This window comes from Sinomonas sp. R1AF57 (assembly GCF_002224485.1).
Classification (GTDB): Bacteria; Actinomycetota; Actinomycetes; order Actinomycetales; family Micrococcaceae; genus Sinomonas; species Sinomonas flava.
In genome coordinates this window covers 368,626-452,026 of sequence record NZ_CP022463.1, presented here as the reverse complement: position 1 = coordinate 452,026, position 83,401 = coordinate 368,626, and the positions used below count along the sequence as shown (strand labels likewise).

Here is an 83,401-nt window from a genome sequence, read left to right as displayed (position 1 = left end):
CCCACCCCCCCCCGCGGCGGCCGTGGGCGGGGGCGGGGGCGGGCCGGGCCCCCCCGGCGGGGCGGGGGGGCCCGGCTGGGGAACCCGGCGCCGGGTTTCTTTCTTCTGGCCCCCGAGGGGGGCAGCCACTTCGGGGGGGGGGCCGCCGGGGGGCGGGGCGACAACCCGTTTGGGCCGGGGGGCGCCCACCGGGGGGGGGCCGGCGTCCTTGTGGGATTCGCGCCCCCGCCGCTGTGTCCGAAGTGCTCGGTCGCGTGTGGTCAGGCGCGCATGGTCAGTCGTGCTTGCGGCCGGCCTCGACGATCGCCTGGCTGACCTCGGTCGGCTTCTCGTAGGACCCCTCGGGGATCCCTTCGATGGCCCGGATGACGTTGTCGTCCGCGTTGTGGCTGCGCGCGGCGTCGAGCAGCGCCGACCGGTCGGCGGGGTAGTCGACGCCTTCGAGGAACTTCTGGATCTGGATCGGGTTCACGCTGTGGGTCACGGTGTCCTCCTGTCCGGCCTCTCGGCGGTGGTGTCGCGGTCCGTCTCGCGGGTCGCACCGGGGGCTTCCCGACCCTCACGGTCCGGAACCCTGTTCACGTCGTCCGGGCGAGCGTCGTCCTGGACGTGGCGGCCATCGCCCCGTGCCTCTGTGCCGAGATCGTGCACCGGCTGGTGGTCCGCGTTCGGAACGTCGTCGCGATGCGAGGCGTCGCGGTCATGGCGACCTGAACGGTCCGAACGGTCTGGCACGTTGGGGTCGAGCTTGTCGGCGTGCTGGCGCCGCTCGGCGATGCGCTCGCGTTCTTCGCGCGTGGCGCCCTGGGTCTCGTCGGCCTGCTGGCGCAGCCGGGCCGCCTCGACCTCGGCACGCTCGGCACGGGCCTGCGCCTCCTTGGCCTTGGCCTCTCGTTCGCGGACGTCGAGTTCATGCTGGGCCGCCTCTGCGCGGATCTCCTCGGCGCGCTCGTGCATCTGCTGCTTGTGCTGTCCGGAGCGTCGTCGTGCAACGACGGCCACGATGATGATGATCACGATCAGGACCGCGATCCCGACTATGAGCCATGCGAGCTGGGTTGAGTCCATGGCGGGCACCTCCTGGGGTGGGTCAGCTTGTGGCTGATTACCCCCTCGCCGCCGAACCAATCAAGAGCCCGGTTCGCTCGGGGCCGTCCGGACCGCCGCCGCAATCCGCCCGGCGACGTCGTGCGGGTCCTCATGGCTCCAGAAGCGCAGGACCCGCCAGCCCGCCGAGGTGAGTGCGGCGGTTGTCTCCGCGTCCCGCTCCCGGTTGCGCGCGATCTTCGGCCGCCAGTAGTCGACGTTGCGGGCGGGCTCGATGTAGTGCTCGGGACAGCCGTGCCAGTAGCAGCCGTCGATGAACACGGCCACGCGGGCACGGCTGAACACGAGATCCGCTGTGCGGCGCAGGGTCGGAACCGGCCTGACCGCCACTCGGTACCGCAGGCCCATGGCGTGGACGGCGCGCCGCACGCGCAGCTCGGGGGCGGTGTCCCTGGAGCGGTTGCCGAGCATCGTCTTCCGGATCGCGGGCGTCGACGCCCACGAGCCGTTCCCCCTGCCGGCCCCCGACGGCGGTGACCCGCCGACGGCGGGCGCGTCGCCGCCGTCGTGCGTCTCCTGAGGCGTCCCGGCGTGGCTCATGCGGCCCAGCGTACGCCTGGCCCGACAACCCCCTTGAGGGGACCTGCACCGTGGATGCGTTTCGGGCCGCCGCCCGGGGGTACAGCGGCAGACGCCGGACCCGAGTGGAGGCGGCGCGTCAACCAGCAAGAGGAGAGAAGCTGACATGGCGTCACAGAACGTTGCAGAGTACCTGCTCGACCGGCTCACGGAGTGGGATGTCGAGACGGTCTTCGGCTATCCCGGCGACGGCATCAACGGCATCGTGACCGCGCTCGGCGCGGGCAAGGGGCCGAAGTTCGTCCAGGCTCGGCATGAGGAGATGAGCGCGTTCGAAGCCGTCGGCTACGCGAAGTTCACTGGCCGGGTCGGCGTCTGCATGGCCACCTCCGGTCCGGGCGCGATCCACCTCCTCAACGGGCTGTACGACGCGAAGCTCGACCACGTGCCCGTGGTCGCGATCGTCGGACAGGCTGCGCGCACTTCCCTCGGCGGCTCGTACCAGCAGGAGGTGGACCTGCCGACGCTCTTCAAGGACGTCGCCTCGGACTATGTCCAGATGGTCACGGTCCCCGAGCAGCTTCCCAACGTCCTCGACCGCGCCCTGCGCATCGCGCAGGCCCGCCGCGCGCCGACGGCTGTCATCATCCCGTCGGACGTCCAGGAGCTCGAGTACTCCGCTCCGACCCACGCCATGAAGATGGTCCCCTCGAGCCTCGGCACCTCCTGGCCCGGCGTGGTCCCGGACCCGGCCGCCGTCCACCGCGCGGCGGACCTCCTGAACGCGGGCGAGAAGGTCGCGATCCTCATCGGCCACGGCGCCCGGCATGCGGCCGCCGAGGTGCAGGAGGTCGCCGAGCTCCTCGGGGCCGGCGTGGCCAAGGCGCTCCTGGGCAAGGACTCCCTCCCGGACACCCTGCCCTTCGTCACGGGGTCCATCGGGCTCCTCGGCACGCGGCCGAGCTACGAGATGATGCGCGACTGCGACACGCTCCTGACCATCGGCTCGAGCTTCCCCTACACGCAGTTCATGCCCGAGGAAGGGCAGGCCCGCGGGGTGCAGATCGACCTCGACGCGACCATGATCGGGCTCCGCTACCCCTACGAGGTCAATCTGGTGGCCGACGCCGGCGAAGCCCTCCGCGCGCTCATCCCGCTCCTGGAGCGCAAGGAGGACCGCGGCTGGCGCGAGGACCTCGAGGACAAGGTCTCCCGATGGTGGCAGACCATGCGGGACGAGGCCCTGGTCGACGCCGATCCAGTCAACCCGCTCCTGGTCTTCTCCGAGTTCTCAGAGCGCATGCCCGCGGACGCGATCATCGCGGCGGATTCGGGCAGCGCCGCAAACTGGTACGCGCGCCAGCTCAGGTTCCCGCCCGGGGTCCGCGGCAGCCTCTCCGGGAACCTCGCGACGATGGGTCCGGGCGTCCCGTACGGGATCGGGGCCAAGTTCGGCAATCCGGGACGTCCCGTCATCGTGTTCGAGGGCGACGGGGCGATGCAGATGAACGGCCTCGCCGAGCTCATCACCGTCTCGCGCTATTGGCGTGAGTGGGAGGACCCGCGCCTTGTCGTCGTCGTGCTCCACAACAACGACCTGAACCAGGTCACGTGGGAACTGCGCGCGTTCAGCGGCTCCCCTACTGTGCCCATGACCCAGGAGCTCCCCGAGGTCGGATACGCGGACTTCGCCTCGAGCCTCGGTCTGGGAGGCATCACGGTGGACACGCCGGACGCCCTCGGCGCCGCCTGGGACGAGGCCCTCGGAGCCACCCGACCGACCGTGCTGGACGTCAGGACCGATCCGAACGTGCCGCCCATCCCGCCCCATGCGACGCTCGAACAGGCGATGAACGCCGCCAAGAGCGCGATCAAGGGCGATCCCAACGCGTGGGACTTCATCAAGGAGGGCCTCAAGACCAAGGTCCAGGAGCTGCTGCCCGGGCATCGCTCATGAGCGGGGTGAAGGACCCCGCGACGGGAGCGCCCGTCTCCAGCGCACCGGTCTCGGAGGTCCGGGCCGCGGCCTACACCGTGCCCACCGACATGCCCGAGGCGGACGGGACGTTCGCATGGGACTCGACGACCATTGTCATCGTGCAGGTGAAGGCCGGCGGCGCCGAGGGCCTCGGCTACACGTACGGGCCCGCGGCGCTCGTCGGCCTTGTCTCAGACGCGCTCGCGCCGGTGGTCGTGGGATCGGACGCCTTCGCCGTCCCTGCGTGCGCGGAGGCGATGGCCCGCGCCCTGCGGAACATCGGCCAGTCAGGCGCAGGCGCCTACGCCGCGTCGGCCGTCGACTGCGCGCTGTGGGACCTCGCCGCGCGGCTCGCGGGGCTTCCGCTCCACCGGCTCCTCGGGGCGGCGCGGGAGGACGTGCCGGTCTATGGCAGCGGCGGCTTCACCACCTACACGGACGAGCAGCTGTCGGACCAGCTCGGCGGATGGGTCGCGGACCAGGGCATCCCGCGGGTCAAGATCAAGATCGGCCAGGACCGGGGCTCGGCCGAGCAGCGGGACATCGAACGGATGCTCGTCGCCCGGCAGGCCATCGGTCCCGACGCCGAACTGTTCGTCGACGCGAACGGCGCCTACACGCCCAAGCAGGCCGCACGTGTGGCGGTGGCTGCCCACGGGGCGGGGTTCTCGTGGTTCGAAGAGCCGGTCTCGAGTGAGGACCTCCCGGGCCTGCGCTTCGTGCGCGAGTCCATCTCCGCGGACGTCGCCGCCGGCGAGTACCTCACCCGGCTGGCCGACGTCGAACGCATGTGCGCGGCGGGCGCTGTGGACTGCGTCCAGGCCGACGTGACGCGGTGCGGGGGGATCACGGGCTGGCTCCGGGCTGCCACCGTTGCGCAGGCGCACGCTGTCGGGTTCTCGGGGCACTGCGCGCCGGCGATCTCGGCGGCGCCGGCCGCGGCCGCGCCGGCTCTCCGCCACCTCGAGTGGTTCCACGACCATGTGCGTCTGGAGGCGATGCTGTTCGACGGGGTGCTGGACCCAGCTGGAGGCACGATCACCCCGGACGGGGGCCGGCCGGGGAACGGGCTGACGTTCAAGGACGCGGACGCCGAGCAGTTCCGGGTGGCCTGACGGCCCCGCCCGTATCCCCTCCCCCGTCTAGGGGTCACGTTCTGGGAGTCAGATCCTGGAGGTCACATCACGTGACCCCCAGGAGGTGACCCCCAGACGGGTACAGGGGCGACCAGTCTGACGGTCAGGCGAAGTCCGCGGTGGCGGGGTCGGCGCCGATGCGGCCGGACGCGCCCTTGTCGAGCGCCGAGATCGCCTCCACGTCCCCGGGCTCGAGGTCGAGGGCGAGTGCCGTCCAGTTCTGTGCAATACGCTCCGGCGTCACGGACTTGGGGATCACCACATTGCCGAGTGCGAGGTGCCAGCCGAGCACGAGGTTCGGGATGCTGACCCCGTACTTCTCGGCGATGCGGCCAAGCACCGGATCGGCGAGGAGGTCCTTGCCCTGGCCCAGCGGGGACCAGGCCTCGTGCAGGATCCCCTTGGACTTCTCGAACTCGCGCAGCTCGGCCTGCGGGAAGTAGGGGTGCGTCTCGACCTGGTTGATGACCGGCAGGACGCCGGTCTCCCGCTCGATCTCCTCGAGGGCCTCCACCGTGAAGTTGGAGACACCGATCGAGCGGACCCGCCCGGACTCCTTGAGCTTCACGAGCTCCTGCCACGTCTCGACGTAGAGGCCTCGCTTGGGCTGGAGCCAGTGGATGAGGTACAGGTCGACATAGTCGAGGCCCAGCTTGTCGAGGGACGCCTCGAACGCGGGCTGCACCTTGCCACGGCCCTGGTCGGCGTTCCACAGCTTGGTGGTGATGAACAGGTCTTCGCGGGGCAGGCCAGACGAGGCGATGGCGCGGCCGACGCCCTCCTCGTTGCCGTAGATGGCGGCGGTGTCGATGTGCCGGTAGCCGACGCGGAAGGCCTCGGCCACCACCTCCTCGGCGACACTGTCCTCGACCTGCCACACGCCGTAGCCGAGCTGGGGGATGGTGTTCCCATCGTGGAACGTGAGCACGGGTGATGTCAGGGTTTCTGCGGAAGTCATGCGCTCCATCCTGCCACCGTGCGTGACGGCGGCAAGGACTTTGCCGGGATTGCCGTGCGGGATTCGCGGTCCGCGAACGCGGGAATAGAAACCGGTCTCCGACCTCAGCCGCGCAGGAGGCCCTCGGCCTCTTCCACATGCTCGAGGACGGTCGCGGCGCGACGCTGGACCGAGAGCGCGCCGACAGGGACCGGGCCGACGGCGAGGCGCAGCATCGCAGCTGCTTCGGCCGTGGTCGCCAGGGCGTTGCCCGCCCGGGACAGGGCACGGTGGAGGGCGGCGAAGTCGCCGGGGATCTCGTAGCCCTCGCTCGGGGCCCGCTTCTGCGCCTCGACGCACACCGCCCGCACCCGTGGAAGGAGCTCGGCCAGGGCGTTCGCGATCACCACGAGCTCGCTGTACAGCGTGTCGTCATCGATCCCTTCGAGCACCTGGTGGAACCTGTCGAGGCCCCGACGGAAACGGTCGTGGGCGCGGCGCCAGAGGCCCTTGCCGAGCTCTGCGTCGTCGCGCCGCCCCGACAGGGCAGCCTTGAAGAGCCCCACGGCCGTGCTCACAGGTACTGACCCGGACCGTGGTCCGGCCGTTCCCCGGGCCGCACGCCGGCCCCGTGCGGTGAGCGCTGCGGCTCCCCGTTCTCGCCGATGACGACGCCGGGGGCGATCATCGTCCCCGGCGGGAGCTGCCGCAGCTGCACCTGGGCCGCAGCGAGCTGGTGGGCAGCCTGCTGCGCGGCGATCGCGGTCTGGATCCCGTGGAAGAGTCCCTCGAGCCACCCCACCAACTGGGCCTGGGCGATGCGCAGCTCCCCTTCGCTGGGGACGGCCTCATCGGAGAACGGCAGAGTGATGCGGTGCAGCTCCTCAACGAGCTCGGGCGCGAGACCGTCCTCGAGCTCCGCGATCGAGCGCTCGTGGATCTCCGCCAGGCGGTTCCGCGCCGCCTCGTCGAGCGGCGCTCCCTTCACTTCCTCGAGCAGCTGGCGGATCATCGTACCGATCCGCATGACCTTCGCCGGCTCGTCCACGAGCTCCTGGAGGCTCGCCCGCCGCTCGCGGCCCGGAACGGACGACGGCGCGTCGCCGACGGCCGCGGGCCCCTCGACGGGGGTGCCCTCCACCGCCTCCTCCGCCTGGTCGCCGAGGCCGCTGGAAGGCGTGTTCTCGTTCCCGGGTTCAGTCATGGGGCCATACTCTCACGAGCCGCCTCCCCGGCTGGATGCCCACCACCGGCCGGGCCGTGGCCACGGTCAGCAGCAGCGGCCCTGCGGATTAGCGTCCTGCCGGTCGGCGTGGTCGCGCCAGAACTCGCGCTCGGTCATGGCCGCATGGTCGCACCGGCCGGCGGCCGTCTCGGCGCGGTGGTACTCGAGGTACTTCTCGTAGGCGTCCGCCCCCATGACGCCGCGGAGGTAAGCCCGCGCGGCGGTGAGGGACGAGCGGACGGCGGCGAGCGCCGTCGTCCGTCCCTCACCCCGCGCGAGAGGTGAGCCGCTCATCAGTGATGCGCCGCTGGGGTGGCGTCGAGGCCGGCGTCCCTCCACTGGGCGCGGACGGCGCGCTCGGCAGGCGTCGGGACGACCCCCGCCGGGGCGAAGACACGCGAGGGCACGGCGGGGTCCTCCTGGTCCGTGTCCACGCCGATGCCGCGGAAGGCCTTCACCGTCGCGATGAGCGCCGTGATGATCACGATGATCGAGAGCACCACGAACACGACACTCAGCACCCCCTGGACCATGGTGTTGCGGACCACGGCCTCCATCGCGGCGACGGTCTTGGCCGTGCCGAAGGACGTCTTGCCGTCCGCCAGGGCCTTGGCGAACGCGGCGTTCTGCGCGAAGTACCCCACCGCCGGGACAGGCGAGAAGATCTTGTACGCGCTAGCCGTGATCGTCACGACCGCCGCGAACGCGAGCGGGAGCGCCACGATCCAGAGGTGCCTGAACGACCTGCGCTTGGCCGCGATCGCCAGGCACACCGCCAGGGCGATGGCCGCCAGCAGCTGGTTGGCGATGCCGAACAGCGGGAAGAACGTGTTGATGCCGCCGAGCGGATCGGTCACGCCGAGGATGAGGATGTAGCCCCAGCCCGCGACCATGATCGCCGTGCACAGCCACGCCCCCGGACGCCACGAGGTGTCCTTGAACTTCGGGATGAAGTTGCCGAGCGAGTCCTGCAGCATGAAGCGGGCCACGCGGGTGCCGGCGTCGACCGCCGTGAGGATGAACAGCGCCTCGAACATGATCGCGAAGTGGTACCAGAACGCCGCCAGCCCTGCACCGCCGATGAACTGCTGCATGATGTGGCTCAGGCCGACGGCGAGGGTCGGGGCGCCGCCGGTGCGGGAGACGATGGAGGGCTCGCCGACGCTCTGCGCCGTGCTGGCGAGGAGGTCCGGGGTCACGTTGACGCCCGCCAGGCCGAGCCCGTTGACCCACGCGGCCGCGGATTCGACCGCCCCGCCGGTCAGGTTGGCCGGGGAGTTCATGACGAAGTACAGCCCGCGGTCGATGGACACGGCCGCGACGAGCGCCATGATCGCCACGAACGACTCCATGAGCATGCCGCCGTAGCCGATGAAGCGGGTCTGGCGCTCCTTCTCGATGAGCTTGGGCGTGGTACCGGAGGAGATGAGCGCGTGGAATCCGGAGAGGGCCCCGCACGCGATCGTCACGAAGAGGAACGGGAACAGGCCGCCCGCGAACACGGGGCCGTTGTCCTTGAACGCGTACTCGCTGAAGGCGGGCACGGTGATCTCGGGGCGGACCACGATGATCGCGATGGCGAGGAGCGCGATGACGCCGATCTTCATGAAGGTCGAGAGGTAGTCGCGCGGGGCCAGCAGGAGCCACACGGGCAGCACCGCAGCGATGAAGCCGTAGACGATGATCCCCCAGGCGATCGGGAGGCGGTCCAGGTGGAAGAGGGCCTGGCCCCAGCCGGTGTTCGCCACGGCCCCGCCGCCGATGATGGCGGCCATGAGCAGCACGAAGCCGATGATCGAGACCTCCATGACCTTGCCCGGGCGGATGAACCGCAGGTACACGCCCATGAAGAGCGCGATCGGGATGGTCATGGCGACCGAGAAGACGCCCCAGGGGCTCTCGCCGAGGGCGTTCACGACGACGAGCGCGAGGATCGCGACGATGATGATCATGATCAGCAGGGTGGCGATGAGGGCAGCGGTTCCGCCTACCACGCCGAGTTCCTCGCGGGCCATCTGGCCGAGCGATCGGCCGCCGCGGCGCATCGAGAAGAACATCACGAGGTAGTCCTGCACCGCGCCGGCCAGGACCACGCCGACGATGATCCACAGCGTGCCGGGCAGGTACCCCATCTGCGCGGCCAGGATCGGTCCGACCAGCGGGCCCGCCCCGGCGATCGCCGCGAAGTGGTGCCCGAAGAGCACGTTGCGGTCGGTGCGGACGTAGTCCTTGCCGTCGGCCTTGTACTCGGCCGGCGTCGCGCGGACGTCGTTCGGCTTGAGCAGGTACTTCTCGATGTACTTCGAGTAGAACCGGTAGCCGATGAGGTACGTGCAGACGGCGGCAAACACGAACCAGATGGCGTTCACCGTCTCGCCGCGGACCAGGGCGAGCATGACCCAGGCGAGTCCGCCGACGAGGGCGATCGCAGCCCAGATCGCGATCTTGGTCGGGGTCCACCTGCGGTCCTCGGCCTCGAGCGTCGTGGGGTCGACGGCGACCGGCGGCAGGGCCGGGTCCTGGGCCAACGCGGGCCCCCGTCCGGGTGTGGTCTCCGACGCTCCCCCAGCGTCGCGAGAGACGGAACTCATGGTGCTCCTCCTCGAGCGAAGTGATCAGACGGTCCCGACCATAGCCATACCGAACGTCCGGTGGGAGCCGGGGTTCCGGGCCCCGCCATCCGGTGCGACGAGCGGTAGCCGAAGCGCGATGAGCGGCGCTAGAGGGTGAGGAGCACCTTGCCGACGTGCTCCCCCGAGTCGAAGTACTCGTGGGCCGCGGCAACCTCCGCGAGGGGGAAGGTCTTGTCGACGAGCGGCTTGATGCGCCCATCCGTCACGAGGGGCCACACGTGCTCCTTGACAGCCGTCATGATGACCCCCTTCTCCTCGACGGGCCGCGGGCGCAGTGCCGTGCCGATCACGGCGGCGCGCTTGTTCAGGAGCATCCCCAGGTTGAGCTCGGCCTTGGCGCCGCCCTGGAGGCCGATCACGACGAGGCGGCCATACGTGGCGAGCGCCTCGATGTTGCGCTCGAGGTACTTCGCACCGACGACGTCGAGGATCACGTCCGCGCCGCGCCCCTCGGAGGCGTCGCGCACGGCCTGGACGAAGTCCTCCTCGTGGTAGTTGATGGCGACGTCGACGCCGAGGAAGGCCCTGGCCGTCGAGACCTTCTCCTCCGTCCCGGCCGTCGCCGCGACCCGCGCCCCGTACGCCTTGGCGAGTTGGATCGCCATCGTGCCGATCCCGCCGGTCGCACCGTGCACGAGGAGGAGCTCGCCGGGCTGCAGCTGGGCCGTCATGAAGAGGTTCGAGTAGACGGTCGCGGCCGTCTCCGGGAGGCCTGCCGCGGTGACCAGGTCGACGCCGTCGGGAATGCGGAGCACCTGCTCCGCGGGCACGGCGACCTGTTCCGCGTAGCCCCCGCCGGACAGGAGCGCGACGACCTTGTCGCCGGCCGAGAAGGGCCGCGCCACGTCGGGCCCGAAGCCTGCGATCCGCCCGGAGACCTCCAGCCCCGGGACCTCCGACGCCCCCGGGGGCGGGGGGTAGAAGCCCCGCCGCTGCTGGACGTCCGCCCGGTTGATGCCGGCGGCCACGACGTCGATGAGCACCTCGCCCGGGCCGGGCACCGGCGCGTCGACCTCGCGCACCTGCAGGACGTCGGGCCCTCCGGGCTCGGCGATGAACACGGCCTTCATGCTGGACGCTCCTCTGCGGGTGGAGGGGTCGGTTTCACGAGCTTGCTTGCCTGTGAAACACTACTAGGCACAGGGAAGGTTGTCCGAGCGGCCTATGGAGCTGGTCTTGAAAACCAGTGTGCGGTCACCCCGTACCAAGGGTTCAAATCCCTTACCTTCCGCGTGCATGGTGGGGAAGCGGTGCCCTCCGGACCAGGTCCGGACGGCGCCGCTTCCCTGTTTCTGTCCGTGCGCAGGAGCGGCTGCGGCCGGCGCGGCGTCAGGCTCACGGGAGCCTTGAAAAGTGTCAGACCCCCCGCATAGCGTCGGAGGCGTTCGGCTAGACACGCGCTCGACCACCTCGAGGAGCCTCCCATGCCCGCACCACATCCCACTCCCGGCGCACCCTGCTGGGCCGACCTCATGACGAGCGACATCGAGCGCTCGAAGGAGTTCTACAGGACGCTCTTCGGCTGGACGTACGAGGTCGGCGACGAGGAGGCGTACGGAGGCTACGTCACGGCGTCGAAAGACGGCCAGGCGGTGGCAGGCCTCATGCGCCGGATGGAGGACCAGCCCGGGATGCCGGACGTATGGACGGTGTACCTGGCGAGCGAGGACCTCAACGCGACAGCAGATGCCGTGGCCGAAGCGGGGGGGCAGGTCTTCCTGGCCCCCATGGAGGTGCCCGAGCAGGGTCACATGGCCGTGTTCGGCGACGCCGGCGGCGCGGCGTTCGGCGTGTGGCAGCCCATCGGGATGAAGGGCTTCGGCAAGGTCGCCGAGCCGGGCTCTCCCGTCTGGTTCGAGCTGCACACGCGGGACTACGACAGGGCCGTGGACTTCTACCAGAGGGCGCTCGCCTGGAAGACGACGGTGATGAGCGACACCCCCGAGTTCCGCTACACGACCCTCGGCGAGGGCCGGAACTCCCAGGCCGGGATCTTCGACGCGGCACGCGACCTGCCCGAGGGTGTGCCGTCTCACTGGACCGTCTACTGGGGCGTCGAGAACACGGACGAGGCCATCGAGAAGGCCACGGCCATGGGGTCCACCGTCCTGATGCCGGCCGCGGACACTCCGTTCGGCCGCATGGCAGCCATCACGGATCCGATGGGCGCGCCCTTCCGGATCATGCAGGACCTGGGCCAGGGCGGGGAGCCAGGCGTCGAGGGGTAGACGCTCCAGGGCGTGTCCCCGCACCCGGACACGCCCGCATCCTGAAAACTTCCGTTCACATTCGGCTGGTTCGCTACGGCGTGTCCCATCGCTGCCCATCACTCGTGTGAAAGAGAACTGAATATGGGGAATCCCTTACGGAGAGCGGCCCTTGCCCTCTGCGCGGTGGCCGTTGCGTCGCCGCTAGTCACTGCGCTTCCAGCCGCGGCCGCCGACCTTGCGCCCGGCGTCGTCATCAACGAGGCCTACCTCTCCGGCGGCAGCGCCGGCGCCGCGTTCAAGAACAAGTTCGTCGAGCTGCGCAACACCTCTGCCCAGGATGTCGACCTGAGCACGTGGTCGCTGCAGTACCGCTCGGCGACCGGGACGGGCCCGTCCAACGCCACGGTGAGCCTGAGCGGAAAGACCATCAAGGCTGGCGGCTACCTGCTCGTCGGAGGTGCCACGAACAGTGCCACGTCGACGGCTGCCGACCTCCCGACACCGGACGTCTCCTCCGCCTCGCTCAACCCCTCCGCCACCACCGGCACGCTCATCCTGGCCCGCAAGACCAGCACACTCACGCTGCCGACCGGGAGCCTCACCGGCAATCCGGACGTCGCCGACCTGCTCGGGTACGGCACGTCGAACACGTTCGAGACCAAAGCCGCCGCCGCGCCGTCGGCCACCACCGATGTGCGCAGCCTCAACCGCACCGGCGGCAGGGACACCGACGACAACTCGGCGGACTTCACGCTGAGCACCGCGATCACCCCGCAGAATTCGGGGTCCGCCGGCACGGGCACAACTCCCGATCCCGAGCCGGCTGTGAAGGCCATTGCCGACATCCAGGGCACGGGCTCCGTGAGCCCCCTCGCGGGCCAGACCGTCACAACGCGAGGCAAGGTCACCGCTGCCTATGCGACCGGCGGATTCAACGGCTACTACATCCAGACGCCCGGCACCGGAGGGACCCCGGCGGACGAGCGCACAGGATCGGATGCGATCTTCGTGTACTCCCCGGCGACGGCCGGCAGCGTGCATCGCGGCGACTACGTCGAGGTGACCGGACCGGTGAGCGAGTACTTCAACCTCACCCAGATGAGCGTGGCGGCCTCAGGCCTCAGGGTCCTCTCCGAGGCTGTGCCGGAGGTCAAAGCGACACCGTTCGCCCTCCCCCTGTCCGAATCGGCGAAGGAATCGCTCGAGGGCATGCTCGTCGCCCCCGAGGGCCCCTTCACGGTCACGGACAACTACTCGCTGAACCAGTACGGCGAGATCGGCCTCGCCGCGGGCACGTCCGCGCTCGTGCAGCCGACGGCGCTCGCACCCTTCGGCTCGGACGCGTACAGCGCGGCAGTCGCCGACAATGCGGCACGCCGTGTCACGCTCGACGACGGCGCCACGACCAACTTCCTCAGCAACGCCCTGACAAAGGCCCAGCCCCTCCCGTACCTCACTGCTGCCGATCCGGTCCGGATCGGCTCGCCCGTGACGTTCTCGGGCGACACGGTCTTCGACTGGCGCAACAGCACGTGGAAGCTGCAGCCGCTCGAGCAGCTCACGCCGTCGAACGCCGCAACGGCCCAGCCCGCGCACTTCGGCAACACCCGCGCGGACAAGCCGGCCGACGTCGGCGGCACCCTCAAGCTGGCCACGTTCAACGTGCTCAACTACTTCCCCACCACGGGCGACCAGCTCACGGGGTGCACCTACTACACCGACCGCGACGGCAATCCAGTCACCGTCCGCGGTGGCTGCGATGCACGCGGCGCCGCCAATGCCGAGAGCTTCGGGCGGCAGCAGGCCAAGATCGTCGCGGCGGTCAACGGCTCCGGCGCGGACGTCGTCTCGCTCGAGGAGATCGAGAACTCGGCGAAGTTCGCCCTGCCGAGGGACGCTGCGGTCGAGAAGCTCGTCAACGCCCTCAACGGCGCAACCGGCGCAGCCACGTGGGCCTTTGTCCCGAGCCCCTCAGTGGTGCCGGCGCAGGAGGACGTGATCCGCACGGCCTTCATCTACAAGAAGCACGTGGCGCAGCCGATCGACGAGTCGGTGATCCTCGACGACCCGGCCTACACCGGGCTCGCCCGCCAGCCGCTCGCGCAGGCGTTCAAGCCCGTGGGCGGCAACAACGCGACCAAGTTCGTGGCGATCGTGAACCACTTCAAGTCCAAGGGCTCCGCTGCCACCCCGGAGGACACCGACAAGGGCCAGGGCGCCTCGAACCTCGCCCGCACAGCCCAGGCCCGCGCGCTCGTCGGCTTCGCGGAGCAGATGAAGGGCGCCGCCAACACGGAGAAGGTGTTCCTCTTGGGCGACTTCAATTCCTATGCCTTCGAGGATCCGATGGCCGTGCTCGCGGAGGCGGGCTACATCGACCAGGGACTGCGCACCGGCGGCAAGCACTCGTACGCCTTCGGCGGCATGGTCGGCTCGCTCGACCACGTGCTGGCCTCCCCCGCGGCGGACGCGACCGTGAGCGGCGCCGACATCTGGAACATCAACTCGGTCGAGTCGGTGGCCCTCGAGTACAGCCGCTTCAACTACAACGTCACCGACTACTACGCGCCGGGCCCGTTCCGGTCCTCGGACCACGACCCGTTCGTGATCGGCTTCAACCTCACCTCGAAGTCCGACAACGCCGGGAACCCGCCCGGACAGATGAAGTGACCCGCACCCACTCTGGAGGAATGACACTGTGAACCACAGATTCCGCCCGCTCTCCGGCGGGCTCGTCGCCGCTGCCGTGGCCGCGACCCCCCTCGCGGTGATCCCGGTCTCGGCCGCCCTGGCCGCCCCGGCAGCCGCCGCTTCGACCGTGGACGTGCGCCTGATCAACATCAACGATTTCCACGGCCGCATCGACAAGAACACCGTCAAGGTCGCCGGGACCGTCGAGCAGCTCAAGGCCTCCGCGCCGGGCGGCAAGGCGGTCCTGCTCTCGGCGGGGGACAACATCGGCGCGTCCCTGTTCGCTTCCGCGAGCCAGGACGACCAGCCCACCATCGACGTGCTCAACGCGCTCGACCTCAAGGCCAGCGCTGTGGGCAACCACGAGTTCGACAAGGGCTTCGCGGACCTGACGGCCCGCGTCGTCGACGGCGGCGCGAACGCGAGGTTCGACTACCTCGGCGCGAACGTCTACCTCAAGGGCACCCAGACGCCGGCCCTGCCGGAGTACCGGGTCGTCGACGCGAACGGCGTGCGCGTGGCCGTGGTCGGCGTCGTCACCCAGGAAACGCCCATGCTCGTCTCCCCGGGCGGCATCGCCAGCCTGGACTTCGGGGATCCGACGGATGCCGTCAACCGTGTCGCGGGCCAGATCAGGGCCTCCAACGCGGCGGACGTGATCGTGGCGGAATACCACGAGGGCGCCGGTGCCGGCACCCAGGAGGGCGCGACCCTCGATGCCGAGATCGCCGCCGGGGGCGCGTTCGCGAAGCTCGTGACCCAGACGTCGGCCGACGTGGCGGCGATCCTCACCGGCCATACCCACAAGGAATACGCCTGGGACGGCCCCGTTCCCGGGCGGCCGGGCAAGACCCGCCCCGTGCTGCAGACGGGGAGCTACGGCGAGAAGATCGGCAGTATCGACCTGAGCGTCGACACGGCGACCAAGCAGGTCGTCGCCTACTCGCAGGGCAACATCAAGCGCACCACCGCGGACGACGCCGGGCTGGCGGCCCAGTTCCCGCGCGTCGCCGCGGTCCAGGGCATCGTCGACAGGGCGCTCAAGGCAGCCGAGGCGATCGGCGGGACGCCGGTGGGGGCGGTCACCGCCGACATCACCACCGCGTTCTCCGGGGGCACGCGCGACGACCGCGCGTCGTCGTCCACCCTCAGCGGCCTCGTCGCCGACTCGCTCCTCGACTCGCTCAAGGATCCGACCCTCGGCGGCGCGGAGATCGGCGTCGTGAACCCGGGCGGCCTCCGCTCGGAGCTCTACTACGCGCCGGACGGCGTCGTCACGTACGCCGAGGCGAACGCCGTCCTGCCGTTCGTGAACAACCTCTGGACCACGTCGCTCACCGGTGCCCAGGTCAAGACGATGCTCGAGCAGCAGTGGCAGCGCGACGCGGCGGGCAAGGTCCCGAGCCGTCCGTACCTGCAGCTGGGCACCTCGAAGAACCTCACCTACACCTTCGACTCGACCCGGCCGGAGGGCGACCGCATCACCTCCGTCCGCATCAATGGCACACCGGTCGACCCGCAGCGTTCGTACCGCGTCGGCACGTTCAGCTTCCTCGCGCAGGGCGGGGACAACTTCCATGTGTTCGCGCAGGGCACCTCCACGCGCGACTCGGGCCTGATCGACCGAGACGCGTGGATCGGCTACCTGTCCGGCCACCAGCCGGTCGCGCCGGACTTCGCCAAGCGCAGCGCCGAGGTGCTGAACGCGCCCGCCACCGTCACCGGCGGCCAGCAGCTCTCCGTCAGCGTGCAAGGCCTCGACCTCACCTCGCTCGGCTCGCCGACGAACACGCAGCTCTCGCTCACCTACTACCCGGCGTCCGGCGAGCCGCGGCTCATCGGCACCTACGCGGTGGCCGGCGGCAAGGCAGCCCTGGACTTCCGCGCCCCGTACGCGCTGCAGGGCGGGACCCTCGTGGCCTCGGCGCTGGAGTCGGGTACCACGGTGACGCTGCCGGTCTCGGTGCCGACGGTGACGGGCTCCTGCCTCGACCTCGGCTCCACCCTCGATCGCCCGGGCGACCGGTCCGCCCAGGCCCTCGAGTCCCTCGTGAAGAACTACACGAAGGTCTGCGCCCGCTGACCTGACGCGGGCCCATCACGGGTCCCGAGGCCCTCACGGGGCACGCACGGCGACGGCCGGGCCTTCCGCACGGAAGGCCCGGCCGTCGTCCTACCCGAGGCCGTACCCAAGGCCGCCGGCTGGGCTCAGACGCCGCGGCCGAGGATGTCCATCGCAATCGCGTCGGCGTCGCGGAGCGTGCGCTGCCCACTCGGGTACGGGGCGCCGTCGTGGGCCTCGCCGGGGGCAGCGAACGCATGGGCCTCGGCCGCGATCGCCGTCCCCCACTGCACCGCCGAAAGCTGGAGCCCGAGGACGTACAGCCCCTCGACCGGCTGCCCGTTCACGTCCAGGGCGCGGTAGGGCGGCGCCGTGACGTCGAGACCGGTCGAGGGGCGCGGGACGCCGTCGGTACCGGCAAGGAATCTGGGGCGCACAAGGCCGTCCGCGAGCAGCCCCGACAGGAGCGCGGAGTCCGACTGCGCCACGACGTTGGCCGGGGCAAGGGCCTCCACGAGATACCTCGAGCGCACGTCGGGCGCCCCCACCCACGGGGACGACGCCGTGAATGCCGGCTCCGAGCGGTCGATCGAGAAGCGCGGCTCGGGACCGACCGTTCCCACGACGCCTGCGCGCATGAGCGCCGCCATCTGCCGGATCCGCAGCGCCGGCGGGCCGCTCGCGAGCCCCTCGACAAGGCCCTCGAACCAGCCGCGCAGCCCCGAGACCCAGGACTCCTCGGTGATGCCGCCGTCCGCGACCGCCTCCTTGAGCACCGCCCGGCCGCGGTGCAGCGCGGCGATGGCCATCTTGACCGGGTCGTCCTCGCCGCGCGCGCTCCCTGCGGCGTCCTCGTCGAGGTACGCGAGCACGCAGGCGTCGAGGTCGGACCGGTCCTGCGCGTGCCAGCCGGCCAGCGGTGCGCCGAGCGCGCGGAGGTCGAGCCGCCGAGCCGGGGCCACGCCGTCGCGCGCCACACGTGCTGCGAGCCGCTCCCACGCGGGGCCCTCGACGGCGAGCGCCTCGTCGAGCCGGGCGAGGAACCCCTCGGACACGGACTCGGGCTCGACCCGCGCGAGCGTCGAGTAGTAGGCCCAGAGGGTGTCGCGGTGCAGGAGCGGCCACAGGTCCTGGTCGAAGGACGGCTCGATGCCTGCCCGCCGGGGGGCCAGGGCAGCGGCCCGGGTGAACCAGCGCAGCCCGATGGAGGGGGCGTAGTACGAGTCCAGTTCCGCCTTGCCGCGGTAGGGCACCCCGCGCCGTGACGCCGCGACGATCCGCGGCTCCCGCCCGGAGGGCTCGTACGCCAGGCGCCCGTCGGGCTGCTCTGAGAATCGCCCGCCCCGGCCCTCGGTGAGCTGGACCATGACGTCGAAGAAGTTCAGCCCCATGCCGCGCACCAGGACGGTCTTCCCGGCCGGCAGCCTGTCCCAGTCCACGTCCGCCGGAGCCGCCGGCGGAAGGTAGGTCAGGCCGAGCCGTTCGGCGGATTCCGCCAGGACGCGCTGGTCACGGCCGAGCCGCGCCGGGACGTGCCCGAGGGCGAGCACGACGGCGTCGGCCTCCCGCGCGCGCCCGCCCGCCGTCGTGACCGCGAACCCATGCGGGGTGCGCCCGACCCGGGCCACCTCCTGCGGCACGTGGCACACGACGGCGCCGGGCGGCGCGGCGTCGAGGATCGCCTGCCACGTCTCGGCCAGGTAGCGCCCGTAGAGCGCCCTCGGCGGGAACCCGCTCGCGTCGAGGCGGCTGAGCTCGGCCTGCTCCTCGGGGCCGAGGCAGCACTGTCCCGCGCGGATCGCGTTGCGCTGCGCGTCGCGCCACGCGTCGAAGCTGGTCCCGGCGAGGGGCTTGGCCATGCCCGGCTCGCTCGGGATCACAGTGGGGTAGAAGGAGGGCGTGTTCATCAGGAACAGTCGCGGCTGCCCTGTGCGCCAGACCTTGCCCGGGCCCGGATCGAAGGGGTCGTAGACGGTGATCTCCAGCGCGGTCCCCGGAGCCTCCTGCGCTGCCCGGACGGCGAGGAGCCGCTCCACTGCGGAGAGTCCGCGCGGTCCGCCCCCCACCACGGCTACGCGCTTCACACCTCCCCGGACCATAGGGTTGAGCTTAACCCGCGGCGTGGAAGGATGGGCCCATGACCCCGGACACCACCCCTGCCGAGACAGCGCAGCCCGCCGACACCGAGACGTGGGCGCACCTCCCCGGGGAGCCGGTGGACGAGAACCTGTGGCTCGAGGACATCCACGGCGAGGACCAGCTGGCGTGGGTGCGCGAGCAGAACGCCCGCACTGAGGACCTGCTCGTGGACGCCGAGTACGCGCAGCTCGAGGCCCGCATCCTCGAGGTCATGGACTCGACGGACCGCATTCCGATGGTGGCGAAGCGCGGGGACTGGTACTACAACTTCTGGCGCGACGCCGAGCACCCCAAGGGCCTGTGGCGGCGCACCCGGTGGGACAGCTACGTGACCGAGGCCCCCGAGTGGGAGGCCGTGCTCGACCTCGACGCGCTCGCCGCCGCCGAGGGAACCGAGTGGGTGTGGGGCGGGGCGAGCTTCCTCCGGCCGGACGACGGCGTCTCATGGCGCCGCTGCATGGTCCGGCTCTCCCCCGACGGAGGAGACGCCGCGGCCCTGCGCGAGTACGACGTCGAGGACCGCGCGTTCGTGGACCCCACAGCAGGCGGCTTCGAACTGCCGGCTGCCAAGGGCGGGGTGGACTGGATCGACGCGGACACGCTGCTGGTCTCCTCGACCCTCGGCGAGGACGCCTCGACCACGTCCTCGTACCCCCGCATCGTGCGGAAGCTGGCACGCGGCGGCGATCTGGCGGACGCCGAGACCGTCTTCGAGGTCGCCGCGGAGCACATGATGGCCTCCGCGGGCTTCGACGACACCCCGGGCTTCGAGCGGCTTCTCGCGAGCGACCGAATCAGCTTCTTCGACGTCCAGCACTCGGTCTGGGCGGACGGGGCCTGGGCGCCGATCCCCGTGCCCACCAATGTCGACGTGGACCTGCACCGCGAGTGGATCCTGTTCCGGCCCCAGCGCGACTGGACCGTCGGCGGGAGCAGCGACGGGCGGGTGTACCCCGGCGGCTCCCTGCTCGTGGCCGGCTTCGACGAGTTCATGGCAGGGTCCCGGGACCTCACCGTCCTGTTCACCCCCGATGAGCACACCTCGCTCCAGTCCTGGTCCTGGACGAAGAGCCACCTCATGCTCAACCTGCTCCGCGACGTCTCCTCCGAGATCCGGGTGCTCACGCCGCGGGAGCCCGGCTCCGCAGCGCACGACGCCGGGTGGTCGCCCCGGGTGCTCGACGCGTGCCCGCCGCTGCACCTCGTCGAGAGCTTCGCCGTGGACGACGAGGACCCCGAGTCGGGCGACGACTACTGGCTCATCGCGACAGGGTTCCTGACGCCCACCACCCTCCTGCGCGGAACCCTCGGCGGGGAGCACGCGGCAGTCAAGCGGGCGCCGTCGTTCTTCGACGAATCCCGCTTCGAGGTGGAGCAGCACTTCGCGGCCTCCGCAGACGGCACGCGGGTGCCGTATTTCCAGGTATCCCCCGTCGGGCTGGAGCTGGACGGAACTGCGCCGACCCAGCTCTCCGGCTACGGCGGGTTCGAGATCGCCAGAACGCCCGCCTACTCCGGCACGGTCGGCAGGGCGTGGCTCGAGAAGGGCGGCGTGTACGTCGTGGCGAACATCCGCGGCGGCGGCGAGTACGGGCCCGCGTGGCACCAGGCGGCGCTCAAGGCGAACCGACACCGTGCCTACGAGGACTTCGCGGCGGTCGCCCAGGACCTCATCCGGCGCGGCGTCACCTCGCCGCAGCATCTGGGCTGCTCGGGCGGCTCGAACGGCGGCCTGCTCGTCGGGAACATGCTCGTCCACTATCCGGAGCTGTTCGGGGCGATCTCCTGCGGGGTGCCGCTCCTGGACATGCGCCGGTACACGAAGCTCTCCGCGGGCTACTCGTGGATCGCCGAGTACGGCGACCCGGACAAGCCGGAGGAGTGGGAGTTCCTCCGGACCTTCTCGCCGTACCACCTGCTGCGCGACGGGGTGGAGTACCCGGACACCTTCATCTGGACGGCGACCTCCGACGACCGGGTGGGGCCCGTGCAGGCGCGCAAGATGGCCGCGCGCATGGAGGCCATGGGGATCCGGAACGTCTGGTTCCACGAGGCCCTCGAGGGCGGCCACGCCGGGGCGAGCGACAACCGGCAGGCCGCCGCGCTCCAGGCCCGCAGCCAGACCTTCCTGTGGCGCGCCCTGACCGGGTCCCTGCACTAGCCCCCTTCCCCTTCCGTCTGGGGGTCATATTCTGGGAGTCACATTCTGGGAGTCACCGGAGGTGACCCTCAGAACGTGACCCCCAGACGGAAGGGCGGGGCGCTTTTGCGTCTCCGCCACCGTTCTGGGTACGCTTGTCAGGCTGGCGACAGCAAGGAGACGTGCCAGAGCGGCCGAATGGACTTCACTGCTAATGAAGGGTCCGGGGAAACTTGGACCGGGGGTTCAAATCCCCCCGTCTCCGCCATGTGAATACGAGAGGCGCCCCCAGTCTTCGGACCGGGGGCGCTTCTCGCGTGCGCCGGCTGGGGCTCAGTGGCGTGTCTTGGACCAGAAGAGGATCCCGCCCGCGACCGCCAGGGCGATCATGATGGCCCATGCCAGCGGGCCCGGTGCCCAGGCGGAGGCAGCGGTCTGGGAAGAATGCTCCGCGGGTGTGCCCGTGGAGGCCTGCCAGTCCCCGCCGGCGGGGTGGTCGGCGGTCGCGGCGGGCGACGGCGCCGCCGGCGGCTCCGCGCTCGGGGGCGCCTGGGGCGGAGCAGGCGCAGCTGCCGTCGGCGGAAGCGGCTGCGGCTGGCTGTCGGGGCACGGCGCCGCGGAGAACTGATGAGTCCACTGCGTCGGGCCGCCCATCGAGTACCCGGGCCGCGCCGAGGCGACCACGGTGACCGTGCCGAGCGCTGAGTTGGACCCGGCTGCGAGGAGGGTCTCCCCGACGCGGTAGTCGACCCCGATGATCCGGGGGACGAGGACGGCGTCGCGGTCGGTGCCGCACGGATCCGAGAACAGCGGGGCATCGGCCGTCACCGCGACGGGGCAGGGCGCGGTGAGGTCCGCAGCGGCGGAGGTCGCGAGCGCAGCGCCATCGGGGGACTGGCTCACGGTCGCCGTGTAGGCGTGCCCGGTCGAGAGGGGGACGATGATGTCCGCCGACCCGGTGAACCTCCCCGACGCCGCCTCGTGCCCGGCCTCGTCGGTGATGCGGTAGGCGAGCATGGCGCCCTGGTCAGTCTGGGCCGCCAGGCGCACTGAGTCGCAGGCCGAGCGGACGAGACTCACCTGCGCCTTGGGCGGCGCGGCGGAGGGCGTGGGGCTCGGCGTGCTCGTCGGGGACGGGGACGGGGGAAGCAGCTGTTGGGGATCCGGAGATGGACTCAGCTGATCCGCAGGGATCTGGAGTGGCGGTCTCTCGGCTGCTGTTGCCGCGCCAGCCTGAGGCACCATGAGCAGCGGGAGGCCCAGCATGAGGGCACCGAGAACGGCGGCACACAACGCCAGGCGGCGGACAATCGGCGGGGCCTTGCGGCTCACGATCTGGGCCATTCCCTCCTGTGGCTGGCGATCGGTCGCAGCCAGCCTATCGAAATGAGACCATTTCGTGATCATTGTGTGATCTGGGACACGAAGTGTGTCGGGTGATGCCCCGGGGCCTGTCTCTTCGCCCTACCCGGCCTGGGCCAGCGCGAGCGGCAAGACCGGCCCCGCCCCCTCCCGTCGAAGCAGCCTTCCGGCGACCGTCGCGGTCCACCGGCTGTCCACCAGGTCGTCGACGAGCAGCACCGGCTGCCCCGCCACCCCGGCGAGCGCCTCGCGCAGGTCGGGACCGACGTCGAACGCCTCCCAGACCCCGGCGAGCCGGAACGCGCTGTTGCCGCCGCCCTGCCCAGGTCGAGCGGCATCGGTGCGCTTGAGCGGCCCGAGGTACGGGAGCCGACCCATCTGGGCGATGCCGCGCGCGAGCGAATCCACCAGCCGCGGACGCGTCGCCGAGGGGACGCTCACGACGGCGGCGGGTCGCCCAGCGCCGCTCCACGGGCCCGCCGACGAGTCGCCCTGCGCCCATGCCGACAGGAGCTCGACACAGGCGCGCGCGAGCGCCGGGGGAACTTCCGCGTCGGGGGCGCCGGCGGCGAACAGCTCGCGGAGCGGTCCCCCATAGCCGAGGTCGGTGAGGCGGGCGAGTGCCCGGCCCTCGGCGAGCTGCTCCTCCGCGGAGATCCTGCCCTTGACCCGCACCCCGAGCTTCTCCATGCCGCTGGGCCACTGGGCCCGCGGCTCGATGGGGACGCCGGCGTGCCGCAGCTTGGCACCGGCGCGCTCGAGCAGCGACGGGTCGACGTCGTCCGGGAACCAGCGGCCGGCGCAGTTATCGCAGCGCCCGCACGGGGCTGCCGTCTCGTCGTCGAGCACGCTCGTGATGTACTCCATGCGGCATCCGGCGGTCTCCTCGTACACCACCATCGAGTCCTGCTCGGCCACACGGGCCTCGGCGATGCGCGCGTACCGCTCGCCGTCGTACTGCCACGGGACACCGGTGGCCTGCCATCCGCCGCCAACCCGCTCCACGGCCCCGTCCACAGCGAGGACCTTCAGGAGCAGCTCGAGCTGGGTTCGGCGCAGCTCCACGAGAGACTCGAGCGCCACGGTCGAGAGGGGTCGGCCGGCTTCCGAGAGCGCCGCGATGACCGCGTTGGCCCTGCCCTTCTCGGGCATGGACGCTGTGGCGAAGTAGCGCCAGATGTCGCGGTCCTCAGGGCCGGGCAGGAGGAGCACGTCAGCGTTGGCGGAGCCGCGCCCGGCACGTCCCACCTGCTGGTAGTAGGCGACCGGGCTCGACGGCGCGCCCAGGTGCACGACGAAGCCGAGGTCCGGCTTGTCGAACCCCATTCCGAGGGCGCTGGTCGCGACGAGTGCCTTGACCTGGTTGTCCTTGAGGAGCTGCTCGGCCTGCTCGCGCTCCGCCGTGTCGGTCTTGCCCGTGTAGGCCAGCACGCGGTGGCCCGCCTCGGTGAGGATCCGGGCCGTGTCCTCCGCCGCGGAGACCGTGAGCGTGTAGATGATCCCGCTCCCGGGCAGCCCCTCGAGATGGGCGAGCAGCCACGCGAGGCGGTGCCCGGCGTCGGGCAGCGCCAGGACGCCGAGGCGCAGCGACTCACGCCCGAGCGGCCCCCTCAGTGTGAGGACGTCCCTGCCGAGCTGCTCCTCGATGTCCCGGACCACGCGCGCGTTGGCGGTCGCCGTCGTCGCGAGGACGGGTACCGACGCCGGGAGCTCGTCGATCAGCGAGGCGATCCGGCGGTAGTCGGGCCGGAAGTCGTGGCCCCAGTCCGAGATGCAGTGTGCCTCGTCCACCACGAGCAGTCCGGTGCGGGCGAGCAGCTCGGGCAGGTGCTGCTCACGGAATCCCGGATTCGTGAGCCGCTCCGGGGAGATGAGGACGACGTCGGCCGCGTCCGCCTCGAGCGCGGCGTGCACCTCGTCCCATTCGAGCCGGTTCGCCGAGTTGATCGCCACGGCCCGCACGCCAGCGCGTGCGGCGGCCGCAACCTGGTCCCGCATGAGCGCGAGGAGGGGCGAGACGAGGAGTGTGGGCCCGGCCCCCTGCGCGCGCAGGAGCAGGGATGCCACGAAGTACACGGCGGACTTGCCCCAGCCGGTGCGCTGGACCACGAGGGTGCGCCGCCCCTTGGCGACGAGGGCCTCGATGGCTTCGAACTGGCCGGGGTGGAAGTCGGCGTCATCCCGTCCGACGAGGGTGCGCAGGACCCTCAGGGCACGGTCGCGGAGACCGTCACCGCGACCGCCCGCCTCGTCACGTTGTGTCATATTTTCCGCTGAACGGGCTGCTTGCTGCGGGCTCGGGACCATGTCTTCCAGTATGGCCGTGACCTCCGACACTTCACGGTGACCTGAGAGTTCCCGTCCCGATACCGTAGTGGCATCTCAGTGCCAACGAGAAGGAACGTGTCATGACGGCGACGGTGCCGCCCCTTTCTGATGCCACCCTGCCGGAGCAGGCAGGCCAGTCCCCCGAGCAGAAGCAGTCCCAGCCGAAGCAGCCCGAGCGGAAGTCCGCGGGCCATGTGATCGTCGATTCGCTCGCCGCCCACGGCGTGAAGCGGACGTACGTGGTTCCCGGCGAGTCGTTCCTGGACGTGCTCGATGGCCTCCACAACGCCTCGATCGAGACGGTCGTGTGCCGCCACGAGGGCGGCGCGGCCTACATGGCCGAGGCCGACGGGAAGATGAACCAGCTCCCCGGCGTGGCCATGGTCACGCGCGGGCCCGGAGCGGCGAACGCGCACGTGGGCCTGCACACCGCGTGGCAGGACTCGACCCCGATGGTGCTGTTCGTCGGGCTGATCCCGTTCGCGCACCGCGACCGCGAGGCATTCCAGGAGTTCGACATCAAGTCCTGGTTCGACACCGGCGCCAAGCGCGTCATGGTGCTCGACCACGCCGAGCGCGCCTCCGAGATCGTCGCCGAGGCGATGTTCGCAGCGATGAGCGGGCGCCCGGGGCCCGTCGTCGTGGGCCTGCCGGAGGACATCATCCAGCAGGAGATCGACGCCGAGATCCACCCCGTGATCCCAGTGGCCGAGGGCGGCATGACCGTCAGCGACTGGAAGGCGCTCAAGGCAGCCCTGTCCGAGGCGGAAAAGCCGCTGTTCGTCGTCGGCGGCAACGACTGGACCCAGGAGGGCGCCACCGCGCTGACCAACTGGCTCGAGGACCACAGCATCCCGGCCGCGGCCGAGTGGCGATGCGAGGGCACCATCCCCTTCGACTCCCCCTCCTACGTCGGCCCGATCGGCTACGGCCGGCCCAAGCCGACCTACAACCTGCTCGAGGAGACGGACCTGCTGGTCTTCGTCGGCACCGTCCCCGGGGACGTCATCACCGACGGGTTCCTGGTCCGCCAGGACTGGGCGAAGAAGAACTTCCTCGTCACGATCGACCCGTCCCTGCGCGGGCGCTCGGGCCCGGTCTCGCACCAGATCGTCGCCAAGCCGGACTCGTTCGTGCGTGACCTCGTCCTGATGAACCTCCCCGTGCGCGAGCAGTGGAAGGTCTGGACCGAGCGCATGCGCGGCGAGCAGGAGAAGTTCGCTGCCCTGCCCCCGGCCACGCCCACGGACGGGCAGGCCCGCATGGACACCCTCATGGCGAACCTCTGCGCGTCCCTGCCGGAGGACGCCATGATCACCCTCGGCGCCGGCGAGCACACCAACTGGGCCCACCGCTACTTTCCCACCCAGAAGTACGCGTCGATGATCTCGGCCCGCAACGGCTCCATGGGCTACTCCATCCCCTCCGCCGTCGCCGCCTCCCTGGCCCACCCGGGCCGGCGCGTGGTGACGATCGCCGGCGACGGCGAGTTCCTCATGAACGGCCAGGAGCTCGCCACCGCGGCGCAGTACGGCGCGACTCCGCTCGTGATCGTCATGGACAACCAGGAGTACGGCACGATCCGCTCGCACCAGGAGCGCCACTACCCGCACCGCATCTCCGGCACGCAGCTGAAGAACCCGGACTTCGCGCTCATGGCTCAGGCGTTCGGCGGATTCGGCGTCCGGGTCGAGAAGGACGCCGACGTCCCGGCCGCCCTCGAGGCCGCGCTCCGCGCGATCGACGAGGACAAGACCTTCGCCCTCGTCCACCTCATCGTCGAGCAGCGCGTCAAGGCCTACTGAGCCCCAAGGTTGAGGGGTCATGTCCCAAGGTCGAAGGGCCAGGGACATGACCCCTCAACGTAGGGGACGGGACCCCGCAACACCTGGCTGGCGAGTCCACGCACGACGGCGCGCACGACTCAGTCGGCGCCGAACCGCCCCCGGTGCTCGAGCGGGATGAGCGGCTTCTCGGCGCGGGCGCGGATCTGCTGGACGGCCCACGAGTTGCCGTCGGGGTCGTCGAAGCCGAAGAACGTGCCGCCGTCGTCGGGCGAGAAGACCATGAGCTCCGAGCATTCGACGCCGCGGCCCGTCAGCTCCGCCCGGGCTGTCTCGGCGTCGGCGACGACGAGTTGGAGGCCCTTGAGCGAACCCGGCTCCATGGCGCGCTGGGGCGGCAGGTCGCCGAACACGATCGAGCAGCCGGAGCCCTCAGGCGTGAGCTGGACGACGTGCATGTGCTCGTTCTTCGTGTCGTGGTCGAGGTGGAAGCCGACCTTGTCGCGGTAGAACTCGACCGAGCGGTCGATGTCGGCCACGGGCAGGATGACAACTTCGAGGGTCCAGTCCATGGGCTCAACCTAGGCGCGGCGTCCGCACGGCTCAAGATCCGGCTCCGGTGTCGGCGCCCCCCAGTAGAATCGAGCCCGTGACCAGCAACGTGAACGCCGCCCCTGACTCGACAAGCACCGCGCCCCTGACCGACCTGTCCGCGTCCTTCAAGGCGTACGACGTGCGCGGGATCGTGGGCGAGACCATCGATGCCCGCATCGTCGAGGCCGTCGGCGCGGCGTTCGTGGACGTCCTGGGCCTGGCCGGGCAGACGGTGCTGGTTGGCGGGGACATGCGCCCGTCGTCGCCGGACTTCATCGCCGCGTTCGCCCGCGGCGCGGCAGCCCGCGGCGGCAGGGTCGAGACGCTGGACCTGATCTCGACCGACGAGCTGTACTACGCCTGCGGCGCACTCGATGCGGCCGGTGCCACCTTCACCGCGAGCCACAACCCCGCGCAGTACAACGGCATCAAGATGGCCAAGCCCGGCGCGCAGCCGGTCTCCTCGGAGACCGGGCTGAAGGACATCCAGGCCGCCGCCGAGGCGTACCTCGCCGCGGACGCCATCCCGACCGTGGACGAGCCCGGGCAGATCGCCGTCCGCGATGTCCTGCGCGACTACGCGGAGTACCTGCGCGGCCTGGTGGACCTGAGCGGCATCCGACCGCTGAAGGTGGTCGTGGACGCGGGGAACGGCATGGCCGGCCTCACGACCCCGGCGGTGCTCGGCGACCAGCTCCTGCCGGGCCTGCCCCTGGAGATCGTCCCGCTCTACTTCGAGCTCGACGGCACCTTCCCGAACCACCCGGCCAACCCGCTCGAGCCGGAGAACCTGCGCGACCTGCAGGCCGCGGTCGTGCGGCACGGGGCGGACATCGGCCTTGCGTTCGACGGCGACGCGGACCGCTGCTTCGTCATCGACGAGAAGGGCGAGCCGGTCTCGCCGTCGGCCATCACGGCGCTCGTGGCGCGCCGCGAGATCGCACGGGCCAAGGCGGCGGGCGAGGCCGAGCCGGTCATCATCCACAACCTCATCACCTCCCGCGCGGTGCCGGAGCTGGTCCAGCACGACGGCGGCCGCCCGGTGCGCACGCGCGTGGGCCACTCCTTCATCAAGGCCGTGATGGCCGAGGAGGGCGCCGTGTTCGGCGGCGAGCACTCCGCGCACTACTACTTCCGCGACTTCTGGAACGCCGACACCGGCATGCTCGCCGCGATGCACGTCCTCGCGGCCCTCGGCGGGCAGGAGGAGCCGCTCTCCGAGCTCGCGGCCGAGTACGAGCCGTACGTGGCCTCCGGCGAGATCAACTCGGAGATCGAGGACAAGGCCGCCGCCGTGGCCCGGGTCCGCGAGGAGTACGAGGGCGACGACGTGGCGGTCGACGAGCTCGACGGCACCACCTTCTCCGCCGCGGACGGCACCTGGTGGTTCAACCTCCGCCCCTCGAACACGGAGCCGTTCCTGCGCTTCAACGGCGAGGCGAAGGACCGCGCGACCCTTGAGCAGCTGCGCGACACCGTCCTCGCGATCGTCCGGGCCTGACTGTGCCCGGGGAGAAGCCATTGGCTGAGCAGCAGGCCGAGCTCCGCCAGGTGCTCGGCACCGCGCTCGGCATGGCCCAGGAGCACCTCGAGCAGAACGGCGGCTTCCTGCCGTTCGGCGTCACGCTCGCGCACGACGGCGAGCTGCGGCTCGTGATGGTCACGCCGCCGGAGGCGGGTCCCGACGGGGAGTTCGACGCCGAGGCGATGATGGAGGACGTCCTCGAGCTGCTGCGGCAGGGCCGCGAGGGATACACCGCAGTCGCCTTCGCGTCCGACGTGCACCTGCCGGAGCGCGGCTCCGACGGCATCCACGGCGCGGCCGAGCACGCAGGCGGCGGGGTGATGGCCGCCGTCGTGCCCTACGAGCTCACGGCCGAGGGCTACGTCTTCGGAGCCCTGGAAGCGGATGGGCACGAGGCCGCGGTCTTCACCACCTGACCCCCGGCGTCGTGACGCCCGACGGGGACCGGCCCCGGCGGGCGTAGAATACTCGCCATGCGCATGACGGCCTTCGAGGATGTGAGTCTGCGCGCCCTGATGCTGCTGGCTGCCAATGACACCGGCGTCCCGCTGGCCACGCGGACCATCGCGGACGGCGTCGGCACGCCCTACAACCACGTGAGCAAGGCCGTGCTCAGGCTCCGCGAGCTCGGGTACGTCGAGGCCACGCGCGGCCGCTCCGGCGGGGTCCAGCTGAGCGAGGCGGGGCGGAGGGCGACGGTCGGCGGCGTCCTGCGCGCCCTCGACACGCGTGAGGACCTGGCCGAGTGCGAAACCCCCAACGGGGACTGCCCCCTGAACTTCCAGTGCGGACTGCGCGGCGCCCTCCGGCGCGCCCGGGAGGCGTTCTACCGCGAGCTCGACAGCGTGGTGGTGAGCTCGCTGCCGCACGAGCGGCAGATGGGCCCGGTGCTCGTGCGGATCGGGCTGCGCCCGCCTGCCTGAGCCGCCACTCCCCTGCCGACGGCGACGCCTCCACAGCGCATGACGCTCCGTGACGAGCGTCACAGCTTCTCGAATTGCCATTTTCTACGCCCAGTAGAAGACTGTAGGTAATTCAGCATCGCAGATGCGGAATAAGCCAAAGTCCCCGGTTGGGGACCAGCCCCATGCTTGAGGAGTCGCAATGCTCTCGGATACCGCGCGCCCCGTCATCGAAGCCACCCTCCCCCTCGTCGGGAGCCGGATCGGCGAGATCACGCCGCTGTTCTACCAGAAGATGTTCGCCGCGCACCCCGAGCTGCTCAATGGGACCTTCTCCCGCGCCAACCAGGCGAACGGCACCCAGCGCCAGGCCCTCGCCGGCGCTATCGCGGCCTTCGCGAGCCACCTCGTGAACAACCCGGGCACCCTCCCCGAGGCCGTCCTGAGCCGCATCGCCCACAAGCACACGTCCCTCGGCATCACTGAGGACCAGTACCAGATCGTCTACAAGTACCTCTTCGAGGCCATCGTCGAGGACCTCGGCGAGGCCGTCACGCCCGAGGTCGCTGCGGCCTGGACCGAGGTGTACTGGCTCATGGCGGACGCCCTCATCAAGATCGAGAAGGGGCTCTACGCCAGGCAGGCCAATGACAAGATGTGGATGCCCTGGAAGATCGTGGAGAAGACGCCCGCGAGCCCCACGACGATGACGTTCGTGTTCGAGCCCGCCGACGACACCCCCGTGACCCCGGGCGAGCCCGGCCAGTTCGTCTCGGTCCGCATCCCGGTCGCGGACGGCCTCCTGCAGGCCCGCCAGTACACGCTGTCGGCCGACGCCGAGTCCACCGAGCGCCGCGTCATCACCACCAAGTTCAACGACGGCGGCGAGGTCTCGCCGATCATGCACGAGAAGTTCCAGGTGGGCGACGTCGTGGAGCTCTCCAACCCGTACGGCGACGTGACGCTCGACGACGGCGACGGCCCCCTCGTCCTCGCGACCGCCGGCATCGGCTGCACCCCGGCTGCCTCCATCCTGCGGGCCCTGGCCACCAACGGCTCGGGCCGCGAGGTCCTCGCCCTGCACGCCGACCGCAGCCTCGACACGTGGGCCCTGTCCGGCCAGATGCTCGGCGACGTCCAGAAGATCGACGGCGCAAGCCTGAAGGTCTGGCTCGAGAAGCCCGAACTCGCCGCAGTGGGCGCAGGCGCCGCGGGCGCCGAGACGCACGAGGGCTTCATGAACCTCGCCGACGTGGACCTCCCCGAGAACGCGAACGTCTACCTCTGCGGCCCGCTGCCGTTCATGCAGAAGGTCCGCTCCCAGGCCATCGCCAAGGGCATCCCGGCCACGAGGATCCACTACGAGGTCTTCGGCCCCGACCTCTGGCTCGCCTCGCAGAACTGAACCACGCCCAACGTCTGAGGGTCACCTCCTGAGGGTCACGTGATGTGACTCCCAGGAGGTGACCCTCAGACGTTGGACGGCGCGGAGGTCAGTTCGAGGCGGTGAAGAACGTGCCTCGGAACTGCGGCTGCTCGAGCTCGTCGAGCGCGGCGACGGCATAGTCCTGCGAGGAGATCCTCTCGCCGGCGGCCGGGACGTCGACGGCGGTGACGTACTCCCCCGTGCGCTCGCCCGGGGCGATGACCGCGGCCGGCGCCTGGACGGTCAGGTCGGCGCCGGCGTCGCGCAGGGCCTCGTAGGCGACGTACACGGCGTCCGACTCCCCCTTGTACTCGGCCGGGAACCCGGCGGTGTCCTTGATCGGCGTGCCGTCAGGCGTCTTCAGCCCCCCGAAGCCGCCCACCATGTAGAGCCGCGCCGCCGTGGGGACCGCCGCGATCGCGCGGTGCGCGTCGATGTAGGGCTCGCGGGAACCGCCGGTGCGGTCGGGCACGGTGGCCAGCACCACGGCGTCGTGCGCCTTGGCGACCTCGCTGTACGTCTGGAGGTCGGCCAGGTCCGCGGCACGCACGACGGCGGCGCCCTCCACCGGGGCCCCCTTGCGGCTGATGGCGGTCACCTCGTGCCCGCGGCGGGCGGCTTCGGCGACGATCTGGCTTCCCACCATGCCGGTGGCTCCGTAGACGGCGATCTTCATGAGGGCTCCTAATGATTGAAGTTGCAACTTTAGGCAACCCCGGCCCCCGGGCGAGTATTCCGCCGCCAGGAGGTGACTCCCAGAAGGTGACTCGCAGAAGGTGACCCCTAGAAGAGCTGGCGCCAGTTGGTCTTCGCCAGGTCGAGCACCTCGTCGCCGCGCCCGGAGAGGACGGTCCTGAGGGCGTAGAGCGTGAAGCCGCTGGCCTGCTGGGCGGTGATCGCCGGCGGCATGGCGAGCTCCTGCCGGGCCGTCACGACGTCCACGAGGGCGGGGCCGTCGTGCGCGAGCGCCTCCTTGAGGCCGCGCTCGAGCTCGGAGGACTCGTTGACCCGCACCCCTTTGATGCCCAACGCCTCCGCCACGGCGGCGAAGTTCGGATTGTCCAGCCCGGTGCCGAAGTTCACGAAGCCCGCCGACTTCATCTCGAGCTCGATGAAGTTCAGCGAGCCGTTGTTGAACACGACGAGCTTCACGGGCAGCCGGTTCTGGACGAGCGTGATGAGCTCTCCCATGAGCATCGAGAGGCCGCCGTCGCCGGCGAGGGCCACGACCTGCCGGCCTGGGAAGGCGGCCTGCGCACCCATCGCGTGCGGCAGGGCGTTCGCCATGGAGCCGTGCGTGAACGAGCCGACGAGGCGCCGTCGCCCGTTCATGGTGAGGTAGCGCGCCGCCCAGATCACCGGGGTGCCCACGTCCGCCGTGAAGACCACGTCGTCGTCGGCGAGCTGGTCGAGGACGCGGGTGATGTGCTGCGGGTGGAGCGGCTGGCCCTTCTTCGTCGGGGTGGCGAGGTCGTCGAGCCGGGACCGGGTCTTGGCGTAGTGCTTGAGGGTCGACTCGAGGTGGGTGCGCCGCTTCTTCCGCGTCAGCAGCGGCAGCAGGGCGGACGCGGTGTGCTTGACGTCGCCGACCAGCCCGAGGTCGAGGCGCGTGCGCCGGCCCAGCTGGTCGCCGCGGATGTCCACCTGGATGATCTTCGCCCGCTCCGGGTAGAACTGCTGGTAGGGGAAGTCCGTGCCGAGCATGAGGAGCGCGTCGCAGGACTCCATGGCGCGGTAGCCGGAGCTGAACCCGAGCAGGCCGGTCATGCCCACGTCGAACGGGTTGTCGTACTCGATGAACTCCTTCCCGCGGAACGCGTGCACGATCGGCGCCCCGAGCGCATCGGCGAGCGCGACCACCTCGTCGTGGGCTCCCTCGACGCCGGCGCCTGCGAGGATCGTGACCTTCCCGGCCGCGTTGAGGATGTCCGCGGCCTCCCGCAGCTCGGGCCCGCTCGGCACGACCCGCGGCTCGGCCCGGCGCACCACGGCGATCCGGTCCGACGCGACCTGGGCGAGCGCGATGTCCCCGGAGAGGACCACGACGGCGACGCCGCGCTTCTCGACCGCGGTGCGCAGGGCGATCTCGAGGATCCGCGGCATCTGGGCGGGGTCGGTGACCTGCTCGGCGTAGACGCTGCACTCGCGGAACACCTCGGTGGGGTGGGTCTCCTGGAAGTAGTTCGAGCCGATCTCGGTGCTGGGGATGTGGGCGGCGATCGCGAGGACGGGCACGCGGGAGCGGTTCGCGTCGTAGAGGCCGTTGATGAGGTGCAGGTTCCCGGGGCCCGCGGAGCCGGCGCAGACAGCCACCTCCCCGGTGAGGGCCGCCTCCGCGGCGGCGGCGAACGCGGCGGCCTCCTCGTGGCGCACGTGGACCCACTGGATGCTCGGGGTGCCGCGGAGCGCGTCGGTGAACCCGTTGAGCGAGTCCCCGGGGAGGCCGTAGACGCGGCGGACTCCGTTGGCGGCGAGGGTGTCGACGATGTTCTCAGCGATGGTCGTCATGGCCTCCAACCTAGCCGTGTGACGCAGATCCCGGGTACCCCCGGGGAATAACTGGGTAGCACAGACGTTGAACTTGAGCGTAAGTCACTCAACTCTGTATCTATCCTTCGGAGGATTACGAATGCCACTGTTCTTCGGCCCCGCAGCCGGCAACGGCTCCTTCGACGAGTTCCTTGCCCGGTACCTCCAGGGTCAGGGAGCGCGCCGAGTGGGGCGCCCCATCGACATGACGCGGCTCGTGAGCCGCGGGACCCAGAAGGTGCTCAACGTCGCCGGCCGCTACGCGAAGGACCACGGACACCGCGAGGTGGACGCCCTGCACCTGCTCCGCATCCTCGCGGAGACTGAGGCGGTCTCCGACATGGTCCGGCGCGCGGGCGTGGACCCCGCAGGGATCGTGGAGGCCGTCGAACAGCGGCTGCCCGAACCCGCCGAGGGCTCCGACGCAGACCCGGCCGCCGCCCCCACGCTCACCGCCGCCGCGCAGCATGTCTTCCTCGACGCGTACAAGGTCGCGCGCTCCCTCGGGTCCACGTACATCGACCCCGAGCACGTGTTCCTCGCGCTCGTGCTGGGCACGGACGCGCCCGCGGGCCAGATCCTCGCGGCCGCCGGCGTCACGCCCCAGTCCCTCCAGGAGGGCGAGTCCGCCCCGGCGGATTCCGCGCACGACGGCGAGGCCTCGCCCCGCGCGCCGAAGCGCACCACCGGCAGTGGCGCACGCAGCGGGAAGGACACCATGCTCGGCCAGTTCGGCACGGACCTCACCGAGCTCGCCCGCGAGGGCAGGCTCGATCCGGTGATCGGCCGCGCCGAGGAGATCGAGCAGGCCATCGAGATCCTGGCCCGCCGCACCAAGAACAACCCCGTGCTCATCGGCGAGGCCGGCGTCGGCAAGACGGCGATCGTCGAGGGCCTGGCCCAGGCCATCGCGTCCGGGGAGGTGCCCGCGCAGCTGTCCGGCAAGCGCGTGGTCTCCCTCGACCTGCCCGCCATGGTGGCGGGGACCCGCTACCGCGGCGACTTCGAGGAGCGCATCACCAAGACTCTGGACGAGCTCGCCGAGGACGGGGACGTCATCGCGTTCATCGACGAGCTCCACACCGTCGTCGGCGCCGGCGGCGGTGGCGAGGGCGGCATGGACGCGGGCAACATCCTCAAGCCCCGCCTCGCCCGCGGCGAGCTGCACCTCGTGGGCGCCACCACGCTCGACGAGTACCGCCGCATCGAGAAGGACCCGGCCCTCGAGCGCCGGTTCCAGCCCGTGACGGTCGGCGAGCCGAGCGTCGAGGACGCCGTCGCGATCCTGGCCGGGCTCGCCCCCCGCTACGCGGAGCACCATGATGTGGCGTACTCGGACGAGGCGATCCGCGCCGCGGTCGAGCTCTCCCACCGCTACATCACGGACAGGTACCTGCCGGACAAGGCCATCGACCTCATCGACCAGGCCGGCGCCCGGCTCAGCCTCGCGCGCGGCCCCCGGGCCGTGGACGTCGAGGCCCTGAACGCCGAGGCGACGAGGCTCGAACAGGAGAAGGCCGCCGCCGTCGCCCGCGAGGACTACGAGGAGGCCTCACGGCTGCGCGACGCGATCGAGGCGGTAGCCGTCAGGATCGCCGATGCGGCGGAGGGCGTCGGCACCCAGGGGGGCGACGCCGTCGTGCGCGAGGAGGACATCGCCGCCGTGGTGGCCCGCGCCACCGGAATCCCGGCCGCGCGGGTCACCGAGGGCGAGCGCGAGCGCCTCGCGCGCCTCGAGGACGAGCTCCATGGGCGCGTTGTCGGGCAGGAGGACGCGGTCACCGCGATCGCGAAGGCGGTGCGCCGCAACCGCACCGGCCTCGGCGACGCCGGGCGACCGGTGGGCAGCTTCCTGTTCCTCGGCCCCACGGGCGTGGGCAAGACCGAGCTCGCGAAGGCCCTCGCGGCCTCGCTGTTCGGCGACGAGTCCGCGATGGTGCGCTTCGACATGAGCGAGTTCGGCGAGCGCCACACCGTCTCGCGCCTGGTCGGGGCCCCTCCCGGGTACGTCGGCTACTCGGAGGCCGGGCAGCTCACCGAGCGCGTGCGCCGGCGCCCCTACTCCGTGGTGCTGCTGGACGAGGTCGAGAAGGCGCACCCCGACGTGTTCAACCTGCTCCTGCAGGTGCTCGACGACGGGCGGCTCACCGACGGCCAGGGCCACACCGTGGACTTCCGCAACACCGTGGTGATCATGACGTCCAACCTCGGGTCCGAGTTCCTCGCGACCCGTGGCGCCTCGCTCGGCTTCGCGGCCGGCGGCGCCGAGGGCGGCCCGTCCGAGACCGAGCTGCGCGCCCGCATCATGGGCCGGCTGCGCGAGACGATGCGGCCGGAGTTCCTCAACCGCATCGACGAGATCGTGCTGTTCCGCAAGCTCACCCGCGAGCAGCTGCACGAGATCGTGCGGCTCCAGCTCCGCAGCACCGAGGCTCGGCTCGCGGCGCAGGGCATCGCCCTGGCCGTGGACGACGCCGCCGTGGACTGGATCGCCGAGCGCGGCTACGAGCCCGAGTTCGGTGCCCGCCCGCTGCGCCGGGTGATCCAGCGCGAGCTCGAGGACCGCGTCGCGGACCTGCTCGTGGCGGGTGAGGTCGCCGAGGGCGGCCGGGTCACCGTGGGCGTCTCGGGTGCGGACGACGGCGCGGTGCTCACCGTGAGCGCGGACGTCGCCGAGGCGGCCCCCGCCGCCTGACTCTGAGGGTCACCTCCTGAGGGTCACCTCCTGGAGGTCACCTCCTGGAGGTCACCTCCTGGGGTTCCTCATCTGAAGGTCACCTCCTGAAGGCCATTGTCTGGACTTTGGCCAACAGGAGGTGACCTTCAGACGTGTTGGGGGTCAGGCCGGGTCGACGCGGCCGCGGCTGCCGTCGACGCGGACCCGCTGCCCGTCACGCAGCACCGACGTCCCGGTCCTCGTCCCCATGACGGCTGGGACGCCGTACTCCCGCGCAACGATTGCCGCGTGCGAGCCCAGCCCGCCCGTGTCCACGACCACCGCGGCGGCCCGGGCGAAGAGCGGCGTCCAGGACGGGTTCGTGTTCGGGCACACGAGTACCTCTCCCGTCCGCAGGTCGGCGAAGCCCTCCGACCCGAGGACGATGCGCACCGGCCCCTCGGCCACTCCCGCGCTCGCCGGTGTCCCAGCGAGGAGCGCCCCTGCGGCGTCGGCACCGCTCCCCCGGCGGCCGCCGAACAGGCTCGGGTCGAGCATGGGTACCCCCGCGTACTCTCGCCGGAGCCGAGCCCGGCGGGCGGCGAGGCCGCGCACCCGGTCAGCCTCGGCGTCGCCCATCACCGCCGGATCGGCAAGCTCCCGCAGCTCCTCGAGGCGCAGGTGGAAGACGTCCTCCGGCGACACGAGGGCGCGCGCTCCGGCGAGCCGGCGGCCGAGCTCGAGGAACGTGGCGCGCAGCGGAGGCATGAGCGCCGTGATGTAGAAGTGCGTGTCCTCGCGGAAGGCGAGGCCGCGGCGGCACGCCTCGACGATTCCGCGGGCCAGCGCTGACGCCCGCTCCGACCGGAGCGCAGGATGACCGAGGAGCTCGGCGAGTGCGGCGGCTCCCGGATCGTGCGCGCGGTCGGCGGGTGGCATCTCGGCGAGCGTCGTCAGCAGCGCTGCCACGGGCAGCGGGTCGTCGCGCCACGTGGGCGCGGTCGCCATCACGATGCTCACCGACTCCCGGTGCCCGTACTCCGTCAGGAAGGCGTCGAGCCGCGCGGCGAATGCGGCGAACTCGGGGCGCGTGCGGATCGCCTCGAGGAACCCAGCAGGGGCGAGCTCGCGGGCCGCGCGGGCCAGTTCGGGGTCCGCGCGGACGACGGCGGCGAGGGCCTCGAGCGCGTCGTTCCCGTCCCGCGTCCGGGTCCGGCCGCCGGCCACGAGCCGCGGAGCGAGCCGGCCGAGGCCGAGCACGCCGAGCAGGGCGCGCAGGGGAAGGAACGGGACGAACGACCCCGGCAGGTACCGCACCCGGATCTTCCCGAGCGGCTCCATGGCCGCGTTGCAGCGGTCCACCCGGTCGAGGAGCCCCTGCCAGTCGAGCGTCGCCGGGTCCTCGGCGTCGAGCGCGACGACCGCGGAGCGGAAAGCCGCGAACAGCGGGTCCTCCCTCCACCGCCGGACGTCGAAGCGCCGCACCCGCCGGGCGACCGAGAGCGGGGCGCCGAGGGTGGACAGGCTCGGGCGCGGGCGGGGCGGCACGAGCTGGAGGGGAACGCCGTCCCGCCCGCGGACCAGCTGCTCCAGCGGGGGGAAGCGCACCCCGACGCTCCCTGCCATGAGGTGGAGCATCCGCACGACGCCGGGCCCGATCCAGCCCGTCACGTCCAGAGGGTACGGGCGCACCGTGAACATCTCGACGAAGAACGGCGCCACAAGCTGCTGGATCCTGTTCAGCTCCGGCGGCTCGAGCGGGAGCGCGGTCATGGGGCGGGCTTGGAGCAGGCTGATCCTCCCCTCGGCCAAGGCCCATTCGATGTCCTGCGGGACGCCGAAGTGCTGCTCGACGCGCACCGCCAGCCGGGCGAGTTCGTGGGCCGCAGCGTCGGACAGGACGCGGCCGCCGCCCTCCCCCGGGGTCCTTTCGCGCACCGCTCCGTCCCGATTCAGGACGAGGTGCTCCGGTGTAACCTGCCCCGAGACGACCGCTTCCCCGAGTCCTCGCGCAGCGTCGACCACCAGCAGGTCGCGTCGGCCGGTCAGGGGGTCGGCGGTGAAGAGGACACCGGCCGCCTCAGCCGCGACCATGCGCTGGACGACGACGGCGATCGCCACCTCGGCGGGGTCGATCCCCTGCCGCTTCCGGTAGTCGGCGGCGCGGTCGGTCCAGAGGGAGACCCAACAGCGGCGGACGGCGTCGAGCACGGCGTCGGGCCCGGTGACGTCGAGGAAGGTGTCCTGCTGGCCGGCGAACGCTGCCCCGGGGAGGTCCTCGGCGGTGGCGCTCGACCGGACCGCGACTCGGGACTCGGCAGGCCCGAGCTCCGTGAGCGCGGACGTGACCGCGTGCGCGGTGGCGGCGTCGAGGGGAGCCGAGGCCAGGAGGTCCCGGGCGGCGGCCGGGTCGGACGCCGCTCGGGAGGGATCGAGGGCGACGCGTGCCGCGTGGGCCCGGTAGGCCGCCGTCGTGACCACGAACCCGGCCGGGACGGGGAGGCCAGCGGCGACCAGCTCCCCCAGGTTCGCCCCCTTGCCGCCGGCCCCGGGCAGGTCTGCAGCCCCGACGGAGGCGAGCGGAAGGACCAGAGGTGGGGCGGCGCCGTCGTCCATGACGCCACAGTACGCCCGCCGCGGCCATGCCGTGGGCCGCGTGCCGCGGGCGGCCAGACCCGGAAAAGGTGGAGGGCCGCCCCGTGTGCAGCGGGGCGACCCTCCGAAAGACCGGCGCCGTCTAAACCGCCGGGGTCATGGTGTGCTCTATCAGCCGAAGGCTACGCAAGGCGCGACTTGAGGCCCTCGAGCTCGGCCGTGATGCTCTTCGGCAGCGAGCCGCCGAAGCGTGCGAACCACTCCTCGAGGCCCGGGAGCTCCGCGTGCCACTCGTCGGCGTCAAAGCGCACGGCTTCCTCGACCTCGGCCTCGGTCATGTCCAGGCCGGTGAGGTCCAGGCTGTCCGCGGTCGGGACGAAGCCGATCGGGGTCTCGACGGCGTCGGCCGTGCCCTCGATGCGCTCGATCGCCCACTTGAGCACGCGCGAGTTGTCGCCGAAGCCCGGCCACGCGAACTTGCCGTCGCGAGTGCGGCGGAACCAGTTCACGAGGAAGATCTTCGGCAGGCGCGCCGGGTTGCCCTTCGCAGAGACGCGGACCCAGTGGTTGAGGTAGTCACCGGCGTCGTAGCCGATGAACGGCAGCATGGCCATCGGGTCGCGGCGCACGACGCCGACCGCCCCGGCCGCGGCGGCCGTGGTCTCCGAGGAGAGCGTGGCGCCCATGAAGATGCCGTTGGCCCAGCTGCGGGACTGCGTGACGAGCGGAACGGTCGTCTTGCGGCGGCCGCCGAAGAGGATCGCGGAGATCTCCACGCCGTTCGGGGCGAAGTACTCGGGGGCGAGCATGTCGATCTGGTCGATCGGCGTGCAGAAGCGCGAGTTCGGGTGGGCGGCGGGGCGTCCGGCGTCCGGCGTCCAGTCATTGCCCTGCCAGTCGGTGAGGTGGGCCGGGACCTCGTCGGTCATGCCCTCCCACCACACGCCGCCGTCGTCGGTGAGGGCCACGTTGGTGAAGATGCTGTTGCCCTTGGCGATGGCTCGCATCGCGTTCGGGTTGGTGCCCCAGCCGGTCCCGGGCGCGACGCCGAACAGGCCGGCCTCGGGGTTGACGGCGCGGAGCTCGCCCTCCTTGCCGAACCGCATCCAGGAGATGTCGTCGCCGAGGGTCTCGACCTTCCAGCCCTCGATCGTGGGATCGAGGAGCGCGAGGTTGGTCTTGCCGCACGCGGACGGGAAGGCCGCGGCGACGTTGTACACCTTGTTCTCGGGGCTGGTCAGCTTGAGGATGAGCATGTGCTCGGCGAGCCAGCCCTCGTCGCGGGCCATGACCGAGGCGATGCGCAGGGCGTAGCACTTCTTGCCGAGCAGCGCGTTGCCGCCGTAGCCGGAGCCGTAGGACCAGATGGAGCGCTCCTCGGGGAAGTGCACGATCCACTTCTCCGGGTTGCACGGCCACGCGACGTCCTCCTGGCCCTCCTCGAGCGGGGCGCCGACGGAGTGCAGGGCGGGGACGAAGAACGCGCGCGTCTCCTCGATCTTCTTCAGCACGTCGGAGCCGATGCGGGCCATGATGCGCATCGAGGCGACCACGTAGGCCGAGTCGGTGATCTCGACGCCGAACTTCGGGTCCTCCGCGTCGAGGTGGCCCATGACGAACGGGATCACGTACATGGTGCGGCCCCGCATCGAGCCGTCGAAGAGGCCCGTGAGCTTCTCCTTCATGGCGTCCGGGTCCATCCAGTTGTTGGTGAAGCCGGCGTCGCGCTCGTTCTTCGAGCAGATGAAGGTCTGCTCCTCGACGCGGGCCACGTCGGCCGGGTCCGAGAACGCGGCGAAGGAGTTGGGGAAGAGCTCCGGGTTCAGGCGCGTGAGGGTGCCGGCAATGACGAGCTCATCGGTCAGCTGGCGGTACTCCGCCTCGGAACCGTCGACCCAGTGGATGCGCTCGGGCTTGGTCAGCTCGGCGACTTCCTCGACCCAGGAGAGCAGCGGCTCGTACGTGGTGGGTGCTTCCGCGATCAGCGGCAGACGAGTTTCGCCCATGTCGGTCTCCTTTGTTGGGGTCGGCGTGTTCTTCCATGCTAGGGAAGGTGGTCTGTACCACCGGCCCCCAAGACGCTCGAAACGAGAGCGAAACATCCGAAAACTGCGGCTTTTCGGGGGTTCCGAGCGGGGAGGCCTCGTTTTAAGTGAGGAAGGTCACATAGACCGGTCTAGCTAATATGACTTCACGCGCGGGTGCCGAGCGACACACGTTCCCAATTTGGAGTTGGGGAGGTGTTCGCGTAAAGTTGTTCGAGGCCGAGCGGCGAGGGAACAAACCGCGCGGCAGGTAAGCGCCCATAGCTCAGCTGGATAGAGCGTCTGTCTACGGAACAGAAGGTCAGGGGTTCGAATCCCTTTGGGCGCACACATGAGGAGGACCCGGCCGGAAGGCCGGGTCCTCCTGTCGTTTCACCTCCCCTAGCTTTCTCTCCCCCGCTCGGGCCGCGGCCTGCCCCGTCGAATAGCATCGTGGGGTGGACAGCGAGTATGACGTCATCGTGATCGGAGCCGGAGCCGCCGGCGAGAATGCAGCGGACCGGGCGGTCAAGGGCGGCCTCACCGCGGCCCTCGTGGAGGGCGATCTGGTGGGGGGTGCCTGCTCGTACTGGGCGTGCGAGCCCTCCAAGGCGCTCCTCCGCCCCGGCGCCGCCCTGCGGGCCGCCCGCTCCGTCGCCGGCTCACGGGAGGCCGTCACAGGATCCCTCGACATTCCCCGGGTCCTCGCCCGGCGCGACGCGGCGGTCAACTCCTGGGACGACACCTCTCAGGCGGAGTGGGTCTCAGGTGCCGGCATCGAGCTCGTCCGCGGGCGAGCCCGGCTCTCCGGCGCGCGGCGCGTCGTCGTGAGCGACGACCGCGGCGACCATTTCACGCTCACGGCGCGGCACGCCGTCGTGCTCGCCACCGGTTCCGCGCCCGCCGTTCCGCGGATCCCCGGCCTCCACGACGTCCCGTTCTGGACCACCAAGGAGGCCACCAGCACGCACGAGGTCCCCGAGAGCCTCATCGTCCTGGGAGGCGGAGTCGCGGGGACGGAGCTGGCGCAGGCCTTCGGCCGGCTCGGCGCGCGCGTCACGGTCGTCGCCCGCGGCCCGCTCCTCTCGGCGTTCCCCGTGGACGCGCGCGGGCTGGTCGCCGAGGGCCTCGCGGCCGACGGCGTCGAGGTCATCGAGAACACCTCCGCCGAGCTGGTGGAGAACACGCACGACGGCGCCGTGCAGGTCACGCTCCCGGGCGGGCGCACGCTCGAGGCGGCTCGCCTGCTCGTCGCAACCGGGCGCCGTCCGGCGCTGGACGGGCTGGGGCTGCCCGCGTTCGGCGTCGAGCCGGTCTCGATGCGGGTCGACGAGACCGGCCGGGTGCAGGGCCTCTCCTGGCTCTACGCGGTGGGCGACTGCTCGGGCGGCCCCAAGCTCACGCACCAGGGCAAGTACCAGGCGCGCATCACGGGTGACGCCATCGCCGCCCGCGCCCGCGGCGAGCTCGCGCAGACCGAGACGGCCCAGCCCTGGAGCCCGTGGGCGCGCACCGCCGATCGGCTCGCCGTCCCCCAGGTTGTCTTCACCGATCCGGAAATCGGGATGGTCGGGCTCAGCGAGGAGGAGGCCTGGGAGGCCGGGCTCCGCGTCCGTCCGATCGCCGTGCCCATCAATGTCGCGGCCGCGTCGCTGCACGCCGAGGACTACAGCGGCTGGGCCCAGCTGCTCATCGACGAGGACCTCCGCACGGTCGTGGGCGCCTGCTTCGCCGGGCCGGACGTCGCCGAACTCCTCCACGCCGCTACGGTCGCGATCGTGGGCGAGGTTCCGCTGGACCGGCTCTGGCACGCGGTGCCGGCGTTCCCCACGCTCTCCGAGGTATGGCTGAGGCTCCTCGAGGCGTACGGCGTGTAGTCGGGCCGGAGGTCGCCCCCCCGGGGGAAGCGCGGGCGCACCGCTCTCAGTTTTGTACTGCCCGGTCAGTTTCCTACAATTGAGAGCATGCTTTCAGTTCGTGGTCTGACTGTCGTCGGCCGTCACGGCGACCTCGTGCCCCCGACCTCCTTCGAGGCGAGCGCAGGAAGCCTCACGCTCGTCCGCGCCGACGGGCAGGACGAGCGCACAGCTCTGGCGCTGGCGGCGAGCGGCCGCTACGCCCCGGACTCGGGGACCGCCGCGTGGGGTACGCCGAGGACGGCCAGGAAGGACCTGCGCGCCCTACGCAAGGCCGCAGCGCTCGTGGACTCCCCCGGCATCAACGAGGCCGAGCTGCACCTGAGCGTGCGCGACCTCGTCGCCGAGGACCTCGCCCTCCTCCCCCGGCGCCACCGCGGCGCCACGGACCCCAGAGCATGGCTCACGGTCCACGCCTTCGAGGACGTCGCCGGGGAGTGGGCCCGCAGCCTGCCGCCGCACCGGCGCGTCGAGCTCCTGACCGAGCTCGCCCTCGCGGACCCCGCGGTCCGCCTCCTCGTCGTCGACTCCCCCGACCGGCACTCAGACCGCGCCGGCGACTGGCTCCCGCGCCTCGAAGCCCTCGCCGGGAACCCGGGCCGCGCGCTCGCCGTCGTGGGCGTGGTCGCGGAGGTGCCACGGGGCTGGGAGGGGGCGGCCGCCGTCGTGGGCAATGCGGCACCAGCCGAGGGCGCGGAGTGCGGGGACCTCGCCCCGCGCGAGCGCGAGGAGGTCAGGGCATGACCGTGCTGCGCCTCGCCGGCTCCGAGCTCAAGCGCATGACCTACGGCTTGCTGCCCAAGCTCACGATCCTGGCCCTCACCATGGTCCCGCTCCTCTACGGCGCCGTCTACCTGTACGCGAACTGGGACCCGTACAGGAACATGGACCGGATCCCCGCCGCCCTCGTCGTGGAGGACCGGGGAACCGACGCGGCCGACGGCACCCGGCTCGACGCCGGGAACGACGTCGCGCAGACCCTCGTCGACGGGCACCTCTTCGACTGGCACCGCGTCTCGAGCCGGGCCGAGGCCGACGAGGGCGTCCGCACGGGCACCTACTCCTTCTCGCTGACCCTGCCGGCGGACTTCTCGGCGAACCTCGCCTCCCCCGGCAGCTTCGACTCGGCACAGCAGGCCATGCTCCAGGTCACCACGAACGACGCCAACAACTACCTCCTCTCAACGATCGTGGACAAGGTCACCACAGCGGTGCACGACGCCGTCGCCAAGCAGGTGGGCACGGAGACCGCGGCGAAGCTGCTCACCGGCTACGGGACGATCCATGCCCAGCTCGTGACAGCCTCCGACGGCGCGGCCCAGCTCGCCGAGGGCCTCGACGCGCTCAAGGGCGGCTCGGCGCAGCTCGCGGACGGCACGGCGCAGGTGAGCAGCGGGGCCGGCCAGCTCGTGGCCGGACAGACCCAGCTCCGCGACGGTGCGGTCAGGCTCCGTGACGGTTCCGCGCAGCTCGCCGCCGGCCTCGGAACGCTCGAGCAGAAGACGGCGACGCTCCCGGCGGACACGCAGCGGCTTGCCGACGGCGCGGCCCAGGTCGCGGCCGGGAATGCCGCCCTCAATGACAGGGTCCAGTCCACGGTGGCCGCCGCAGACGCGGCCGACGCGGGCCTCCAGGATCGAGTCCGGGCCTCCGCCCAGAAGCTCGTGGCCTCAGGCGTCCTGACCCAGGCACAGGCGGACCGGATGGTTGCGGATGTGGCCGGCGCGCAGTCCTCGACGCCGGCCTCCGACGCCCGCGCCCGGCTCCACACCGCGGCGGCCCAGGTCCAGCAGCTCGCCACGGGCTCCCGCCAGGTCGCCGACGGCGCGGCCCGGCTCGCAGCGGGCATGCCCGCCCTCACCTCGGCCATCGGCCAGGCGTCCGACGGCGCGGACTCGCTGTCCGCGGGCGCCGCGCAGCTCGCCTCGGGCGAGCAGGCGGCCCTCGAGGGCACCCAGCGGCTCGCAGACGGCGCGGCCCAGGCGTCCGACGGCGCCGCCCAGCTCCGCGACGGCGCCGCGCGGGCCGACTCCGGCGCGCACGGTCTCGCAGACGGCCTTGCCGCCGGAGCGGGGAAGGTCCCGAACCCGTCCGAGAAGCAGACCGAGGACGTCTCGAAGGTCATGGGCGACCCGGTCGCCGTCGACCGCGTCTCGCAGACCGCCGCCGGCTCCTACGGCGCCGGCCTCGCCCCGTTCTTCCTCTCGCTGTCCATGTGGGTCGGGATCTTCATGCTGACCCAGGCGATGCGCCCCGTGACCCTGCGGGCCCTCGCCTCCAACGCCCCCGCGTGGAAGGTCGCCGTGGGCGGCTGGCTCCCGTTCGTCGCGGTGGCCGCCGCGCAGGCCACGCTCCTGACGCTGGTCGTGGACTTCGCGCTGGGGCTCCATCCCGCGCACCCCGTGCTGATGTGGCTGTTCCTGCTGCTGGGCGGCATGGCGTTCAGCGCTCTGATCCACGGCATCATCTCGCTTGTGGGGACAGCGGGAAAGTTCGTGGTGCTGATCCTGCTCATCCTGCAGCTCGTGTCCTCCGGTGGGACCTTCCCGTGGGAGATGACGCCGGAGCCGTTCAGGATCGCCCACCAGATCCTGCCCATGGGCTACGTGGTCAACGGCATGCGGCACCTCATCTACGGCGGCGACCTGTCCGGCGTCCTGCCGATCGTCGTCGGCCTGATCGGCTACACGCTGCTCGGCGGCCTGCTCAACGTTCTGGGCACCCGGAGGAACATGACGTGGCGACTCAAGACGCTGCAGCCCGAGATCGCCGTATGAGCGCCCGGAGGACCGGCACGAGGGAACGGCTCTTCGCCGCCGCGATGGAGCTCATCGGGCAGCGCGGGACCGACGCGGTGACGGTCGACGAGATCGCAGCCGCCGCCGGCGTGGCCAAGGGCACCGTCTACTACAACTTCGGCAGCAAGAACGAGCTCGTCGCCCAGCTCCTCGAGTACGGGATGGCTCTGCTCATGGACGCACTGCGTCCCGGGCACGTGCAGGCAGGGGGTGACCTCGGCGGCACAGGGGGTGACCTCGGCGGCACAGGGGGTGACCTCGGCGGCACGGGGGGTGACCTCGGCGAGGTGCGGGGGATGGTCGAACGGGCCCTCGGCTTCATCGAGGCGTACCCGGCGTTCGTGCGGCTGTGGATGGGCGAGCAGTGGCGGGCGGACGGCGCCTGGCAGCCGGTCCTCAGCGGGATGCGGGCGCGGGTCGTGGCCGAGATCCGTGCCGCCCTGGAGCGGCTCGCTGCCCGCAGGCGGCCCCGCGAGGGGCAGGACCTCGACATGGTCGCCCTCGCGGTCTTCGGCGCGGCATTCGTGGTCGGCACGGACCGGGCGGCGGACGGGGCGCGCCCGCTGGGACCCTCCATCGAGGCGGTCGTGGGCGTCGTCGCGGGAGCCTTCGAACCGCCCGAACAGGTCCGCGCCGCGCCACGAAAATCCGAATCCCAGTCGTAACAGCAGAAACTCTGGTATCAGCTCCACAATGGAAGCATGCCCGCCGCGAAGTCCCGTTTCCTGCCACTGCGCACCAGCGCCCGGGCGACGCTGTGGAGCGCCGGCGCGGCCGCGGCGCTCGCGGCGGCGGCCGCGCTGACGCTCGACGGCGGGCTGGCTTCGCTGGCCCTGCTGGGCATCGGAGCGTTCATCGCCTCCGCCCTGTACGCGGTGCTCGCCATGTCCCGCTATGTCGTGGCAGGCGTGGCCGCTGCGGGATCCGCCCTCGCGATCGGAGCAGGCCTCGCGTTCCTCCGGCTCATCGGCCTCGCCTGGGACACGGACCCGACGGTGGTCACGTCCGTCTCCAGCCGCGATGCCGACCCGTTCTTCCTGGGCGCGCTGGCTGCCGGCGCAGCCACCCTCACGGTGCTGCTCGGCGGTGCCGTGTGGCCGGAGACCCGCCGGACAGCCCGCTCCCCACGCCGGCCCGCGACGCGACCCGGGCAGCGCCCGGGCGGCACGGCAACCCGTCCAGGTCCCGGCCGGATCCCGGCCAGGACGGCAGCGCGGCCCGCACCGGTTCGCACCGCCGTCGCCGCGGCTCCGCGCCGCCCGGGCCGTGCGGCGTCGTCCGCGGTCAGCCCCTCTTCTTCGCGCGCGGCGCGGCGAAGTGCGTGAGGCGGGCGTCCTGACCGTCGAGTTCGGCCCACGGCGTCTCGGTCTCGAGCACGGCGAGGCCCGTGGTGGGGAAATGGCTCGCGGCGTCCATGTAGGCCTCGTGCTCCGAGTCCCGGGACGCGAGGCGCAGGACGAGGTCCTGCACACCGGGCATGTGCGAAATGACCAGCAGTGTGCGCACGGTCTCCGGGACGTGGTTCACGACGGCGAGCATGCGGGCGGCGCTGGCGGCGTACAGGCCTGACTCGAGCTTGGGCGTGGGGGCCTTGTCGCCGAGCTCCTCGCACACCCACGTGCACGTCTGCCTCGTGCGGAGCGCCACCGAGCAGAGGATGAAGTCCGGCACGATGTGGTGCCTGAGCAGCCACTTCCCCGCCTCGGGGGCGTCGGCGTGCCCGCGCTCCGCGAGCGGCCTGTCGGCGTCGGCGACTCCGACCGGCCACGCCGCCTTCGCGTGCCGGAGGACGACGAGGCGCTTGAGGTGGTGCTTGCTCACGCCACTAGCCTACGGGGCGCGGTGGAGGGGGCCGGTGCCTGCCGGCTCCCCCGTGGCAGCGGCTAGATGGAGTACTCGGGCGCGGCCCAGACGATGACCTCGGGGTGCTCGTAGAACCGGTAGCCCTGCCCGCGCACGGTGCGGACAGTGTTCGCCAGACGACCGAGCTTGGACCGCAGACGGCGGATGTGAACGTCGATCGTGCGCTCGTTCGGGATCTCCTCGGCGTTCTTCCAGAGGCCCTCGAGCAGCTCGTCACGGCTCACGGTACGCGTACCGTTCTCCACGAGGAAGTTCAGGAGCTCGAACTCCTTGAACGTCAGGTTCAGGGTCTCGCCGTCGAGGTGGACCTCGCGGCGGGCGAGGTCGATGAGGACGCCGGCCGGGCGGGCGTCCGACTGCGGGGCCGGACGGGGCTCGGGGCGCTGCTGGCGGGCCGCGATGGTCGGGTCGCCGAAGGTGGAGCGCACGACGTCGAGCGAGGAGCCGGGTGCGGAGGCCGGCGCCACCGCGACGGCCGCGTAGCTCTCGACGCCCTCAACGAGGTTCTGCGCGTACGCGCGGATCTCCTGGGCGATGCGCGCGATCGAGGTGCCGGCCGCGGCGGCCTGCTGCTCGGACAGGCCCACGTAGAGGACGAAGCCGTGCGCGACGTTGTCCGGGGTGACCGCCCGCACCGGCTCAGGCCCTGCGGGGACGACCGGGGTGGGAGCGGTGATCGGGGCGTAGTCCTCGGCCAGGGAGCGGAAGGGCTGGGCTGGCCGCAGCCCCTGCTGGGCTCCGGGGTGGGCCGGGGCATCGGCCTGGCCCGGGAAGCGCGAGCCGAACGGCTGCCGGTGGCCCGGCTGGGACTTCTGGGCGTTGCGGACAGAGATGTGGACGTAGCCGGAAGCAACAGACATGGATCAGACCTCGAGAGAACTAGCCGTGAAGGCTTCGAATGCGGAGCAGATCGCCCGCGTGGGAAGGTGCTGCCCGACGCTGGGCGGAGGAACGACTGGGGCTAAACGCTGGGGTGGTGCAGTCAGCTCGACATTCGACAACAGCACGGCTCGAGGCTGGCGGGTGAGCCAGCGAGGGCTACTGCGGCTGCAGGTGCTGTTGAGTCTTTGTTCACACTGAGAGTGTGCGGCGTAACAATGCCTACAGGCAAGTAACAATGCCGCTTTCGTCTCACATGGTGAGATGCGGAAGTCCTTTGTGATCACGATCACGATTCGGCGCACGCCCGTTATGAATCAAGATTTTCATAGTTCCGGAGAATGGTTGAGCTTTTGTCGAAGGATCTTCGACGAAAGGACGTCTCCAGTTCATCTTCCGTTGAAGTGGCCGGAGTCTCACAATGCGGACGGTCGTGGACGCGCGTTAGAGACCCGGCCCTGTCAGGTAGACAACCGACCCTTCGGTCAGCTAATGCCGGCGCCAAATCTGCCGTTACCCAAATGTGACAATGGCGGAAGCTTCCCGTACGGTGTATGGGTGCCCGCAGAACGGCGGGTGCCCACGGGACCCGCTCGCCGAACTCTGCCGGCGGCCCGTTGCGTTCAGTGCAAGGCAGAGACGGAGGACCCACCTGGCGGCCGCGCCCGCTCTCCCGAGCGGAGGTGCGCCCTTGGGGTGAAGCCCATGCCCATCGGCAGGGCCGGATGGCTCGCATCCGAACCCGACAGCTAACTTCGCAGGCGCCAACGAGAGGCCCATCCGCTTTGAGCAAGTCCCCCTTCCGCGCTGCCCCGCGCCCTCATGGCCGCCGCCGCGCCTTCGACCACTCCTCCCCCCTCGCCCGCATTGCGGCGTCCTCGGGCGCCAAGTCCGGCGGCGCGTTCGACAAGCTCGGCCACCGCAGCGCCGTCGTCGCACTGTCCCTCGGCCTGCTCGCGGTCGCCGGAGGCGGCGCGGCAGCCACGGCCAACGTGAACGGCCTGGCCCGCACCTCGTCTGTCGAGGCCAGCATTCCCGAAGCCTCGGGCGATTCGATCGCCCAGTCGATCGCCGCCGGCCCCACCGAGCAGGCGGCCCTCCGCGCTGACGCCGCTGCTTCGAAGGCCGCGGCGGAGCAGGCGGCTGCGGACCAGGCAGCTGCCGAGAAGGCCGCCGCGGACCAGGCTGCCGCTGCCAAGGCTGCCGCCGACCAGGCAGCGGCGGACCAGGCGGCGGCCGCAAAGGCTGCCGCCGACAAGGCTGCCGCGGACAAGGCAGCGGCGGACAAGGCAGCCGCCGCGCTAGCCGCCCAGCCCGTCGATGACCCCGCGGGCGCCAAGGCGTACGCCGCGAGCCGCCTCGCCGCCTTCGGCTGGGGCCAGGACCAGATGAGCGCCCTCGAGACCCTCTGGACCAAGGAGTCGGGCTGGAGGACCACCGCGACCAACGCCTCGAGCGGCGCGTACGGCATCGTCCAGTCGCTCCCGGGCTCGAAGATGGCGAGCGTCGGCGCCGACTGGCAGACCAACTACCGCACCCAGATCGACTGGGGCCTGAACTACATCAAGTCCCGGTACGGCTCCCCCGCCAACGCCCTCGCCTTCCACCTCGCCAACAACTGGTACTGATGACCAGCTGGCAGTGACCCGCGGCCCGAACGGCGGCAGCAGGGGGACAAAGCACGACGGCGCCGCCCACTTCAGCGCGAGGTGGGCGGCGCCGTCGTGCGCGGCAGGACGTCGGGGGTCAGCTGCTCGAGCCGGCTGATGCCGAGGCCGCGCTCACGGTGAGCGCCGAGAGGCCGTCCTTGAGGGCCGCGATGCTCACGGTCTGGCCGGTGGCGAGGCTCGACGACGACCCGGACGATGACCCTGACTGGGACCCCCGCTGGCTGCGGCCCGCCGTCCGGCTGAGGTACTCGGTCTGGGCGGTCAGTGCGTAGGTCTGCTGGAACCCGTCGGTGCTCTTCACGGTCACGGATCCCGATGACACCGCGGTGATGGTGCCAGTCTGCATGACCATCGTCACGTTCTGGCTGTCCCGCAGCACCACGTACTCGCCGTGCAGCACCTGTCCCATGGTGCCGGCGCCCATGCCGGCGGGGCCGAAGCCGTCCGGCGCCGCGGCGCCCGCCGCACGGCCATCCTGGCCGAAGCCGGACTGGCCGCCTGCGCCGGGCTGGCCGCCCGCGCCCGTCTGGCCCCCGCCGCCCGGCGCGGATCCCGCGCCGCCGGTGGAGCCGGTCGCCGCGTACACGGCGGCCCCGGCGCCCGCTGCGAGCACGACGGCGATGCCGGCCGCGGCAAGCCCCTTCTGGGTGCGGGACATCCCGCGCCGGCCCGGTCCCTGGGGAGGAGCGGCGCCCCAGCCGGCCGCGGGCTGGCCCTGCTGGGGTGTCGGGGCACCCCATCCGGCGGCGGGCTGGGCGCCCTGCTGCCACGCGGCGTCGTGCGTCCCTGCCGGCACGCTCGGCTTGACGGAGGGCCGCGCCTGCTGGCCTGGCCGGTTCGGGTTCTGGCCTGGCTGGGTGTGGCCGGGTTCGTGGGGCCTCTGCTGGTCTTCGCCGGACATTGAATCCTCCTGGGGTCGTGGTGTCCTGCTCCCAAGAGTTCGTTCCGTCCCTGTGGCGACGCTGTGCCACCCTGCAGGACTGGCTGTGACCGGGGATAGTCTGGTCAGCGCGGGCCTCCACAGCTCGCTCAAAGCTGAGGCTCAGGCTGGGACTAAACCGTCACGGGAGGCTGGAACCATGGCAAGCCCCTTCTCCGTCAACAATCTGCCCGCCCTCACGCACCCCGATGGGACCCCGATCCGTGCCCTCGTGGTGGACGACGAGCCAAGCCTCGCGGACCTCATGAGCATGGGCCTGCGCATGGCCGGCTGGAGCGTGCAGATCGCCGGGGACGGGCCCGCGGCTGTCGCCGCCGCGCGGGACTTCCGCCCGGACGTGCTGGTGCTGGACGTCATGATGCCCGGCTTCGACGGCGTCGAGGTGCTCGGCCGGATCCGCCAGTTCATGCCGGAGGTCCCCGCGCTGTTCCTGACCGCGAAGGACGCGGTCGAGGACAGGATCACGGGCCTCGCCGCAGGCGGGGACGACTATGTCACGAAGCCGTTCAGCATGGAGGAGGTCATGCTCCGCCTGCACCGCCTCGTGCAGCGCTCGGGCGTGGCGGCGCAGGACGACGCCGAACTCGTGGTCGGAGACCTCGTCCTGAACACGGACACGCGCGAGGTGACCCGCGGCGGCGAGGACATCCAGCTCACCGCCACCCAGTTCGAACTCCTGCGCTACCTGATGGAGAACCCCAAGCGTGTCATCAGCAAGGCCCAGATCCTCGACCGGGTGTGGCAGTACGACTTCGGCGGCCAGGCGAACATCGTCGAGCTGTACATCTCCTACCTGCGCAAGAAGATCGACGTCGACCGGCCCCCGATGATCCACACCGTGCGCGGCGCCGGCTACGTCATCAAACCAGCCGACGGGTGATGGCCTCCGTGGGATCCCTCTCCGCCGCCGAGCCGCGTCCCGGGCACAGCTGGCGCAACCCGGACACGTGGCACCTGCGGACCAAGCTCGTCCTGGCCACGATGCTCCTGCTCGTGGTGATCTGCTCCGTGGTGGGCACGCTCCTCTACGCCTCCATGGACCGCGTGCTCACGCAGCAGCTCGACGCGCAGCTCGCCCAGGCGAGCCACCGCGCCGCCGAGTTCGGCTCCCCGAGCGGCTCCGCGGGCACCCGCCCCGACCCGCTCGAGGCCCGAGGACAGGGCGCCGGCACCCTCAACGCGCGCGTCGCCGAGGGCAATGTGGCCGTCGGCGGCCTCATCTCCGCGGACGGCAAGCGGCTCTCGCTCCAGCAGTCCGACGCCGTGAAGCTCGCCTCGCTGCCCGTCTCGTCCCAGCCGCCGGGCGACAACAGCGGGCTCGGCGCCACGACCGCCGTCGACCGCAGCCTCAGCGTGGGCGAATACCGCCTCGTCGCGGTCCAGACCGCGTACGGCGACGTGGTGGTGACCGGGCTGCCGCTCGCCCAGAAGCAGGCCACCCTCGGCTCCCTCGTCCTGACAACGCTCCTCGTCTCGCTCGGCGGGCTCGTGCTTGTCGGGCTGCTGGGGACGTGGATCATCCGCCGCACCATGAAGCCGCTCGAGGAGCTCTCCCGCGTCGCGGGGCAGGTCGCCCAGCTCCCGCTCGACGCCGGCGAGGTCGCCCTCGCGGTGCGGGTGCCGGCGTCGGCCGCCCACCCCGGGACCGAGGTGGGGCAGGTGGGGAACGCCCTCAACCGGATGCTCGACAACGTCGCGGGCGCGCTCGAGGCTCGGCAGGCCTCCGAGACGCGCGTCCGCCAGTTCGTAGCCGACGCGTCCCATGAGCTGCGCACCCCGCTCACCGCGATCCGCGGGTACACGGACATGCTGAAGATGACCGAGCCCCTCACGGAACAGGGGACGGAGTCGCTCGGGCGGGTCGAGTCCCAGTCGCAGCGCATGACCCGGCTTGTCGAGGACCTCCTCACGCTCGCCCGGCTCGACGAGGGCCAGGCCCTCAAGCTCGGCCCGGTGGACCTCACGCAGCTGCTCGTCGAGACCGTCACAGACCAGAAGGTCATCGCCCCGGACCACATCTGGCGGCTCGACCTCCCGGACGAGCCGCTCGAGATCAGGGCGGACGGGGCAAAGCTCCACCAGGTCTTCGTGAACCTGCTCTCCAACGCGCGCAAGCACACCCCGGCCGGGACGACCGTGACCGCCTCCGTAGGCAGGTCCGCCCGCGGCGAGGCCGTCATCACGGTGGTTGACGACGGCCCGGGAATCCCGGCGGAGCTGCAGGAGCGCGTGTTCTCGCGGTTCGCCCGGGCCGACCAGGCCCGCACCGCGAGCGGAGGCGAGGGGTCCACCGGGCTCGGCCTCTCGATTGTGGAGGCGATCGTCGCCGCGCATGGGGGGACGGTCGAGCTGACGTCGCGGCCCGGGCGGACGGAATTCGCCGTGTACCTGCCGGCGGCTTAGGCGGGTCAGCCCGAGGCCTGGGCGGACTCCGGCTGGGACGCGTCCGCGCGGGGCGCGGCCTCCCGGAGGCTGGGCCGGGTCGCCATGAAGGTGCCGGCGAGGACCAGGAGGGCCCCGATGACGATGGGCACGGTCAGGGGGTCGCCGTGCAGGCTCACCCCGAGAGCGAGTGCGACGACCGGGTTGACGTACGCGATCGCAGTCGCGCGCGCCGGCCCGGCCTCCGCGATGAGCCGGAAGAACAGCAGGAACGCGACCGCCGTGCACAGCAGGCCCAGAAGCGCCAGCGAGCCGAGGGCATTCGCAGAGGGCACACCGGCGGGCCAGGTCAGGGCCGCGAACGGCGCCGAAACCACGGCGGCGACGCTCAGGCACACCGCGGTCATCGGCAGCGCGGGCACGTCGCGCAGCTTCACGGCGGCGATCTGCGGCGCAACGGCGTAGCCGACGGCGACGAGCAGCATCTCGGCGATGGGCCACGGCCCGGACGCCTGCATCCCGCCACCCCCGAGGAGCGCGACTCCGCCGACCGCCACGACGAGGCCGATGATCCGCAGGCCCCCGATCCGCTTCTCGAGGCCGATCCCCCGCGCCACGACGAGGGCGAGCACCGGAGCGAACGCGATGAGGAGCCCGGCCAGCGAGCTCGTGATCGACCGCTCCGCGTCGCTGAGCAGGAACCACGGCCCCACCATCTCGAGCAGCGCGAAGGCGAGCACGGGCCAGCGGTGCTCCCACACCGTCCGCAGGCCCCTCCACGCGAACGGCAGGAGCACGACGGCGCCGATCGCCGTCCGCGCGAACACGACGACGGCAGGGCTCACCTCGGCAACAGCCTCGCGGATGAGGAGGTAGGGGACGCCCCAGATCAGGCTCATGGCGGCGAAGAGCGCCCACGTGCGGCGGGTCATGTCGGGGCCCCGGCGCGGCGGATGGTGCTGGTCACCCGACCACGATAGGACCCGCCACCGACAGCCGTAACCATTCGGGCCTGCCCGAATCCGAGCGGTGCCGGGAGGCGGGTGCCGGCGCTCACAGTTCCGGCACAGGATCACGCTAAGGCCGTCATAAGCGCGCCCGCGAAAGTCGTAGGCATGACGCTCACGGACCCCACAACGACGGCCTCCGCCGCTGACCCAGCCCCCGGGGCAGGCGAGCCGACCGCGCAGGCGGACGGCGGCGTCGTGCGCCTTCCCGCCGCGTCCGCGCCCCGCCCGGGTACGGCGATCGCCACGGCCGCGCTCGACGCCGCCGGCATCCCCGTCCTCGATGTCACCGTCCCCGTGTACAACGAGGAGAAGGACCTCGAGGAGTGCGTGCGGCGGCTCCACACGCACCTGGGCGCGACGTTCCCACACGGCTTCCGGATCACGGTCGCGGACAACGCCTCGACGGACGGCACGCTCCGCGCAGCAGAGCGGCTCGCCCGGGAGCTGCCCGAAGTCCGCGCGGTGCACCTGGCCGCGAAGGGCCGCGGCAACGCCCTGCGGACGGTGTGGCTCGCCTCGGATGCCCCGATCCTGGCGTACATGGACGTGGACCTCTCGACCGACCTCAACGCGCTGAGCCCCCTCGTCGCCCCGCTCCTCTCGGGCCACTCCGACCTCGCGATCGGCACGCGGCTGGCCCGGACGTCCCGCGTGGTGCGGGGCCCCAAGCGCGAGTTCGTCTCGCGCTCCTACAACTTCCTGCTCCACTCGCTCATGGGCGCCGAGTTCTCCGACGCGCAGTGCGGCTTCAAGGCCATCCGTTCCGACGTGGCCCAGCAGCTCCTCCCCCACACCCTGGATTCGGCATGGTTCTTCGACACCGAGCTGCTGGTCCTCGCCGAGCGCTGCGGCCTGCGCTGCCACGAGGTCCCCGTGGACTGGACGGACGACCCCGACTCGAAGGTCGACGTGGTCCGGACGGCCCTCGACGACCTCCGCGGGATGTACCGGCTCACGAAGGACATGGCCCGGGGACGCATCCCCCTCGCCCAGCTCCGCGGGGCCCTCGCGCGCGGCCCCCTGCCTGCCACCGTCCCCACGCCCGACGCGGGCGGCAGGGGCGGCCTCCTCGGCCAGCTCGTGCGTTTCGGCGCGGTCGGCGCCTTCTCGACGGTCGCCTACATGGCCCTGTACCTCCTGGGCCGCACGTTCCTCGACCCGCAGTGGGCCAACTTCGCCGCCCTCCTGATCAGCGCCATCGCGAACACGGCTGCCAACCGCCGCTTCACCTTCGGCGTGCTCGGCCGGGCGCGCCTCGCGACCCACCACCTCGCGGGGCTCGCCGTCTTCGCCCTCGGGTGGGCGCTCACCTCCGGCTCCCTCGCCGGGCTGCACGCGCTCACGACGCCGGGGCGCTGGCTCGAGCTCGCGGTCGTCACCGCGGCGAACCTTGCCGCGACGGCGCTCAAGTTCCTCCTGTTCCGCCAGTGGCTGTTCCGCCGCCGCGCGTGACCCGCGGGATCTGACCTCCAGGACGTGACTCCCAGAAGGTGACTCCCAGAAGGTGACCTCCAGAAAGACCGAAAGGCTTCTCCCCATGACCGCATCCCTCACCCCCGACGCCCCGGCGACCACGCCGTCCGGCGAGCGGACGGCGCCGGGTTCCTCCCGCCGTCGTGCGCGCACCCGGCCCGAGTGGCGCCGCGTCGCCTTCGGCGCGGACCAGCCGCGCTGGGTCCGCCCCTCCGCCGCGGCGCTCCTCGTCGCAACGGCCTTCACCTACCTCTGGAACCTCACCAACTCCGGCTGGGCCAACGAGTTCTACGCGGCCGCGGTCCAGGCCGGCAGCAAGGACTGGACCGCCTGGTTCTTCGGCTCGATCGACGCCGGCAATGCCATCACCGTGGACAAGCCGCCCGCGGCGTTCTGGCTCCCCGGGCTCCTGGGCCGGATCTTCGGCTTCAACTCCTTCACCATGCTCCTGCCCGAGGCGCTCATGGGCGTCGCGGCCGTGGCCCTGCTGTACGCCGCGGTCAAGCGTGTGAGCGGGCCAGCCGCGGGCCTCATCGCCGGCGCGGCGCTCGCGGCCACCCCCGTCGCGGCGCTCATGTTCCGGTTCAACAACCCGGACGCAATGCTCACGTTCTGCCTCGTCGCCGCGGCCTACATGACCGTCCGCGCGATCGAGAAGGCCGGGTGGAAGTGGCTCACGGGCGCGGGCACGCTGATCGGCCTGGCGTTCCTGACCAAGATGCTCCAAGGCGTCATCATCGTCCCGGCGCTCGGCCTGGCCTACCTGTGGGCCGCCCCGACCACGCTGGGGCGCCGCCTGCTGCACCTGCTCGGAGCGCTGGGCGGGATCGTCGCCGTCGCGGGCGCCTACATCCTTGCCTTCACGCTCACGCCCGCGAGCGCGCGCCCCTACATGGCCGGTTCGCAGACCAACAGCTTCCTCGAGCTCACCTTCGGGTACAACGGGCTCGCGCGCATCTTCGGCAACCGCGCGGGGGGCGGACAGGGCGGGTTCGGCGGCGCGGGAGCCCCCGGCGGCCCGGGCGGCGGCAACGCGGGCTTCGGAGGGACCGCGGGGATCCTGCGCATGTTCGGCCCGAGCTTCGGCACCGAGATCTCCTGGCTCCTCCCCGCAGCGCTCATCCTGCTGGTCGCCGGCCTCTGGTTCACCCGCCGCGCCGTCCGGACGGACCGCGTCCGCGCCTCGCTTGTTGTCTGGGGCGGCTGGACGCTGCTGACCGCGGCCGTCTTCAGCTTCATGACCGGGACTGTCCACCCGTACTACGCGGTCGCGCTGGCTCCCGGGATCGCCAGCGTCGTCGGCATCGGCTCCGCCGAGCTGTGGCGCGGCCGAGCCTACTGGCCCTCCCGGATCGTCCTCGCGGTGACGGTGCTCGCCACGAGCATCTGGACGGCCGTGCTCCTCGGCCGCGACGCGTCGTGGCTGCCCTGGCTGCGGGTCGTCATCGTGGTCCTGGGCGTCCTCGCTGCCGTGGGCCTCCTGGTCCGCGTCGACCGGATCAGGGCCGGCGCCGTCGCAGTCGCCGTCGCGGCCCTGCTGGCCGGCGGCCTGGGCACCGCCGCGTTCACGGTCGCCACGGCCTCGGTGGGCCACAGCGGAGCGATCCCCACGTCCGGCCCGTCCGGCTCCGAGGGGTTCGGCGCAGCACGCGCCGGCTTCGGGCAGGCTCGCGACCGCGCCGCAGCCGAGGGAGGCCAGACCGTCGAGGCCACCCGCCAGCCTGCAGCCGGTGTCGGCGGCCCGGGCGGCCCCGGCGGGGCGTCCGCCTCGAGCGAGGTCGTCGCGCTCCTGCAGCAGACCACCACCAAGTGGTCGGCCGCGACAAACGGCTCCAACTCGGCGGCCGCCCTCGAACTGGCCTCCAACACGAATGTGATCGCGATGGGTGGCTTCACCGGCAGCGACCCGTACCCGAGCCTCGACGAGTTCAAGGCGCTCGTCGCCGACGGTGAGGTCACCTACTACATCGCCGGCGGAGGCATGGGCGGCGGCTTCGGGGGCCGCGGCGGCGGCACCGACACCTCGGCGATCGCGCAGTGGGTCGAGGCGAACTTCCAGGCCCAGACTGTCGGCAGCACCACCGTGTACAGGCTGGTGGGCTGATGGCCGTCGATTCCCCCTCCCGTCCGGGCGCCACCCCCTCCCGTCTGGGGGTCACCTCCCGGAGGTCACGTACCGCGGGGGCGCACGACGGCGCCCGGCCGGCCACCGCAGCCGGCGCCGTGCGGCGGCGGGCCGAGCTCGGCGTCGTTCTCGCCGCGATCACCGTGCTCTACGTGTGGGACCTGGGGGCGAGCGGGTGGGCCAACGCGTTCTACTCGGCGGCGGCCCAGGCCGGCAGCCAGAGCTGGGAGGCGTTCTTCTTCGGTTCCTCGGACGCGGCGAACTCGATCACGGTCGACAAGCCGCCCGCCGCGCTCTGGATCATGGGCCTCTCGGTCCGGCTCTTCGGGCTCAGCCCATGGTCGATCCTCGTCCCTCAGGCCCTCATGGGCGTGGCCACCGCGTGGATCCTGTACCTCGCGGTGCGCCGTGCCGCCAGCCCCGCGACCGGGAGCGACGGTGCGGCGCACGCGGCGGGGCTCCTCGCCGCCGTCGTGAGCGCCGTGACTCCCGTCGCGGCGCTCATGTTCCGGTTCAACAACCCCGACGCGCTCCTCGTCCTGCTCATGACGGCCGCCGGGTACGCGACGATCCGGGCCATCCAGGGCGGGCACGCCCGGTGGCTCCTGGCGGCCGGCGCCCTGCTGGGCCTCGGCTTCCTCACCAAGCAGCTGCAGGTGCTCCTCGTGGTGCCCGGCTTCGCACTGGCGTACCTGTGGGCGGCGCCGCAAGGCCTCGGGAAGCGGCTTCTCCATCTGGGCGGAGCGCTCGCGGCGATGGCAGTCGCCGCCGGATGGTGGGTCGCGGCGGTCGAACTCGTCCCCGCGAGCGCACGGCCCTACATCGGCGGGTCCCAGACCAACTCGATCCTCGAGCTCACCTTCGGGTACAACGGGCTCGGGCGGCTCAGCGGCAACGAGGTCGGCTCGGTGGGCGGAGGCAACGGGTGGGGCCAGAGCGGGCTGCTGCGTCTGTTCTCGTCCTCGTTCGGCGGGCAGATCGCGTGGCTCCTGCCCGCAGCCCTCATCCTCGGCGCTGCCCTCCTCTGGGCGGGTCGGCGGGCGCCGCGCACCGACGCGGTGCGCGCCTCGGTGATCATCTGGGGCGGCTGGGTCCTCGTCACGGGGCTCACGTTCAGCCTCATGGAGGGCATCATCCACGAGTACTACAGCGTGGCCCTGGCCCCGGGGATCGCGGCCCTCGTGGGCCTCGGCGGGGCGGTGCTGTGGCAGCGGCGGCGCGGTGCGATCGACGGCGCGGCCCTCGCCGCGGCCGTCGCGGCCGCCGGCCTCATGGGCGCGACGCTCCTGGGCCGGGCGAGCGGCTTCGTGCCGTGGCTCGCGTGGGTGGTCGCTGCCGCCGGTCTCGCCGCGGCCGCCGTGGTGCTCGCTGGGGCCGTCGGGCTGGGGCTCCCGGGGTGGGCCGGACGCACGACGGCGGCACTCGCCGTCGTGGGCGCCCTCGCCGGGCCGCTCGCATTCACACTCCAGACGGTCGGCACGCCGCACTCGGGGGCGATCGTGACGGCGGGGCCCTCCTCGGGGTTCGGGCCAGGGGGCGGCCAACGCGGAACAGCGGCCCGTGCGTTCCCCGGGCGCGCCCAGGGCGCGCCCACCGCCGGGCAGGGCGCATCCGGCGGTGCCCCAGCCGGCTTCGGCGGAGGCCGCGGAGGCGCCGGCGGACTCCTGGGCGCGACCACGCCGTCGTCCGAGCTGGTCGCTGCCCTGACGGCCGACGCGTCCGGGTACACGTGGGCGGCAGCCGTCGTGGGCTCCAACAACGCGGCCGGGTACCAGCTCGCGACCCAGCTGCCCGTCATGGCCCTCGGCGGGTTCAACGGCACGGACCCGAGCCCCACCCTCGCCCAATTCCAGCAGCTCGTCGCTGATGGGAAGATCCACTGGTTCATCGCCGCGAACATGATGCAGGGCAGCTCGGGTTCCGATGCCGCCCGCGAGATCGCGGCATGGGTCGAGGCGGACTTCCCGGCCCAGACGATCGGAGGGACGACCGTGTACCGGCTGGGCTGAGCTCTGCCGCAACCGCGGCAGTGGCGGCTACGGTGGGCCCATGGCGGATTCCGAGATCCTGCACGTGGACGGGCCCGACGGCGTTCGGGAAGTCAAGCTGAGCAGCCCCGACAAGGTGCTCTGGCCCGGCGTCGAGGGCGGTGAGCCCCTGACCAAGCGCGACCTCGCCCGGTACCTCATCGCGGTGGCCCCGGAGTTCCTGCGGCTCAACGGCGACCGGCCGATGACGCTGCAGCGCTTCCCCGAAGGGATCGACGGCGAGGAGTTCTTCTCCAAGCGGCCGCCGCGGGGCGCGCCGTCGTACCTGCGGACGGTGACGTGCACGTACCCGTCGCACCGGCGCCACGACCAGCTCGTGTTCGACGAGGCCGCCGCGCTCGCGTGGGCGGCGCAGATGGGAACGATCACCTTCCATCCGTGGCCGGTGCGCACTGCGAACCTGGACAACCCCGACGAGCTGCGGATCGACCTCGACCCGCAGCCCGGACGGGGATTCGGCGATGCGGTCACCGCGGCGCTCGCGCTCCGGGAGGTCATGGCGGAGGCCGGGCTCACCGCCTACGCGAAGACCTCGGGCAACAGGGGCGTCCACGTCTACGCGCGCATCCGGCCCACGCACGAGTTCCAGCACGTGCGGCACGGCGTCATCGGGATCGCGCGTGAACTCGAGCGGCGCATGCCGGACCTCGTGACCACGTCATGGTGGAAGGAGGAACGCGGCGAACGGGTCTTCGTCGACTTCAACCAGGCCAACCGCGACCGCACGATCGCCGCGGCCTATTCCCCCCGGCCCCTGCCGCACGCGCCGGTCTCGACCCCGCTGACGTGGGACGAGCTCCCCGACGCCGACCCGCGCGCCTTCACCGTCCGCACGGTTCCCGGGCTCCTGGCCGCACGGGCCTGCCCGTGGGCGGATATCGACGCGGCGCCTGGCGACATCGCGGGTGCCCTTGCCCTGTGGGACGCAGACCTCGAGCGCGGGCTCGGCGAGCTCAACTTCCCGCCGGACTACCCCAAGATGCCTGGGGAGCCGCCGCGGGTGCCGCCGAGCAAGCGCAAGGCAGACCGCGCCGACGAGGACTACTCGGCGCCCAAGGCCGAGCGCGACGCCGAATGGGGCACCGCGATCGCTCCCCCGTACGGGCCGATGCTGGCCAAGCCGGTCAAGAAGCTGCCGACCGGCGAGTACCTCTACGAGCCCAAGTGGGACGGCTTCCGCTCGATCGTCTGGCGCTCCGGAGACCGGGTGGAGATCGGATCGCGCAACGGCCTGCCCATGACGCGCTACTTCCCCGAGCTCGTGCAGGCCTTCGTGGCGAACCTGCCCGACCACTCGGTCATCGACGGCGAGATCATCCTCGTGGACCCGGACACCGGCGACCGGCTCAGCTTCGACGCCCTCCAGCAGCGCATCCACCCCGCGGCCTCCCGCATCGCCAAGCTCAGCGCCGCGACGCCTGCGAGCTTCGTGGCCTTCGACCTGCTCGCCCTGGGCCAGGCCAACTACGTGGAGCGCCCCTTCCGGGAACGGCGCGCGGCGCTCGAGGAGGTGCTCAAGAACGCGGCGCCCCCGGTCTACCTCACCCAGGCGACCGCCGATCCGGAGACCGCGCTCGAGTGGTTCCGCGCCTTCGAGGGCGCCGGCCTGGACGGCGTCATCGCCAAGCCGCTCGGGGAGCCCTATGCCGAGGACAAGCGGGTCATGGCCAAGCTCAAGCACGAGCGCACGGCGGACTGCGTCGTGGCCGGCTACCGGCTCTACAGGAACGAGCCCGACGCGATCGGGTCCCTGCTCCTGGGACTGCATGACGCCGAGGGCCGGCTCCATTCGGTGGGTGTCATCGGGGCATTCCCGATGGCCCGCCGCAAGGAGCTGTTCGAGGAGCTGCAGCCCCTCGTGACCACGTTCGAGGGGCATCCCTGGGCGTGGGCGCAGCCGGCCGAGGTCCTGCCCGACAACCGCGACCAGTCGATTCCCCGCACCCCCACCGCAGCGGCGCACTCGCGCTGGAACGCGAACAAGGACCTCTCGTTCATCCCGCTCCGGCCGGAACGCGTGGTCGAGGTCAAGTACGACCACATGGAGGGCGACCGCTTCCGCCACACCGCACAGTGGGTCCGGTGGCGCGAGGACCGCTCACCGGAGTCGTGCACCTATGACCAGCTCGAGGAGCCGGTCAGCTACGACCTCTCCTCGGTCCTCTCCCCGGGCCAGCGGGCGTAGGCAGGATTCACCCGTTGGGCCGATTCGGCAGGTACTGGATGGCCCAGTGGTTGCCGTCGGGGTCGTCGAACGTCGTGAAGTGGCCCCATTCGAGTACCCGGACGTCCGTGACCTCGACCCCGCGGGACGCGAGCTCGTCGTGGGCCTTCTCGATGTCGGCCACCACGATCTGCAGCGAGGACGTGCCCGGCGGGCTCTCCGACAGGCCTTCCCCGAAGGCGATCGAGCAGGCAGAGCCGGGCGGCGTGATCTGCACGAAGCGCAGCTCGTCGCTGACCCGCTGGTCGTAGTCGAGGTGGAAGCCGACCTTGTTGACGTAGAAGTCGATCGCGCGGTCGACGTCGGTGACGGGGATGAAGGCCAGTTCGAGTTTCCAGTCCATGCGCTCACGCTAGGCGCGCACGACGGCGGCGGGAACCCTCGCGCGGGCCGCTTGCGGACGGGTCGTGTCCGCATCCGTGGAGGAGACCGAAAAAAAGTTCCTGCAGTGCGTGACCTTCTGCGTGGGGGTGTCGGTTGGACAGGTGAAGGCCCGCTGAGCGGGCCTCGTCCTTGGTCTCGATCCCCCAGGAGTCTTCCGCATGTCGCTGTTCACTGTCCTCGCCTCGAGCAAGATCGCCGCGAGCGCCGCCGCCGTCGGTGCCCTCACCGTCGCGGGCGTCGGGTCCGCCGCCTACACCGGCTCCCTGCCCACGCCGGCACAGCAGGTCGCCCACAACGTCCTCGGCGCTCCCGCCCCCGCGCTCGATGAGGCCAAGGGTGCCGCCACCGCCGCGAAGTCCGCCGTGACGGACGAGGCCTCCACGGCCACGGCCGCAGCAACCGAGGCCGCAGACAAGGCCACCGGCACCGCGAAGTCCGCCGTCGCCGACGCCCAGGGCGCCGCGGCCGACGCGGCTGCGAAGGCCGCCGCCACGAAGGCCGGCGCTTCCGCTTCCGTCGACGCCGCCGGCATCGACCTCCCCGGCCTCTGCACGGCGCGCGCCAACGGCGGCCTCGACGCGGCGTCGTCGGCCTACAAGTCCCTGACCCTCGCGGCGAACGGCGAGGCGAACGTCAACGTGTTCTGCGCTGACGTGCTCAAGGCTTCGGCCACCGGCTCCGCCGGCGCGAACGGCGCCGTCGCGGCTCCCGCTGCCCCGGCCGTCCCGGCAGTCCCGACCCTTCCCGCCGCCCCGGCGCTCCCGTCGGCCCCGGCGCTGCCGGATGTCGCGAACGCGCCGTCGGCCCCGGCGCTCCCGAGCGATGCCGCTTCGGCCCTGACGCGATAGTTCGGTAGGCTCGTGCACCGTGCCGTGGAGTCCGCACCCCGGGCTCCACGGCACGAGGCGTAGGCCGGCGCGGACAGCGCCACAAGGAGGAAGACCGGTTGACGACCCAGAAGCTGCCCGGCCACACGGTCCCCGATGCGGGCCCCGCCGACCTGGCTAGCCTCTTCACGGCTGCCTACCGGACCTACTCGGCGTCCGTTCGCGGGTACCTCCGGGCCCGCGGCGTGGACGACCCGGACGCAGCCACGCATGACGTCTTCCTCGCCCTCTACACCCGCATGACTCCCCCCGAAGGCGACGCCGGCCCCGGCACCCCGCCGCGCGTGACCGGCGGCCTCGAAGGGGCGAAGGCGCTGGCCTTCACCATCGCCCACGGACGCGCGGTGGACCACCACCGCCGCCGCTCGCGCACCCCGCTCCTCGTCGCCCACGAGCAGGACGAGGACCCGCGGCCCTCACCCCCCACCCCCGAGGACGAGGTCCTCGCCGCGTCGGGGGTGCTTCGCCTCCTGGGCGACCTCAGCGACGACCACCGCGAGGTGCTCCTGCTGAGAGTCGTCGCCGACCTGTCCATCGAGCAGACGGCAGAGATCATGGGACGGACCACCGGCGCCGTGAAGCAGCTCCAGCGCCGAGCACTCGATGCCCTCCGAGCCACCGCGAAGACCGCAGAACTGAGCACACGATGAACGCCACCCAGGATCCGGACGATCTCCTCATCGTCGACCAGCTCCTCGCCGACGTGGATGCCGACGAGGCGGATGACCTGCGCCCCCTGCTCGACGAACTCCGGGCCGTGGCCCACGAGGGGCCCGTCCAGCCGAACCGCGCGCTGGCCGCACTCCTCGTCGACGAGGGCTCCGTTGCTGGCATGCCCACCGCGGCGCTGCCCACAGCCCCCGTCTCCGCGGTCACGAGCCCCGCCGCCGCCGCACTCCTGGGCCACACAGCCGACGAGACCGCGGACGTCATCGACCTTTCCCGCCAGAGGGAGCGACGGGCCGCCCGCCGACGCCGCCCGCTTGCCGCCGCCGTCATCATCGCGGCCGCTGCGCTCGGCACCGCGGCAGTCGGCGTCGCCGACTCCAGCCTCCGCGGCGGACTCGGGGGCGGGGTCGAGACCATCATCGGGACGGTCACGGGACAGCAGACCGAATCCCCCGCCCCGGCGCGGACCGCCCCCGCCGCGCCCACGGCGGGCACGCCAGCCGCACCGCCGTCGCCGGAGGTCCAGCTCACGACGCCGGCCGCGACCTCTGCCGCTCGGCCCACCGCGACGGCGTCCCCCACTCAGACGACCACGGCGCCGAGCGCGATCCAGCCGAACCTCGCCCCATCGGTGCCGGCGGTTCCGCTCCCGCCCGGTGTCGAGCCCAGCGCGCTGCCGAGCGCGCCCTCAGACGGCCTCCTGCCAAAGGTTCCGTCGCTGCCCCTGCCCACCAGCCCGGACCTGCTGCCCGGAACCCGCTGAGATCGGGGCGCCGGGCCGGCGGCGTCGCGCTACTTCGCGAGACCGTAGAGGCGGTCTCCGGCGTCGCCGAGCCCGGGGACGATGTAGGCCTTCTCGTTGAGCCGCTCGTCGATCGAGGCGAGGACTACCGTGACCTTCGCGTCCCCCACGCCCTCCTCGACCCGCTTGAGCCCTTCGGGGGCGGCGAGGAGGCAGATGCACGTCACGTCGCTCGCACCCCGCTTGAAGAGGAACCTGATGGCCTCGCTCAGCGTGCCGCCGGTGGCGAGCATCGGGTCGAGGACGAAGACCTGGCGGCCCGTGAGGTTCTCGGGGAGCCGCTCGGCGTACGTGACGATGTCCAGGGTCTCCTCGTCGCGCGCCATGCCGAGGAAACCGACCTCGGCGGTGGGCACGAGCTTGACCATGCCCTCGAGCATGCCGAGGCCGGCCCGGAGGATGGGGACGACGAGCGGGGTCGGCTTGGTGAAGGCGGTGCCGACGGTCGTCGCGACAGGCGTCTCGATGGTGACGGGCTCGGTGCGGACCTCGCGGGTCGCCTCGTAGGCGAGCAGGGTCACGAGCTCTTCGGCCAGCTGCCGGAAGACCGGGCTCGGGGTGTTCTTGTCCCTCAGGACAGTGAGCTTGTGGGCAACGAGCGGGTGGTCCACCACGAGTGTGCGCATGCGGACAAGCTACCGCATCTCACGATGCGGACTCATCCCCCGGTCCCGTGGCCTGCGCCCTGGCCCTCGCGGCGGCCCTGCGGAGCCGCATGAGGTGGAAGACCCGGTGGGCGAAGATCACGACGCTCAGCCACGCGAGCCCGAGGAACCAGGCAGCGATGACGTCGGTGAGCCAGTGGTGGCCCAGGTAGACCCGGGACAGCCCGATCGCGAGCGCGTACAGTCCCCCGGCGGCGATTGCGGCCACCCGGGCCCACAGGGCCTTCAGCTTCAGGCACGCGAGGTACACAACGATGCCCGCGATGACGGTGGCGTTGAGGGTGTGGCCGCTGGGGAACGACGCCGAGTACTCGTAGGGCGGAACGGCGAGTGCGAGCGGGGGCCGGGCGCGGCCCGTGAGCTCCTTGCCGAAGATCGTCACGAGCAGCGACCCCGCGGCAGCGGCGGGGACAAGGACGAGCGGACGCCAATGGCGCATCCAGATCGCGAGGAGGACCATCGCGGCAGCCGCCGTGATGGGCGCGATCACCCCGCCGCCGAGGTTGGTGAAGGCAGTGACCCCGGCCATGAGCGCCGGCGTGCGGGAGGCGACAGCCCAGTCCAGCACCGGCTGGTCCATGGCGGCGAGTGCGCCCTTCTCCACGACCGACTCGTACACCTCTCCCCCGGCCCAGCTGAATCCGAGCGCGAGCGCCGCGCCGATCGCGAGCAGCGTCCACATCGAGCCATTGGGCCCCATCAGCTTCCAGAGGGCATCGATCAGGCGGTGCATGGCTCTTGCCTCCTCGGGTGGGGCCTCGAACCTATCATTGGAGCCATGCCCGGCCCCGAACCCCTGCACCAGGACGCGCGCCACGAGCAGTGGATGCGGCTCGCGCTCGTGGAGGCCAGGGCCGCGGAGCAGACCGGCGACGTCCCGATCGGCGCGGTCGTCGTCGGCCCCGGAGGCGAGGTGCTCGCCGTCGGGCGCAACGAGCGCGAGGGGGTGGGCGACCCGACTGCGCACGCCGAGGTCCAGGCGATCCGCGCAGCCGCGGCTCGTCTGGCGCACGACGGCGGCGGCGACGGCTGGCGTCTGGCCGACTGCACGCTCGTGGTCACTCTCGAGCCGTGCGCCATGTGCGCGGGGGCGATCGTGCTCGCCCGGATTCCCCGGGTCGTCTTCGGAGCGTGGGACGAGAAGGCGGGCGCGGCAGGCAGCGTGTTCGACATCCTGCGCGAGCGAAGGCTCAACCACTGGGTCGAGGTCTATGGGGGCGTGCTCGAGGACGAGTGCGGCGCTCTCCTGCGGTCGTTCTTCGCGGCGCACCGCTGAGCGGCCGGGCCTCGTCAGGACGTTGATCGGCGCGAACATGAACCTGCACCTCACATTTCCGGTCCCTGCGGCGTCTGCATGGTGATGGACACGAAACAGCCCTTCGAGAAGCTCGTCGAACTCCACGGCGCCACGGTGCTGCGCGTGTGCCGCGCGGTCGTCGGACCCGTGGAGGCCGAGGACGTGTGGCAGGAGACGTTCCTGTCCGCGCTGCGCGCCTACTGCGACCTTCCCGCGGGAGCCAACGCGGAGGCCTGGCTGGTGACCATCGCCCATCGGCGCTCGCTCGACTCGGTCCGCGCGGCGGGCAGGCGGGCCGTGCCCATCGCTGACCTCCCCGAAGGCCGTTCGCGGCTCGGGAATCCGGGCCCGCCCGGGGATGGCGTGTGGGAGCACGTCGCGCTTCTCCCCGACAAGCAGCGCAGGGTAATCGCCTATCGGTATCTCGCAGACCTGCCCTTCGGGGAGATCGCCGAGATCGTCGGGGGGACGCCTGCGGCGGCTCGGAGGGCCGCCTCTGATGGGCTCAGGAAGCTGCGGGGCCTCGTGGCTGCCGCATCACCGAAAGGAGACCCGTATGACTGACCAGACGGGGGCTGGGCCGGGCCCGGATCGGACCGGTCCGGTCGATCTGGCCTTCGCCCCGCACCTGACCGAGATCGATCCGGCTGTGCTCGTCCGCCTCCGCGCGTCCCTCGCCGAGAGGGCTACGGGCGAGGGCGTCCTGGATGTCGCCTACCGCATCGTCGACTCCCCCGTGGGCCCGCTCCTCATCGCGGCCACGAACAGGGGCCTCGTCCGGGTGGCCTACGAGCGCGAGGACCATGACCTGATCCTCCAGCAGCTCTCCGACCGGCTCAGCCCGCGGGTCCTCGAAGCCCCCGGCCGGCTGGGGTCGGCCGCCCGGCAGATCGAGGAGTACTTCGCCGGCCGGCGCCGCCGATTCGATGTACCCCTGGACCTGAGCCTCTCCGCGGGATTCCGCCGCACCGTCCTGCAGCATCTCGGCGAGATCCCGTTCGGAGTCACTGAGAGCTACACCGAGGTGGCGCGTGCCGTGGGGAGCCCCAAGGCCGTGCGGGCCGTGGGGACGGCGTGTGCCACGAACCCGCTGCCGGTCGTGGTCCCCTGCCATCGGGTCCTGCGCTCGGACGGCAGCCTGGGCGGGTACATCGGCGGGCTGGAGGCAAAGTCCCTCCTCCTGCAGCTCGAGGCGGCCGCCGCATGACGAGTGCCCTGTTCGGCGACGACCTGCTCGAGCGCCCCCGCCGGGTCGTTGCCCCCGGCGCGGTCCACGTGCCCGGGTGGCTGCGCCCCGAGCAGCAGTCATGGATCGCCGACCGGTTCCGCGAGTGGGCCGCCGGCCCGGTCCCCCTTCGCGCAGCGTCCGTGCGCGGCCACGAGATGTCGGTGAAGACTGTCTGCCTGGGCTGGCACTGGCAGCCCTACCGCTACAGCCGGGAGGCCACGGATGTGAACGGGGCGCGCGTCCTGGGCTTCCCGGACTGGCTGGTGCGCGTGGGACGCCTCGCGCTGGCCGAGGCGTACGGCGAGGGAGAGCAGGCGGAGCGCTACACCCCGGACACAGCCCTGGTGAACCTCTACGACGACCAGGCCCGCATGGGGATGCACCAGGACCGCGACGAGGCATCCCGAGAGCCGGTCGTCTCACTGTCCATCGGGGACAGCTGCCTCTTCCGGTTCGGCAACACCGAGACGCGCTCCAAGCCCTACGAAGACCTCGTCCTCGCGTCCGGGGACCTGTTCGTGTTCGGCGGCCCGTCCCGGCTCGCCTTCCACGGGGTGCAGAAGACGTTCCCCGGAACGGCGCCCCCGGACTGCGGGATCCGTTCCGGGCGCATCAACATCACACTCCGCGTCACCGGAATCGATGACGCGTCGACCCGCACGGCTGGAAGGGGAACACCATGAGCGAGACGTCACTCATCACGGGCGAGGACGGTCTGGTGCGGCCCTCATGGGCCAGCTCGGATGCCCTCATGCAGCAGTACTACGACACCGAGTGGGGCCTGCCCGTGCGGGACGAACAGGGCCTGTACGAGCGCATCTGCCTCGAGGGGTTCCAGGCCGGGCTCTCGTGGGCGACCATCCTGCGGAAGCGGCCCGCCTTCCGGGAAGCCTTCGCGGACTTCGACCCCGACGCCGTCGCGCGCTTCACGGACGACGACGTCGAACGTCTCATGCTCAACGAGGGCATCGTCCGGAACCGGGCCAAGATCAACGCTGCCGTCACCAACGCGAGGGCCACCATCTCCCTGCGCGACGAAGGGGGTCTGGCCGAGTTCGTGTGGTCCTTCCAGCCGGCGGAGACCCCGGCTCCGGTGACCTACGCGGACATTCCCTCGACCTCTCCCGAGTCCGTGGCCCTGTCCAAGGCGCTGCGCAGGCGCGGCTTCTCGTTCGTCGGGCCGACCACGATGTTCGCGCTGATGGAGGCTGTCGGCATCATCGACACGCATCTGGTGGGCAGCCACCGCCGGGGCAGCTCCGGGGTCTGGCCCCTCCCAGGAGCCTGACGGCATGACCGCACACGTCGGGCCGCAGCGCACCCGGGTCCGCCTCGACGCGCGGGGCGGCCTGGAACCCGAGGCCATCGTCGCCAGCCTTGCGGCGCACACCGTGCCCGGCGCCGAGCGGACTGACGTCGAGGCGTCCTCCCACGAACGCCTCGTGCCCACGGCACTCGGGCCCGTGGCTTTGAGGGTGTGGTTCGATCGGGACGGGGCGGAGGTGGCCCTCGGAACGGAGGACCCGGCCGCGGTCGCAGCGGTGCTGGCCTCCGTCGAGCGCTGGCTGGACCTCTCGGCCGACTTGGAGCCCGTGCGCTGGGCACTGGGAGGCGATCCCGACCTGGGACCGTGCGTCCGAGCGCGTCCAGCTCTGCGCGTCATCGGCACGACCGACCCGTTCCAAACCGCGGTGACCACGGTGCTGGGCCAACAGGTCTCGCTCGGCGCAGGGCGGACCTTCGCCGGCCGGCTGGTCGCCGCCTTCGGCACGCCCGGTCCAGCGGGGCTGGTCTCCTTCCCGACCGCCGAGGCGCTCGCGGACCAGGACACCGAGATCCTGAGGGCGACCGTCGGGCTCACCGCCATGCGAGCGAGGACCGTGAGTGCGCTGGCCACAGCCGTCGCAACGGCACACGGCGCTGGGGGGCAGTCCGCGGACAGCACAGGAGCCGAGGGCAGCGCGCGAGCAGCCCTGTCCGGCATCCTTCCCCTCAGCCGCGCTGAGCTCCTGGCCCTGCCCGGGATCGGGCCGTGGACCGCGGACTACCTCGAGGTGCGGTACGGCCACCGCGATGCGTTCACCCCAGGCGACCTGGTCCTGCGCCGGGCGCTCGGCGGTCTCAGCGCCCGAGAGGCAGCGGAGCGTGCCCGGGCATGGAGCCCCTTCCGGGCCTACGCACTCACCCATCTGTGGACCGCGTCGGCGTACGCGGTCCACGTCCCCGTCAGGCCCGGACTTGGCGCCCATGGGAGCGGACCCGCGCCCCTCCCCTCCTGAGCCCCCGAGCGGGCTCAGTTTTGACCTGCGCGCAGCAGCCGGTAGAGTAAATGCCTGCTGGTGGTGTGTCCGAGCGGCCGAAGGTGCATCACTCGAAATGATGTTTGGTGTAAAAGCCAACGGGGGTTCAAATCCCTCCACCACCGCCCAGCACGAAGGCCCCGGGACCCGCCGATTCAGGCGGAACCCGGGGCCTTCGTCATTCCCGGACGGCCTCAGCCGAGCAAGGTCTCACCGATGTAGCCGCCCTCGCGGCACCCCGGTGGGATCGCGAACACGGCCGAGCCGATCGGCGTCGTCCACCGGTTGAGGAGGTCCAGCTCGTCGAGCCGCCGCTGGATGGGCACGAACTGGCGGTCCACGTCGGCCTGGAACGAGACGAAGAGCAGCCCCGAGTTCGAGACGTCGTCGCCGACCGGGGTGTCGTCGTAGTTGTATCCGCGTCGGAAGATGCGCTCGGACGGCGCTGCCGGCTGTTCGCCCCGGGCCCGCCTCACGTGTGAGTAGTCGGCGATCACAGGGAAGCCGAGCGGGGTCGTGGCGGAGAAGTCCGGCTCGTCGTGCTCGCTGCCCCCGGTCAGCGGCGCCCCGTCCGCCAGCCGTCGGCCCACAGAGGCTTCTTTCCCCGTCGGATCGAGCGCGTCCCACCCGTCGAGGTCCATGTGGATGCGGCGGACCACCGCCCCCGTCCCCCCGGCCAGCCACCCCTGCCCGGACCACACGGCCTCGTCGAAGTCCGGTGTCCCCGGGACGGGGTTCGCCGTCCCGTCGACCTGGCCGAAGAGGTTCCGCATGGTGGTGCCCGCGGGGGTGGATCCGTAGGCCCGGCGGAAGCCGCGCTGCACCCATCGGACGGCGGCGAAGCTCCGCGCGTCCTTCAGCAGCATCCGCGACGCGTGGGCGACCGTGACCGGGTCGTCCGCGGCGATCTGCAGGAGCAGGTCGCCGTCGGAGAACTCCGGCCGCAGCCGGTCGATGCCGAATGCGGGCAGCGGCCTCAGCCACGCCGGGGTCTGGCCGCCGGCACGCTGCACGAAGCGGGGCCCGACACCGAACGTCACGGTGAGCCCGGCCGGGACGACGGCGAGCTCAGGCTCGGTGTCCGCGAGGGCCGGAGCGCCCTGGGTGAGCCGTGCCGCGTCGTCGGAGAGGAGCCGCATCATGCGGCGCAGGCCGTCCCGGTCCACACCGTCCCGCAGGTCCAGGCCCACGAAGGCGGCGTGGGCCTGCGGACTCGTGTCCACCCCGGCCTGGTGCTCCCCGAAGAACGGCACCGTGTGGCCGCCGTTCAGCGCCGCCTCGGCCTGGGACGCGGGCGCGTGGTCGAGCGCGCGGACCGTGCCGAGCGCCGCGGCCGCTCCGACCCCGGCGGCGGCCCCGCCGATGAGGAACTGCCTCCTGCTCTGGCGCGACCGCACCGGCGCGGCGGCCACCGAGCGCGTCAATGCCCCGCCCCGGCGGACGGCGAAGGAGTTCCCACATAGGACTCGTTCGCGCCCGAGAAGTCCTTGACCCGCGCGGTGAGGTCGAGGGTCGAGTGGTCCGAGAACGTCAGCGTGACGGTGACGTCGTCGCCGGCCCTGAGCGGGGCGGCGAGGTCCATGAGCATGATGTGGTCCGCGCCCGGCCGGAGCGTGAGCGAGCCTCCGGCGGGGATCGTGAAGCCGCCGTCCTTGGCGCGCATCGCCGGCTGACCGGAGGAGCCGGCCACGGTCTCGTGGAGTTCGACGCGGTGCGCGGCATCGGTGCTCGCGGCAACGAGCGTGACGTCCCGCGGCGCCCTGTTGGCGATGGTCCCGAACGCCCCGGTCATCCCGGTCGGGGCGGCCTTGACCCAGGCGTCGGACACGGTCACGGCAGAGCCGGCCAGGCCCGACGAGGTCCCGGCCGAAGGGGCCTGGGCCGAAGCGGTCTGGGCGGGCGCACTCGCAGAAGGACCGCCGGCGCATCCGGTCAGGGCGAATGCAGCGGCGAGGACGGGGGCGCCGAGGCGCAGGAGGGCAGAGGTGTTCACGGTGTTGTCCCTTCGTGGGGCTCCGGCGGCCGGGCCATCGGGCGCAGGCCACCGGCGCCGCCCGCGCCAGGCGCGGCGGCGTCATGCAGTGGATGGATGCCGGAAGGCCCGCGCGGCCCGAAGGCGCGCGTCAGGCCGGGAAGGGACGCGGTGGTCCGCGGCGCTGGACCGCGCACCGCTGGGGCGCGGAGCAGAGGATGGCCTCGCGGTGCCGCGCTGCCGTCGGATGGGCAGGGCGGACGGGGACGACGACGGGAAGGTCGAGGCGCAGGCTCTCCCGGGCCCAGACCAGGACCTCGACAGCGAGCTCGCGCAGGCGCGCGATCGCCCGCTCGCCGCGGTGAAACGCGGCGATCGTCAGGAGGGTGGCCACGGCGTGCGCGAGCCACATCGACGGCTCCCCGCCCATGGCGTCCGCCATCGCGCCGTCCGCCGGCAGGGCGGTTCCGGGCGCGGCGGCACCGTGCAGGTGGCGGGCCGACGACGGCAGTGGGGCCTGCGGCGTCGTGCCCAGGACGAACAGGGTGTGGAAGAGCAGCTGGCTCGCCGAGATCCCGAGCGCCAGACGCCAGAAAGAGACGCTGCGCCCGGCCAGCCCCGTGCAGACGAAGACCGAGAGGACCCAGGGGACGGCGACGCCGAGAAGCCCCGGGACGGCGCCCCCGCCTGCCAAGTGCGAGGCGAGCGCCCCGAGCGTCGCAACCGTGGCCGCGGACAGCCCGCGCAGCAGGCGGGACGGCCTCGACGACGGGTGCATGCCTCCATTATCACAAGGCACGCTGCGTCTCCCGCCCGGAAAGCGCGCCCCGGCGTATGATGCGGCTCACACGACAGCCGAAGGGAGCGACCATGTCCGCCACGGGGCCCGACCGCCCAGGTGGGCGCTAGTGTCCTTCGTCGAGCTGTCCCTCATCTGCGTCATAGCGCTCCTCGGCCCGGCGCTCGCGGCAAAGCGGTCATGGCATCTGCCCCTCGTCCTCGGGGAACTCCTTGCCGGAGTAGGCTTCGGCGTCTCGTTCCTGGGGTGGGTGGATGCCGGCAACGAGACGCTCTCCTTCCTCGCGGACATCGGGTTCGCGCTCATGATGTTCGTCGCCGGCACCCACGTGCCCATGCGGGACAGGACCATCCAGTCCGCTGCGGGCAAGGGCGCACTCCGGGCCGCGATCGCGGCGGTCCTCGCAGGGGCGCTCGGCGTGGGCGTCGCCCTCGGCTTCGGGTCCGCCAACGCCCCGCTCTACGCCGTGCTCATGGCGTCATCGTCCGCGGCACTGGTCCTGCCGGTCGTGGACTCGCTCAGGCTCAAGGGCCCCAGCGTGCTCGAGCTCACGGCGCAGGTCGCCATCGCGGATATTGCGGCCATCGTCGCCCTCCCGCTCGCCATCGACCCGCCCAACGCCGGGCCGAAGGCCCTGGGGGCGCTCGCGGTGGCCGCGTGCGCCGTGCTCCTGTGGGCCGTCCTGAGGCACTTCGAGCGCGACGGCTCGCGCCAGCGCCTCCACGACGTCTCGGAGGAGCGGAAGTTCGCGCTCGAGCTGCGCATCCAGCTCTCGATCCTGTTCGCCCTCGCCGGCCTCGCCGTGGCCGCCCACGTCTCGATCATGCTCGCGGGCTTCGCGTTCGGGCTCGCGGTCTCCGCCGTCGGGGAGCCGCGCCGGCTCGCGCGGCAGCTGTTCGCGCTCAACGACGGCTTCCTCGGCCCGGTGTTCTTCGTGTGGCTCGGGGCGTCGATCGACCTGCGTCAGCTGGCAGGGCACCCCCAGATGATCCTGCTCGGCCTCCTGCTCGGCGTCGGGGCCGTGGCGGCCCATGCGGCCAACCGGCTCACGGGCCTGCCGCTGCCGTTCGCCGCGGCCTCGGCCGCCCAGCTCGGTGTCCCCGTCGCGGCGGCCACGATCGGGCGCGGCGTCGGCGTCCTCGCGCCCGGCGAGGACGCCGCCCTGCTCCTGGGCGCTCTCATCACCATCGGGGTGACAACGGCGGCCGCCGCCTGGGCGGCACGCCGCGCCGTCGGGGAAGTCAGGCCGCCGGATAGGCCTTCGGAAGGCGCATCCCCCGCTCAGCCATGATGTCGCGCAGGACATTTGGGTAGTCCGTGATGATGCCGTCTACGCCCATGTCGATGAGAGCCTCCATCGTCGCCGGGTCGTCGCAGGTCCACGGGACGACCTTGAGACCGCGCTCATGGGCCTCCGTGATCATCTTCTCGTCCGGGTAGAAGCGGAAGCCCGGCTGGCCGACCGCGCCGTTCTGCGGGAAGCCGTAGTTCGGGGACAGCGCCGTGACGCCCTCGATGGACGCTGCGGCCGCAACGAAGTCGCCGCCGAAGTCGTCGGCGTCGATCCCGCCGAGCCATGGCGACGCGCCGGGCTTGCCGACCTGGAGGAAGTCGTAGTTCGTCAGCGCCACGAGCGGCAGGTGGGGAGCGATCCGGTGCATCTCCTTGAGCGCGCCCCAGTCGAAGGACTCGATGGTGACTTGGGGATCCATGCCCGCGGCGTGGATCTCCTCGTAGACGCGGTGCACGAACAGCTCGCGCGGCGCGGTCTGCTCGGGGGCCCCGGCCTCGACCTTGGTCTCGATGTTCATCATGACGCCCTTGGCGTAGTGGGCCTCGACGACCGCGAAGATGTCCTTGAGCTCGGCCATCTTCACCCCGGGGATGACCTCCTGCTGGGGGAATCCGGGGAGCTGCTGCCAGCCGCAGTTGAGCGTCTTGACCTGGGCGAGGGTGAGGTCCTTGATGTACTTTCCGACGTACGGGTACATCGGATCGCCCGCGGTCACAGGCGCTGTATCGGCGCACTTGCGGGCCTGGACCTGGCGGTCGTGGGTGACCACGACGGCGCCGTCCCTGGTGATCTGCGTGTCGAGCTCGAGAGTGGTCACTCCGAGCTCGATGGCCTTGGCGAAGCCCTGCGGCGTCTCCTCGGTCGTCATGCCGATGCCGCCGCGGTGGGCCTGGAGGTCGAAATGGGTCTTCTGGGGCAGGACTGCCTGGGGATGCGGTGCGAGGTTGCGGTCGGTGTCATCCGCCATCGCCGGGGAGGCCGCGAAGGAGAGTGCGCCGAGCGCAAGAATCGTGCCGAGTGTCTTCAACAGGGGGGAATTCATGCCGAGAAGAGTAGGAATCGCCGCAGAACGTCTCCCTACCCGTCAGTAAGGAGAAGCGAAACCCTCCGTGAACACCGGTCGTCGTTCACCTCTTGGTGCCAGCCGCAGGGGGCGCCCACGCTGGCTGCATGCGAGCCAAGATCAGCGCTCGGTGCAGGCCGAATCGGCATGGGACCGCACCGGCCGCCGCACCAGAATCCCTGCCGGCCCCGGCCTTCACGGCTCCCACGTCTGGACCGATCACGGCCGGTGAGCTGGAGTTCGCGCGGCGCAATCACTCGGCCCCGCTCGAGACGCTCCGCTGGCCTCTCACCCCGCCAGGGGTGCACTACCTCGTGGTCCACTTCGACGTGCCCCAGATCGACCCGGAGTCATGGCGCCTCAGGGTCGGCGGTGCCGTGGAGCATCCCCTCGAGCTGAGCCTGAGCGACCTCCGCCGGCGTCCACGTCGAACGGTCCCTGTGACGCTGGAATGCGCAGGCAACGGCAGGGCCAGTCTCGACCCCCGGCCCGTGAGCATGCCGTGGGACACGGGCGGGTTCGGCACTGCGGAGTGGACCGGGACACCGCTTGCTCCGATCCTTCACGAGGCAGGGATCCCGCCCGAGGCTGTGGACGTGCTGTTCACCGGCGCCGACCGGGGCATCCAGGGCGGTCTCGAGCAGGATTACGCGCGCTCGCTCGCTGTCGCCGAGGCGATGGAGGACACGCTCCTCCTCGCCTATGAGATGGACGGCAGGCCGCAGACGACGCCGGGGAGCCCGTCACGCGCATGCGTGTCCGGGCGCTGATGGTTCCGCCCGGAATCCCGGACTTCGCCTCCCGTCGGCGCCTCATGGATGCCGGCCCCACCTTGCTGCGGGGGCGTGCCTGGTCTGGAAACGGGCCTGTGCAGCGCGTCGAGGTCGCGATCGACGGGCACTGGGCCGACGCCCACGTCGAGCCGGCCCCGGGCGAGCACGCGTGGCAGGAGTTCAGCTTCGCGTGGGTCGCCACTCCGGGGAGTCACACAGTCGGATGCAGGGCCACCGATGCGGCCGGAACCGTCCAGCCCCTGGAGGCTCCGTGGTCCTTCCAAGGCATGGGAAACAACGCCGTCCAGGAAACCGAGGTCGAGGTGCGCGGCTAGACTGAGGAGCCGGCCTGCGTGGGCCGTGCAGAGTCCCGGAGGTGCCGCATGCCTGTGCTGTCCGCGGCACGGTCCCGCTCACCGTTCAGCGGCCTGCGCACGACGGCGATCGCCGGCACCGTCACCGCGCTCGCCGCCGGGGCGCACGCCTGGGCGGGAGGCTCGCTGCCCCACCCCTTCATCGTTCTGGCGCTCGTCGCGCTTGTGGCCCTGGCCTCGACAGTCGCCGGTCGGTACCGGCTGCGCGTCCCCGCGCTGATCGCGGTACTCGGCGCGGGCCAGCTCGCGCTCCACGAGGCGTTCACGGCCTTCGCCGCACCGGCCAGCGCTCCCTCCGCCGCAGCCGCCGTGCTCGCCCGCGGGCGGCATCAGCACTCCGGCGACGCCGTCGCGGCCCTGGCCTCGCTCCCGTCCGGCGCACCGGCGAGCAGCGGCGACGTGCTCACCGCCCACGCGCACGCCTCCCCGCTGATGCTGGCCCTGCACGCCGCCGCAACGGTCGCGTGCGCCGTCGTGCTCCGCCGGGCCGAGCTCGCCCTGACCGCCGTGGCCGACTGGCTCCGGCCGCTCACCCGCCTTCCCCGGCCCGCCGCCGTCATGCCTGCCACGACGGACCTGCCGGTCATCCCGCGCCCTGCCCGCCGCGTGCTCCCGTGGCGCCAGCTCGCACCCCCGCCGCTGCGCGGCCCACCCCCGGCACCCGCCTTCGCCTGAGCGCCCCCGATCCCGGAGGCGCCCTCACCTGTACCCTCCGTACTGGCGCGCGCCCGAGGGCCGCGCCGCGAAAGGCCCTGCCATGAACGCCTCCCCCGCCCGCCGTGCCCTGCGAACGCTCGCTCCCGCCGCCCTCGCCGGCGGCCTCCTCCTGGCCGGCGCCGGCGCTGCCGCCGCGCACGTGGGCATCACGCCCTCCGCGACCGACGCCGGTTCCTCCTCGCTGCTGACCGTCGCCATCCCGCACGGGTGCGGCGAGAGCCCCACGACGAAGGTCGCGATCTCGCTCCCCGCCGAACTGGTCGACGCGCAGCCCACCGTCAACCCGAACTGGACCGTGGAGAAGGTGACCCAGAAGCTCGGGGCACCGCAGAAGCTCGCCGACGGCTCGAGCGTCACCGAGCGGACAGCCCAGGTCGTCTACACCGCCAAGGCCCCGCTCGAGGCTCACCTGCGCGACACCCTCGTCCTGAGCGTCAAACTGCCCGTCGACGCGGCCGGGAAGACCCTGTACTTCCCGACCCTGCAGACCTGCGAGGCCGGACAGACCGACTGGAAGGAGATCCCGGCCGAGGGCCAGGACCCGCACGGGCTCAAGGCCCCCGCCCCCTCGGTGACCGTGACGGCTCCCGCCACGGCAACGGCCTCCGGCCATGACGGGCATGGCAGCGGCGCGGATGCGGCGGCCTCCGTGACATCCGGCGCCGCCGCGGACCCGGGCTCGGGCGCGGCGGGCTGGGCAGGGCTCGTCGCGGGACTCCTCGGCCTCGTGATGGGAGGCCTCGCGCTCCTGCGCACACGCTCCCGCGCCTCATGACGCGTGCGGGACCTTGACGCAGATGTGACTGGAGTGAAGGGTGGGACTATGACTCGCCGCCGCGCCGCAGCGCTCCTCCTCCCCTTCGGACTGGCCGCCGCCCTCGCGGGCTGCGGCTCCGGCACCAGCGCCTCCCCCACGGGGTCGGCAACCAGCAGCCCGGCGAGCCCGACGACGGCGGCCGCCTCGCCGTCGTCGTCAGGCTCGGCCACTCCGTCCGGCTCCCAGCCCTCTGCCCCTGCTCCCAGCGACAGCGGGACCGCAACCGCCCAGGGCGGGCAGGGGCAGGCGGGCGTCGCGCGGTGCCTGTCGACGCAGCTCGAGGGCAGCATCCAGCCGGGCCAGGGCGGGGCGGCGGGCACGGTGTACCAGAACCTCGCCCTGAAGAACGTCTCGCAGACCCCGTGCCTGCTGGAGGGGTTCGCGGGCGTCTCGCTCACCAACGGCCCGCAGGGGGAACCGATCGGCGCTCCCGCGGACCGGGACACCTCGACCCCCGTGACGCCGATCATCCTCGAGCCGGGACAGAGCGGCGCTGCGGAATTCGGGCTGGGCCAGGCGGGGAAATACACGAACTGCGCGGTGGTCGACGCGGCCGGCTACCGGGTGTACCCGCCGGAAGACTACGGCTCGCTGTTCATTCCCGCGCAGGTCATGGCCTGCAGCAATGCGGATATCCACCTGCTCACGCTGCGCGCTTTCCGCCCATTCTGAGAAAAAACTTCAGAGCAGAGAAGGACGGCCGGAGCGCAGCGCGCCCCGGCCGTCCGGGCCAGCGCCTCTGGACTCGACTCGACGCGTCAGATCCGCGGAGTCAGGACCGCTGGCCGGCCCTCCGAGCTTCCGCCCGCATCAGCGGCTGGGCAGTGTCAGAGGGCGTCTTTGCGCCGCCTCGGGAGGAATTGCTCCGTCGCGGCCTTGGCGCGCTTCTCGGCACGCTTCTCCTTGATGGATTTACCCTGCTTCGCATTCTTTGAATTTCGCGGCGACTTCCCCGACATTTCAGCTCCTTTTCGGTGAACTGCAATAACGCGTATTCACGACCATACCCGAGAAAAAAATAAAAGCCAGTCGGCCCAGAGAAGCCCTCCCCCCTCCCCCGGGGGCGGCGGCCCAGGACTGTCGGAGGCGTGCGCGATGATGGTGCCGTGGCAGATGCAGGCTCGGCCCTCGGCACCGCCGCGGTGATGGAACGCTTCGGCGCGGCCACCCGTGCGTGGTTCCTCGGCGCCTTCCGGGAGCCCACCTCCGCGCAGACTGGCGCGTGGGAGGCGATCTCCTCCGGCCGGCACGCCCTCGTCGTCGCGCCCACGGGCTCCGGCAAGACCCTCGCCGCCTTCCTGTGGTCCCTCGACCGCCTCATGACGCACGACGGCGCCCGGGCACCTGCCGCGGACGCCCTCCCGGGGCTCGAGGCGGCGGCTGGGGCGAGCAGGAGCGAGACGAGCGCGGGCGGTGCGCGGCGGCGTCGTGCGCCCAAGAACAAGACCAAGGTCCTGTACATCTCGCCCCTGAAGGCGCTCGGGGTCGACGTCGAGCGGAACCTGCGCGCCCCGCTCATCGGCATCTCGCAGACGGCCGCGCGGCTCGGCTCGCCCGTGCCCGAGGTGAGCGTGGGCGTGCGCAGCGGGGACACCTCGGCGTCGGACCGCCGGGCGCTCCTGTCCAGTCCCCCGGACATCCTCATCACGACCCCCGAGTCCCTCTACCTCATGCTGACCTCGCAGGCGCGCGAGACCCTCGCCGAGGTCGAGACCGTGATCGTGGACGAGGTGCACGCCGTCGCCGGGACGAAACGGGGGGCCCACCTCGCCGTCTCGCTCGAGCGGCTGGACGCGATCCTCCCCAGGCCCGCACAGAGGATCGGCCTCTCCGCGACGGTCGAGCCCCGCGACCTCGTGGCGCAGTTCCTCGCGGGCCAGGCACCGTGCGAGGTCGTCGCACCCCCGGCGAAGAAGACGTGGGAGCTGACCGTGACGGTGCCGGTCGAGGACATGAGCGACCTCGCGGGCGCCGCAGCGGCGCATGACAGCGGGCCCGCGTCGGGCCTGCAGCCGCAGGCCTCGATCTGGCCGCATGTCGAGGAGAAGATCGTCGACCTCATCCTCGCCAACCGCTCCACGATCGTCTTCTCGAACTCGCGCCGTCTGGCCGAGCGGCTCACGGGACGGCTCAACGAGATCTACGCCGAGCGGCTCCAGCCCAGCGTCTGGGACGAGCCGCTTCCGGTGGTTGAGCGAAGCGAAGCGGAGTCGAAACCCGGTGGCAGCTCCGCTCGCCAGCCGGGGGTTTCGACTGCGCCCAACCACCGGGTGCAGGCCCGGACCCCCGCCGAGATGATGGCGCAGGCGGGCCAGACCGCCGGCGCCGACCCGGTGCTCGCCCGCGCCCACCACGGCTCCGTCTCGAAGGAGCAGCGTGCCCAGATCGAGGACGACCTCAAGTCCGGCCGGCTGCGGTGCGTCGTGGCGACCAGCAGCCTCGAGCTCGGCATCGACATGGGCCTCGTGGACCTCGTGGTCCAGGTCGAGTCCCCGCCGTCGGTCGCCTCCGGCCTCCAGCGCGTGGGCCGGGCCGGCCACCAGGTCGGCGAGGTCTCCCAGGGCGTCCTCTTCCCCAAGCACCGGGCAGACCTCGTCCACACCGCCATCACGGTCGAGCGCATGCTCTCCGGCCAGATCGAGGCCCTGCGGATCCCCGCGAACCCGCTCGACATCCTTGCCCAGCAGACCGTCGCAGCCACGGCGCTGGGGCCGATCGACGTGGAGGAGTGGTTCGACGTCGTGCGCCGCTCCGCTCCGTTCGCGACGCTCCCGCGCTCGGCCTTCGACGCGACCCTCGACCTCCTGTCCGGCAAGTACCCCTCGGACGAGTTCGCGGAGCTGCGCCCGAGGATCGTGTGGGACCGCACCGAGGGCACGATCGAGGGGCGCCCGGGCGCCCAGCGGCTGGCCGTCACCTCGGGCGGCACCATCCCGGACCGCGGGCTGTTCGGCGTCTACATCGTGGGCAGCGAGGAAGAGGGCTCGGCCCGGGAGGCGGCCCGCGGGGGCCGGCGCGTGGGCGAGCTCGACGAGGAGATGGTCTACGAGTCCCGCGTGGGCGACATCTTCGCCCTCGGCGCCACGAGCTGGAAGATCGAGGACATCACCCACGACCGCGTGCTCGTCTCCCCGGCCTTCGGCCAGCCCGGCAAGCTCCCGTTCTGGAAGGGCGACGGCCTGGGCCGCCCTGTCGAGCTCGGCCGCGCCCTGGGGGCGTTCCAGCGCGAGGTCGCGGGAGCGGACCGGGAACGGGCGACGGCGCGCATCGAGGCCGCGGGCCTCGACGCCTTCGCGGCGAACAACCTCCTGCAGTACCTCGACGAGCAGAAGCAGGCCACGACCGTGGTGCCCAGCGACCGGACGCTGGTCGTCGAGCGCTTCCAGGACGAGCTGGGCGACTGGCGCGTCGTGCTGCACTCCCCCTTCGGGATGCCCGTCCACGCGCCGTGGGCCCTCGCCGTCGGTCGGCGGCTGAGCGAGCGGTACGGTCTCGACGGGTCCGCGATGGCTGCCGACGACGGGATCGTGCTGCGCGTGCCGATGATGGAGGATGAGCCACCCGGCGCCGAGCTGTTCGTGTTCGAGCCCGAGGAACTCGACGGCATCGTGACCGAAGAGGTCGGAGGCTCCGCCCTGTTCGCCGCGCGCTTCCGCGAGTGCGCGGCCCGTGCCCTCCTGCTTCCCCGGCAGAACCCGGCCAAGCGCCAGCCCCTGTGGCAGCAGCGGCAGCGCGCGTCCCAGCTGCTCGACGTCGCCAAGAAGTACCCGCAGTTCCCGATCATCCTCGAGGCAGTGCGCGAATGCCTCCAGGACGTCTACGACCTCCCCGCGCTCCGCGACGTCGCCGCCGCCGTCCAGCGCCGCGAGCTCCGGCTCGTCGAGACCACCACCCAGCAGCCCTCCCCCTTCGCCCGCTCGCTGCTCTTCGGCTACGTCGCCCAGTTCCTCTACGAGGGCGACTCGCCCCTCGCCGAGCGCCGCGCCGCCGCCCTCTCCCTCGACGCGACCCTGCTCAACGAGCTCCTCGGCCGCGCCGAGCTGAGCGAACTGCTCGATGAGAAGGTCATCGAGCAGACCGAACGGGAGCTGCAGCGGCTCACCGAGGAGAGGAAGCTCAAGGGCCTCGAGGGCGCCGCCGACCTGCTGCGGCTCCTCGGGCCGCTGTCTGTGGAGGAGGCTGCCGCCCGAACGGTGGTTGAGCGAAGCGAAGCGGAGTCGAAACCCCACCTGGAGGTCGTCCGGTCGGACCTGCAGGAACTGGTCGCGGCCCGGCGGGCCCTGCTCGTGAACGTCGGCGGCGCGGAACGGTACGCCGCGATCGAGGACGCCTCCCGGCTCCGGGACGCGCTCGGGGTCCCGCTGCCCATCGGGGTCCCGCTCGCGTTCATCGAGCCCGTGGCCGATCCGCTCGCCGACCTCGTCGGGCGGTACGCGCGCACGCACGGCCCCTTCACGGCCGGGGAGGCGGCGACGCGGCTCGGGCTCGGCGTAGCGGTCGTTCACACCACGCTCAAGCGCCTCACCGCCGATGGCCGCGTCATCGAGGGAAGCTTCCGGCCAGCGGCCGCGCCGGCCCAGGGCCAGCCCCTATCCGGAGCGGCCACGGAGGCGCTCGCGGCCCGGGAGGAGTGGTGCGACGCCGAGGTGCTGCGGAAGATCCGCCGACGCTCGCTCGCGGCGCTGCGGGCCGACGTCGAGCCCGTGGACCAGGCCGCGTTCGCCCGCTTCCTCGCAGCCTGGCAGCACATCGGGGACCCCCAGGACGGCCGCCGCCGCGGCTCGCTGAGGAAGCACGACGGCGTCCTGACGGTCGTCGACCAGCTCGCGGGCGTGCCGATCCCGGCCAGCGCCTGGGAGCCTCTCGTCCTGCGCAGCCGGGTCGCGGACTACGCGCCGGCCCTCCTCGACGAGCTCATGGCCGCCGGCGAGGTCGTGTGGACGGGCGCGGGGGCGATCCCCGGCAATGACGGCTGGATCAGCCTGCACGTCGCCGACTCGGCCGCCCTCACCCTCGCACCAGACCCGGACTTCACCCCGGAGGACGCGCACGAACGCGTCCTCGAGTTCCTGGCCAGCGGCGGGGGCTACTTCTTCCGCCAGGTCGCCGAGGCTGCCGGCGGGATGGATTCCGTCCTGACGGACCAGGCCGCGCTCCAGGTCCTGTGGGACCTCGTGTGGGCCGGGCGGGTCACCGGCGACACGTTCGCCCCTGTGCGGGCCCTGCTCGACTCCGGCCACACAGCCCACAGGCAGCCCTCGCGGACGCCGCGGGCCCGCTCGTACGGCGGCTACGGCGGTGCGGTGCGCGGCGGGCGCCTCCCGCGGCTCGGCCGGCTCGGCGCCGTCGGCCGCCAGGGTCCCGACGCTCCCTCCGGGGCCACGCCGCCCACCGCCGTGGGCCGCTGGTCGGCGGTGCCCGCGACCGACCTCGACACGACCGTGAAGCTGCACGCCCTCGCCGAGCTCCTCATGGACCGCTACGGCGTCCTCACGCGCGGCTCCGTGATGGCCGAGAGCGTCCCGGGCGG

Annotated in this window: 66 protein-coding genes, 4 tRNA genes, 1 pseudogene and 1 riboswitch (1 of these 72 cut by a window edge); of the genes and pseudogenes, 43 read left to right on the top strand and 28 right to left on the bottom strand. The window is 71.9% G+C overall.

Annotated elements, in window-relative coordinates:
- Window positions 1–274: 274 nt before the first annotated feature.
- Genes CGQ25_RS02160 through CGQ25_RS02150 form a run of 3 tightly spaced genes read right to left on the bottom strand, consistent with a single transcriptional unit; the run spans window position 275 to window position 1,647 of the window.
- Window positions 275–484: a DUF2795 domain-containing protein gene (locus CGQ25_RS02160; protein ID WP_208711601.1), complete on the bottom strand. Its 210-nt coding sequence runs from the start codon at window positions 482–484 to the stop codon at window positions 275–277.
- The gene (locus tag CGQ25_RS02155) at window positions 481–1,068 is read right to left on the bottom strand and encodes a hypothetical protein (protein WP_208711600.1); all 588 of its coding nucleotides are present in this window, start codon (window positions 1,066–1,068) and stop codon (window positions 481–483) included. Before CGQ25_RS02155 ends, CGQ25_RS02160 begins: the two co-directional genes overlap by 4 nt.
- Window positions 1,069–1,128: 60 nt before the next feature.
- Window positions 1,129–1,647: a very short patch repair endonuclease gene (locus CGQ25_RS02150; protein ID WP_369802275.1), complete on the bottom strand. Its 519-nt coding sequence runs from the start codon at window positions 1,645–1,647 to the stop codon at window positions 1,129–1,131.
- Window positions 1,648–1,792: 145 nt separating this feature from the next.
- Here CGQ25_RS02150 and CGQ25_RS02145 point away from each other — a divergent pair, with 145 nt between their 5' ends.
- Both CGQ25_RS02145 and CGQ25_RS02140 read left to right on the top strand, forming a co-directional pair.
- Window positions 1,793–3,583 (top strand): thiamine pyrophosphate-requiring protein, encoded by a 1,791-nt coding sequence (locus tag CGQ25_RS02145; RefSeq protein ID WP_208711599.1) that lies wholly within the window; start codon window positions 1,793–1,795, stop codon window positions 3,581–3,583.
- Complete coding sequence (locus CGQ25_RS02140; RefSeq protein WP_208711598.1) at window positions 3,580–4,719, top strand: enolase C-terminal domain-like protein; 1,140 nt, start codon at window positions 3,580–3,582, stop codon at window positions 4,717–4,719. Before CGQ25_RS02145 ends, CGQ25_RS02140 begins: the two co-directional genes overlap by 4 nt.
- Before the next feature lie 124 nt (window positions 4,720–4,843).
- Here CGQ25_RS02140 and CGQ25_RS02135 read toward each other — a convergent pair whose 3' ends face one another.
- The 6 genes from CGQ25_RS02135 to CGQ25_RS02110 form a co-directional block, all read right to left on the bottom strand.
- A complete protein-coding gene (locus CGQ25_RS02135) occupies window positions 4,844–5,698 on the bottom strand; it encodes an aldo/keto reductase (RefSeq protein ID WP_208711597.1) in 855 nt (284 codons plus the stop codon).
- A 104-nt stretch (window positions 5,699–5,802) separates the two neighbouring features.
- Window positions 5,803–6,243: a hypothetical protein gene (locus CGQ25_RS02130; protein WP_208712821.1), complete on the bottom strand. Its 441-nt coding sequence runs from the start codon at window positions 6,241–6,243 to the stop codon at window positions 5,803–5,805.
- Between the two features lie 8 nt (window positions 6,244–6,251).
- Window positions 6,252–6,881, bottom strand: coding sequence for a bacterial proteasome activator family protein (locus CGQ25_RS02125; RefSeq protein WP_208711596.1), 630 nt, complete (start codon window positions 6,879–6,881; stop codon window positions 6,252–6,254).
- Between the two features lie 66 nt (window positions 6,882–6,947).
- Window positions 6,948–7,196: a YbdD/YjiX family protein gene (locus CGQ25_RS02120; RefSeq protein WP_208711595.1), complete on the bottom strand. Its 249-nt coding sequence runs from the start codon at window positions 7,194–7,196 to the stop codon at window positions 6,948–6,950.
- A complete protein-coding gene (locus CGQ25_RS02115; protein ID WP_208711594.1) occupies window positions 7,196–9,493 on the bottom strand; it encodes a carbon starvation CstA family protein in 2,298 nt (765 codons plus the stop codon). Before CGQ25_RS02115 ends, CGQ25_RS02120 begins: the two co-directional genes overlap by 1 nt.
- Before the next feature lie 128 nt (window positions 9,494–9,621).
- On the bottom strand, window positions 9,622–10,605 hold the full coding sequence (locus CGQ25_RS02110; protein WP_208711593.1) for an NAD(P)H-quinone oxidoreductase: 984 nt from the start codon (window positions 10,603–10,605) through the stop codon (window positions 9,622–9,624).
- A gap of 73 nt (window positions 10,606–10,678) precedes the next feature.
- Here CGQ25_RS02110 and CGQ25_RS02105 point away from each other — a divergent pair.
- From CGQ25_RS02105 to CGQ25_RS18665, 3 genes and pseudogenes are all read left to right on the top strand, one after another.
- Window positions 10,679–10,766: transfer RNA gene (locus tag CGQ25_RS02105), tRNA-Ser, on the top strand.
- Between the two features lie 193 nt (window positions 10,767–10,959).
- A complete protein-coding gene (locus CGQ25_RS02100; protein WP_208711592.1) occupies window positions 10,960–11,763 on the top strand; it encodes a VOC family protein in 804 nt (267 codons plus the stop codon).
- 123 nt (window positions 11,764–11,886) lie between these two features.
- Window positions 11,887–16,519 (top strand): annotated as a pseudogene (locus tag CGQ25_RS18665) (ExeM/NucH family extracellular endonuclease).
- 125 nt (window positions 16,520–16,644) lie between these two features.
- On the opposite strand, the gene CGQ25_RS02085 reads toward CGQ25_RS18665, so the two are convergent.
- Complete coding sequence (locus CGQ25_RS02085) at window positions 16,645–18,597, bottom strand: FAD/NAD(P)-binding domain-containing protein (RefSeq protein ID WP_208711589.1); 1,953 nt, start codon at window positions 18,595–18,597, stop codon at window positions 16,645–16,647.
- A gap of 38 nt (window positions 18,598–18,635) precedes the next feature.
- Between CGQ25_RS02085 and CGQ25_RS02080 the strand changes: the two genes are divergently transcribed.
- Window positions 18,636–20,798, top strand: coding sequence for a prolyl oligopeptidase family protein (locus CGQ25_RS02080; protein ID WP_208711588.1), 2,163 nt, complete (start codon window positions 18,636–18,638; stop codon window positions 20,796–20,798).
- A 155-nt stretch (window positions 20,799–20,953) separates the two neighbouring features.
- Window positions 20,954–21,045: transfer RNA gene (locus tag CGQ25_RS02075), tRNA-Ser, on the top strand.
- Window positions 21,046–21,110: 65 nt separating this feature from the next.
- On the opposite strand, the gene CGQ25_RS02070 is transcribed toward CGQ25_RS02075, so the two are convergent.
- Together CGQ25_RS02070 and CGQ25_RS02065 are read right to left on the bottom strand one after the other, a co-directional pair.
- On the bottom strand, window positions 21,111–21,857 hold the full coding sequence (locus tag CGQ25_RS02070; RefSeq protein ID WP_208711587.1) for a hypothetical protein: 747 nt from the start codon (window positions 21,855–21,857) through the stop codon (window positions 21,111–21,113).
- A gap of 384 nt (window positions 21,858–22,241) precedes the next feature.
- Complete coding sequence (locus tag CGQ25_RS02065) at window positions 22,242–24,404, bottom strand: RecQ family ATP-dependent DNA helicase (RefSeq protein ID WP_208711586.1); 2,163 nt, start codon at window positions 24,402–24,404, stop codon at window positions 22,242–22,244.
- Between the two features lie 143 nt (window positions 24,405–24,547).
- Between CGQ25_RS02065 and CGQ25_RS02060 the strand changes: the two genes are divergently transcribed.
- Window positions 24,548–26,272 carry a thiamine pyrophosphate-dependent enzyme gene (locus tag CGQ25_RS02060; RefSeq protein WP_208711585.1) on the top strand — a complete coding sequence of 575 codons (1,725 nt, stop codon included), beginning with the start codon at window positions 24,548–24,550 and terminating at the stop codon, window positions 26,270–26,272.
- A 119-nt stretch (window positions 26,273–26,391) separates the two neighbouring features.
- Here the strand turns inward: CGQ25_RS02060 and CGQ25_RS02055 are convergent, their stop codons facing one another.
- A complete protein-coding gene (locus tag CGQ25_RS02055) occupies window positions 26,392–26,823 on the bottom strand; it encodes a VOC family protein (protein WP_208711584.1) in 432 nt (143 codons plus the stop codon).
- A gap of 77 nt (window positions 26,824–26,900) precedes the next feature.
- Between CGQ25_RS02055 and CGQ25_RS02050 the strand changes: the two genes are divergently transcribed.
- From CGQ25_RS02050 to CGQ25_RS02035, 4 genes are all read left to right on the top strand, one after another.
- Window positions 26,901–28,346 carry a phosphomannomutase/phosphoglucomutase gene (locus tag CGQ25_RS02050; protein ID WP_255405512.1) on the top strand — a complete coding sequence of 482 codons (1,446 nt, stop codon included), beginning with the start codon at window positions 26,901–26,903 and terminating at the stop codon, window positions 28,344–28,346.
- A gap of 20 nt (window positions 28,347–28,366) precedes the next feature.
- The gene (locus CGQ25_RS02045) at window positions 28,367–28,786 is read left to right on the top strand and encodes a hypothetical protein (protein ID WP_255405511.1); all 420 of its coding nucleotides are present in this window, start codon (window positions 28,367–28,369) and stop codon (window positions 28,784–28,786) included.
- Between the two features lie 57 nt (window positions 28,787–28,843).
- Entirely contained in the window at window positions 28,844–29,293 is a 450-nt protein-coding gene (locus CGQ25_RS02040; RefSeq protein WP_208711583.1) for an Rrf2 family transcriptional regulator, read from the top strand.
- Window positions 29,294–29,474: 181 nt separating this feature from the next.
- Entirely contained in the window at window positions 29,475–30,677 is a 1,203-nt protein-coding gene (locus tag CGQ25_RS02035; RefSeq protein WP_208711582.1) for a globin domain-containing protein, read from the top strand.
- 88 nt (window positions 30,678–30,765) lie between these two features.
- Here the strand turns inward: CGQ25_RS02035 and CGQ25_RS02030 are convergent, their stop codons facing one another.
- Together CGQ25_RS02030 and poxB are read right to left on the bottom strand one after the other, a co-directional pair.
- A complete protein-coding gene (locus CGQ25_RS02030) occupies window positions 30,766–31,374 on the bottom strand; it encodes an NAD(P)-dependent oxidoreductase (RefSeq protein ID WP_208711581.1) in 609 nt (202 codons plus the stop codon).
- 107 nt (window positions 31,375–31,481) lie between these two features.
- The gene (poxB, locus tag CGQ25_RS02025; RefSeq protein ID WP_208711580.1) at window positions 31,482–33,206 is read right to left on the bottom strand and encodes a ubiquinone-dependent pyruvate dehydrogenase; all 1,725 of its coding nucleotides are present in this window, start codon (window positions 33,204–33,206) and stop codon (window positions 31,482–31,484) included.
- A 121-nt stretch (window positions 33,207–33,327) separates the two neighbouring features.
- Here poxB and CGQ25_RS02020 point away from each other — a divergent pair, with 121 nt between their 5' ends.
- Window positions 33,328–35,922 carry an ATP-dependent Clp protease ATP-binding subunit gene (locus CGQ25_RS02020; protein WP_208711579.1) on the top strand — a complete coding sequence of 865 codons (2,595 nt, stop codon included), beginning with the start codon at window positions 33,328–33,330 and terminating at the stop codon, window positions 35,920–35,922.
- A gap of 144 nt (window positions 35,923–36,066) precedes the next feature.
- Here CGQ25_RS02020 and CGQ25_RS02015 read toward each other — a convergent pair whose 3' ends face one another.
- Window positions 36,067–38,499 carry a PEP/pyruvate-binding domain-containing protein gene (locus CGQ25_RS02015; protein WP_208711578.1) on the bottom strand — a complete coding sequence of 811 codons (2,433 nt, stop codon included), beginning with the start codon at window positions 38,497–38,499 and terminating at the stop codon, window positions 36,067–36,069.
- Window positions 38,500–38,660: 161 nt separating this feature from the next.
- Window positions 38,661–40,484 (bottom strand): phosphoenolpyruvate carboxykinase (GTP), encoded by a 1,824-nt coding sequence (locus CGQ25_RS02010; RefSeq protein ID WP_208711577.1) that lies wholly within the window; start codon window positions 40,482–40,484, stop codon window positions 38,661–38,663.
- Window positions 40,485–40,777: 293 nt separating this feature from the next.
- Between CGQ25_RS02010 and CGQ25_RS02005 the strand changes: the two genes are divergently transcribed.
- The 6 genes from CGQ25_RS02005 (at window position 40,778) to CGQ25_RS01980 (ending at window position 46,541) form a co-directional block, all read left to right on the top strand.
- Window positions 40,778–40,851: transfer RNA gene (locus CGQ25_RS02005), tRNA-Arg, on the top strand.
- A 109-nt stretch (window positions 40,852–40,960) separates the two neighbouring features.
- The gene (locus CGQ25_RS02000; protein WP_255405510.1) at window positions 40,961–42,379 is read left to right on the top strand and encodes an NAD(P)/FAD-dependent oxidoreductase; all 1,419 of its coding nucleotides are present in this window, start codon (window positions 40,961–40,963) and stop codon (window positions 42,377–42,379) included.
- Between the two features lie 87 nt (window positions 42,380–42,466).
- Window positions 42,467–43,162, top strand: coding sequence for an ABC transporter ATP-binding protein (locus CGQ25_RS01995; protein WP_208711576.1), 696 nt, complete (start codon window positions 42,467–42,469; stop codon window positions 43,160–43,162).
- Window positions 43,159–45,195 (top strand): YhgE/Pip domain-containing protein, encoded by a 2,037-nt coding sequence (locus tag CGQ25_RS01990; protein ID WP_208711575.1) that lies wholly within the window; start codon window positions 43,159–43,161, stop codon window positions 45,193–45,195. The genes CGQ25_RS01995 and CGQ25_RS01990 overlap by 4 nt, the downstream gene beginning before the upstream one ends.
- Entirely contained in the window at window positions 45,192–45,881 is a 690-nt protein-coding gene (locus CGQ25_RS01985; protein ID WP_208711574.1) for a TetR/AcrR family transcriptional regulator, read from the top strand. The genes CGQ25_RS01990 and CGQ25_RS01985 overlap by 4 nt, the downstream gene beginning before the upstream one ends.
- 36 nt (window positions 45,882–45,917) lie before the next feature.
- Entirely contained in the window at window positions 45,918–46,541 is a 624-nt protein-coding gene (locus CGQ25_RS01980; protein ID WP_208711573.1) for a hypothetical protein, read from the top strand.
- Here the strand turns inward: CGQ25_RS01980 and CGQ25_RS01975 are convergent.
- Both CGQ25_RS01975 and CGQ25_RS01970 read right to left on the bottom strand, forming a co-directional pair.
- Window positions 46,501–47,037, bottom strand: a complete 537-nt coding sequence (locus tag CGQ25_RS01975) for a histidine phosphatase family protein (protein ID WP_208711572.1) — start codon at window positions 47,035–47,037, stop codon at window positions 46,501–46,503. The two genes, CGQ25_RS01980 and CGQ25_RS01975, sit on opposite strands and share 41 nt — an antisense overlap.
- A gap of 62 nt (window positions 47,038–47,099) precedes the next feature.
- Window positions 47,100–47,939, bottom strand: a complete 840-nt coding sequence (locus CGQ25_RS01970) for a winged helix-turn-helix domain-containing protein (RefSeq protein ID WP_208711571.1) — start codon at window positions 47,937–47,939, stop codon at window positions 47,100–47,102.
- A gap of 603 nt (window positions 47,940–48,542) precedes the next feature.
- A riboswitch (cyclic di-AMP (ydaO/yuaA leader) is annotated at window positions 48,543–48,737 on the top strand.
- Window positions 48,738–48,743: 6 nt separating this feature from the next.
- On the opposite strand from CGQ25_RS01970, the gene CGQ25_RS01965 reads away from it, so the two are divergent.
- Complete coding sequence (locus tag CGQ25_RS01965) at window positions 48,744–49,586, top strand: hypothetical protein (protein WP_208711570.1); 843 nt, start codon at window positions 48,744–48,746, stop codon at window positions 49,584–49,586.
- Between the two features lie 118 nt (window positions 49,587–49,704).
- Here the strand turns inward: CGQ25_RS01965 and CGQ25_RS01960 are convergent, their stop codons facing one another.
- Window positions 49,705–50,529, bottom strand: coding sequence for a hypothetical protein (locus tag CGQ25_RS01960; protein WP_208711569.1), 825 nt, complete (start codon window positions 50,527–50,529; stop codon window positions 49,705–49,707).
- Window positions 50,530–50,707: 178 nt separating this feature from the next.
- Here CGQ25_RS01960 and CGQ25_RS01955 point away from each other — a divergent pair, with 178 nt between their 5' ends.
- On the top strand, window positions 50,708–51,448 hold the full coding sequence (locus CGQ25_RS01955; protein WP_208711568.1) for a response regulator transcription factor: 741 nt from the start codon (window positions 50,708–50,710) through the stop codon (window positions 51,446–51,448).
- 8 nt (window positions 51,449–51,456) lie between these two features.
- Window positions 51,457–52,971 (top strand): HAMP domain-containing sensor histidine kinase, encoded by a 1,515-nt coding sequence (locus CGQ25_RS01950; protein WP_255405509.1) that lies wholly within the window; start codon window positions 51,457–51,459, stop codon window positions 52,969–52,971.
- 5 nt (window positions 52,972–52,976) lie between these two features.
- On the opposite strand, the gene CGQ25_RS01945 is transcribed toward CGQ25_RS01950, so the two are convergent.
- Entirely contained in the window at window positions 52,977–53,882 is a 906-nt protein-coding gene (locus CGQ25_RS01945; RefSeq protein WP_208711566.1) for a DMT family transporter, read from the bottom strand.
- Window positions 53,883–54,065: 183 nt separating this feature from the next.
- Here CGQ25_RS01945 and CGQ25_RS01940 point away from each other — a divergent pair, with 183 nt between their 5' ends.
- The 4 genes from CGQ25_RS01940 to CGQ25_RS01925 all read left to right on the top strand — a co-directional run bounded on the left by CGQ25_RS01940 (window position 54,066) and on the right by CGQ25_RS01925 (window position 61,791).
- The gene (locus CGQ25_RS01940; protein WP_208711565.1) at window positions 54,066–55,412 is read left to right on the top strand and encodes a bifunctional glycosyltransferase family 2/GtrA family protein; all 1,347 of its coding nucleotides are present in this window, start codon (window positions 54,066–54,068) and stop codon (window positions 55,410–55,412) included.
- An 85-nt stretch (window positions 55,413–55,497) separates the two neighbouring features.
- Window positions 55,498–57,537 (top strand): glycosyltransferase family 39 protein, encoded by a 2,040-nt coding sequence (locus CGQ25_RS01935; protein WP_208711564.1) that lies wholly within the window; start codon window positions 55,498–55,500, stop codon window positions 57,535–57,537.
- Window positions 57,537–59,567 carry a glycosyltransferase family 39 protein gene (locus CGQ25_RS01930; RefSeq protein WP_208711563.1) on the top strand — a complete coding sequence of 677 codons (2,031 nt, stop codon included), beginning with the start codon at window positions 57,537–57,539 and terminating at the stop codon, window positions 59,565–59,567. Before CGQ25_RS01935 ends, CGQ25_RS01930 begins: the two co-directional genes overlap by 1 nt.
- A 40-nt stretch (window positions 59,568–59,607) precedes the next feature.
- Window positions 59,608–61,791 carry an ATP-dependent DNA ligase gene (locus CGQ25_RS01925; protein WP_208711562.1) on the top strand — a complete coding sequence of 728 codons (2,184 nt, stop codon included), beginning with the start codon at window positions 59,608–59,610 and terminating at the stop codon, window positions 61,789–61,791.
- A 7-nt stretch (window positions 61,792–61,798) separates the two neighbouring features.
- On the opposite strand, the gene CGQ25_RS01920 is transcribed toward CGQ25_RS01925, so the two are convergent.
- Complete coding sequence (locus tag CGQ25_RS01920) at window positions 61,799–62,173, bottom strand: VOC family protein (protein WP_208711561.1); 375 nt, start codon at window positions 62,171–62,173, stop codon at window positions 61,799–61,801.
- Window positions 62,174–62,372: 199 nt separating this feature from the next.
- On the opposite strand from CGQ25_RS01920, the gene CGQ25_RS01915 reads away from it, so the two are divergent.
- From CGQ25_RS01915 to CGQ25_RS01905, 3 genes are all read left to right on the top strand, one after another.
- Entirely contained in the window at window positions 62,373–63,062 is a 690-nt protein-coding gene (locus CGQ25_RS01915) for a protein tyrosine phosphatase (protein ID WP_208711560.1), read from the top strand.
- Window positions 63,063–63,160: 98 nt separating this feature from the next.
- Window positions 63,161–63,751 (top strand): RNA polymerase sigma factor, encoded by a 591-nt coding sequence (locus tag CGQ25_RS01910; protein WP_255405508.1) that lies wholly within the window; start codon window positions 63,161–63,163, stop codon window positions 63,749–63,751.
- Complete coding sequence (locus CGQ25_RS01905; RefSeq protein WP_208711559.1) at window positions 63,748–64,533, top strand: hypothetical protein; 786 nt, start codon at window positions 63,748–63,750, stop codon at window positions 64,531–64,533. The genes CGQ25_RS01910 and CGQ25_RS01905 overlap by 4 nt, the downstream gene beginning before the upstream one ends.
- Window positions 64,534–64,562: 29 nt before the next feature.
- On the opposite strand, the gene upp is transcribed toward CGQ25_RS01905, so the two are convergent.
- Both upp and CGQ25_RS01895 read right to left on the bottom strand, forming a co-directional pair.
- Window positions 64,563–65,198, bottom strand: coding sequence for a uracil phosphoribosyltransferase (gene upp, locus CGQ25_RS01900; RefSeq protein ID WP_208711558.1), 636 nt, complete (start codon window positions 65,196–65,198; stop codon window positions 64,563–64,565).
- 19 nt (window positions 65,199–65,217) lie between these two features.
- Window positions 65,218–65,970: a phosphatase PAP2 family protein gene (locus CGQ25_RS01895; protein ID WP_255405507.1), complete on the bottom strand. Its 753-nt coding sequence runs from the start codon at window positions 65,968–65,970 to the stop codon at window positions 65,218–65,220.
- 45 nt (window positions 65,971–66,015) lie between these two features.
- Here CGQ25_RS01895 and tadA point away from each other — a divergent pair, with 45 nt between their 5' ends.
- The 7 genes from tadA to CGQ25_RS01860 all read left to right on the top strand — a co-directional run bounded on the left by tadA (window position 66,016) and on the right by CGQ25_RS01860 (window position 70,187).
- Window positions 66,016–66,513, top strand: coding sequence for a tRNA adenosine(34) deaminase TadA (gene tadA, locus CGQ25_RS01890; protein ID WP_208711557.1), 498 nt, complete (start codon window positions 66,016–66,018; stop codon window positions 66,511–66,513).
- An 84-nt stretch (window positions 66,514–66,597) separates the two neighbouring features.
- Window positions 66,598–67,098 carry an RNA polymerase sigma factor gene (locus tag CGQ25_RS01885; protein WP_208711556.1) on the top strand — a complete coding sequence of 167 codons (501 nt, stop codon included), beginning with the start codon at window positions 66,598–66,600 and terminating at the stop codon, window positions 67,096–67,098.
- Entirely contained in the window at window positions 67,091–67,741 is a 651-nt protein-coding gene (locus CGQ25_RS01880) for a methylated-DNA--[protein]-cysteine S-methyltransferase (RefSeq protein WP_208711555.1), read from the top strand. The genes CGQ25_RS01885 and CGQ25_RS01880 overlap by 8 nt, the downstream gene beginning before the upstream one ends.
- Window positions 67,738–68,445 carry an alpha-ketoglutarate-dependent dioxygenase AlkB gene (locus CGQ25_RS01875; RefSeq protein WP_208711554.1) on the top strand — a complete coding sequence of 236 codons (708 nt, stop codon included), beginning with the start codon at window positions 67,738–67,740 and terminating at the stop codon, window positions 68,443–68,445. Before CGQ25_RS01880 ends, CGQ25_RS01875 begins: the two co-directional genes overlap by 4 nt.
- Window positions 68,442–69,050, top strand: coding sequence for a DNA-3-methyladenine glycosylase I (locus CGQ25_RS01870; RefSeq protein WP_208711553.1), 609 nt, complete (start codon window positions 68,442–68,444; stop codon window positions 69,048–69,050). Before CGQ25_RS01875 ends, CGQ25_RS01870 begins: the two co-directional genes overlap by 4 nt.
- 4 nt (window positions 69,051–69,054) lie before the next feature.
- A complete protein-coding gene (locus CGQ25_RS01865; protein WP_208711552.1) occupies window positions 69,055–70,041 on the top strand; it encodes a DNA-3-methyladenine glycosylase in 987 nt (328 codons plus the stop codon).
- Between the two features lie 59 nt (window positions 70,042–70,100).
- Window positions 70,101–70,187 (top strand) — tRNA-Ser (locus CGQ25_RS01860).
- 69 nt (window positions 70,188–70,256) lie between these two features.
- On the opposite strand, the gene CGQ25_RS01855 is transcribed toward CGQ25_RS01860, so the two are convergent.
- The 3 genes from CGQ25_RS01855 to CGQ25_RS01850 form a co-directional block, all read right to left on the bottom strand.
- Window positions 70,257–71,486 (bottom strand): Dyp-type peroxidase, encoded by a 1,230-nt coding sequence (locus tag CGQ25_RS01855; RefSeq protein ID WP_255405506.1) that lies wholly within the window; start codon window positions 71,484–71,486, stop codon window positions 70,257–70,259.
- A complete protein-coding gene (locus CGQ25_RS18245) occupies window positions 71,483–72,055 on the bottom strand; it encodes a copper chaperone PCu(A)C (protein ID WP_222703686.1) in 573 nt (190 codons plus the stop codon). Before CGQ25_RS18245 ends, CGQ25_RS01855 begins: the two co-directional genes overlap by 4 nt.
- A 130-nt stretch (window positions 72,056–72,185) precedes the next feature.
- Complete coding sequence (locus CGQ25_RS01850) at window positions 72,186–72,812, bottom strand: hypothetical protein (RefSeq protein ID WP_208711550.1); 627 nt, start codon at window positions 72,810–72,812, stop codon at window positions 72,186–72,188.
- A gap of 130 nt (window positions 72,813–72,942) precedes the next feature.
- Here CGQ25_RS01850 and CGQ25_RS01845 point away from each other — a divergent pair, with 130 nt between their 5' ends.
- Window positions 72,943–74,124 carry a cation:proton antiporter gene (locus CGQ25_RS01845; protein WP_208711549.1) on the top strand — a complete coding sequence of 394 codons (1,182 nt, stop codon included), beginning with the start codon at window positions 72,943–72,945 and terminating at the stop codon, window positions 74,122–74,124.
- Here the strand turns inward: CGQ25_RS01845 and CGQ25_RS01840 are convergent.
- Complete coding sequence (locus tag CGQ25_RS01840) at window positions 74,075–75,169, bottom strand: glycerophosphodiester phosphodiesterase family protein (RefSeq protein WP_208711548.1); 1,095 nt, start codon at window positions 75,167–75,169, stop codon at window positions 74,075–74,077. The two genes, CGQ25_RS01845 and CGQ25_RS01840, sit on opposite strands and share 50 nt — an antisense overlap.
- 323 nt (window positions 75,170–75,492) lie before the next feature.
- On the opposite strand from CGQ25_RS01840, the gene CGQ25_RS18375 reads away from it, so the two are divergent.
- The 6 genes from CGQ25_RS18375 to CGQ25_RS01815 all read left to right on the top strand — a co-directional run.
- On the top strand, window positions 75,493–75,960 hold the full coding sequence (locus CGQ25_RS18375) for a molybdopterin-dependent oxidoreductase (protein WP_255405505.1): 468 nt from the start codon (window positions 75,493–75,495) through the stop codon (window positions 75,958–75,960).
- A 98-nt stretch (window positions 75,961–76,058) separates the two neighbouring features.
- Window positions 76,059–76,298, top strand: a complete 240-nt coding sequence (locus CGQ25_RS18370) for a hypothetical protein (RefSeq protein WP_255405504.1) — start codon at window positions 76,059–76,061, stop codon at window positions 76,296–76,298.
- A gap of 48 nt (window positions 76,299–76,346) precedes the next feature.
- The gene (locus tag CGQ25_RS01830) at window positions 76,347–77,012 is read left to right on the top strand and encodes a hypothetical protein (protein ID WP_255405502.1); all 666 of its coding nucleotides are present in this window, start codon (window positions 76,347–76,349) and stop codon (window positions 77,010–77,012) included.
- Between the two features lie 82 nt (window positions 77,013–77,094).
- A complete protein-coding gene (locus CGQ25_RS01825; RefSeq protein ID WP_208711547.1) occupies window positions 77,095–77,829 on the top strand; it encodes a YcnI family protein in 735 nt (244 codons plus the stop codon).
- Between the two features lie 48 nt (window positions 77,830–77,877).
- Complete coding sequence (locus tag CGQ25_RS01820) at window positions 77,878–78,543, top strand: DUF4232 domain-containing protein (protein ID WP_208711546.1); 666 nt, start codon at window positions 77,878–77,880, stop codon at window positions 78,541–78,543.
- A 473-nt stretch (window positions 78,544–79,016) separates the two neighbouring features.
- Window positions 79,017–83,401: the 5' portion of an ATP-dependent helicase gene (locus CGQ25_RS01815; protein ID WP_208712814.1), read on the top strand. It continues 547 nt past the right edge of the window; only the first 4,385 of its 4,932 coding nucleotides appear in the window; its start codon is at window positions 79,017–79,019; its stop codon lies beyond the right edge, outside the window.

What these genes read in the sequence shown, in the direction of transcription:
- CGQ25_RS01980 (WP_208711573.1), top strand. Translation starts at nt 45,918, where the DNA reads ATGCCCGCCGCGAAGTCCCGTTTCCTGCCACTGCGCACCAGCGCCCGG.
- CGQ25_RS02020 (WP_208711579.1), top strand. Translation starts at nt 33,328, where the DNA reads ATGCCACTGTTCTTCGGCCCCGCAGCCGGCAACGGCTCCTTCGACGAG.
- CGQ25_RS01970 (WP_208711571.1), bottom strand. Translation starts at nt 47,939, where the DNA reads ATGTCTGTTGCTTCCGGCTACGTCCACATCTCTGTCCGCAACGCCCAG.
- CGQ25_RS01870 (WP_208711553.1), top strand. Translation starts at nt 68,442, where the DNA reads ATGAGCGAGACGTCACTCATCACGGGCGAGGACGGTCTGGTGCGGCCC.
- CGQ25_RS02040 (WP_208711583.1), top strand. Translation starts at nt 28,844, where the DNA reads ATGCGCATGACGGCCTTCGAGGATGTGAGTCTGCGCGCCCTGATGCTG.
- CGQ25_RS01825 (WP_208711547.1), top strand. Translation starts at nt 77,095, where the DNA reads ATGAACGCCTCCCCCGCCCGCCGTGCCCTGCGAACGCTCGCTCCCGCC.
- CGQ25_RS02125 (WP_208711596.1), bottom strand. Translation starts at nt 6,881, where the DNA reads ATGACTGAACCCGGGAACGAGAACACGCCTTCCAGCGGCCTCGGCGAC.
- CGQ25_RS01960 (WP_208711569.1), bottom strand. Translation starts at nt 50,529, where the DNA reads ATGTCCGGCGAAGACCAGCAGAGGCCCCACGAACCCGGCCACACCCAG.
- CGQ25_RS02110 (WP_208711593.1), bottom strand. Translation starts at nt 10,605, where the DNA reads ATGAAGGCCGTGTTCATCGCCGAGCCCGGAGGGCCCGACGTCCTGCAG.
- CGQ25_RS02010 (WP_208711577.1), bottom strand. Translation starts at nt 40,484, where the DNA reads ATGGGCGAAACTCGTCTGCCGCTGATCGCGGAAGCACCCACCACGTAC.
- CGQ25_RS01885 (WP_208711556.1), top strand. Translation starts at nt 66,598, where the DNA reads ATGGACACGAAACAGCCCTTCGAGAAGCTCGTCGAACTCCACGGCGCC.
- CGQ25_RS01925 (WP_208711562.1), top strand. Translation starts at nt 59,608, where the DNA reads ATGGCGGATTCCGAGATCCTGCACGTGGACGGGCCCGACGGCGTTCGG.
- CGQ25_RS02015 (WP_208711578.1), bottom strand. Translation starts at nt 38,499, where the DNA reads ATGGACGACGGCGCCGCCCCACCTCTGGTCCTTCCGCTCGCCTCCGTC.
- CGQ25_RS01905 (WP_208711559.1), top strand. Translation starts at nt 63,748, where the DNA reads ATGAACGCCACCCAGGATCCGGACGATCTCCTCATCGTCGACCAGCTC.
- CGQ25_RS01880 (WP_208711555.1), top strand. Translation starts at nt 67,091, where the DNA reads ATGACTGACCAGACGGGGGCTGGGCCGGGCCCGGATCGGACCGGTCCG.
- CGQ25_RS02140 (WP_208711598.1), top strand. Translation starts at nt 3,580, where the DNA reads ATGAGCGGGGTGAAGGACCCCGCGACGGGAGCGCCCGTCTCCAGCGCA.
- CGQ25_RS01830 (WP_255405502.1), top strand. Translation starts at nt 76,347, where the DNA reads ATGCCTGTGCTGTCCGCGGCACGGTCCCGCTCACCGTTCAGCGGCCTG.
- CGQ25_RS02115 (WP_208711594.1), bottom strand. Translation starts at nt 9,493, where the DNA reads ATGAGTTCCGTCTCTCGCGACGCTGGGGGAGCGTCGGAGACCACACCC.
- CGQ25_RS01945 (WP_208711566.1), bottom strand. Translation starts at nt 53,882, where the DNA reads ATGACCCGCCGCACGTGGGCGCTCTTCGCCGCCATGAGCCTGATCTGG.
- CGQ25_RS02085 (WP_208711589.1), bottom strand. Translation starts at nt 18,597, where the DNA reads ATGGTCCGGGGAGGTGTGAAGCGCGTAGCCGTGGTGGGGGGCGGACCG.
- CGQ25_RS01990 (WP_208711575.1), top strand. Translation starts at nt 43,159, where the DNA reads ATGACCGTGCTGCGCCTCGCCGGCTCCGAGCTCAAGCGCATGACCTAC.
- CGQ25_RS02030 (WP_208711581.1), bottom strand. Translation starts at nt 31,374, where the DNA reads ATGAAGATCGCCGTCTACGGAGCCACCGGCATGGTGGGAAGCCAGATC.
- CGQ25_RS01840 (WP_208711548.1), bottom strand. Translation starts at nt 75,169, where the DNA reads ATGAATTCCCCCCTGTTGAAGACACTCGGCACGATTCTTGCGCTCGGC.
- CGQ25_RS02080 (WP_208711588.1), top strand. Translation starts at nt 18,636, where the DNA reads ATGACCCCGGACACCACCCCTGCCGAGACAGCGCAGCCCGCCGACACC.
- CGQ25_RS02065 (WP_208711586.1), bottom strand. Translation starts at nt 24,404, where the DNA reads ATGACACAACGTGACGAGGCGGGCGGTCGCGGTGACGGTCTCCGCGAC.
- CGQ25_RS01955 (WP_208711568.1), top strand. Translation starts at nt 50,708, where the DNA reads ATGGCAAGCCCCTTCTCCGTCAACAATCTGCCCGCCCTCACGCACCCC.
- CGQ25_RS02145 (WP_208711599.1), top strand. Translation starts at nt 1,793, where the DNA reads ATGGCGTCACAGAACGTTGCAGAGTACCTGCTCGACCGGCTCACGGAG.
- CGQ25_RS01995 (WP_208711576.1), top strand. Translation starts at nt 42,467, where the DNA reads ATGCTTTCAGTTCGTGGTCTGACTGTCGTCGGCCGTCACGGCGACCTC.
- CGQ25_RS02150 (WP_369802275.1), bottom strand. Translation starts at nt 1,647, where the DNA reads ATGAGCCACGCCGGGACGCCTCAGGAGACGCACGACGGCGGCGACGCG.
- CGQ25_RS02035 (WP_208711582.1), top strand. Translation starts at nt 29,475, where the DNA reads ATGCTCTCGGATACCGCGCGCCCCGTCATCGAAGCCACCCTCCCCCTC.
- poxB (WP_208711580.1), bottom strand. Translation starts at nt 33,206, where the DNA reads ATGACGACCATCGCTGAGAACATCGTCGACACCCTCGCCGCCAACGGA.
- CGQ25_RS02155 (WP_208711600.1), bottom strand. Translation starts at nt 1,068, where the DNA reads ATGGACTCAACCCAGCTCGCATGGCTCATAGTCGGGATCGCGGTCCTG.
- CGQ25_RS01875 (WP_208711554.1), top strand. Translation starts at nt 67,738, where the DNA reads ATGACGAGTGCCCTGTTCGGCGACGACCTGCTCGAGCGCCCCCGCCGG.
- CGQ25_RS01940 (WP_208711565.1), top strand. Translation starts at nt 54,066, where the DNA reads ATGACGCTCACGGACCCCACAACGACGGCCTCCGCCGCTGACCCAGCC.
- CGQ25_RS01820 (WP_208711546.1), top strand. Translation starts at nt 77,878, where the DNA reads ATGACTCGCCGCCGCGCCGCAGCGCTCCTCCTCCCCTTCGGACTGGCC.
- CGQ25_RS02120 (WP_208711595.1), bottom strand. Translation starts at nt 7,196, where the DNA reads ATGAGCGGCTCACCTCTCGCGCGGGGTGAGGGACGGACGACGGCGCTC.
- CGQ25_RS02135 (WP_208711597.1), bottom strand. Translation starts at nt 5,698, where the DNA reads ATGACTTCCGCAGAAACCCTGACATCACCCGTGCTCACGTTCCACGAT.
- tadA (WP_208711557.1), top strand. Translation starts at nt 66,016, where the DNA reads ATGCCCGGCCCCGAACCCCTGCACCAGGACGCGCGCCACGAGCAGTGG.
- CGQ25_RS01865 (WP_208711552.1), top strand. Translation starts at nt 69,055, where the DNA reads ATGACCGCACACGTCGGGCCGCAGCGCACCCGGGTCCGCCTCGACGCG.
- CGQ25_RS01935 (WP_208711564.1), top strand. Translation starts at nt 55,498, where the DNA reads ATGACCGCATCCCTCACCCCCGACGCCCCGGCGACCACGCCGTCCGGC.
- CGQ25_RS02055 (WP_208711584.1), bottom strand. Translation starts at nt 26,823, where the DNA reads ATGGACTGGACCCTCGAAGTTGTCATCCTGCCCGTGGCCGACATCGAC.
- upp (WP_208711558.1), bottom strand. Translation starts at nt 65,198, where the DNA reads ATGCGCACACTCGTGGTGGACCACCCGCTCGTTGCCCACAAGCTCACT.
- CGQ25_RS01915 (WP_208711560.1), top strand. Translation starts at nt 62,373, where the DNA reads ATGTCGCTGTTCACTGTCCTCGCCTCGAGCAAGATCGCCGCGAGCGCC.
- CGQ25_RS01930 (WP_208711563.1), top strand. Translation starts at nt 57,537, where the DNA reads ATGGCCGTCGATTCCCCCTCCCGTCCGGGCGCCACCCCCTCCCGTCTG.
- CGQ25_RS01850 (WP_208711550.1), bottom strand. Translation starts at nt 72,812, where the DNA reads ATGCACCCGTCGTCGAGGCCGTCCCGCCTGCTGCGCGGGCTGTCCGCG.
- CGQ25_RS01920 (WP_208711561.1), bottom strand. Translation starts at nt 62,173, where the DNA reads ATGGACTGGAAACTCGAACTGGCCTTCATCCCCGTCACCGACGTCGAC.
- CGQ25_RS01985 (WP_208711574.1), top strand. Translation starts at nt 45,192, where the DNA reads ATGAGCGCCCGGAGGACCGGCACGAGGGAACGGCTCTTCGCCGCCGCG.
- CGQ25_RS02060 (WP_208711585.1), top strand. Translation starts at nt 24,548, where the DNA reads ATGACGGCGACGGTGCCGCCCCTTTCTGATGCCACCCTGCCGGAGCAG.
- CGQ25_RS01895 (WP_255405507.1), bottom strand. Translation starts at nt 65,970, where the DNA reads ATGCACCGCCTGATCGATGCCCTCTGGAAGCTGATGGGGCCCAATGGC.
- CGQ25_RS02100 (WP_208711592.1), top strand. Translation starts at nt 10,960, where the DNA reads ATGCCCGCACCACATCCCACTCCCGGCGCACCCTGCTGGGCCGACCTC.